The 109,553-nt window shown below is 65.1% G+C and carries 109 protein-coding genes and 1 riboswitch; of the genes, 69 read left to right on the top strand and 40 right to left on the bottom strand.

The window, feature by feature from the left end:
• Positions 1–99 precede the first annotated feature (99 nt).
• Positions 100–267, bottom strand: a complete 168-nt coding sequence (locus tag AC1DXS_RS02975) for a hypothetical protein (RefSeq protein WP_477736088.1) — start codon at positions 265–267, stop codon at positions 100–102.
• A gap of 185 nt (positions 268–452) precedes the next feature.
• Between AC1DXS_RS02975 and AC1DXS_RS02970 the strand changes: the two genes are divergently transcribed.
• Positions 453–878 carry a glycine zipper family protein gene (locus AC1DXS_RS02970; protein ID WP_477736087.1) on the top strand — a complete coding sequence of 142 codons (426 nt, stop codon included), beginning with the start codon at positions 453–455 and terminating at the stop codon, positions 876–878.
• Between the two features lie 25 nt (positions 879–903).
• Here AC1DXS_RS02970 and AC1DXS_RS02965 read toward each other — a convergent pair whose 3' ends face one another.
• The gene (locus AC1DXS_RS02965) at positions 904–2,202 is read right to left on the bottom strand and encodes a threonine ammonia-lyase (RefSeq protein WP_477736086.1); all 1,299 of its coding nucleotides are present in this window, start codon (positions 2,200–2,202) and stop codon (positions 904–906) included.
• A gap of 185 nt (positions 2,203–2,387) precedes the next feature.
• Here AC1DXS_RS02965 and AC1DXS_RS02960 point away from each other — a divergent pair, with 185 nt between their 5' ends.
• Complete coding sequence (locus tag AC1DXS_RS02960) at positions 2,388–4,751, top strand: ATP-binding protein (protein WP_477736085.1); 2,364 nt, start codon at positions 2,388–2,390, stop codon at positions 4,749–4,751.
• 18 nt (positions 4,752–4,769) lie between these two features.
• Here the strand turns inward: AC1DXS_RS02960 and AC1DXS_RS02955 are convergent, their stop codons facing one another.
• The 7 genes from AC1DXS_RS02955 to AC1DXS_RS02925 form a co-directional block, all read right to left on the bottom strand.
• Positions 4,770–5,603, bottom strand: coding sequence for a class II glutamine amidotransferase (locus AC1DXS_RS02955; RefSeq protein ID WP_007873813.1), 834 nt, complete (start codon positions 5,601–5,603; stop codon positions 4,770–4,772).
• A 10-nt stretch (positions 5,604–5,613) separates the two neighbouring features.
• On the bottom strand, positions 5,614–6,357 hold the full coding sequence (locus AC1DXS_RS02950; RefSeq protein WP_477736084.1) for an amino acid ABC transporter ATP-binding protein: 744 nt from the start codon (positions 6,355–6,357) through the stop codon (positions 5,614–5,616).
• 12 nt (positions 6,358–6,369) lie between these two features.
• Entirely contained in the window at positions 6,370–7,473 is a 1,104-nt protein-coding gene (locus tag AC1DXS_RS02945) for an amino acid ABC transporter permease (protein WP_477736083.1), read from the bottom strand.
• A gap of 3 nt (positions 7,474–7,476) precedes the next feature.
• Complete coding sequence (locus AC1DXS_RS02940) at positions 7,477–8,679, bottom strand: amino acid ABC transporter permease (RefSeq protein WP_477736082.1); 1,203 nt, start codon at positions 8,677–8,679, stop codon at positions 7,477–7,479.
• 92 nt (positions 8,680–8,771) lie between these two features.
• On the bottom strand, positions 8,772–9,746 hold the full coding sequence (locus AC1DXS_RS02935) for an amino acid ABC transporter substrate-binding protein (protein WP_477736152.1): 975 nt from the start codon (positions 9,744–9,746) through the stop codon (positions 8,772–8,774).
• Between the two features lie 406 nt (positions 9,747–10,152).
• Complete coding sequence (gene recQ / locus AC1DXS_RS02930; protein ID WP_477736081.1) at positions 10,153–12,042, bottom strand: DNA helicase RecQ; 1,890 nt, start codon at positions 12,040–12,042, stop codon at positions 10,153–10,155.
• A 60-nt stretch (positions 12,043–12,102) separates the two neighbouring features.
• Positions 12,103–12,495 carry a rhodanese-like domain-containing protein gene (locus AC1DXS_RS02925; RefSeq protein WP_477736080.1) on the bottom strand — a complete coding sequence of 131 codons (393 nt, stop codon included), beginning with the start codon at positions 12,493–12,495 and terminating at the stop codon, positions 12,103–12,105.
• Positions 12,496–12,656: 161 nt separating this feature from the next.
• Here AC1DXS_RS02925 and AC1DXS_RS02920 point away from each other — a divergent pair, with 161 nt between their 5' ends.
• From AC1DXS_RS02920 to AC1DXS_RS02895, 6 genes are all read left to right on the top strand, one after another.
• Positions 12,657–13,703, top strand: coding sequence for a homocysteine S-methyltransferase family protein (locus AC1DXS_RS02920; RefSeq protein ID WP_477736079.1), 1,047 nt, complete (start codon positions 12,657–12,659; stop codon positions 13,701–13,703).
• A 192-nt stretch (positions 13,704–13,895) separates the two neighbouring features.
• Positions 13,896–14,873 carry a Bug family tripartite tricarboxylate transporter substrate binding protein gene (locus AC1DXS_RS02915; protein ID WP_477736151.1) on the top strand — a complete coding sequence of 326 codons (978 nt, stop codon included), beginning with the start codon at positions 13,896–13,898 and terminating at the stop codon, positions 14,871–14,873.
• A gap of 71 nt (positions 14,874–14,944) precedes the next feature.
• A riboswitch (S-adenosyl-L-homocysteine riboswitch) is annotated at positions 14,945–15,040 on the top strand.
• 15 nt (positions 15,041–15,055) lie between these two features.
• Positions 15,056–17,809: a methionine synthase gene (metH, locus tag AC1DXS_RS02910; RefSeq protein ID WP_477736078.1), complete on the top strand. Its 2,754-nt coding sequence runs from the start codon at positions 15,056–15,058 to the stop codon at positions 17,807–17,809.
• Between the two features lie 184 nt (positions 17,810–17,993).
• Complete coding sequence (locus tag AC1DXS_RS02905; RefSeq protein WP_477736077.1) at positions 17,994–18,803, top strand: glycine zipper 2TM domain-containing protein; 810 nt, start codon at positions 17,994–17,996, stop codon at positions 18,801–18,803.
• 106 nt (positions 18,804–18,909) lie between these two features.
• The gene (locus AC1DXS_RS02900) at positions 18,910–20,127 is read left to right on the top strand and encodes a M23 family metallopeptidase (protein WP_477736076.1); all 1,218 of its coding nucleotides are present in this window, start codon (positions 18,910–18,912) and stop codon (positions 20,125–20,127) included.
• Between the two features lie 58 nt (positions 20,128–20,185).
• Positions 20,186–21,514: an HdeD family acid-resistance protein gene (locus AC1DXS_RS02895; RefSeq protein ID WP_477736075.1), complete on the top strand. Its 1,329-nt coding sequence runs from the start codon at positions 20,186–20,188 to the stop codon at positions 21,512–21,514.
• A 12-nt stretch (positions 21,515–21,526) separates the two neighbouring features.
• Here the strand turns inward: AC1DXS_RS02895 and AC1DXS_RS02890 are convergent, their stop codons facing one another.
• On the bottom strand, positions 21,527–23,068 hold the full coding sequence (locus AC1DXS_RS02890; protein WP_477736074.1) for a YifB family Mg chelatase-like AAA ATPase: 1,542 nt from the start codon (positions 23,066–23,068) through the stop codon (positions 21,527–21,529).
• Between the two features lie 313 nt (positions 23,069–23,381).
• Between AC1DXS_RS02890 and glnK the strand changes: the two genes are divergently transcribed.
• The 8 genes from glnK (at position 23,382) to AC1DXS_RS02850 (ending at position 30,638) form a co-directional block, all read left to right on the top strand.
• A complete protein-coding gene (gene glnK, locus AC1DXS_RS02885) occupies positions 23,382–23,720 on the top strand; it encodes a P-II family nitrogen regulator (RefSeq protein ID WP_007873831.1) in 339 nt (112 codons plus the stop codon).
• 39 nt (positions 23,721–23,759) lie between these two features.
• Entirely contained in the window at positions 23,760–25,310 is a 1,551-nt protein-coding gene (locus tag AC1DXS_RS02880) for an ammonium transporter (RefSeq protein WP_477736073.1), read from the top strand.
• A gap of 167 nt (positions 25,311–25,477) precedes the next feature.
• Positions 25,478–26,392 carry an SMP-30/gluconolactonase/LRE family protein gene (locus AC1DXS_RS02875; protein ID WP_477736072.1) on the top strand — a complete coding sequence of 305 codons (915 nt, stop codon included), beginning with the start codon at positions 25,478–25,480 and terminating at the stop codon, positions 26,390–26,392.
• 81 nt (positions 26,393–26,473) lie between these two features.
• On the top strand, positions 26,474–27,568 hold the full coding sequence (gene glcE / locus AC1DXS_RS02870; protein ID WP_477736071.1) for a glycolate oxidase subunit GlcE: 1,095 nt from the start codon (positions 26,474–26,476) through the stop codon (positions 27,566–27,568).
• A 7-nt stretch (positions 27,569–27,575) separates the two neighbouring features.
• A complete protein-coding gene (locus AC1DXS_RS02865) occupies positions 27,576–28,346 on the top strand; it encodes a YoaK family protein (protein WP_477736070.1) in 771 nt (256 codons plus the stop codon).
• 4 nt (positions 28,347–28,350) lie between these two features.
• A complete protein-coding gene (gene glcF, locus AC1DXS_RS02860) occupies positions 28,351–29,589 on the top strand; it encodes a glycolate oxidase subunit GlcF (RefSeq protein WP_477736069.1) in 1,239 nt (412 codons plus the stop codon).
• Positions 29,590–29,817: 228 nt separating this feature from the next.
• The gene (locus tag AC1DXS_RS02855; protein ID WP_477736068.1) at positions 29,818–30,192 is read left to right on the top strand and encodes a VOC family protein; all 375 of its coding nucleotides are present in this window, start codon (positions 29,818–29,820) and stop codon (positions 30,190–30,192) included.
• Positions 30,189–30,638 (top strand): EVE domain-containing protein, encoded by a 450-nt coding sequence (locus tag AC1DXS_RS02850; RefSeq protein WP_477736067.1) that lies wholly within the window; start codon positions 30,189–30,191, stop codon positions 30,636–30,638. The genes AC1DXS_RS02855 and AC1DXS_RS02850 overlap by 4 nt, the downstream gene beginning before the upstream one ends.
• A gap of 12 nt (positions 30,639–30,650) precedes the next feature.
• Here the strand turns inward: AC1DXS_RS02850 and AC1DXS_RS02845 are convergent, their stop codons facing one another.
• A complete protein-coding gene (locus AC1DXS_RS02845) occupies positions 30,651–31,118 on the bottom strand; it encodes an Lrp/AsnC family transcriptional regulator (RefSeq protein ID WP_477736066.1) in 468 nt (155 codons plus the stop codon).
• A 144-nt stretch (positions 31,119–31,262) separates the two neighbouring features.
• On the opposite strand from AC1DXS_RS02845, the gene AC1DXS_RS02840 reads away from it, so the two are divergent.
• Positions 31,263–31,496, top strand: a complete 234-nt coding sequence (locus AC1DXS_RS02840; protein ID WP_477736065.1) for a DUF6356 family protein — start codon at positions 31,263–31,265, stop codon at positions 31,494–31,496.
• 65 nt (positions 31,497–31,561) lie between these two features.
• Here the strand turns inward: AC1DXS_RS02840 and AC1DXS_RS02835 are convergent, their stop codons facing one another.
• From AC1DXS_RS02835 to AC1DXS_RS02820, 4 genes are read right to left on the bottom strand one after another with little or no spacing between them, the layout of a single operon-like run.
• Positions 31,562–32,101: an N-acetyltransferase family protein gene (locus tag AC1DXS_RS02835; RefSeq protein ID WP_477736064.1), complete on the bottom strand. Its 540-nt coding sequence runs from the start codon at positions 32,099–32,101 to the stop codon at positions 31,562–31,564.
• A complete protein-coding gene (locus tag AC1DXS_RS02830; RefSeq protein ID WP_477736063.1) occupies positions 32,098–32,691 on the bottom strand; it encodes a helix-turn-helix domain-containing protein in 594 nt (197 codons plus the stop codon). The genes AC1DXS_RS02835 and AC1DXS_RS02830 overlap by 4 nt, the downstream gene beginning before the upstream one ends.
• A 59-nt stretch (positions 32,692–32,750) precedes the next feature.
• On the bottom strand, positions 32,751–33,101 hold the full coding sequence (locus AC1DXS_RS02825) for a hypothetical protein (RefSeq protein ID WP_477736062.1): 351 nt from the start codon (positions 33,099–33,101) through the stop codon (positions 32,751–32,753).
• Positions 33,102–33,107: 6 nt separating this feature from the next.
• Positions 33,108–33,794 (bottom strand): penicillin-insensitive murein endopeptidase, encoded by a 687-nt coding sequence (locus tag AC1DXS_RS02820; RefSeq protein ID WP_477736061.1) that lies wholly within the window; start codon positions 33,792–33,794, stop codon positions 33,108–33,110.
• A 111-nt stretch (positions 33,795–33,905) separates the two neighbouring features.
• Here AC1DXS_RS02820 and AC1DXS_RS02815 point away from each other — a divergent pair, with 111 nt between their 5' ends.
• Positions 33,906–34,598, top strand: coding sequence for a helix-turn-helix transcriptional regulator (locus tag AC1DXS_RS02815; protein ID WP_477736060.1), 693 nt, complete (start codon positions 33,906–33,908; stop codon positions 34,596–34,598).
• A 24-nt stretch (positions 34,599–34,622) separates the two neighbouring features.
• Here the strand turns inward: AC1DXS_RS02815 and AC1DXS_RS02810 are convergent, their stop codons facing one another.
• The 3 genes from AC1DXS_RS02810 to lplT form a co-directional block, all read right to left on the bottom strand.
• On the bottom strand, positions 34,623–35,117 hold the full coding sequence (locus AC1DXS_RS02810; RefSeq protein ID WP_477736059.1) for a glutathione peroxidase: 495 nt from the start codon (positions 35,115–35,117) through the stop codon (positions 34,623–34,625).
• Between the two features lie 144 nt (positions 35,118–35,261).
• On the bottom strand, positions 35,262–36,194 hold the full coding sequence (locus tag AC1DXS_RS02805; RefSeq protein ID WP_477736058.1) for a DMT family transporter: 933 nt from the start codon (positions 36,192–36,194) through the stop codon (positions 35,262–35,264).
• Positions 36,194–37,474 (bottom strand): lysophospholipid transporter LplT, encoded by a 1,281-nt coding sequence (gene lplT / locus AC1DXS_RS02800; RefSeq protein WP_477736057.1) that lies wholly within the window; start codon positions 37,472–37,474, stop codon positions 36,194–36,196. Before lplT ends, AC1DXS_RS02805 begins: the two co-directional genes overlap by 1 nt.
• A 189-nt stretch (positions 37,475–37,663) precedes the next feature.
• Here lplT and alr point away from each other — a divergent pair, with 189 nt between their 5' ends.
• Genes alr through AC1DXS_RS02780 form a run of 4 tightly spaced genes read left to right on the top strand, consistent with a single transcriptional unit; the run spans position 37,664 to position 40,539 of the window.
• The gene (alr, locus tag AC1DXS_RS02795; protein ID WP_477736056.1) at positions 37,664–38,758 is read left to right on the top strand and encodes an alanine racemase; all 1,095 of its coding nucleotides are present in this window, start codon (positions 37,664–37,666) and stop codon (positions 38,756–38,758) included.
• Entirely contained in the window at positions 38,755–39,558 is an 804-nt protein-coding gene (locus tag AC1DXS_RS02790) for a hypothetical protein (protein WP_477736055.1), read from the top strand. Before alr ends, AC1DXS_RS02790 begins: the two co-directional genes overlap by 4 nt.
• 48 nt (positions 39,559–39,606) lie before the next feature.
• Complete coding sequence (locus AC1DXS_RS02785) at positions 39,607–40,068, top strand: RDD family protein (protein WP_477736054.1); 462 nt, start codon at positions 39,607–39,609, stop codon at positions 40,066–40,068.
• 6 nt (positions 40,069–40,074) lie between these two features.
• A complete protein-coding gene (locus tag AC1DXS_RS02780) occupies positions 40,075–40,539 on the top strand; it encodes an N-acetyltransferase family protein (RefSeq protein ID WP_477736053.1) in 465 nt (154 codons plus the stop codon).
• A gap of 13 nt (positions 40,540–40,552) precedes the next feature.
• On the opposite strand, the gene AC1DXS_RS02775 is transcribed toward AC1DXS_RS02780, so the two are convergent.
• The 3 genes from AC1DXS_RS02775 to AC1DXS_RS02765 form a co-directional block, all read right to left on the bottom strand.
• Positions 40,553–41,446, bottom strand: coding sequence for an NAD(P)-dependent oxidoreductase (locus AC1DXS_RS02775; protein ID WP_477736052.1), 894 nt, complete (start codon positions 41,444–41,446; stop codon positions 40,553–40,555).
• A gap of 46 nt (positions 41,447–41,492) precedes the next feature.
• Positions 41,493–42,467 carry a 2-dehydropantoate 2-reductase gene (locus tag AC1DXS_RS02770; RefSeq protein ID WP_477736051.1) on the bottom strand — a complete coding sequence of 325 codons (975 nt, stop codon included), beginning with the start codon at positions 42,465–42,467 and terminating at the stop codon, positions 41,493–41,495.
• A gap of 207 nt (positions 42,468–42,674) precedes the next feature.
• Positions 42,675–43,661 (bottom strand): Bug family tripartite tricarboxylate transporter substrate binding protein, encoded by a 987-nt coding sequence (locus AC1DXS_RS02765; RefSeq protein ID WP_477736050.1) that lies wholly within the window; start codon positions 43,659–43,661, stop codon positions 42,675–42,677.
• A 192-nt stretch (positions 43,662–43,853) separates the two neighbouring features.
• On the opposite strand from AC1DXS_RS02765, the gene radA reads away from it, so the two are divergent.
• The 6 genes from radA (at position 43,854) to waaF (ending at position 48,834) form a co-directional block, all read left to right on the top strand.
• Positions 43,854–45,233, top strand: a complete 1,380-nt coding sequence (radA, locus tag AC1DXS_RS02760; RefSeq protein WP_477736049.1) for a DNA repair protein RadA — start codon at positions 43,854–43,856, stop codon at positions 45,231–45,233.
• A gap of 20 nt (positions 45,234–45,253) precedes the next feature.
• A complete protein-coding gene (locus AC1DXS_RS02755; RefSeq protein WP_477736048.1) occupies positions 45,254–46,051 on the top strand; it encodes a metallophosphoesterase family protein in 798 nt (265 codons plus the stop codon).
• A gap of 80 nt (positions 46,052–46,131) precedes the next feature.
• On the top strand, positions 46,132–46,545 hold the full coding sequence (locus tag AC1DXS_RS02750; protein WP_477736047.1) for a glycerate kinase: 414 nt from the start codon (positions 46,132–46,134) through the stop codon (positions 46,543–46,545).
• 89 nt (positions 46,546–46,634) lie between these two features.
• On the top strand, positions 46,635–47,573 hold the full coding sequence (locus AC1DXS_RS02745; protein ID WP_477736046.1) for a branched-chain amino acid transaminase: 939 nt from the start codon (positions 46,635–46,637) through the stop codon (positions 47,571–47,573).
• Between the two features lie 30 nt (positions 47,574–47,603).
• Positions 47,604–47,831 (top strand): zinc-finger domain-containing protein, encoded by a 228-nt coding sequence (locus AC1DXS_RS02740; protein ID WP_477736045.1) that lies wholly within the window; start codon positions 47,604–47,606, stop codon positions 47,829–47,831.
• Positions 47,818–48,834: a lipopolysaccharide heptosyltransferase II gene (waaF, locus tag AC1DXS_RS02735; RefSeq protein ID WP_477736044.1), complete on the top strand. Its 1,017-nt coding sequence runs from the start codon at positions 47,818–47,820 to the stop codon at positions 48,832–48,834. The genes AC1DXS_RS02740 and waaF overlap by 14 nt, the downstream gene beginning before the upstream one ends.
• On the opposite strand, the gene AC1DXS_RS02730 is transcribed toward waaF, so the two are convergent.
• The 4 genes from AC1DXS_RS02730 to AC1DXS_RS02715 all read right to left on the bottom strand — a co-directional run bounded on the left by AC1DXS_RS02730 (position 48,831) and on the right by AC1DXS_RS02715 (position 53,694).
• Entirely contained in the window at positions 48,831–49,454 is a 624-nt protein-coding gene (locus tag AC1DXS_RS02730) for a carboxymuconolactone decarboxylase family protein (protein WP_477736043.1), read from the bottom strand. The genes waaF and AC1DXS_RS02730 overlap by 4 nt on opposite strands.
• Before the next feature lie 304 nt (positions 49,455–49,758).
• Complete coding sequence (locus AC1DXS_RS02725; protein WP_477736042.1) at positions 49,759–51,003, bottom strand: ATP-binding protein; 1,245 nt, start codon at positions 51,001–51,003, stop codon at positions 49,759–49,761.
• A 160-nt stretch (positions 51,004–51,163) separates the two neighbouring features.
• Entirely contained in the window at positions 51,164–51,880 is a 717-nt protein-coding gene (locus tag AC1DXS_RS02720) for a response regulator (protein WP_477736041.1), read from the bottom strand.
• Positions 51,881–52,077: 197 nt separating this feature from the next.
• Positions 52,078–53,694, bottom strand: coding sequence for an AmpG family muropeptide MFS transporter (locus tag AC1DXS_RS02715; RefSeq protein WP_477736040.1), 1,617 nt, complete (start codon positions 53,692–53,694; stop codon positions 52,078–52,080).
• 25 nt (positions 53,695–53,719) lie between these two features.
• On the opposite strand from AC1DXS_RS02715, the gene AC1DXS_RS02710 reads away from it, so the two are divergent.
• The 5 genes from AC1DXS_RS02710 to AC1DXS_RS02690 all read left to right on the top strand — a co-directional run bounded on the left by AC1DXS_RS02710 (position 53,720) and on the right by AC1DXS_RS02690 (position 59,704).
• Positions 53,720–54,562: a M48 family metallopeptidase gene (locus AC1DXS_RS02710; protein WP_477736039.1), complete on the top strand. Its 843-nt coding sequence runs from the start codon at positions 53,720–53,722 to the stop codon at positions 54,560–54,562.
• Positions 54,563–54,589: 27 nt separating this feature from the next.
• The gene (locus AC1DXS_RS02705; protein ID WP_477736150.1) at positions 54,590–55,747 is read left to right on the top strand and encodes an HPP family protein; all 1,158 of its coding nucleotides are present in this window, start codon (positions 54,590–54,592) and stop codon (positions 55,745–55,747) included.
• A gap of 306 nt (positions 55,748–56,053) precedes the next feature.
• Complete coding sequence (locus AC1DXS_RS02700; protein WP_477736038.1) at positions 56,054–56,395, top strand: Hpt domain-containing protein; 342 nt, start codon at positions 56,054–56,056, stop codon at positions 56,393–56,395.
• Positions 56,396–56,414: 19 nt separating this feature from the next.
• On the top strand, positions 56,415–59,312 hold the full coding sequence (locus AC1DXS_RS02695; protein WP_477736037.1) for a PAS domain S-box protein: 2,898 nt from the start codon (positions 56,415–56,417) through the stop codon (positions 59,310–59,312).
• Between the two features lie 5 nt (positions 59,313–59,317).
• Entirely contained in the window at positions 59,318–59,704 is a 387-nt protein-coding gene (locus AC1DXS_RS02690; RefSeq protein WP_477736036.1) for a response regulator, read from the top strand.
• Positions 59,705–59,829: 125 nt separating this feature from the next.
• On the opposite strand, the gene AC1DXS_RS02685 is transcribed toward AC1DXS_RS02690, so the two are convergent.
• On the bottom strand, positions 59,830–60,696 hold the full coding sequence (locus AC1DXS_RS02685) for an exodeoxyribonuclease III (RefSeq protein ID WP_477736035.1): 867 nt from the start codon (positions 60,694–60,696) through the stop codon (positions 59,830–59,832).
• Between the two features lie 10 nt (positions 60,697–60,706).
• Here AC1DXS_RS02685 and pyrE point away from each other — a divergent pair, with 10 nt between their 5' ends.
• Both pyrE and AC1DXS_RS02675 read left to right on the top strand, forming a co-directional pair.
• The gene (gene pyrE / locus AC1DXS_RS02680) at positions 60,707–61,459 is read left to right on the top strand and encodes an orotate phosphoribosyltransferase (protein ID WP_477736034.1); all 753 of its coding nucleotides are present in this window, start codon (positions 60,707–60,709) and stop codon (positions 61,457–61,459) included.
• Between the two features lie 9 nt (positions 61,460–61,468).
• Positions 61,469–62,125: a DUF4124 domain-containing protein gene (locus tag AC1DXS_RS02675; protein WP_477736033.1), complete on the top strand. Its 657-nt coding sequence runs from the start codon at positions 61,469–61,471 to the stop codon at positions 62,123–62,125.
• 33 nt (positions 62,126–62,158) lie between these two features.
• Here the strand turns inward: AC1DXS_RS02675 and gatB are convergent, their stop codons facing one another.
• From gatB to gatC, 3 genes are read right to left on the bottom strand one after another with little or no spacing between them, the layout of a single operon-like run.
• Positions 62,159–63,658, bottom strand: a complete 1,500-nt coding sequence (gene gatB / locus AC1DXS_RS02670) for an Asp-tRNA(Asn)/Glu-tRNA(Gln) amidotransferase subunit GatB (protein ID WP_477736032.1) — start codon at positions 63,656–63,658, stop codon at positions 62,159–62,161.
• Positions 63,659–63,668: 10 nt separating this feature from the next.
• Positions 63,669–65,177 carry an Asp-tRNA(Asn)/Glu-tRNA(Gln) amidotransferase subunit GatA gene (gatA, locus tag AC1DXS_RS02665; RefSeq protein WP_477736031.1) on the bottom strand — a complete coding sequence of 503 codons (1,509 nt, stop codon included), beginning with the start codon at positions 65,175–65,177 and terminating at the stop codon, positions 63,669–63,671.
• Positions 65,174–65,473, bottom strand: coding sequence for an Asp-tRNA(Asn)/Glu-tRNA(Gln) amidotransferase subunit GatC (gene gatC / locus AC1DXS_RS02660; RefSeq protein WP_477736030.1), 300 nt, complete (start codon positions 65,471–65,473; stop codon positions 65,174–65,176). The genes gatA and gatC overlap by 4 nt, the downstream gene beginning before the upstream one ends.
• 305 nt (positions 65,474–65,778) lie before the next feature.
• Here gatC and AC1DXS_RS02655 point away from each other — a divergent pair, with 305 nt between their 5' ends.
• From AC1DXS_RS02655 to AC1DXS_RS02630, 6 genes are all read left to right on the top strand, one after another.
• Positions 65,779–66,822 carry a rod shape-determining protein gene (locus AC1DXS_RS02655; protein ID WP_007872262.1) on the top strand — a complete coding sequence of 348 codons (1,044 nt, stop codon included), beginning with the start codon at positions 65,779–65,781 and terminating at the stop codon, positions 66,820–66,822.
• A gap of 61 nt (positions 66,823–66,883) precedes the next feature.
• Positions 66,884–67,810 (top strand): rod shape-determining protein MreC, encoded by a 927-nt coding sequence (gene mreC, locus AC1DXS_RS02650; protein WP_477736029.1) that lies wholly within the window; start codon positions 66,884–66,886, stop codon positions 67,808–67,810.
• On the top strand, positions 67,807–68,325 hold the full coding sequence (gene mreD, locus AC1DXS_RS02645; protein WP_477736028.1) for a rod shape-determining protein MreD: 519 nt from the start codon (positions 67,807–67,809) through the stop codon (positions 68,323–68,325). Before mreC ends, mreD begins: the two co-directional genes overlap by 4 nt.
• Before the next feature lie 186 nt (positions 68,326–68,511).
• Complete coding sequence (gene mrdA, locus AC1DXS_RS02640) at positions 68,512–70,587, top strand: penicillin-binding protein 2 (RefSeq protein WP_477736027.1); 2,076 nt, start codon at positions 68,512–68,514, stop codon at positions 70,585–70,587.
• A 400-nt stretch (positions 70,588–70,987) separates the two neighbouring features.
• Complete coding sequence (locus AC1DXS_RS02635; RefSeq protein WP_477736026.1) at positions 70,988–72,484, top strand: ammonium transporter; 1,497 nt, start codon at positions 70,988–70,990, stop codon at positions 72,482–72,484.
• 34 nt (positions 72,485–72,518) lie between these two features.
• A complete protein-coding gene (locus AC1DXS_RS02630) occupies positions 72,519–72,977 on the top strand; it encodes a hypothetical protein (protein WP_477736025.1) in 459 nt (152 codons plus the stop codon).
• Between the two features lie 12 nt (positions 72,978–72,989).
• Here the strand turns inward: AC1DXS_RS02630 and AC1DXS_RS02625 are convergent, their stop codons facing one another.
• Positions 72,990–73,376, bottom strand: a complete 387-nt coding sequence (locus AC1DXS_RS02625) for a hypothetical protein (RefSeq protein ID WP_477736024.1) — start codon at positions 73,374–73,376, stop codon at positions 72,990–72,992.
• 156 nt (positions 73,377–73,532) lie between these two features.
• Between AC1DXS_RS02625 and AC1DXS_RS02620 the strand changes: the two genes are divergently transcribed.
• From AC1DXS_RS02620 to AC1DXS_RS02585, 8 genes are all read left to right on the top strand, one after another.
• Positions 73,533–74,351 (top strand): phosphate/phosphite/phosphonate ABC transporter substrate-binding protein, encoded by an 819-nt coding sequence (locus tag AC1DXS_RS02620; protein WP_477736023.1) that lies wholly within the window; start codon positions 73,533–73,535, stop codon positions 74,349–74,351.
• Between the two features lie 218 nt (positions 74,352–74,569).
• Positions 74,570–75,343 (top strand): crotonase/enoyl-CoA hydratase family protein, encoded by a 774-nt coding sequence (locus AC1DXS_RS02615; RefSeq protein ID WP_477736022.1) that lies wholly within the window; start codon positions 74,570–74,572, stop codon positions 75,341–75,343.
• Positions 75,344–75,429: 86 nt separating this feature from the next.
• Positions 75,430–77,289, top strand: coding sequence for a feruloyl-CoA synthase (locus AC1DXS_RS02610; protein WP_477736021.1), 1,860 nt, complete (start codon positions 75,430–75,432; stop codon positions 77,287–77,289).
• A gap of 19 nt (positions 77,290–77,308) precedes the next feature.
• Positions 77,309–78,559 (top strand): thiolase family protein, encoded by a 1,251-nt coding sequence (locus AC1DXS_RS02605; protein WP_477736020.1) that lies wholly within the window; start codon positions 77,309–77,311, stop codon positions 78,557–78,559.
• A 1-nt stretch (position 78,560) separates the two neighbouring features.
• Positions 78,561–79,346: an SDR family NAD(P)-dependent oxidoreductase gene (locus AC1DXS_RS02600; RefSeq protein ID WP_477736019.1), complete on the top strand. Its 786-nt coding sequence runs from the start codon at positions 78,561–78,563 to the stop codon at positions 79,344–79,346.
• A gap of 5 nt (positions 79,347–79,351) precedes the next feature.
• Positions 79,352–79,771: an acyl-CoA thioesterase gene (locus tag AC1DXS_RS02595; protein ID WP_413330633.1), complete on the top strand. Its 420-nt coding sequence runs from the start codon at positions 79,352–79,354 to the stop codon at positions 79,769–79,771.
• Positions 79,772–79,858: 87 nt separating this feature from the next.
• Positions 79,859–80,848: a Bug family tripartite tricarboxylate transporter substrate binding protein gene (locus AC1DXS_RS02590; RefSeq protein ID WP_477736018.1), complete on the top strand. Its 990-nt coding sequence runs from the start codon at positions 79,859–79,861 to the stop codon at positions 80,846–80,848.
• A 119-nt stretch (positions 80,849–80,967) separates the two neighbouring features.
• On the top strand, positions 80,968–81,432 hold the full coding sequence (locus AC1DXS_RS02585; protein ID WP_477736017.1) for a MarR family winged helix-turn-helix transcriptional regulator: 465 nt from the start codon (positions 80,968–80,970) through the stop codon (positions 81,430–81,432).
• A gap of 34 nt (positions 81,433–81,466) precedes the next feature.
• Here the strand turns inward: AC1DXS_RS02585 and AC1DXS_RS02580 are convergent, their stop codons facing one another.
• Complete coding sequence (locus AC1DXS_RS02580) at positions 81,467–83,200, bottom strand: GMC family oxidoreductase (RefSeq protein WP_477736016.1); 1,734 nt, start codon at positions 83,198–83,200, stop codon at positions 81,467–81,469.
• Positions 83,201–83,673: 473 nt separating this feature from the next.
• Between AC1DXS_RS02580 and AC1DXS_RS02575 the strand changes: the two genes are divergently transcribed.
• The 6 genes from AC1DXS_RS02575 (at position 83,674) to creD (ending at position 89,389) form a co-directional block, all read left to right on the top strand.
• Positions 83,674–84,804: an MlaE family ABC transporter permease gene (locus AC1DXS_RS02575; RefSeq protein WP_477736015.1), complete on the top strand. Its 1,131-nt coding sequence runs from the start codon at positions 83,674–83,676 to the stop codon at positions 84,802–84,804.
• Between the two features lie 117 nt (positions 84,805–84,921).
• A complete protein-coding gene (locus AC1DXS_RS02570; protein WP_477736014.1) occupies positions 84,922–85,710 on the top strand; it encodes an ABC transporter ATP-binding protein in 789 nt (262 codons plus the stop codon).
• A gap of 12 nt (positions 85,711–85,722) precedes the next feature.
• Positions 85,723–86,655 carry an MlaD family protein gene (locus AC1DXS_RS02565; protein ID WP_477736013.1) on the top strand — a complete coding sequence of 311 codons (933 nt, stop codon included), beginning with the start codon at positions 85,723–85,725 and terminating at the stop codon, positions 86,653–86,655.
• Positions 86,652–87,326 carry an ABC-type transport auxiliary lipoprotein family protein gene (locus AC1DXS_RS02560; protein ID WP_477736012.1) on the top strand — a complete coding sequence of 225 codons (675 nt, stop codon included), beginning with the start codon at positions 86,652–86,654 and terminating at the stop codon, positions 87,324–87,326. The genes AC1DXS_RS02565 and AC1DXS_RS02560 overlap by 4 nt, the downstream gene beginning before the upstream one ends.
• A 13-nt stretch (positions 87,327–87,339) precedes the next feature.
• Positions 87,340–87,927 carry a Crp/Fnr family transcriptional regulator gene (locus tag AC1DXS_RS02555; RefSeq protein ID WP_477736011.1) on the top strand — a complete coding sequence of 196 codons (588 nt, stop codon included), beginning with the start codon at positions 87,340–87,342 and terminating at the stop codon, positions 87,925–87,927.
• Positions 87,928–88,033: 106 nt separating this feature from the next.
• Entirely contained in the window at positions 88,034–89,389 is a 1,356-nt protein-coding gene (gene creD / locus AC1DXS_RS02550) for a cell envelope integrity protein CreD (protein ID WP_477736010.1), read from the top strand.
• A gap of 26 nt (positions 89,390–89,415) precedes the next feature.
• Here the strand turns inward: creD and creC are convergent, their stop codons facing one another.
• From creC to AC1DXS_RS02530, 4 genes are all read right to left on the bottom strand, one after another.
• Positions 89,416–90,810: a two-component system sensor histidine kinase CreC gene (gene creC / locus AC1DXS_RS02545; RefSeq protein WP_477736009.1), complete on the bottom strand. Its 1,395-nt coding sequence runs from the start codon at positions 90,808–90,810 to the stop codon at positions 89,416–89,418.
• A gap of 1 nt (position 90,811) precedes the next feature.
• Positions 90,812–91,510, bottom strand: coding sequence for a two-component system response regulator CreB (gene creB / locus AC1DXS_RS02540; protein WP_477736008.1), 699 nt, complete (start codon positions 91,508–91,510; stop codon positions 90,812–90,814).
• A gap of 5 nt (positions 91,511–91,515) precedes the next feature.
• Positions 91,516–92,148, bottom strand: coding sequence for a MarC family protein (locus tag AC1DXS_RS02535; RefSeq protein ID WP_477736007.1), 633 nt, complete (start codon positions 92,146–92,148; stop codon positions 91,516–91,518).
• A 204-nt stretch (positions 92,149–92,352) separates the two neighbouring features.
• A complete protein-coding gene (locus tag AC1DXS_RS02530) occupies positions 92,353–93,099 on the bottom strand; it encodes an SDR family oxidoreductase (RefSeq protein ID WP_477736006.1) in 747 nt (248 codons plus the stop codon).
• A gap of 139 nt (positions 93,100–93,238) precedes the next feature.
• Between AC1DXS_RS02530 and AC1DXS_RS02525 the strand changes: the two genes are divergently transcribed.
• The 4 genes from AC1DXS_RS02525 to AC1DXS_RS02510 all read left to right on the top strand — a co-directional run bounded on the left by AC1DXS_RS02525 (position 93,239) and on the right by AC1DXS_RS02510 (position 96,284).
• On the top strand, positions 93,239–93,847 hold the full coding sequence (locus AC1DXS_RS02525) for a DsbA family protein (protein ID WP_477736005.1): 609 nt from the start codon (positions 93,239–93,241) through the stop codon (positions 93,845–93,847).
• 54 nt (positions 93,848–93,901) lie between these two features.
• Positions 93,902–94,591: a dienelactone hydrolase family protein gene (locus AC1DXS_RS02520; RefSeq protein WP_477736004.1), complete on the top strand. Its 690-nt coding sequence runs from the start codon at positions 93,902–93,904 to the stop codon at positions 94,589–94,591.
• 2 nt (positions 94,592–94,593) lie between these two features.
• The gene (locus AC1DXS_RS02515; RefSeq protein ID WP_477736003.1) at positions 94,594–95,472 is read left to right on the top strand and encodes an amidohydrolase family protein; all 879 of its coding nucleotides are present in this window, start codon (positions 94,594–94,596) and stop codon (positions 95,470–95,472) included.
• A gap of 149 nt (positions 95,473–95,621) precedes the next feature.
• A complete protein-coding gene (locus tag AC1DXS_RS02510; RefSeq protein ID WP_477736149.1) occupies positions 95,622–96,284 on the top strand; it encodes a glutathione S-transferase family protein in 663 nt (220 codons plus the stop codon).
• Here AC1DXS_RS02510 and AC1DXS_RS02505 read toward each other — a convergent pair.
• The 5 genes from AC1DXS_RS02505 to hemB are packed head-to-tail and all read right to left on the bottom strand — an operon-like array spanning position 96,281 to position 100,457.
• A complete protein-coding gene (locus AC1DXS_RS02505; protein WP_477736002.1) occupies positions 96,281–96,859 on the bottom strand; it encodes a DUF1003 domain-containing protein in 579 nt (192 codons plus the stop codon). The two genes, AC1DXS_RS02510 and AC1DXS_RS02505, sit on opposite strands and share 4 nt — an antisense overlap.
• A 35-nt stretch (positions 96,860–96,894) precedes the next feature.
• Positions 96,895–97,653: a DUF72 domain-containing protein gene (locus AC1DXS_RS02500; RefSeq protein ID WP_477736001.1), complete on the bottom strand. Its 759-nt coding sequence runs from the start codon at positions 97,651–97,653 to the stop codon at positions 96,895–96,897.
• Positions 97,654–97,673: 20 nt separating this feature from the next.
• On the bottom strand, positions 97,674–98,282 hold the full coding sequence (locus AC1DXS_RS02495; RefSeq protein ID WP_477736000.1) for a DUF2799 domain-containing protein: 609 nt from the start codon (positions 98,280–98,282) through the stop codon (positions 97,674–97,676).
• Positions 98,283–98,321: 39 nt separating this feature from the next.
• The gene (locus AC1DXS_RS02490) at positions 98,322–99,437 is read right to left on the bottom strand and encodes a magnesium transporter CorA family protein (protein WP_477735999.1); all 1,116 of its coding nucleotides are present in this window, start codon (positions 99,435–99,437) and stop codon (positions 98,322–98,324) included.
• Positions 99,438–99,440: 3 nt separating this feature from the next.
• Positions 99,441–100,457: a porphobilinogen synthase gene (gene hemB, locus AC1DXS_RS02485; protein ID WP_477735998.1), complete on the bottom strand. Its 1,017-nt coding sequence runs from the start codon at positions 100,455–100,457 to the stop codon at positions 99,441–99,443.
• 570 nt (positions 100,458–101,027) lie between these two features.
• Between hemB and AC1DXS_RS02480 the strand changes: the two genes are divergently transcribed.
• The 10 genes from AC1DXS_RS02480 to AC1DXS_RS02435 form a co-directional block, all read left to right on the top strand.
• The gene (locus AC1DXS_RS02480; protein WP_007875025.1) at positions 101,028–101,456 is read left to right on the top strand and encodes a CopD family protein; all 429 of its coding nucleotides are present in this window, start codon (positions 101,028–101,030) and stop codon (positions 101,454–101,456) included.
• A gap of 161 nt (positions 101,457–101,617) precedes the next feature.
• Entirely contained in the window at positions 101,618–102,712 is a 1,095-nt protein-coding gene (locus AC1DXS_RS02475) for a VanZ family protein (RefSeq protein WP_477735997.1), read from the top strand.
• 172 nt (positions 102,713–102,884) lie between these two features.
• Positions 102,885–103,157, top strand: a complete 273-nt coding sequence (locus AC1DXS_RS02470) for a DUF2798 domain-containing protein (protein WP_477735996.1) — start codon at positions 102,885–102,887, stop codon at positions 103,155–103,157.
• Positions 103,158–103,200: 43 nt separating this feature from the next.
• Positions 103,201–103,545 (top strand): (2Fe-2S) ferredoxin domain-containing protein, encoded by a 345-nt coding sequence (locus AC1DXS_RS02465; protein WP_477713845.1) that lies wholly within the window; start codon positions 103,201–103,203, stop codon positions 103,543–103,545.
• A gap of 35 nt (positions 103,546–103,580) precedes the next feature.
• Complete coding sequence (locus tag AC1DXS_RS02460) at positions 103,581–104,222, top strand: alpha/beta hydrolase (protein ID WP_477735995.1); 642 nt, start codon at positions 103,581–103,583, stop codon at positions 104,220–104,222.
• Between the two features lie 53 nt (positions 104,223–104,275).
• On the top strand, positions 104,276–105,490 hold the full coding sequence (locus AC1DXS_RS02455) for a D-alanyl-D-alanine carboxypeptidase family protein (RefSeq protein WP_477735994.1): 1,215 nt from the start codon (positions 104,276–104,278) through the stop codon (positions 105,488–105,490).
• 251 nt (positions 105,491–105,741) lie between these two features.
• A complete protein-coding gene (gene rpsL, locus AC1DXS_RS02450; protein WP_007851137.1) occupies positions 105,742–106,119 on the top strand; it encodes a 30S ribosomal protein S12 in 378 nt (125 codons plus the stop codon).
• Between the two features lie 233 nt (positions 106,120–106,352).
• Complete coding sequence (rpsG, locus tag AC1DXS_RS02445) at positions 106,353–106,826, top strand: 30S ribosomal protein S7 (RefSeq protein ID WP_477736148.1); 474 nt, start codon at positions 106,353–106,355, stop codon at positions 106,824–106,826.
• A gap of 221 nt (positions 106,827–107,047) precedes the next feature.
• Positions 107,048–109,150, top strand: a complete 2,103-nt coding sequence (gene fusA, locus AC1DXS_RS02440) for an elongation factor G (protein WP_477735993.1) — start codon at positions 107,048–107,050, stop codon at positions 109,148–109,150.
• Between the two features lie 145 nt (positions 109,151–109,295).
• A partial coding sequence (locus AC1DXS_RS02435; RefSeq protein WP_477735992.1) for a GTP-binding protein occupies positions 109,296–109,553 on the top strand: 258 nt, incomplete at its 3' end.

The following is a 109,553-nucleotide window of genomic DNA, read 5'->3' as shown; positions in this document are numbered from 1 at the left end:
GGTTTCCCCGTGGATCTGCGGTGAAACGGGCCGAAGGGGTGCTGGGGCCGGAAACAAAAAAGTCCGCAGGCTGCGGACTTTTTGGGAGAGCGGGGGCGCTCAGGCCATGTAGATGGCGATGAAGGCCAGCAGGAACATCAGCACGCCGCCGACCACGGGCAGAACAATGGGGATCACGGGGACGATCGCGTCAACGGCTTCCTGCTCCTGTGCGTGCGTGACGGTGTCGTGGGCGGCATTGGTGGTGTGGCTGGCTGGACTGGACATGGGGGTTCCTGAATTGCTTTGAATTGCTCGAAAGTCTGGCCGGATTTTACCCGTATGCCGCAGCGGCTGGCCAAGAAGCCCCACGGCCCTGTTTGCGTTGCCCAGTTGCGTTACGCTTTACCCATGCTTGTTAGCGGAAGGAACGCATGAAATCCCCCTTACCATTTCGACCCCTGGCGGCCGCTGTGTCCGCTCTTGTCCTGCTTTCGGCCTGCGCTACCGCCGGGCCCAACAGCGCCTCGGCCAGGCCGGTGCTGTATCCCAATGCCACCCTCAACCGCGTGGGCGATGCCCAGGGACAGGCCGAAGTCAATGCCTGCATGTCGCGGGCGTCGGCCGCCGGGCTCAGCCCCACGCAAAGCGGCAATGAGGTGGGCCGCCGCGCCGGTGAGGGCGCGGCTGTCGGCGGCGTGGCTTCGGCCGTAGGGGCCTTGATCACCGGCCGGGGCGGGGAAGGCGTGCTGCGCGCCGGGGCCGCGGGCGCTGCCGTGGGCGGCTCGGCGGGCGCGGTGTCGGGTGCCTTTCACAACGACAAGCCCAACAGCACCTACCGCAGCTTTGTACACCGCTGCCTCAGCGAGCGGGGCTTTGAGGTGATCGGGTGGAACTGACTTGCGGCGGAGCTGCCGCCGCAGCTCAGTGCTGCTCCGACGCCTCGTAACCAGCCGCGTTGAGCGCCGCCAGTACCTGCTGGATGTGGTCGCGCCCGCGCGTCTGGATCACCAGTTCGATCTCCACGTTCTGCGCCGAGAGCATGGTGAAGGCGCGCTGGTGATGCACTTCGTCGATATTGGCACCGGCATCGGCCACGGTGGCCGTGATTTTTGCCAGTGAGCCGGGAACGTCGCGCACGCTGACCTTGATGCGCGCCAGGCGCCCGGCCCGCACCATGCCGCGTTCGATGATGGCGGCCAGCAGCAGCGGGTCAATGTTGCCGCCGCACAGCACCAGCCCCACCTTCTTGCCTGCAAAGCGCGCCGGGTACTTGAGCAGTGCCGCCAGCCCGGCCGCGCCGGCGCCTTCCACCAGCGTCTTCTCAATCTCCAGCAGCATCACCATGGCTTGCTCGATATCGCCCTCGTCGACCAGCACCAGGTCGTCCACCAGCCTGGCGATGATGGCTTGCGGAATGACGCCTGGCGTGCCGACGGCGATGCCTTCGGCGATGGTGCTGGTGCCCTGCGGGTGTTTGGTGCCCTTGATGGCGTTGACCATGCCCGGGAAGCGGGAGGTCTGCACGCCGATGATTTCAATGCCGGGCTTCAGAGCCTTGGCCGCCGTGGCCATGCCCGCGATCAGGCCGCCGCCGCCCACCGCAATGACCAGGGTATCCAGCTCGGGCACGGCATGCAGCATCTCCAGCCCGACGGTGCCCTGGCCCGCGACGATGGCCTCGTCGTCATAGGGGTGCACAAAGACCAGGCCTTCCCGCTCGGCCAGCATCAAGGCGTGGGCCCGCGACTCGTCCAGCGAGTCGCCGTGTAACACCACTTCGGCGCCAAAGCCGCGGGTGCGCTCTATCTTCACACCCGGCGTGAAGCGCGGCATCACGATCACTGCGCGCAGGCCCAGGCGCTGCGCATGGTAGGCCACACCCTGGGCATGGTTACCCGCACTCATGGCGATCACGCCGCGGCGCCGTTCGTCGGCTGACAGTTGCGCGAGCTTGTTACAAGCGCCACGCTCCTTGAAAGAAGCGGTGTACTGGAGGTTTTCGAACTTCAGGAAAATCTGTGCGCCCGTGAGCTGCGAGAGCGTCTTCGATTCAACGCAAGGGGTGTCCAGCAACTGGCCTTGCAGCCGCTGGGCGGCCTGTTCGATGTCGGTAAGGCTGAGCATGATTTCCTCTGTAGTTTTTCGCTGGCTTGTTCTGTTGCGGTGCTGAGATTGTGCCGATACATTTTCCGTGCGTTCCTTGGCGTTTCTGTGGCGCATTTCACACGGGGGTGTTCAAGTAGTGTCTTCCATGATGCTTCAAGCTGCGTTATGGTGGAGCCTCGTTGAACCCTCCGGCGCCCAGGCGCTCTTAGTCAGGGTGGTGCATCAGTCAGTCAATGAGGCAAGGTCCAGAGGCATGTCAACCAATGATGTCGATGTAAGTGCAAGAGGGAGGTTTGTCCATGGGCAGGCGTTCCGTTAGCGAGCAGCAATGGCTGCTGTCCCCCGGCCTGAAAGAAGCGCCGGTGCTGGACCTGATGTGTTCGCATTTCGTGCTGACGCTCGCGGCCCGCCAGGGCGCAAAGTTCAACGTCAGGCGCGACCTCAACAGCCTGCTCTCGCTTTCCGGCCGGCACCTGGTCTGGCCGCTGCCCGCGCTGCAACGCCTGCGTGAGTTCCTGGCCCGCCGCTGCAAAGACAACGAATTCTGGCGCGGCCATGAAAGCCTCACCGATGCCGAGTTCATGGCGCGCCACGGGGCCTGGCGCGGCCCCTATGAAGAAGGCACGCTGTTCTTCTACCTCGACGAACACGCCAAGGACCAGCCCCGGGACTTGCTCTCGGTGCTGGCCGCCACGGGCGAATGGCTTACGCACGCGCTCAAGAAACAATCCACCCTCGTCGAGAAGAACATCGACGCGCTGGCCAACCTGCTCCAGCTCAACCGCGCCGAGCGCGCACTGCTGCTCTACGGCACCCTCGCGCGCTACCAGCGCGACCTGCGCTCCCTGCTGGTCGAATTCAAGGTCAACAACGCCCCCGAGGCCTATGCCRCCATCGCCGACGTGGCCGGCGTCAAGGCGCCTGAAGTCGCCGAGGCGCTGCGCGCCGGCTCGCGCCTTGAGCGCATCGGCATGGTCGAGAACCTGATCTCCGAACACAACATCACCGACCTCGCCGACCTCATGAAGGTCAGCGAGAAACTGCCGCCTGTGCTGATGCGCGAGTACCGCGACCAGAACGAACTCATGGCCGTCTTCACCCGGCCCGCCGCACTCAGCAGCCTGGGCCTGGCCGATTTCGCCTTCGTGCAGGAGGATGCGCAGGTGCTGGTGTCCCTGCTGCGCAATGCCGTGGCGACGAAAGAGCAGGGCGTCAACGTGCTGCTTTATGGCCCCCCCGGGACGGGCAAAACCGAACTGGCCAAGGTGGTTTCGCGTGCGGCGGGGCTGGACCTGTTTGAGGTTGAATATGCCGACCGCGACGGCAACTCGCTGAGCGGGCGAGACCGCTACCGTTCACTGCAGATCGCGCAGGTCTTCCTCAAGGGCAGCACGCATTCGGCTTTGCTGTTCGATGAGGTGGAGGACGTGTTCCCGCCCATCTCGAGCGAAGCCGCGCAGTTGATGGCGCGCTCCGAACAGCTGCCGGTGCCGGCCAGTGGTTCGGTCAGCGGCAAGGCTTGGGTCAACCAGATCCTGGAATCGAATACGGTGCCCACGCTGTGGGTCACCAACCGCATCGAACAAATAGACCCGGCCTTCCGCCGCCGCTTTGCCTATCACCTGGAGCTGCGCTCGCCGCCGCCCGGCTCGCGCGAGGGCGTGGTGCGCAAGACACTGGAAGGCGTGCAGGTCAGCGAGGCTTTTGTGGCCAAGCTCACCGCACGCAAGGGCCTCACGCCCGCGCAGATACGGACGGCCGTTCGTTTCGCCCGCCTGGCCAGTGCACCCGAAGAGACAATGGATGTGCAGGTTGACGCCCAAGGCATGCAAGCCATCCTGGCCGGCGGCAGGCCGCTGCTGATGGAGTCGCTGATCGAGCGGCAGCTCAAGAATGCCGACCTGGCCTTGGGCAACAAGTCAGAGGCGGCGGGCCGGCGCAGCGTCACCACCTACGACCTGACCATGCTCAATGTCGAGTCCCGCTTTGAAGTGCCGCGCATTGTGGAGGCGCTCAAAAGCCGCGGCCACGGCAGCCTGTGTTTTTACGGGCCGCCCGGCACCGGAAAAACCGCGCTGGCCGAGCACATCGCCAAGGCGCTGGATTTGCCCCTCATCATCAAGCAGGCCAGCGACCTCATGAGCAAGTATGTCGGCGAGACCGAGCAGAACATGGCCGCGATGTTCCGTGAAGCCGAGTCCGAGAAAGCCGTGCTGCTGCTCGATGAAGCCGACAGCTTTCTGCAGGACAGGCGCGGCGCCCAGCGCACTTACGAGGTGACCGAGGTCAATGAAATGCTGCAGGGCATGGAACGCCACAACGGCATTTTCATCTGCACCACCAACCTGTTCGACAGCCTGGACCAGGCGGCCCTGCGCCGCTTCACTTTCAAGATCCGGTTCATGCCGCTGACCCGCGAACAGCGCGAATCCATGTTTATGGTTGAGGCACTGGCAGGCGATGCGGCCTTGCTGACCGGCGAATTGCGCGAGCGCCTGGCCAGGCTCACCCAGCTGTGCCCCGGCGATTTCGCGGCGGTCAAACGCCAGGTTGACATTCTGGCGGCCGAGTTTTCGGCGGAAGAATTCCTGGCGCAACTGGAGGCCGAGCACCGCATCAAACCCGAGGTGCGCGAAGGGCGCAACATGGGGTTTCTGCAGTAACCCCGGTTTTGTGCGGCTCTACACGCAGGCCAGGCTGGCCTGGTGCTTTTGCCGGATGGCTTCGCTGACCTCGAGCTGCGCTTGCCGCACGATGCGGCCGTCTTCCATCCACAGCAGCTGGCCTGGCTGCATCTGCTGCCAGTTTTCATTGCGCGTGAGAGGCTGGGTTGCAACCACGCAGAGGCGGTCTTCAGGGTTGTTGGTCTGCGCAAAGTCCATGCTGAGGTCGGCGTCCACCAGGCTGGCATTCGAAAAAGGCCATTCGCGCACCAGGTACCACAGCCGGGTCGAGCAGTGCGCGAAAAGCGACTGGCCGTTGGACAGCAGGTAGTTGAACACGCCGAACTCGGCCGTGCGTTCGCTCATGGCGCACAGCGTGTCGAACACGATGTCGGCTGAGCAGGGCTCGCGCGGGCTGATGCGCTTGAGTTCCTCCATCAGCGCGCAAAAAGCCCTCTCGCTGTCGGTGGTGCCCACCGGCTGGTAGTTGCCGGCGGACTCCGGCTGGTAGTCGATCAGGTCGCCGTTGTGGGCGAACAGCCAGTGCCGGCCCCAGAGCTCGCGGGTGAAGGGGTGGCAGTTTTCCAGCCGCATCGGATCGCCCTGTGTGGCCTTGCGGATGTGCGAAACCACATTGCGCGACTTGATCGCGTAGTGCTTGAGCATCTCGGCCACTGGCGAGGTCGCCGCCGGCTGGGCGTCGACGAACAGGCGGCAGGCCTTGTCTTCGAAAAAGCCGATGCCGAAGCCGTCCGCGTGGTGGTCGGTCAGGCCGCCGCGCGCGGCGAAACCCGTCAGCGAAAACCTAAGGTCCGCCGGCTTGGCCGAATTCATTCCCAATAACTGGCACATGGATGCTAGTTTAATGCCCCAGAATTTTGGACAGGAAATCCTTGGCCCGGTCGGTCTGCGGATGGTTGAAGAACTCGGTAGGTGAGTTTTCCTCGACGATCTGGCCCTGGTCCATGAAGATCACGCGGTCGGCCACGGCCTTGGCAAAGCCCATTTCGTGCGTCACGCACAACATGGTCATGCCCTGGTTGGCCAGCTCCATCATCACGTCCAGCACCTCCTTGATCATTTCCGGGTCCAGCGCCGAGGTCGGCTCGTCGAACAGCATGATCTTGGGCGTCAGGCACAGCGCCCGGGCAATCGCCACGCGCTGCTGCTGGCCGCCCGAGAGCTGCAGCGGGTATTTCTGCGCCTGCTCGGCGATGCGCACGCGTTCGAGCTGGTGCATGGCGCGCTCGATGGCGTCCTTCTTGGACAGGCCGGCGACCCAGGTCGGCGAGAGTGTGAGGTTCTCCAGCACCGTCAGGTGAGGAAACAGGTTGAACTGCTGGAACACCATGCCGACCTGGCGGCGCACCGCGTCAATCGCCTTGATGTCGTCGCCCAGCACCGAGCCCGCGACCGTGAGCTTGCCTTCTTGGTAGTCCTCCAGCGCGTTGATGCAGCGGATCATGGTGGACTTGCCCGAGCCCGAAGGCCCGCAGATCACCAGGCGCTCGCCTGGTTTGACTTGAAGGTCGATGTCGCGCAACACGTGGAAGTTGTTGCCGTACCATTTGTTGACCTTGTCGAAGTGGATGGTGGGTTCTGTCATTTTTATTCCTGTTCAACGGGCTTTGCCCACGGCGAGGCGGCGTTCAATCCACAGGCAGTAGCGCGACATGGCGAAGCAGCAGGTAAAGTAAATCGCGGCAATGAAAATATAGGCCTCAATCTTGAAGGGCCGCCAGTTCGGGTCCGACCCCACCGCCAGCGACAGCGCGCCCGTGAGCTCGTACAGCGACACGATGGTCACCAGCGAGGTGTCCTTGAAGAGCGAGATGAAGTTGTTCATGATGCTGGGCACCACCGTGCCCAGGGCTTGCGGCAGCACGATCTTGACCTGCGTCTGCCAGTAACCCAGTCCCAGGCTGGCCGCCGCCTCAGTCTGGCCCTTGGAAAGCGACTGCAGACCGCCGCGCACGATCTCGGCCATGTAGGCCGCGGCAAACAGCGTGATGCCGACGATCACGCGCACCAGCACGTCCGGCGACTGGCCTATGGGCATGAACAGCGGGAACATGAAGCTGGCCATGAAGAGCACCGAGATCAACGGCACGCCGCGTATCAGCTCCACGTAAATCACGCAGAGCGTGCGTATGGCCGGCATGTTGGCGCGGCGCCCGAGCGCCACCACCACGGCGATGGGGAAGGCGATGGTCATCGAAATCACCGTGAGCATCACCGTCAGCGGCAAACCGCCCCATTGGTCGGTCGTCACCTTGGCCAGGCCCAGAACGCCGCCGCTCATCAGCGTGAAGAAGGCGGCCAGCACCACCGCCCACAGCAGCGCGAGCCAGGGCTTCCAGAACCAGCGTATGCAGCTGGCCACCACCAGGCCCAGCAGCAGCAGGGTCGCAAGCTCCGCGCGCCAGTGCTCGGGCTGCGGGTAGCGGCCCAGCAGGATGATGCGGCCCTTTTCGCGGACCACGCCCCAGCAGGCGCCCACGCCGCGCGCGGCCTGGCAGGCGTCCGGGTCCGCCGCCGTAACGGCATGCAGGATGCCCCACTGCACGATGCCCGAAGCGGCCCACAGCAGCAACGCCAGCACGATCAGGGACACCAGCGAGTTGCCGATGCTGGAGAAGAGGTTGTTGCGCAGCCAGGGGAGGGCGCCCTCCATCTTGATGGGGGCGGGACGGGCTGCGATGGGTACAAAGGTCTTGCTCATCGCTCAACGCTCCTTGATGGCGGCACGGCTGTTGAACCAGTTCATCAGGCCGGACGTCGCCAGCGAGGTGCTCAGGTAAATCAGCATGATGATGGCGATGCACTCCACGGCCCGGCCGGTCTGGTTCAGCGAGGTGTTCGCGATGGAAACCAGGTCGGGGTAACCCACGGCCACGGCCAGCGAGGAGTTCTTGGTGAGGTTGAGGTATTGGTTGGTGAGCGGCGGGATGATGACCCGCAAAGCCTGCGGCAGCACCACCAGCCGCATCGAGTGGCCGCGCGACAGGCCCAGCGAAGCGCTGGCCTCATGCTGGCCCAGCGACACCGAGGCGATGCCGGCACGCACCACTTCGGCCACAAAGGCGGAGGTGTAGAGCACCAGGCCCAGCAGCACCGCGAGGTATTCCGGCGACAGCGCACCGCCGCCTTCGACCTGCGACTCGGTCAAGACCGGCATGTTCCATTCCATGGGTGCACCGCCTGCGAGCCAGCCGGCCAGTGCGCCGCCGACGACGAGCGCCAGCGACACCCATAGCACCGGCCGCGGTTTGCCGGTGAGGTCGAATTGCTTGCGCGCGCGCTGCGCATACAGCACGCTGGCCACCACGCCCGCCGCCGCCCCCGCAAGCGCCAGCGTCTGGCCCAGGCCCCACACCGGCGAAGGATAGGAGATGCCGTTCTTGCTGACGTACACCCATTTGCCGATGTGCAGGGCCTGGTCGATCGCCGGCAGGTATTCGGTGAACAGCAGGTACCACATCAGCAGCTGCAGCAGCACCGGGATGTTGCGGAAGGTCTCGACATAGCCGTAGCACAGCGCCCGCACCAGGGCGTTGCGCGAAAAACGGCCCACGCCCAGCAGGGTGCCCAGGATGGACGTCAGCACGATGCCGATCACCGCCACGCGCAGCGTGTTGACCAGCCCGACCAGGAAGGCTTTCCAGTAGGGGTTGATGGAGTCGTAATTGAGCCAGCCTTCGCCGATGTCGAAGCCGGCAGGCTGCATCAGGAAGTCGAAGCCGCTCTGGATGCCGCGCGTCTTCATATTGGCCATGGTGTTGCTCACCAGCAGCCAGACCAGGAAGACGATCAGGCTGACGGCCAGCACCTGGTAGACGATGGCGCGCGCCTGCTTGCTGCGCCAGGAAAAGCCCTTGCGCCGCAAGGCGGGCGCCGGGCGCGGGGGAATGAGGGAGTGCTCGGACATAAACGGGCCCAAAAAAAGCGGGCCGCTGGACAACGGAAGTTGCGAGCGGCCCGTTTGCGTTCAACGCATCGGAATCAGGGGATCAGAGATGATCAGCGCACCGGCATGGCGTACATCTGGCCGCCCTTGTTCCATTGGTTGTTCTGGCCGCGCGGCAGCGCCAGGGGCGTTTTGGGGCCGACGTTGCGCTCGAAGATCTCGCCGTAGTTGCCGACGGCCTTGACGGCGCGCACCAGCCATTCCTTGTCCAGGCCCAGCAACTTGCCGGTGTCCTCGCCGCTGCCGGTCAGGCGCATGACCACGGGGTCCTTGCTGTCCTTGACCATCGCGTCGACGTTAGCCTGGGTTACGCCGTACTCTTCGGCTTCGATGAGGCCGTAGACCACCCATTTGACGATGGCAAACCACTCGTCGTCACCGCGGCGCACCATGGGGCCCAGCGGCTCCTTGGAGATCAGCTCAGGCAGGATCAGGTGGTCGGCGGGAACCTTGGCTTCCTTGTTGCGCACCGAGGCCAGGCCAGAGGCGTCCGTGGTGTAAGCCTGGCAGCGGCCCGAGAAGTAGGCGGCGTTGACGGCCTCCTGCTTTTCAAACACCACGGGCTTCATGTTCAGGTTGTTGGCCTTGGAGAAGTCGGTCAGGTTTTTTTCGGTCGTGGTGCCGGACTGCACGCAGACGGTGGCGTTCTTCAGCGCCTTGGCGCTCTTGATTTTGCTCTTCACGGGGACCATGAAGCCCTGACCGTCGTAGTAAGTCACGGCGGTCATGTGCAGGCCCAGCGAAGCGTCGCGGGTCAGCGAGAAAGTGGTGTTGCGCGCCAGCACGTCGACTTCGCCGGACTGCAGCGCGGTGAAACGCTGCTGGGCATTCAAGGGAACCCACTTGACCTTGTTCGCGTCGCCCAGCACGCTGGCGGCGACCGCTTTGCAGGTGTCCACGTCAAGGCCGGTCCAGGCGCCGTTGCTGTCGGCGGAGGAGAACCCCGCCAGGCCGACGTTGACGCCGCAAATGACCTGGCCGCGCGCCTTGATGGCGTCGAGGGTCTTGCCGGCGTGGGCGGGTGCCATCGCTGCAAGGGTGAGGCCGGCGGCAGCCAGCGTGGCAAGTCCATGTTTTTTGGCGATGTTGATCACGGGATTCTCCAGTCAGTGAAACTTTTGTTGTCCAGCACGATGCGTGCCAGCGCCGAAATGCTACTCCAAGCATTGCGTGTGCCAAGCGCTTGCCAAGGCCTATTCGCTCGGGATAAACCCTTGCGAAAAATGCGTCATGAGCTTAACCATGGGTTGGTATGCGGGCCGCGCATGGCACATCGGCACCAAGCCGAAAATGCCTGTGCTGCGGCAGGGCGTCATCGATGGGCTTGCCCCAAAAGCGGGCGCGCCGTGCTCCCGGACAGTCGTTGTGCGCCAAACCCAGGCGGCTTGTGAGCCAAGGGATAACCCTGAGGGGTGCAGCCGGCGTGTTTCTTGATTAGCTGGTTGCCGCGCACACCCGCAGCACCTCGGCGCCGTAGGCTTCGCGCTTTTTGACGCCTATGCCGCTGATGCCGTCCAGGTCATCCAGGCTTTGCGGCGCCCGCTCGGCGATGGCGCGCAGCGTGGCGTCATGGAAGATCACGAAGGCCGGCAGGTTGTGCTCTCGCGCCACTTCGGCGCGCCAGGCTTTGAGGCGGGCCAGGCGTTCCAGCGCGCCGGCATTGAGCGCGGCCTCGGCCAGGCCCTTGACCGACGTTTTGGTCACGCGCTTGCCGCGCCCGCCGGCCTTGGCGCCCGCCGCCTGCTCGCGCAGCACCACGCTGACCTCACCCTTGAGCACCTGGCGCGCGTCGGGCAGCAGCTGCAGCGTGCTGAAGGCCTCGGCGTCCACGCGCACCATGTTGCGCGCGATCAGCTGGCGCAGCACGCCGCGCCACTGCGCCTCGGCCAGGTCCGCGCCTATGCCGAAGGTGCTGAGCTTGTCGTGGCCGTATTGGGCCATCTTTTCGGTCATTTTGCCGCGCAGGATGTCCATGATGTGGCCGGCGCCGAAGCTGATGCCGCTGGCTTGCTGCACGCGGTAGATGCAGCTGAGCATCTTGCGCGCGGCCTCGGTGGCATCCCAGACGGCCGGCGGGTTCAGGCAGTTGTCGCAGTTGCCGCAGGGCTGGCTGTCCTCGCCGAAATAACCCAGCAGGCTGACGCGGCGGCAGCGCGTGTCTTCCGCCAGCGTCAGCAGGGCGTCGAGCTTGCCGCGCATCACCTGCTTGAATTCCTCGCTGGCCGCCTCGCTGGTGTCAATCATGCGGCGCTGGTTCACCACGTCCTGCAGGCCGTAGACCATCCAGGCGTCGGCGCTCTGGCCGTCGCGGCCGGCGCGGCCGGTCTCCTGGTAGTAGCCCTCGATGTTCTTGGGCATGTCCAGGTGGGCGACAAAGCGCACGTCGGGCTTGTCGATGCCCATGCCGAAGGCGATGGTCGCTACCATGACGATGCCGTCTTCGCGCAGGAAGCGATCCTGCCGCTGCTGGCGCAGGGCCGAATCCAGGCCCGCGTGGTAGGCCAGCGCCTTCAGGCCCGCGTCCTGCAGCATGTCGGCGATCTCCTCCACGCGCTTGCGCGACTGGCAATAAACGATGCCGGCTTCACCTTCGTGCTCGGTCTCGATGAAGCGCAGCAGCTGGCGCGTCGGGTCGGTTTTTTCGACGATGGTGTAGCGGATGTTGGGCCGGTCGAAGCTGCTGACGAACTGGCGCGCATCCTCCAGCTTGAGGCGCTCGATCATGTCCTGGCGCGTCAGGGCGTCGGCCGTAGCCGTCAGCGCCATGCGCGGCACGTCGGGAAAGGTCTCGTGCAGCAGGCTCAGCGAGCGGTACTCGGGCCGGAAGTCGTGGCCCCATTGGCTCACGCAGTGCGCTTCGTCAATGGCGAACAGGCTCAGCAGCCCGCGCTCGTGCAGCGAGGCCAGCAGGCCCTTCATGCGCGGCGTGTTGATGCGCTCGGGCGCGGCGTAGAGCAGCGTCAGCTCGTTGCGCAGCAACTGCTTTTCAAGCTGGCTGCTTTCGTCAAAGCTTTGCGTGGAGTTCAGGAAAGCCGCCGACACGCCGGCTTCGTGCAACGCGCCGACCTGGTCATGCATCAGCGCGATCAGCGGCGAGATCACTACCGTCACGCCGTGGCCGGCCTGCTGCCGCACGATGGCCGGGATCTGGTAGCACAGCGACTTGCCGCCGCCCGTGGGCATCAGCACCAGCGCGTCGCCGCCGCGCACCACGTGGTCCACGATGGCCTGCTGCGGCCCCCGAAAACTGTCGTAGCCGAAGACCTCGGCCAGCACGTGCAGCGGGGTGGGAGGCGGAGGGGAAGAGACGGGGAGTGAGGACAAGGTCGGAATGGGAGATGAAAACGGGTTGCGCGAAGGCCGGGTAAGCCGGAAAAGCGGGGCCTACATCTGCTCCCAGGGCAGGCCGTCAAAGCGCCAGCCCGAAAGCGTGGAGCGCTGGAACTGCTCGTCGAGCTCGCCTTCGAAACCGTGCACCACATGCTGTACGTCGGTGAAGCCGGCCGCTTCCAGCGCCTTGCCGGCGTCCAGCGTGCGTTTGCCCGATCGGCAGATCAGCAGCACCGGCTGCGCCTTGCCGCTGGCTTCGCGCGCCACGGCTTCGGCGAAATTTTGGGGGTCGGGCTGCAGGTCGGGGTACTCATACCAGGGCACGTTGACCACGCCCGGCGGGCGGCCGACGTACAGCGACTCGATTTCCATGCGCACGTCCACAAACAGCGCGTCGGGATGCGACTGCAGCCAGGACCAGGCTTCTTTGGGTTGAAAGTTTTTCATGATCGGTCGAATACCCCTATTGTGGCCGATGGTGTCTTCGCAACATACGGCGCCTTGCCTTCCTCTCTGTGCGCGTGCGTTTTTTGTGGGCGGTCCGGTGTAAACCCGGCGTGGCCGCCCCGGAGCCTGCCGAAAAAACCGCCGGACCTTAAAATTGGGGCATGAAGCCAATCACCTACACCCGCGGCCAACAACTGCCGGCCATCCTGGAGCAACGCATCGCCATCCTTGACGGCGCTATGGGCACCATGATCCAGCGCTTCAAGCTCAATGAGGCCCAGTACCGCGGCGAGCGCTTCAAGGACTTCCACAAGGACGTCAAGGGCAACAACGAATTGCTGAGCCTCACGCGCCCCGACGTGATCCAGGACATCCACGAGGGCTACCTGGCCGCTGGCGCGGACATGATTGAAACCAACACCTTCGGCGCGACCACGGTGGCCCAGGCCGACTACGACATGGCCGAGCTGGCCGTCGAGATGAATTACGAGTCGGCCCGCATCGCGCGCGCCGCCTGCGACAAGTTCTCCACGCCCGACAAGCCGCGCTTCGTCGTCGGCGCTCTGGGCCCCACGCCCAAGACGGCCAGCATCAGCCCCGACGTGAACGACCCCGGCGCGCGCAACACCAGCTTTGAGGAGCTGCGCAAGGCCTACTACGAACAAACCGAGGCCCTGGTCAAGGGCGGCAGCGACGTGCTGCTGGTCGAGACCATCTTCGACACGCTCAACGCCAAGGCGGCGCTGTTCGCCATCGACGAGTACTTCGACAACTCCGGCGAGCGCCTGCCCCTGATCATCAGCGGCACGGTGACCGACGCTTCGGGCCGCATCCTGAGCGGGCAGACCGTCACCGCCTTCTGGCACAGCGTGCGCCATGCCGCGCCGCTGGCCATAGGCCTCAACTGCGCGCTGGGCGCGACCCTGATGCGCCCCTACATCCAGGAGCTGGCCCGCGTGGCCGGCGACACCTTTATCAGCTGCTACCCCAATGCCGGCCTGCCCAACCCCATGAGCGACACAGGCTTTGACGAGACGCCCGACGTTACCTCGCGCCTGCTGCGCGAATTCGCCGACGAAGGCCTGGTCAACATCGTGGGCGGCTGCTGCGGCACCACGCCGGACCACATAGGGGCGATTGCGCATGCCGTGGCCCCGGTGGCGGCGCGCTCGCGGCAGGGCGGCGCGTTTTACAAAGAAGCCGCCTGAGCTGCCAACCCGGCCGTTCATCTCGTCTTCTGACCCTCTCCTGACGCCGAGGGCTGTGCACCCCTCAGCGCGTCATGTTTAGCGGCTATAGTCGGGACCCGTTTGTCAGGCCGGCTTTTTTCTTTATCCGGCGCTGCGCCCTGCAGCCGCCTGCGGCCGGACACACGCAACATTACAAAGGAAACCTTGAACGTGCGTTCATTCATCAAGATCGCCGCGGCATTCGCCGTGGCCGCCGCAACCCTGTCGGCCCAGGCGCAACTGGCACCGCAAAAGCCGGTCACCATCGTCGTTCCCTATCCGGCCGGCGGCCCGCTGGACAATGCCGCGCACATCCTGGCCGAGAAGCTGCGCCCCCTGCTCAAGACCGAAGTGCTGGTCGACAACCGGCCCGGCTCGGGCGGCAATGTGGGCGCCGCGCTGGTTGCCAAGGCGCCGGCCGACGGCAATACCCTGGTGATGGGCGCGGTGGCCACCCATGCCATCAACCCCTGGCTGTATCCCAACATGCCTTATGACGCGCTCAAGGACTTCACGCCCATCACGCTGGTGGCCCGTGTGCCCAATGTGCTGGTCATGAACGCCGAAACGGCCAAACGCCTGAACATCAAGGACACCAAGGACCTGATCGCCTACGCGCGCAAGAACCCCGGCCGGCTGAACTACGCCTCCGGCGGCAACGGCAGCGCCGGCCACCTCGCCGGCGAACTGTTCAAGAGCCTGGCCAAGATCAGCATCGTGCACCTGCCTTCCAGCGGCTCGGCCCAGGCGCAGGCCGGCCTGCTGTCCGGCCAGGCCGACCTGATGTTCGACAACCTGGCCTCGGCCAGCGCCAACATCAAGTCGGGCAAGCTGGTGGCCTTCGGTGTGACCACCATCAACCGCTCCAGCAGCTTCACAGAGATCCCCACCATCAACGACGTGGTGCCGGGTTTCCACATCAGCACCTGGTTCGGCATCTTCGGTCCGGCCAACCTGCCCAAGGCCACGACGGACCAGCTGCAAAAGGCTTTTGCCGCCGCGCTCAACACGCCTGACACGGCCGAAAAGTTTGCGCGCATGAGCGCTACGCCCAGCCCCATGACCTCGGCGGACTTTGCTTATATGGTCATGAAAGAGCATGCCGATTACGGCCGCCTGATCAAGGTTGCCAAGATCAAGCTGGATTGAGCAGGCACGCCATTTCCCGGACATTCGTGCCGGGAAATGGCGCAATGGGACTTGAGCCCTTAAAATAGCGGCAACCCAAGGAGCGTTGCAGCGGACCCCAGCGTCCGTCAGGCTTGGGTTACGGGCTGCCCTTCCGGCGCTGCCCGCGGCAACGACGCTCACCTTGGCCTTAAGGTGAGTCCGTGTCCGAAACCGAAAATTCCGTCCCTGTTCCCCCCATGAAGCTGTCCGGCCTGGAGCCGGTCGACATAGGCGCGGGCACCCTGTTCGTCAACATCGGCGAGCGTACCAACGTCACCGGCTCCAAGGCCTTCGCCCGGATGATTCTGAACGGCGAATACGAGCAGGCCCTGGCCGTCGCCCGCCAGCAGGTGGAAAACGGCGCGCAGATCATCGACATCAACATGGACGAGGCCATGCTGGACAGCCAGGCCGCCATGGTGCGCTTCCTGAATCTGATCGCCAGCGAACCCGACATCGCCCGTGTGCCCATCATGATCGACAGCTCCAAGTGGAGCGTCATCGAAGCCGGCCTGCGCTGCATCCAGGGCAAGGGCATCGTCAACTCGATCTCGATGAAAGAAGGGCTGGAACCCTTCAAGCACCAGGCCAAGCTGCTCAAGCGCTACGGCGCGGCGGCCGTGGTGATGGCCTTCGACGAAACAGGCCAGGCCGACACCTACGAGCGCAAGATCGAGATCTGCGAGCGCGCCTACCGCGTGCTGGTCGACGAGCTCGACTTCCCGCCCGAAGACATCATTTTCGACCCCAACATCTTCGCGATCGCCACCGGCATCGAGGAGCACAACAACTACGCGGTCGACTTCATCAACGCCACGCGCTGGATCAAGCAGAACCTGCCCGGCGCCAAGGTCTCGGGCGGCGTGTCCAACGTGTCCTTCAGCTTCCGCGGCAACGACCCGGTGCGCGAAGCCATCCACACCGTGTTCCTCTACCACGCGATCCAGGCCGGCATGGACATGGGCATCGTCAACGCCGGCATGGTCGGCGTGTATGACGACCTGGACCCGGTGCTGCGCGAGCGCGTTGAGGACGTGGTGCTCAACCGCACGCCGGTCTACAAGCCGGGCGAGCCCGAACTCACGCCCAGCGAACGCTTGATCGAAGTCGCCGAAACCGCGAAAAGCGGCGCCAAGGACGACAGCAAGAAAAACGAATGGCGCGCCCTGCCGGTGCGTCAGCGCCTGTCGCATGCGCTGGTCCACGGCATGAACGAGTTCATCACCGAAGACACCGAGGAGATGTACCGCGAAATCCTCGCGGAAGGCGGCCGGCCGCTGCACGTCATCGAAGGCCCGCTGATGGACGGCATGAACGTGGTCGGCGACCTGTTCGGCCAGGGCAAGATGTTCCTGCCCCAGGTGGTCAAGAGCGCCCGCGTGATGAAGCAGGCCGTGGCGCACCTGCTGCCCTACATCGAGGCTGAAAAGCTGCAGCTGGAAGCCGCCGGCGGCGACGTCAAGACCAAGGGCAAGATCATCATCGCCACCGTCAAGGGCGACGTGCACGACATCGGCAAGAACATCGTCACCGTGGTCCTGCAGTGCAACAACTTCGAAGTCGTCAACATGGGCGTGATGGTGCCTTGCCACGAAATCCTGGCGCGCGCCAAGGTCGAGGGCGCCGACATCGTCGGGCTGTCCGGCCTGATCACGCCCAGCCTGGAAGAAATGCAGTACGTGGCCGCCGAGATGCAGAAAGACGAGCATTTCCGCATCAAGAAGATCCCGCTGCTCATAGGCGGCGCCACCACCAGCCGGGTGCACACGGCTGTCAAGATCTCGCCGCACTACGAAGGACCGGTGGTGTATGTGCCCGACGCCTCCCGCAGCGTCAGCGTGGCGCAAAGCCTGCTGTCCGAGCAGGCGGCCAAATACATCGACGAGCTCTACGCCGACTACGACAAGGTGCGCACCCAGCACGCCAACAAAAAGCAGGTGCCGATGTGGCCGCTGGCCAAGGCGCGTGCCAACGCCACCCCACTGGACTGGGCCGGCTACACGCCGCCGGTGCCCAAGTTCACAGGCCGGCGCGTATTCAAGAACTTCGACCTGGCCGAGCTCGCGCACTACATCGACTGGGGCCCTTTCTTCCAGACCTGGGACCTGGCCGGCCCCTTCCCGGCCATCCTCAAGGACGAGGTAGTGGGCACCGAGGCCGTGCGCGTGTACGGCGACGCGCAGCGCATGCTCAAGCGCCTCATCGAGGGCCGCTGGCTTACGGCCAACGGTGTGATGGCGCTCTACCCCGCCAACAGCGTGGGCGACGACATCGAGATCTACACCGACGAGACGCGCAGCGAAGTCGCCATGACCTGGTACGGCCTGCGCCAGCAGACTGAAAAAACCGCCATCGACGGCGTGATGCGGCCCAGCCGCTGCCTGGCCGATTTTGTCGCGCCCAAGGGCGTTCCCGACTACATCGGCCTCTTTGCCGTGACCGCCGGCATAGGCGCCGAGAAGAAGGAAAAGTATTTCCTCGACGACCACGACGACTACTCGTCCATCATGCTCAAGGCGCTGGCCGACCGCCTGGCCGAGGCTTTTGCCGAAAGCCTGCACCAGCGCGTGCGCAAGGACCTGTGGGGCTACGTACCCGCCGAGTCGCTGGACAGCGAGGCGCTGATCGCCGAAAAATACCAGGGCATACGCCCGGCCCCCGGCTACCCGGCCTGCCCGGACCACAGTGTCAAGAAGGAGATGTTCGAGCTGCTCAAGGCCGCCGAGATCGGAATGGCCCTGACCGAAAGCCTGGCCATGACCCCGGCGGCCAGCGTCAGCGGCTTTTACCTGAGCCACCCGCAAAGCACTTATTTCAACGTCGGCAAGATAGGCGACGACCAGCTGCAGGACCTGGCGCAGCGGCGCGGCCTCAAGGCGGACGAGTTGCAGCGCCTGCTGGCGCCCAATCTCTAGAGCTGCTCAAAAACCCTCCTGGAACAACAACTTCCAGGATGGCCGCGGCCATTCGCGTTTACGGCGACTTTGCCGCAGAATAAGCGGCGTTTACATAAATACACAGCCGCTTGCCAAAGCGTGTTTACTTTCACGGCATGGGAAACGTTGAACAAGCGATCTGATCTCACTTGAGGGAATTGCCATGAACACATCCACTGAAAACCTCCAGCCCGGCCAGCAGGCCTCCTCGGCCAGCAAGCCCTTGTGGGCCGCCGTCGGCATTCTGGGCGTCGCCGTCCTGGCCATGGGCGGCACCATGATTTACCAGATGCGCAACCCGGTCAGCGCCACGCCGCCGGTGGCGCTGGCCACCCCGCAGGCAGCGCCGCAAGCGGCCGCGCCCCTGGCCGCGGCCAGCAGCAGCGCCAGCGCCGCGGACGACCTGGCCGAGAAACCGGCCGCGGCCCCCGCCAAACCCGCTCCCGTTCCCGCCAAGAAGGTGGCCAAGCCCACGCCCAAGCCGGCACCCGCGCCCAGCTACGCCGGTATTTCCCCCGCTCCCGGCCCTGCGCCTGCACCGGTTCCGGTTGTAGCCGTCTGCCATGTGTGCGGCGCCGTTGAATCGGTTACCCCGGTGGAGCGCTCCACCAAACCTGCCGGTGTCGGCGCCGGCGCTGTTGCCGGTGGCGTGCTGGGTGCCGTACTCGGCAACCAGATCGGCCATGGCGGCGGCCGCACCGCGGCCACCATCCTGGGCGCAGTCGGCGGCGGTTTTGCCGGTAACGCGATCGAAGGCCATATGCGCAAGGAAACCGTTTACCAGGTCGGTGTGCGCATGGAAGATGGTTCGCAGCGTGTCGTGGAAGTGGCGCGCGCGCCCAGCGTGGGCAGCCGCGTGACGGTCGAAGGCAATGTGCTGCGCACCGGTGACGGCGCCGTCTATGGCCCCAAGCCGCCGCCCGCGCCCGTGGCCGCACAGCCCGCTGAGCCTGCCCCTTACTACAGCCGCTGATCCATCCACAGAAAAGCCCCGCAGCAGCCCTGTTGCGGGGCTTTTTTACGTCCGCTCTCCAGGGGCCTTGGCGCTATGATGACCGGCCCATCACAAGGAGGATCGCATGCGGCGCTTTTTCATGCTCCTGCTGGCCCCGCTCATGTTTGCCGGCAGTTTTCAGGCGATGGCTGCCGGGCCCAAGGCCGGCATGGACCAGCTCGAATTCGCCGGTGCGCAGGACCAGAACACCCCCGTGCTGCTGAGCGCCGCCTCGCACCCCGTGCCGTTTCTAGGCGCCGACGGCCGCGTGCACATTGACTACGAGCTGCAGGTGATCAACGCGCGCGCCGTGCCGGCCAGGCTGGTGTCGCTGGAGGTGCTGGACGCCGGCTCCGGCAAGGTGCTGGCCAGCGTGTCCGGCGCCGAGGTCGCCCGCACTTTTTCCCTGCTGGGCGGCGCCGCCACCGACAGCCTGGACGCGGCCCAGGCCGGCTTCTTCTGGATCGACGTGGTGCTGGAGCCCGGCCAGCCCCTGCCGAAAGCGCTGTCGCACCGCGTGGTGACGGCCGGCGCGGAGGTCAAGCTCACGGCCGCCGTCAAACCCGCGAGCGAAGGCATCGTCCAGACCACACAGACCGGCGGCAGCGTGGCCCTCAGCACCCGGCCGGCGCCGCTGATAGGCCCGCCGCTGGAGGGCACGGGCTGGGTGGCTTTCAACGGCTGCTGCAAGGAGGTTCCGCATCGGCGTGCCGGCATTCCCGTCAACGGCGTGCTGTATGTGAGCCAGCGCTTTGCCATCGACTGGATCAAGCTGGACGCGAACTCGCAGCAAAGCAACGGCGACAGCAACAAGAACGAAAACTGGCCCACCTACGGGCAAAAAGCCATTGCCGTGGCCGACGCCAAGGTGGTGTCCGTGCTCGACGGCCTGCCCGAGCGCGTACCCAACGCTTTGCCGCCCGACACCACCATGCAGAACGTCACCGGCAACCACGTGGTGCTGGACCTGGGCCGCGGCTACTACGCGTTTTACGCCCACCTGCAGCCCGGTTCGCTCAAGGTGCGCATCGGCGACCGCGTCAGGCGTGGCCAGGTGCTGGCGCTGCTGGGCAACTCGGGCAACACCACCGCGCCGCACCTGCATTTCCATGTGTCGGACGGCATGGGCCCGCTGTCGTCCCAGGGCCTGCCTTATGTGATCGACGCTTTTGTCGTCAAGGGGCTGGCCACCGATGCCACGGAGCAGGGCAAGGTGGTTGTCCAGCCGCTGCCCCAGCAGGGCCCGCAGCGCGCAGCCCTGCCCATGGATGCCTACGTGGTGGATTTCCCCGCCCTGAAGTGAGGCCCGGCCCCGCCGGCCGCCTTGGGGCGCCGGCGCGCGGCGGCACAACAGAAGACATATGTTCAGACTTGCGTTGATTCTTTTTGGCGGCGATGCGCTGGTCAAGCGCTGGAAAATTTTCATGGCAGCGGGTGTGCTGACCGTCCTCTTCGGCATCCTGCTTCTGGTCGACCTGGTGGACGGCGTGGCCGACGTCGCCACCTGGATGCTGGGCGCTGTGTTGCTGGTGCAAGGCGTGGTCGAGCTGGTGGTGGGCGCCACCCACGCGCGGGAGCGGCGCCGTTTTGAGATGCTGCGCGGCGCCGCCATGGTGGTATGCGCCTGCCTGGTGCTGGATTTTCCCTGGGACAACTCGATTGCCGCAGGCGTGCTGTTCGGCGCGGCGTTCACCTTCAATGGCCTCATCCGCATCGCCTCCAGCTGGCTGATCCGTTACCCGAGCTGGCGCAAATCCAACCTGATAGGCTGGGCCTACCTGGTCATGGCGCTGCTGCTGCTGACCGACTGGCCGGTGCCCTCAAGCATGAACGTGTCGCTGTGCACGGGCCTGGCGCTGGCCGTGGGCGGCTACATCCTGATGCGCGGCGCCTGGCGGCTCAGGCGGTTGCCGCGCGGCTGCCGCCTGGCAGCCGTCGAGCTTTACAGCGGTACCCGGGTGCTGCAACCCGATGCGGCGCCGGCTACGGCCGAGATGCTCGCCGCGAACGCCGCCGCCGGCCACATGATCGTGCACGTCTGGACGGCCGTCGATGCGGTGGACGACGACAAGGACCGCATACGCCTTCCCTTGATCGAGCGCTACATCGCCTCCATGACAAAGAAGGGCCGTGTGTCGACAGGCCACGTGGCGCTTGAGTGCGAAGACGGCCTGTACATCAGCCATCACCCGCGTATCCGCCTGTCCATTACCCAGGCCAACCTGGTGGATCACCTGCGCGCCACTTCCGGCAACGACCATCCCGGAATGTGGCTGCCCGCCTATGCCGAAGAAGCCGCTGCGACCCGGCCTTCCACGCACAAGCTCCATTTCCGTGTTTACAACCGCAGATACCTCCAGGCATTCTGGGACGTGTATCGCCAGGACGACACCTACAACCTCACCAGCCGCAACTGCTCAGTCGTGGTGACGCAGGCCGTGGACGCGGCCATGGAAGGTGTTTTCGCGGACAGGCCGTTTTGGCGCACGCTGCTGCGGCTGGCCTTGCACCCCGATGTCTGGATGGCCGGCAGCGCCCGCGTGCGCGCCGAAGCCATGGCCTGGACGCCGGGGCTGGCGCTCGATTACGTGAGCGCGGTCCGGCGCATCACCCACCCGCGCCATGACCTGAAGGTGCACCTTTCGCGCTGGTGGAAGGCGCGCAAAGCGCGCAGGCTGCGCGTGGACTGAAGCGTCAGGCCCTCACTGGGCGGCCTTCAGCGCCCGGCGGTACTGCACCGCTTCCGCCACATGGGTTGCCTGCACCGCCCGCGCGCCGGCCAGGTCCGCAATCGTCCTGGCCACTTTCAGGCAGCGGTGGATGCTGCGCCCCGACCAGCCCAGGCGGGCGGCGGCGGTGTTGAGGAACTTCGCGCCCGCATCATCGAGCTGGCATTGCGCGTCTATGGCCTGGCCTGCCAGCGCCTGGTTGGTGCTGCCTTGCCGGGCCATGGCGCGATCACGCGCCGCGACGACGCGCTGGCGGATGTCCGACGTGGCCTCGCCGGGCGGCGCGTTCACCAGTTCCTCGGCCGCCAGTGCGCCGACCTCCACATGCAGGTCGATGCGGTCCAGCAGCGGGCCGCTGAGCTTGCCCTGGTAGCGCGATACCTGCTCCGGCGAGCAGCGGCAGGCCCGCAGGCTGGAGCCGAGGTAGCCGCAGGGGCAGGGGTTCATGGCCGCGACCAGCTGGAAGCGGGCCGGAAACTCGGCGCGCTGCGCGGCCCGCGAGATGGTGATGCTGCCGGACTCCAGCGGCTCGCGCAGGGCCTCCAGTGCCGCGCGCGGGAATTCGGGCAACTCATCGAGGAACAGCACGCCCTGATGCGCCAGCGAGATTTCGCCGGGCCGCGGCGGCGAACCGCCGCCCACCAGGGCCACGGCACTGGCGGTATGGTGCGGCGCACAGGTCGGGCGCACCGCCCATTTATCGAGCGAAAAGCGCCCGCCCAGCGAGGCCACCGCCGCGCTTTCCAGCGCCTCCTCGGTGGTCATCGCCGGCAGCAAACCGGCAAAGCGCTGCGCCAGCATGGATTTGCCGGAGCCGGGCGCGCCCATCATCAGCACGCTGTGGCCCCCGGCGGCCGCGATTTCCAGCGCTCGTCTCGCCGCAGCCTGGCCTTTCACGTCGGCCAGGTCCGGGTAGGCCGATTGCGCGGGCGGCGCCGCCGGCTCCACCCGCGACCAGCCATCGAGCGCTTCGGCCGGGGTGTCTCCCGGCAGGAACTGCCTGACCACGTCGAGCAGGTGCACAGCCCGGAATATCTCCGCGCCGGGGACCAGTGCTGCCTCCTGGGCGCTGGCCTCGGGCAGCACCAATTTGGGAAGCTTTGCGGCGCCGGCCCCGGGGCGGGCCAGCGCCAGGCTCATGGCCAGCGCGCCGCGCACCGGCCGCAGATCACCGCCCAGGGAGAGTTCGCCGGCGAATTCATAGCCTTCCAGCTTGCGGGCATCGACCTGGCCGCTGGCGGCCAGGATGCCCAGGGCGATCGGCAGGTCGAAACGGCCGGAATCCTTGGGCAGGTCGGCCGGCGCGAGGTTGACGGTGATTCTTTTATTGGCCGGGAACTCCAGCCCGGTGTTCTGGATGGCGGAGCGCACGCGTTCGCGCGCCTCCTTCACCTCGGTTTCGGCCAGGCCCACCAGCGTGAAACTGGGCAGGCCGTTGGCCAGATGCACTTCGACGCAGACAGGCCGCGCCTCCAGCCCCAACAAGGCGCGGCTGTGCACTAAAGACAAGCTCATGAAATCAACTCCCTGGTGATGCTCCAAAGTTGTGCGTGATGAACGCCCCAATATGGTGCTTATCGTGTTTTTATGGATCCCAGGGTTCAACGCGGCAAGCGGGAAACCGGCGGACTTGCCCCCGACAAGGGAGGGCTCTTTGGCACGTTACGTGCTACGAACACTCCGTGGGATCCAGCAATGGGGCCCTTTTCCCGCAATCGTCGAAGTCCGAGAACCGGAGCGCTGACCCCAGCGTTCACAAGAACCCGTAGAGCAACTGGAGCGGTGCACCGAGGGGCCGCTTCTTTATTCATCCTTGAGGAACCTGAACATGAAACTCGTAACGGCCATCATCAAACCGTTCAAGCTGGACGAAGTGCGGGAAGCGCTGTCCGGCATTGGCGTGCAAGGCATCACCGTCACTGAAGTCAAGGGCTTCGGCCGCCAGAAAGGGCACACCGAGCTGTACCGCGGCGCGGAATATGTCGTCGACTTCCTGCCCAAAGTGAAGATCGAAGCGGCTGTTTCCGATGACCTGGTGGACCGCGTGATCGAGGCGGTTGAGGGCGCCGCCCGCACCGGCAAGATCGGCGACGGCAAGGTTTTTGTTTACAACCTCGAGCAGGTTGTACGCATCCGGACCGGTGAAACGGGCAAGGAAGCGCTGTAAGGCGCCTCTATCTAACAGCCATATAAAGAGAACATCGACATGAAAAAACTACTTGCTTCCCTGGTATTGGGATTGAGTCTGTTGACGACCGGCGCCGTCATGGCGCAGGCCCCGGCCGCCGCGCCCGCCGCTTCGGCGTCAGAAGCCAAACCGGCTGAAGCGGCTGCTTCGGCCGCCGCGCCCGCAGCCTCCGCGGCTGCCCCGGCCGCCGCCGCTTCCGCACCTGCAGCCGCCGCGTCGGCAGCCCCCGCACCGGTTCCCAACAAGGGTGACACCGCCTGGATGATGGTCTCCACGCTGCTGGTCATCATGATGACCGTGCCCGGCCTGGCACTGTTCTACGGCGGCCTGGTCCGCAGCAAGAACATGCTGTCCGTGTTGATGCAGGTCATGGTCACCTTCTCGATGATCGTCGTGCTGTGGTTCATCTACGGCTACAGCCTGGCGTTTACCGAGGGCAATGCCTTCTTCGGCGGCTTCGACCGGCTCTTCATGAAGGGCATCTGGGACAACGTCGCGGGCACCTTCGCCAATGGCGCGACCTTCAGCAAGGGTGTCGTGATCCCCGAGATCGTGTTCGCCGCCTTCCAGGCCACCTTCGCCGGCATTACCTGCGCGCTGATCGTCGGCGCCTTCGCCGAACGCATCAAGTTCTCCGCCGTGCTGCTGTTCATGGCCATCTGGTTCACCTTCAGCTATGCGCCTATCGCCCACATGGTCTGGTTCTGGATGGGCCCTGACGCCTACACCGGCAAGGAAGTGGTCGACGCGATGAACGGCAAGGGCGGCTACATCTGGCAGATGGGCGCCCTGGACTTCGCGGGCGGTACCGTGGTGCACATCAACGCCGCTGTCGCCGGCCTGGTCGGCGCCTTCTGCATCGGCAAGCGCATCGGCTACGGCAAGGAAGCCATGGCGCCTCACAGCCTGACCCTGACCATGGTCGGCTCCGCACTGCTGTGGGTGGGCTGGTTCGGCTTCAACGCCGGCTCCGCCCTGGAAGCCAACGGCTTCGCCGCCCTGGCCTTTATCAACACGCTGGGCGCCACCGCTGCCGCCGTGCTGGCCTGGTGCGTCGGTGAAGCGCTGATGCGCGGCAAGGCTTCGATGCTGGGTGCCGCCTCCGGCGCCGTCGCCGGCCTGGTGGCCATCACCCCCGCAGCCGGCAACGTCGGCATCGGCGGCGGCCTGGTCATCGGCCTGGTTGCCGGCTTCGCCTGCCTCTGGGGTGTGAACGGCCTGAAGAAACTGCTGGGTGCCGACGACTCGCTGGACGTGTTCGGCGTGCACGGCGTGGGCGGTATCCTGGGCGCATTGCTCACCGGCGTCTTCAACTCGCCCGCACTGGGTGGCCCAAGCTTCGTGGGTGACTGGGTGACCGCCACGGCCGTGACGCCTGACGCATACACCATTGCCGGCCAGGTCTGGATCCAGGCCAAGGCCGTGCTGATCACCATCGTCTGGTCCGGCGTGGTTTCCTTCATCGCCTACAAGGTGGTGGACCTGACCATCGGCCTGCGTGTCAGCGAAGAAGACGAGCGCGAAGGCCTGGACATCACGTCCCACGGCGAAACTGCTTACAACCGCTGATGCGGCGGGCTGGGCTGCCCCAGGGCGGCCCTGTCCCATCAAGAATTTACTGAGAGTCTCCTTTGGATGTTCAGCCCGCCGGTGCAAACCGGTGGGCTGTTTTTTTTGCGCGTTAAAGTGGCGGCTGTTCACTCACACCCTGTCCCTGTTGATATGAAGGCACCGTCATGACCTGGCAAACCCTTGCTGCACCGCCCAGCGGCCTCGGCGAATCGCCGTTCTGGCATCCCGACGAGCAGCTGCTGTACTGGATAGACATCCCCGGCCGGCAGCTGCACCGCTGCAATGTCTTCATGGGCACGGTCCAGAGCTGGGCCATGCCTTCGGAGCCCGGCAGCATCGCGCCAGCGCGCAGCGGGGGCCTGGTGGTCGCGCTGCGCGACGGCATTTACCGCGCGAAAGAGTGGGGCGGTGAATTGCGCCAGCTCATGCGGGCCGACCACGACACGGCGACCACACGCTTTAACGACGGCAAGGCCGACCCACTGGGGCGCTTCTGGGCCGGCACCATGTACGAGCCGCGCGACAAGTCCACGGCCGAGCTGTTTTCGCTGGATTGCCGCGGCGGCCGCGCCCCTGTGGTCGAGCGCAAGGCGGGCGATGCCATCATCGCCAACGGCCTGGCCTGGTCGCCCGATGCCGCCACGGTTTACTGGTCCGACACGCCGCGCCACATCATCCGCGCCTGGAACTGGGACGGCGAAAGCAACACCATGAGCGAGCCCCGCGTGTTCGCCCAGTGGCCCGGCAAGCCCGAAGGCTGGCAGCCCGGCATGGCCGGCTACGGCGGCCGGCCCGACGGCGCGGCGGTGGATAGCGAAGGCAACTACTACGTCGCCATGTTTGAAGGCGGGCGCATGCTCAAGCTCTCACCTGGCGGGGCGCTGCTGGCCGAGTTTGCCGTGCCGGCGCGCTGCCCCACCATGCCCTGCTTTGGCGGCGACGACCTCAAAACCCTGTACCTGACGACCGCGCGCTACAACCGGCCCGCGCAGGAATTGCAGGACTATCCCGACTCGGGCTGCGTGTTTTCCATGCAGGTCGAAGTACCCGGTTTGCCGGTGAACTTCTTCCAGGACTGATGCGGCCGGCGCGGCCCCCCGAAAAAATCGAACAGGCCGCGTTCAAAAAAATCAAACCGCCACCGGTGCCCGCCGCTTACCATGGCGGCAATGACCCCAGACACCGATATCAGCGCCGCGCTGGCTGAGCAAGTGCGCGCCGCAGCCTCCGCGCGCACGCCGCTGCGCTTGCGCGGAGGCGGCAGCAAGGACTTTTACGGCCAGGCCCTGGCGGGCAACATCCTCGACATCCGGCCGCACAGCGGCATCACGAGTTATGAGCCCAGCGAACTGGTGGTCACCGCGCGTGCCGGCACCCCGCTGGCCGAACTCGAAGCGTTGCTGGCCGCGCAAGGCCAATGCCTGCCCTTTGAGCCACCGCATTTCGGTGCCTCGGGCGCGCAGGCCACCGTGGGCGGCATGGTCGCCAGCGGGCTGAGCGGCCCGGCACGCGCCAGCGTGGGCGCCGTGCGCGACTACATGCTGGGCGTGGTGCTGCTCAACGGCAAGGGCGAGCGCCTGGTCTTCGGCGGCCAGGTCATGAAGAATGTGGCCGGCTACGACGTCTCGCGCCTGATGGCCGGCTCGTTGGGCACGTTGGGCGTGCTGCTGGAGGTCTCGCTCAAAGTCCTGCCGGTCGCGCCGCAAGAGGCCACACTGGTGTTTGAGCTCGACGAAGCCGCCGCCCTGCAACAGCTCAGCCGCTGGGGCGCCATGCCTTTGCCTGTCAATGCCTCCTGCTGGCGGGAAGGCCGCTTGTGGGTGCGGCTGCGCGGGGCGAAAGCCGCTGTCGCCGCCGCGCAAAAATCCATGGGCGGAGAAGCTTTGGACAGCGACGCAGCCCGCCATTGGACTGCGCTGCGCGAGCAGGCCCAGCCCTTCTTTGCCTTGCGAGGCGATGAGTCGTTATGGCGGCTCAGCCTGCCCGACACGGCGCCGCCGCTTAACCTAGGCGAGACGCTGGTGGAGTGGGGCGGCGCCCAGCGCTGGCTCAAGCGGCCCGATGGCGATGCGGCGTTGCTGCGCGAAGCGGCGGCCCAGGCCAATGGCCATGCCACGTTGTTCCGCTCAGCCGGCAAATCCGTGCCGGTGTTCTCCGCACTCAAGCCGCCGCTGGACCGCATACACCGCGAACTCAAAAAGCAGTTCGACCCGGCCGGCGTGTTCAATCCGGGCCGCATGTACGCGGATTGGTAAGCAAGCCATGCGACGCCTTCGCCACCTGACCGGGCAGCACCGCACGCCCTATATAAACCGCCTGCTGGGCGGCTTGCTGGCCTTTAACGCCGGCGCCATCAATGCCGGCGGTTTTCTGGTGGTCGGCATGTACACCTCGCACATGACGGGCTTCGCCTCGCTGCTGGCCGACAACATGGTCCTGGGCAATATGACGCTGGTGTTGGGCGCCGTCGGGGCGCTGCTGGCCTTTACCGCCGGCGCCGCCGTGACCGCCGTGCTGGTGAACTGGGCGCGCCAGCACCACCTGCGCAGCGAATACGCGCTGCCCCTGCTGCTGGAGGCTGTGCTGATGCTGCTGTTCGGTCTGCTGGGCGCGACGCTGAACCGCCAGACCCCTTTCGCCGTGCCGCTGACCGTGCTGGTGCTGGCCTTCACCATGGGCCTGCAGAACGCGCTGGTCAGCAAAATCTCGTCATCGCAGATTCGCACCACCCACATGACCGGCGTGATCACCGACCTGGGCATAGAGCTCGGCAAAATGTTTTACTGGAACCGCACAGCCAGCCCGCTCGAATCGCGCGTGCGCGCCAATCGCATCAAGCTGCGGCTGTTCGGCACCTTGCTGGCGATGTTCATCGCTGGTGGCGTGGTAGGCGCGGCCGGCTTCAAGTACATCGGCTTTATCTGGGTCGTGCCGCTGGCGCTCATGCTGCTGGTGCTGTCCCTGCCGCCCCTGTATGCGGACTTCCGGCGTGTGCGCCGCCGCAGGGCACTGGCACTGAAAGAGGCGCCCTGACTTTATGCAAACCCATCTTTCCCCCGAATTCAAGGACAGCGCCGACGGCCTCGAAGCCGAAGCCATCCTGCGCAAATGTGTGCATTGCGGCTTCTGCACCGCGACCTGCCCGACCTACCAGCTGCTGGGCGATGAGCTGGACGGCCCGCGCGGCCGCATCTACCTGATCAAGCAGGTGCTGGAAGGCGAGGCGCCCACGCGCAAGACCCAGCTGCACCTGGACCGCTGCCTGACCTGCCGCAACTGCGAATCCACGTGCCCCAGCGGCGTGGAGTATGGCCACCTGGTCGACATAGGCCGCAAGCTGGTCGACGAGCGCGTGCCGCGCCCGGCCGGTGAGAAGGCCTTGCGTTGGGCGCTCAAGGAAGGTTTGCCGTCGCCGCTATTTGCCCCCGCCATGAAGGCCGGCCAGGCCCTGCGCGGCCTGCTGCCTGCGGCCCTGCAAAACAAGGTACCGAAAAAGCGGGACGCCGGCGCCTGGCCGCAGCGCGCGCATGCGCGCAAGATGCTGATGCTCGAAGGCTGCGTGCAGCCGGCCATGATGCCCAACATCAATGCCGCGACCGCGCGCGTGCTGGATGCGGCCGGCATAGAAACCGTGCTGGCGCCCAAGGCCGGCTGCTGTGGCGCCGTGAAGTTTCACCTCAACGACCACGAAGGTGGCAAGGCCGAAATGCGGCGCAACATCGACGCCTGGTGGCCGCATGTGGCGGCGGGCGAGGGCGGTGGTGGTGTGGAAGCCATCGTCATGAACGCCTCGGGCTGCGGCGTCACCGTCAAGGACTACGGCCACCTGCTCAAGGACGACCCGGCCTATGCGGCCAAGGCCGCACGCATCAGCGAACTCACGCGCGACCTCAGCGAGTTCATGCCCGAGCTGGTCGGTGAACTGCAGGGCAAGGTCAAGGCCCAGGCCGGCGCGCTGGTGTTCCATCCGCCCTGCACCCTGCAGCACGGCCAGCAGCTGCGCGGCGGGGTGGAGACGCTGATGGGCGCCCTAGGGTTCACGGTAACACTGGCCGCCTCCGAATCCCACCTGTGCTGCGGCTCGGCCGGCACCTACTCGGTGCTCAACCCCGACATCGCCTACCAGCTGCGCGACCGCAAGCTCGGCAATTTGCAGGCCTCGGCACCCGACACCATCATCTCGGCCAATATCGGCTGCATCACGCACCTGCAAAGCGGCACGGCGACGCCGGTGCGGCATTGGGTGGAAGTGCTGGATGCTGCGTTGATGTCCTGAATTGAGCTAAACATCAAACCAGCCGGGGCCGCGGAACTGGCCTTGGCCTGTCCTGAGCCTGTCGAAGGGCCAGGCCGCAGGCGCAGCGCCCCGTTATGTGAGGAAAGGGGCAGCGCAACGCCACAGGCTCGCGAAGCGGGAAGCGTGGGGGCCAACATCCTCCTGACATCACGTTGTCAGTAGCCCCCCAGCATCATCAAGGCTTCTTCAACACACAAGGAGCCTCCCATGAAAAACGCCGTCACCTGGTTTGAAATCCCCAGCACCCAACTGGACAAAGCCCAGGCCTTTTACGAAGCCGTGCTCGAATGCAAGATGCGCCGCGAGCCCATGGGCCCGTCCGAAGGTGCGGTGTTTCCCTATGAGCGCGAGGAGGGTGTGGGCGGCGCCCTGTTGGCCGGTCCTACCGCGCCGGCGCCGGCATCGGGCGGCACGCTGGTCTACCTGGACGCCTCGCCCTCGCTGGACGCCGCGCTGGCCCGTGCCGTCAAGGCCGGCGGCAAGGTTGCGCTGCCGCGCCAGGCATTGCCGCCGGGCCTGGGATTTTTCGCCCACATCACCGACCTGGACGGCAACCGCGTCGGCCTGCACGCCCTCGCATGAAGCGCAGGAACTGGATAGCCGTCGCCAGCGCCGAGCATGCCCGGCGCGGGTGCGCGACGCCTGACACCGGCTACATGCAGGTCTGCCACGGCAAAAGCGCGCCGCTCAAGCGCATGTCGGCCGGCGACCGTGTGGTTTACTACTCGCCTGCGCTGACCATGGGCGGCAAGAACAAACTCCAGCGTTTTGTGTCCATAGGCCTGGTGCGGGCCGGCGAGCCTTACGCCTTCGACATGGGCGGCGGTTTTATGCCCTTTCGCCGCGACGTGGCCTATGTGGCCGCGCAGGAAGCGTCCATACTGCCGCTACTCGACGATTTCGAGTTTGTGGAAGACCGCCAGCGCTGGGGCTATAAATTCCGTTTCGGCCTGTTCGACATCAGCGATCACGACATGCGGCTGATCGCGCAGGCCATGCGGGCTGATGGCGCGATGCTGGGCTTTTAGGGCGTCCGGCCCTCAAGCCTGAAGCGCGTAATCCGTGGGGAGGGCGGTGGTGTGCTTGACCACCTCCATCACAAAGCCTGAACTCACGTCCTGCAGTTCGGCGACCTTGATCAGGCGCTTGTACACGCTGTCGTAACCGGCAATGTCGGGTACCACCACCTTGAGCAGGTAGTCGATGTCTCCAGTCATCCGGTGGACCTCCACCACCTCGCGGATCGCAACGATGCCTTTGATGAAACGCTGGGTCCAGGCATCGTTGTGCAGGCTTGCGCGGATGCTCACAAAAGCGGTCAGGCCCAGGTTGAGCTTGACCGGGTCGCACAAGGTGACCTGCTGTTTGATCACGCCTTCGTCGCGCAGCTTCTGGATTCGCCGCCAGCAGGGGGTTGGTGAAAGGCCGACTTCCTGCGCCAGCTCGTTGAGCCCCATCGAAGCGTCCTGTTGCAGTAAGTCCAGAATTCGAACGTCTTTTTTGTCCATACAGCCAAATTATTAGAAAATAATTCTAATTATGAGGAGATTTCTGGTTGCATTTGCAAGTTATTTTCCGGCCTGCGGGMCTATGATTCCTGGCAGATATTGATCACGCGGGTACTGCAAACCCGAAGACACACGGATACGGCCATGGAAAAAATTCTTCATCTCTTCAAGGATCACCCCGACTCCGTCGGGGAGAGTTATTTCGAGCACATGTCCGCTTCCTTTTCATTTGCCGTCCCGCTGCTGTCGGCCGCCATCGCTGCGTTTATCCACGGCCTTTTCCCCTTCTTTTTCGTCAAGACGGGAAGCAGCATCATCACCCGCCTGCATGAGCGCATGGTCGTCAATCGGGCGCGTCACCAGGAAGCCCGGAAATAGCGGCGTGCGTACAGCGCAGATCTTGCGCCTGCCCCAACGCAGCAACAGTTAGCCGCGGCAGCCCCTCAGGCCAGCTCGCGGTAAAACACCGTCGTGCCCACCAGCCCGCCGCGCGGCAGCAGCGCATAGCCGGGAATCACGCCGACGCGCTGCCAGCCCAGGCGCTGGTACAGGCGCTCGCCGTTGTCGCCGGTCACGGTGTCCAGCACCAGCAAGGTCTTGCCGCAGTCGCGCGCCATGCTTTCGGCGGCGCGCATCAAGGCCTCACCCAGGCCCTGGCGGCGGCAGCGGCGGTGCACCAGCATCTTGGCCAGGTCGGCGCGGTGCGGCTGGTTCTCGGGCTGGGCCAGCACCAGCTGCACCGTGCCGCAAATGCCTTGGCCATCCTCGGCCACCAGCAGCGCGCGTTCGCCCGTCGCCACGCCGTCGGCCACGCCGCGCCAGAAGCCCTCTGCGCGGTCGCGTGAAAGCGGATGCATAAAACTCACCGAGGCATCGCCTTCCACGCAGTCGACCAGTACATCGACGAGTCCGGCAACCTGGGCCTCATTGACGTCATGCAGGCGCCGCAGCGACCAGGCGGCGATGTTGGTTGTCGTATTCATGGGCGTTCAGTGGCGATCACCACCGCATAGCGTGCGGGTTTCCGCGTGGGGTTGTGGAACATCGTGGGCTGGTCCAGCTGCATGGCCAGGCAGTCGCCTTCGCGCAGCGCGTGGCGCGTGTTGCCTACGGTGATGTCGATGGCGCCCTGGAGCACCCACACCTGCTGGTGCACACGCGCATCGCGTGCGCCGGTCTCAAAGGCCACGCGCCCACCCGGCGGGAAATGGACTTCGACAATCTGCATGGGCTGCGGCACGCCGGGCGGCGAGATATTGCGCCGCAAATAGCCCGAGGCCGGGTCCTGCCATTGAACCTGGTCGGCATGGCGCGCAACAGGGCTGATGGGGCTGGCGGGCGCCTGCGCAGCGGGCGCGTCAAACAGCGAAGCCAGCATCACACCCAGGCCGGTGGCCAGCCTTTCCAGCACCACGGCGGTGGGGCTGCTCTCGCCGCGCTCGATCAGCGAAATCATGGAGCGGCTCACGCCGCTTTTGGCGGCCAGCGCCTCCAGCGACAAGCCTTTGGCGGCGCGCAGTTCGCTTACACGTTCGGCGATGCGCTGGTTGAGGCCGGAGGAAAGTTCTGTCATGATGGAATTTATTTTCCATCATATTGGATGTGCTGTCCAATCCCCAGTTTTTTTGAAGGCTAGGCCGGCATCGGAGGCCGCCCAGGCTGGAAGCACTGAGGCCGCTCGTCGAAAGCCAGCCAGCCCGACTGGTCGCACAGGCGTTGCACCAAAGCCGAATAGTCGGCGCGCAGCGAGCAGCGCATGCTCAAGGTGCCTTCGGAGGCAGGCAACTGGAATTCGACCCAGCCTTCGTCGGCCTGCATTCGGCCGGTCTGCTCGTCCTCGTCCCAGCTAATGGCGGGAAGCATGCGCGAGAGTGCAGTCCGCACCGCGTCGGCGTCGACCAGTGGACGCACCGTGGCCTCGCTCAACTCATCGCAGGCCAGAGGCAGCCGTGTGGGTTCGAAAAAGAAGTAGCTGTAGGCCATGGAAATTCAGACGGGCTTGCACGCGACGGCGAAATCCACGTGGTAGTGCTCGTCATGGCGAACCCAGGGTTTGCCTTTCATGAAGTTCAGGTTTTCCTTCAGGTAGGCGCCGCGTGGCGTGGCAAACAACTTGGGCAGGAAGGGCGCATCAAAGATGACCAGCGCAATGCCGACCCCGCGCGCCTTCGCGGCCAGGTGCAACTGGTACAGGTGCTCGGCAATGGCGGGGAAGTCGATGCTGTATTCGCCATACCGAGCGTCGGCATTGAACTCGATGTCGTAGCCCAGGCGATTGCCAATGCCGGTCGGAAGAGGCACGGACTTTCCTTGCGCATCGCGGACCGGCACAAAAAAATCAACCGACAGACCGTTCTGGTGTGTGCGGTGCGGCCGGAAGCGCCCGCCCGAGGGCCAGCCGGTCTCGCCATAGACATAAGTGGTGGAGGGGTTGGAACCATGGAGTGCCGCATAAGAGGCGGTGATGATGTCCGCGACCTTGGCATGCACATGCGTGCGGCCTGCGGTGGCGGCCAGGCTGCTGTAGGCCGAGAAGTTGGGGCCGCTGACGGGCAGCTTGACGCTGCCCTCGATACGTCCTTGGCTGACCGTGCCGAAGCACTGACTGTCGGCGGCAAGAACTTGGGCCGACAGGCCCACAAGGACTGCGGCGATCAGTGAAGCAAACTTTTTCATCGGTATCGATTCCAGTACCTTTCACTATAGCCAGGCAGCCAGAAGGGAGGCGGCCCGGCTGGGCAACTGCGCTGCAGGTTCCTTGATCATGCTCCCCTATCATCTACCACCATGCGCCGCGCCGACCGCCTCTTCCACCTCGTACAGCTGATCCGCGGCCGCCGCCTGAGCACGGCCGAGTTCCTGGCCAAGCGGCTCGAGGTGTCCGAGCGCACGATTTACCGCGACGTGGCCGACCTGCAGCACCAGGGCGTGCCGATTGAGGGCGAGGCCGGTGTGGGTTACCGGCTGGGCGCGGGTTTTGATTTGCCGCCCTTGATGTTCACGCAAAAGGAGGCCAATGCGCTGGCCGCTTCGGTACGGCTGGCCCAGGCCTGGCTGGACCCGGCCATGGCGGGTGACGCGGAAGCGGCCTGGAGCAAGATCTTTTCGGTGCTGCCGCCCACGGCACGTACGGCGGCCGAAGGTGTGCCGCTGTATGCGGTGGTGATCAATCCCGATGAGGCGACGCAGCGCAGCCTGCAGCGGCTGCGCGAGGCGGTGCATGCGCGTTGCAAGGTGAAGGTGCGTTACCGCGACGCATCCGGCAGTGAAAGCCGGCGCGTGCTCTGGCCGCTGGGTTGTTTTTACTGGGGCAGCGTCTGGACGCTGGGCGCCTGGTGTGAAGCCCGGCAGGACTTTCGCAGCTTTCGGGTGGACCGCATGGCTGGGATCGAGGTGCTGGATGAGCGTGTGGGGCATGAGGCAGGCCGCACGCTCGCGGATTATTTGCGGGCCGTCAAAGCCGGCCCCAAACCTCCCTGAGGCACTGCCCGGAGTGCCTCGACCTCAGGCTGCGAGGGCTGCCTCAATATCCTTGGCCAGGTCGGCCGGCTTGTCGGTGGGGGCGTAGCGCCGGATCACCTTGCCGTCCTTGCCGACCAGGAACTTGGTGAAATTCCACTTGATCGCCTTGATGCCGAGCATGCCGGGTGCTTCGGCCGACAGCCATTGGTAGAGCGGGTGCGCGCTTGGCCCGTTGACATCGATCTTCGACATCATGGGGAAACTCACACCGTAGTTAACCTGGCAGAACTGGGCAATCTCGTCGTCGTTGCCGGGGTCCTGCGATAGAAACTGGTTGCTGGGAAAGCCCAGCACCGCCAGGCCTTTGCCCGCGTACTGCTTGTGCAGCTCTTCAAGGCCGCCGAACTGCGGCGTGAAGCCGCACTTGCTGGCGGTGTTGACGATCAGCATGACCTTGCCCTTGAACCCGTCCAGGGAAATGTCCTTGCCGGTGATGTCCTTGGCCTGGAACTCGTAAACCGTTTTTTCTGCGCTCATCGTTGCCTCCTGTGTGAACCGCTATTGAAACATGATGCAATTTCCCGCCAGGCCGCCCCAAGTGAAATTAGACCCCTCTTCTTGTGCAAGGGGCAGCGCATCGCCGTAGGCTCGCGCAGCGAAAGGCATGGGGGCTCTATGACTTCAATGCGATTTTGCGCCTTCCGGCCCCGAAGCGGATGGCGCGGTGGCTGCCAGCACGGCGGCCAGCACAATCAGGCCGCCGCCCAGCAGGATGCGTGGCGTGATGTCCGCCGCGCCGAGCAAAGCCGCCGACAGGCTGGCGAACAGGATTTCAGTGAGCATGACAATGGAGGTCGTGCTGCCGGGCAGGCGCGCGGCGCCATACTGCAGGCCGGCATTGCTGGCCATGAAGGCCAGGCTGAGCGCCAGCACCATCGGGATGCCCGCGGCCGCCAGCGCGGGCCCGGGCACCAGCATCTGCGACATGCCGGCCAGGGCCGCGCCGGTCGCCATCAGCCCGCTGCCGCCGAACATGGCGAGCATGCGGGACTCGCTGGGCGTGTGCCGGTATTTGCGCAGCACGGCGTTGGTGACGGCGAAGCTGAAACCGCCCATGATGGCCAGCCAGTCGGCCCAGCCCTGGGGCAGGGGCCAGGGCGAGTCCGGCGACTTCAGCACAATCAGCACGCCGGCCATGGCCAGAAGCAGGCGCAGCAGTGAAGCGGCCGTCGGCCGTTCGCCCAGCATGACCCAGGCCACCAGCACGGCCCATGCGGGCATCAGGTAGAACAGCAGCACCACGCGCACCACGTCGCCGACGGTCACGGCCCAGTTGAAGCCGACGTTGGTCAGGCCCGAGGCGGCCGCCAGGAACCACAGTTCGGGGTGCGCAAAAAAGCCGCGCCAGGCTTGGGGCCTGACCACGGTGAGGCCGGTCACGACAATCAGGTAGACGAGGGCAGTGGCCCACAAGGGGTGCAGGCCGTGGCCCTGCAACTGGCGGAACGGCCACCAGGAACAGCCCCAGATAAAGGCGTTGAGGACCAAAGCCGCGGCGGCTGCCGGTGCGGCCGGAAATCCCCCGGCCCCTGTTGCCTTCTCGCCAGGCCGCATCAGTGCGATTTATCGCTGCGGGCGATGGCCAGCAGGTGGTCGACCTGCTCCTTGTGTTTGACAAGGTTGCTTTTGTGCCAGCGCTGGATCAGCCACATGAAGCCGGCCACCACCACGCCGAAGGCGGTGATCGCGCCGAAGGCCGACAGGCCCATGCCGGTGGACAGGCTGTAGAAAGCGCCCAGGCTCAGGATGCAGGCCTGCTCGTTGAAGTTCTGCACCGCGATGGAGCGGCCCGCGCCCATGAGGTTGTGGCCGCGGTGCTGCAGCAGCGCGTTCATGGGCACGACCAGGAAGCCGCCCAGGCCGCCCAGCAGGATCAGGAAGGGCGCGGCCACCCAGACGCTGCCGATGAAATTCATCAGCACGACCAGCACGCCCATGGCGATGCCCAGCGGCATCACGCTGGTGGCCTGGTCCAGGCGCATGCGCATGGAGGCCAGCACGGCGCCGACGGCAGTGCCTATGGCCACCACGCCGACCAGCGAGGAAGCTTGCGAGGTGCTGTAGCCCAGGGCCGCGGCGCTCCAGGCCAGCACGATGTAGCGCAGGTTGCCGGAAACGCCCCAGAACAGAGTGGTGGTGGCCAGCGATATCTGGCCCAGCTTGTCGCGCCACAGCGCCGAATTGCAGTTCCAGAAATCGGGCAGCAGCTCCAGCTTGTTGCGCGGCATGGGCCGCATCTCGACGCCGGTGTCGGGGATGCGCGTGTTGAACCAGGCCGCGATGACGTAAAGAAGGATCAGCACGGCGATGGCCGCTTCGGGGGCCGTGTCGATGCCGGTGTCGAAAACCGGGAAGTCGAACGACAGCAGCAGGGTGGACACTGTGTGGCCAACCAGCTGGCCGCCCAGCAGCACGCCAAGGATGATGGAGGAAATCGTCAACCCCTCGATCCAGCCGTTGGCCTTCACGAGTTGCGAGGCCGGCAGCAGCTCGGTGAGGATGCCGTACTTGGCGGGCGAATAAGCGGCTGCGCCCAGCCCGACGATGGCATAGGCCAGCAGCGGGTGCGAGCCGAACAGCATCATGAGGCAGCCGACCACCTTGATCGCATTGCTCACGAACATGACATTGCCCTTGGGCCGCGCATCGGCGAAAGCGCCCACAAAAGGCGCGAGCACGACGTAAAACAAGGCAAACATGGGCACCAGCGCCGCCGGCTGCCACTTGGGCGCGCCGCTGGTCTTGAGGAGCTCGACGGCGGCCACAAACAGCGCGTTATCAGCCAGCGAGCTGAAAAACTGGGCCGCCATGATGGTGTAAAAACCGCGCTTCATTAAACTGTTGTGGTCATTGCGGCACTGCATCAGCCGATCTGATGCTGCAAGATATGGGTGAATGTCTCCAGACGATTCCGGTTTATAGCATGGGGGGCGGTGTCAGAATCCAGAAAGACCCTGTAAGCCGTTCACGGCCGGACGGGGCCGCTGAGCCCTCTGCCCCCACACCAACACTTTCTCCGCGCCATGCCACGCCCCATTCTTGCCACCATCCACACTGCCGCGCTCTCACACAACCTCGCCCGCGCACGCGCCGCCGCGCCCGACGCGAAAGTCTGGGCCGTCGTCAAGGCCAACGCCTACGGCCACGGCATTGAGCGTGTCTTCGACGCCCTGCGCAGCGCCGACGGTTTCGCGCTGCTGGACCTGGCCGAGGCGCAGCGCCTGCGCGCGCTCGACTGGCGCGGCCCCATCCTGCTGCTGGAGGGCTGTTTTGACGCGCGCGACCTGGAGCTGTGCTCGCGCCTGGGCCTGTGGCACTCAATTCACTGCAATGAGCAGATCGACATGCTGGCCGCCCACAAGACGCAGCTGCCGCACCGCGTGTTCCTCAAGATGAACTCGGGCATGAACCGCCTGGGCTTTCCGCCCGAGCGCTACCGCGCCGCCTGGACGCGCCTCAATGCACTGCCGCAGGTTGAGGAAATCACGCTGATGACGCACTTCTCCGATGCCGACGGTCCCAAGGGCATCAGCGCGGCGCTGCAGGCCTTCGACGCCGTCACGCACGACCTGCCCGGCGAGCGCACGCTGAGCAACAGCGCCGCCACGCTGCGCCATGGCGACACGCTGGCCGGGCGCTCGGACTGGGTGCGGCCCGGCATCCTGGTCTATGGCAGCGCGCCCGACTTTCCCGAGCACACGGCAGCCGGATGGGGCCTGCAGCCCACCATGACGCTCGCATCCAAAATCATCGGCGTGCAGGAGCTCAAGGCCGGCGACACCGTGGGTTATGGTTCCAGCTTCACCGCCGACGGCCCGCTGCGCATAGGCATCGTCGCCTGCGGTTATGCCGACGGCTATCCGCGTCACTGCAGCACCGGCACCCCCGTGCTGGTGAACGGCGTGCGCGCCCGCATGGTGGGCCGCGTCAGCATGGACATGATCACGGTAGACCTCACGCCCGTGCCCGGCGCAGGCATGGGCAGCGAAGTCACCCTGTGGGGCCGCTCGGCCAGCGGCGCGCAGTTGCCGATTGACGAAGTGGCGCAGGCCGGCGGCACCGTGGGCTATGAGCTGATGTGCGCGCTTGCGCAGCGCGTGCCCGTGCAGGTCGAATGAAAAACCTCTCCAACTGGCGCTCGGTCCGCGTGCTCGAGGGCCGGCTGGAGCGCGAGCTGCGCCAGCGCCACAGCCTCCGGCTGCACGGCGTCTGCATCGGCTTCCTGACCCTGGGGATGATGTGGGCGGTGTCCCACCTGCAGATGGTGATGGGCGTGGACTCGCTGGCGCTGCGCTACCTCGTCACCCTGGGCGCCGGCTACCTCGCCTACCTGTTGGTTTTGCGCGGCTGGGCCGCCATCCTGGTTCGCCGCGACGGGCCGGGCGTGCCGGATGGCAGCGGGCTGGACCTGGGCGATCTCCCCGGTAATCTGCCTTCGGGCGTGAGGCTGCCGACGATCCATTCCGGGCAGGGCGGTGATTTCGGCGGTGGCGGTGCGAGCGGCGATTTTGGCGGTGCGTCCGACGCGGGCAGCGCACTGGGTGACATGGCCAGTGGTGCAGTGGACGTCTTAGGTGGTGCGGACGACGGCGCCGTGGTGGTCATCCCGGTCGTGGCGATCTTTCTGATCGGCGCGGCTGTGTTTTTCGGCGCCGGGGCTTTGCTGCTGCTCTTCTTCGGCTGGGAAGTTTTGCTGACGGTCGCCATCGAACTGGCTTTTTCTTATGTCTCGGCCCGCGCGGCGGTGCGCGTGGTGCGGGAGGGCTGGATTTCGGCCGCCGTGCGCCTGACCTGGAAGCCCATGTTGGGTGCGCTGGTGTGCGGCGTATTGCTGGGCGCTGCGATAGACCACTTCATTCCCACGGCCAACTCGCTACCGCAGGCAATCAAGCTGATCAGCCACCAGGGCCGGCGCTGAGAGGGGCGGGCAATTCTTTCATCCTTTTTTCAATCAAGGGGAGGTGTCATGGCATCGGAAGAACTGGAATACGCGGGTTTCTGGATTCGCGTCCTGGTGTCCATCATCGACACCCTGCTGCTCGGCATCGTGGTGTACCCGCTGCTCACGGCAATTTACGGCGACGCCTACTGGGAGGGCACGGATTTCGTCCACGGCCCGCTGGATTTCCTGATCTCCTGGGTGCTGCCCGCGATCGCGGTGCTGGCCTTCTGGATGGCGCGGCAGGCAACGCCCGGAAAAATGGCGATTGCCGCGCGCATAGTTGACGCCGACACAGGCAACAACCCGAGCACCGGTCAGCTGCTGATCCGTTACCTCGGCTACTTTGTTTCCAGCATCCCGCTGGGCCTGGGCATCTTCTGGGTGGCTTTTGATTCGCGCAAGCAGGGCTGGCACGACAAGATGGCCGGCACGGTAGTAGTGCGCAAAAAATCCGGAACCACCCGGCCCGTGGAATTCAATGCCTGATCATCCATGACTGTTGCCATCACGACCCGCCCCATCCGCAAATCGGACTTCGCCGCCTGGCTTCCGCTGTGGGCCGGCTACAACCGCTTTTATGGCCGCTCCGGCCCGACCGCGCTGGCGGACGAGATCACCGCCATGACCTGGTCGCGTTTCTTCGATTCTTATGAGCCGGTGCACGCGCTGGTCGCCGAATCCGGGGATGGCGAACTCGTGGGGCTCACGCACTACCTGTATCACCGCAGCACGACGCGCATCGTTCCGGTTTGCTACCTGCAGGATTTGTTCACCGCCGAATCGGTGCGCGGCCGCGGTGTGGGCAAGGCCTTGATCGAGGCCGTCTACGAACAAGCCAAAGCGGCGGGCTGCGACCGGGTGTACTGGCAAACCCACGAAACCAACACCACGGCCATGCGGCTGTATGACCAGGTGGCCGACAAATCCGGCTTTGTGGTTTACGCCAAGGCCTTGTAGCGGGCTGTGCTCTTTACTGCGGCGTGATTTTTGCGCCGGTCAGCTTTTCCTGCGCCTTCACGAGCGCCGGAACAAACTCCTTGCCGTAGCCCAGCGCGCTGGCGGTCACCAGGCTCTGGTGCACGGCCTCGCCGACCATAGACGGCACCTTGACCATCTCGGCCAGGTGGGTGTAGTAACGCAAGTCCTTGCGCGCGTTGTCGAGCTCGAACTTGAGGCCGGCAAAATCGCCGCCCAGGGTCTTGGCCATGGCCTGGAACAGGCCCGAGTTCACCGCGCCGGCTGACACCACGTCGACCAGTTTTTGCGGCTCAATGCCGGCCAGCGCGCCCACGGCGAAGGCTTCGGCGGTGGCCGTGCAGATGGCCTGGGCAACGAAGTTGTTGAGCAGCTTGACCACATGGCCGGCGCTGGGGCCGCCCACGTGGAAGATGTTTTCGCAGTAAGCCGCCAGCACCGGGCGGATCCTGTCGAACACCGCCTGTTCGGCGCCCACCATGGTGTTGAGCTTGCCGAGCTCGGCCTCCACCGGCGTGCGCGCCAGCGGCGCGTCCACCAGGGTGGCGCCGTGCTGCGCGCACAAAGCGGCCAGGCGGCGGGTGGACTCGGGCTCGCTGGTCGAAGTGTCGATCACGACCAGGCCGGACCTGGCCTTGGACAGCACGCCGTTGGGGCCCAGCAAGGTTTCTTCTACCTGGGGCGAGCCGGTCACGCAAATCACGACGGCGTCGCAGGTGCCGAGTTCGGCCGGGCCGAACGCCTGTTTGGCGCCCGCGGCCAGCAGGTCGGCGACGCGCTCCCTGTTGCGATGCACGGTCAGGCTGAGGGTGAAGCCTTTGGCCAGCAGGTTGCGCGCGATGCCGTGGCCCATCATGCCCGATGCGCCTATGACGCCAATGTGTTTCATGCTGTCTCCTGAAAAAGTGTTGGTGAAAAGGGTGAAGAAGAGCGGTTCAGTACAGGCCTTTGACCCGCGCCTGCAAGCGCGCCAGGCCCAGCAGGGCGTTGGTGGAGGGCGTGGGCACAGCCGTCAGCTCCCCCAGCTCGCGCACGGCGCTTACCAGCGCGTCGAGCTCGACAGGCTTGCCGGCCTCCACGTCCTGCAGCATGGAGGTCTTGAAGGCGCCCAGCTTGCGTGTGATGACGTGGCGTTCCTCGGGGGTCTGGTTGATAGGGATGCCGATGCGCGCGCCGATTTCCTTGGCCTCCAGCATGATGCTGTGGGTAAAGGCGGTCACCAGTTCATCGTCGAGCACGCGGTCCATGGTTGCGCCGGTCAGCGCGCTGATCGGGTTGGCGGTCATATTGCCCCAGAGTTTGAACCAGATGTCCTTCTGGATCTGGTCCGACACCGGGGCTTCGAAGCCGGCTTTTTCGAGCAGCGCGGCAAGCTGCAGTACGCGGGCCGTTTTGTCGCCGGAGGGCTCGCCGATGATGAGCTTGTTGCCGAAGTGATGGTGCACCTGCCCGGGCTCATCGAGCGAGCAGCTGGCATGCACCACGCAGCCGACGATGTGCCGCGCGGGAATCGCCTCGGCGATCTCGCCCGACGGGTCCACCGAACTGAGTCGTTTGCCGGCCAGCGCGCCGCCAAAGCCCTGCAAAAACCACCAGGGCACGCCGTTCATGGCGGTCAGCACGAGGGTGTCGGGGCCCAGCAGCGGCGCGATCTGCCGCGCGACCTCGGGCAGCGAGGGCGCCTTGACGGCCAGGACCACCATGTCCTGCACACCGAGTTCGGCCGGCACGGCGCTGGAGGCCACGGCCTGCGACGTGACCTTGCCGTCCTGGTTGAGCCGCAGGCCGTGCAGCTGCAGGGCCTCGAGCGTGCCGCCACGCGCCACCACGCTGACGCTGCAGCCGGCACGCGCCAGCCCCATGCCTATCCAGCCGCCTATGGCGCCTGCGCCGTAAATACAGACTTTCATCCGTTGCCGTCCTGTTTGAATAACTACTCGGTCATCCTACAAGCCGTTCGCCCTGAGCTTGTCGAAGGGCATGGTCGTACGAGGCAAGGCTTCGACAGGCTCAGCCCGAACGGTGTCGCGACTGAATAACTAGGTTTTTAGACAAATTGGGCTGTTGCCCGTGCGGTCCACGGGAGAAACAGTCCTTGATCGATAAAGAATGGTTTTTTAGCCTTCCGGTGTGAAACCCACAGCTTTCACCAGCGGGCCCCAGAGCTCGGTGTCGGCCTTGAGCATGGCGGCGAGCTGGGCCGGCGAGGTGGGCGCCGGCTCCAGGAAGGACACAGCCAAGCCGTCGATCACTTCCTGCGAGGCCAGCGCGCCGCGTATGCCGGCGTTCAGGCGCTGCACCACGTCCTGTGGCGCCTTGGCCGGCAGGAAAAAACCGAACCATTCGGTGAAGGCCATGTCCTTGAAGCCTTGTTCCACCAGCGTGGGCGTGTTCGGCGTGAACTTGCTGCGCTTGGGGCCGCTGGTGGAGAGCAACCGGCATTTGCCGGCCGCCACGTGCTGGGTGAATTCGCCGGTCGGGCCCGATACGGCGGCGATCTGCCCGCCCACCATGTCCAGCACCGCGGGCTGGGTGCCGCGGAAGGCCACGTGGCGCAGGTCCACGTTCGCGGCACGGCCCAGCAAGGCGCCTATGAAATGCGGCGAAGAGCCCGCCGCCGGCGAGCCGAAGTTGGCCTGGCCGGGGTTGGCCTTGCACCAGGCGAGGAAGTCGGGCACGGTCTTCACGTTGGCCGGCACCATGGGGCCGACGGCAAAGCCGTAGTCAAAAATCGCCGCGGCCGAGACCGGGGTCAGGTCGGCCACCGGGTCGTAGGGGAGTTTTTTGTAGGTGTGCGGATAGATGCCCAGCATGGACATGGGCGTGAGCAGCACCGTCGTGCCGTCGGGTGCGGCCGTCTTGACGAACTGCACGGCGATCTGCCCGCCCGCGCCGGTCTTGTTTTCAACCACCGCGCTTTTGGCATAGCCGGGATGCAGCTTGTCGGCCACGCGGCGCGAGACGATGTCGGCGGTGCCGCCGGGCGCGAAGCCGGCGATGACCTTGGTGCTGTCAAGGGCCTGGGCCCAGGCCTGTCGGCCTATGCCGGCCAGCAGGGCGGCGGCGCTGGAAGACTGTATGAGCTGGCGGCGCGAGATGTTCATGTGTCGTGTCCTCAGAAAAGCGGTGGGCCGGGTCGGCGGGCGCGCGAAAAAAAGCTATTGTCTGTGCAAGCGCGCATTCGTGCATGCCTGGCGGAATGGAGATGCGGCATGGCAAGCTGCGCGACGCGCCTCGCGTAGTCCAGCATCATGGCTAAAACTCAAAGCCTGGTTATTTATACAGTAACATCTTGCATGGCCAAAGACAAAACGATTTACACCTGCACCGAGTGCGGTGGCACCAGTCCCAAGTGGCTGGGCAAATGCCCGCACTGCAACGCCTGGAACACCCTGGTCGAATCGGCCGCCGAAAGCGGCGCGCCGGCCAAAAACCGCTACAGCAGCCAGTTCCAGTCCCTGGCCAAGGCCTCCGACGTGACCGCCCTGTCCGACATCGAAGCCACCGACATGGAGCGCACGCCCACCGGCCATGAAGAGCTGGACCGCGTGCTGGGCGGCGGTATCGTCGAGGGCGGCGTGGTGCTGATTGGCGGCGACCCCGGCATCGGCAAATCCACCCTGCTGCTGCAGGCGCTCGATTCGCTGCAGCGCGCCGGGCTCAACACCCTTTACGTCACCGGTGAAGAGAGCGGCGCGCAGGTCGCGCTGCGTTCACGCCGGCTGGGGCTGGACGGCTCGCAAGTCAAGGTGCTGGCCGAGATCCAGCTTGAAAAAATCCTCGCCACGCTGGAAGCCACCCAGCCGGCGATCGCCGTGATCGACTCCATCCAGACCGTGTATTCCGACCAGCTGACCTCCGCGCCCGGCTCGGTCGCGCAGGTGCGCGAATGCGCCGCGCACCTCACGCGCGCGGCCAAGTCCAGCGGCGTGTGCATTGTGCTGGTGGGCCATGTGACCAAAGAGGGCGCGCTGGCCGGCCCGCGCGTGCTCGAGCACATGGTGGATACCGTGCTCTACTTTGAAGGCGACACGCATTCGAGTTTTCGCCTGGTGCGCGCCATCAAGAACCGCTTCGGCGCGGTCAACGAGATCGGCGTGTTCGCCATGACCGAAAAAGGACTCAAGGGTGTGGCCAATCCGAGCGCCATCTTTTTGAGCCAGCACAGCGAGCCTGTGCCCGGCAGCTGCGTGCTGGTGACGCTGGAAGGCACGCGTCCCATGCTGGTCGAAATCCAGGCGCTGGTCGACAACGGCGGGCCCAGCCCGCGGCGCCTTTCGGTGGGCCTGGACCGCGACCGCCTGGCCATGCTGCTGGCCGTGCTGCACCGCCATGCGGGCGTGGCCTGCATGGACCAGGACGTGTTCGTCAATGCCGTGGGCGGCGTGCGCATCAGCGAACCGGCCGCCGACCTGTCCGTGATGCTGGCCATCACTTCGTCGTTGCGCGGCAGGCCCTTGCCCAAGGGCTTTATCGCATTCGGCGAAGTGGGCCTCGCCGGCGAGGTGCGGCCGGCCCCGCGCGGCCAGGAGCGCCTGAAGGAAGCCGCCAAGCTGGGTTTCAGCGTGGCCGTGGTGCCCAAGGCCAACGCGCCCAAGAAGCCCATTGAGGGCCTGACCATCCACGCGGTGGAGCGCGTGGAAGAGGCGATGAACGTGGTGCGCGGCCTGGGCTGAGGCGTTGCACAATCAGTGCCATGAAACTCGCCGCCATCTCCGACATCCACGGCAACCTGCCGGCGCTTCAGGCCGTGCTGGCCGACATCGAGCGGCAGGGTGTGGACCAGGTGGTGAACCTGGGGGACATCCTGAGCGGGCCGCTGCAGCCCGCCGAAACGGCCGAGCTGCTGATGGCGCGCAACTTCACCACGATTCGCGGCAACCACGAACGGCAGGTGCTGGCGCTGATCGATCAGGGCCAGTACCTGGACCCCCTGAGCACCGATGGCTATACGGCCGCCCAGCTGGGATCGGTGCACCTGGCGTGGATACGCTCGCTGCCCGAAAGCCTGGTGCTGGCCGGCGGCGACATCCTGCTGTGCCACGGCACGCCGCACAGCGACCTGATTTATTGGCTGGAAACCACGGTGCCGGGTTTTGCCGGTGCGGGCGCGGGCCATGCCACCGGCATACGCCCGGCCACGGCGAATGAGGTGCGGGAGCGCCTGGGCGCCACAGCGCAGTCCGGGCATTCGCTGGTCCTGTGCGGCCACACCCACGTGCCGCGCATGGCGCAGTGCGGCGACGTGCTCATCGTCAACCCCGGCAGCGTCGGCTTGCAAGCCTATGACGATGAACACCCGCATCCGCATGTGGTGGAAAACGGTGCGTCGCACGCGCGCTATGCGATCGCCGAAAAAACCGGCTCGGGCTGGCGGGTCGATTTGCGCGCCGTGCCCTATGACCACCTGGCGCAGTCGCGCGTCGCCGAGGCCCGCGGGCGCGGCGACTGGGCGTACGCACTGGCCACGGGCTGGGCGGCGCGCGCGGGCTGATTTCCCCGGTTTTGCGGCTGGCCTGGCTGCTACGCAGTCCCCGCAGCCGGCGGGGACCGCCGGCCTGCGAAAATAGCGCGATGAACTTCCAGAAAATCCTTGTTCCCGTGGCCGGCGTCGCGGCCGTTGTGTTGGGTTACCGCTTTTACGGCTGGGCCGGTGTGGCCGCGGTAGCCGGTGGTCTGGTCATGTGGGTGCTGCTGCATTTCAGCCGCATGATGCAGGTGCTCAAACGCGCGGCCAACCGGCCCATCGGCTACGTCGACAGCGCGGTCATGCTCAACGCCAAGCTCAAACCGGGCATGTCGCTGCTGCACGTGGTGGCCATGACGCGGGCGCTTGGACAGCTGCTCACCCCCAAGGACGAGCAGCCCGAGATCTTCCGTTGGACGGACGCCGGTGAGTCGCATGTGACTTGCACGTTCGTGGGCGGCAAACTGTCGCACCATGAGCTTTTCCGGCCCGCGCCGGACGTGGCGGCGCCCGCCCCGTAAAATCCGTCATTCAGGTCTTTTGGCGGCGCGCGGCGTGCGCCCACCCACCTGCTTACCCCGCATCACCCCATATAGAACAGGATTCCATCATGTCCCCAGTAGCACCCTCCATGGCAGACCGCGACGGCAAAATCTGGATGGACGGCCAGATGGTCGACTGGCGCGACGCCAAGATCCATGTGCTGAGCCACACCCTGCATTACGGCTGCGGCGCCTTCGAAGGCGTGCGCGCCTACAACGCGGCCGGCGGCACGGCGGTTTTCCGGCTTGAAGAGCACACCGAGCGCCTCTTCAACAGCGCCAAGATCCTGCGCATGAAGATTCCCTTTACCCAGGAAGAGGTCAACGAGGCCACGAAAGCCGTGGTGCGCGAAAACAAACTGGAGTCCTGCTACATTCGCCCGCTGACCTGGATCGGCTCGCAAAAGCTGGGCGTCAGCCCCAAGGGCAACCAGATCCACCTGATGGTCGCGGCCTGGGCCTGGGGCGCCTACCTCGGTGAAGAAGGCTTGAAGCGCGGCATCCGCGTCAAGACCTCCAGCTACACCCGCCACCACGTCAACATCACCATGACGCAGGCCAAGGCGGTCAGCAACTACACCAACTCCATCCTCGCCAACATGGAAGCGCTGGACGACGGCTACGATGAAGCGCTGCTGCTCGACGCCTCGGGCTTTGTCAGCGAAGGCGCGGGCGAGAACATCTTTGTGGTCAAGGGCGGCGTGGTCTACACGCCCGACCTCTCGGCCGGTGCGCTCAACGGCATCACGCGCAACACCATCCTGCACATCTGCAAGGACCTGGGCCTGGAGCTGGTGCAAAAGCGCATCACGCGCGACGAGGTCTACATCTGCGACGAAGCCTTTTTCACCGGCACGGCCGCCGAAGTCACACCGATTCGCGAACTCGACCGCATCCAGATCGGCGCCGGCTCGCGTGGCCCCATCACCGAAAAAATCCAGACCGCCTTCTTTGACATCGTCAACGGCCGCAATCCGAAATACGCCCATTGGCTGGCCAAGGTCTGAAGCACGGACTCGCTTACTGAAAGCCCGAATATGAGCACCCCCACGACAACCTCTCATTCATCCGCTGTCGAACTTCTGGCCTCCGACCTGAACGCCCAGGGCGGTGTCTACTGCCCCAGCCCCAAGGCCGACATGAAAATCTGGAACAGCCATCCCAAGGTTTACCTGGACGTGGCGCGCACCGGCGAAGCGAAATGCCCCTATTGCGGGACCGTCTACAAATTGAAAGACGGCGAGCATTTCGGTGGTGGCCACTAAAAACGCCCTCGTCATTGCGCCGCAGTGGATAGGCGACGCGGTGATGACGGAACCCTTGCTGCGCCGCTTGCATGCGCGCGGCGAACGCCTCACGGTGGGGGCCTTGCCCTGGGTCGCGCCGGTTTACCGTGCCATGCCGCAGGTGGCCGAGGTCATTGAGTTCCCTTTTGCGCACGGCGGCCTGCAGTTCCGCGAACGCCGCGCGATCGCCAAACGCATTGAAGGCCGTTTCGACAAAGCCTATGTGTTGCCCAACTCGCTGAAAAGCGCGCTGCTGCCTTTTCTGGCGAGCATTCCAGAGCGCATCGGTTACTTCGGCGAGGCCCGCGTGGGCCTGCTCACGCACCGGCTCAAGAACCCGAAGAACAAGCCGCCCATGGTGGCGTTTTATTCGGCCCTGAGCGGGGGAGCAGATCTCGACAAGGACAAACCGCAGTTGCAGATGGCGCCTGCCGAGGTCGACCAGACGCTGGCCGACCTCGGCTTGCGGCGCGGCGGCTACTACGTGTTCGCGCCGGGCGCTGAGTATGGACCCGCCAAACGCTGGCCGGCCGGTTATTTTTCAGAACTGGCCGCCACACTGGACCTGCCTGTTGTGCTGCTGGGCTCGGGCAAGGAAGCGGCGCTGTGCGAAGAAATCGCCGCGCCCGTCAACGCGGTGCAAGCCGGCAAGTGCCTGAACTTCGCGGGCAAGACCTCGCTGGTGCAGGCGCTGTGCCTGATCGCCGCCTGCAAATCCACCATCAGCAACGACTCGGGCCTGATGCATGTGGCGGCGGCTTTCGGCGTGCCGCAGGTCGCGATTTTCGGTTCGTCCAGCCCGCTGCACACGCCGCCGCTCAGCGACAAGGCAGCCGTGCTGTGGCTCAAGGCCGACGCGGCTTACCAACCGCCGCTGGACTGCGCGCCCTGCTTTGAACGCGAATGCCCGCTGGGCCATACGCGCTGCCTGAACGACATCGCGCCCGGGCGGGTGCTGGCGGCGCTGGCCTCGGCGTCCTAGGCCGGAAAAGCCGACAGGGGCGCAAAGCCCGGCTTGCCCTGCGTCGGCGTGCGCGCCACGTTCATGACCCAGCACACCATCACAAAGTAGCCGACCAGGCTCACCAACTCGACCACGCCTTGCTCACCAAACGTTTTGACGGCAGCGGCATAGGTGGCATCGCTGCAGCCGTGCTGGCGCAGTACCTCAAAGCTCAAATCCAGCGCGACGGCTTCGTCGTCGGCCATGCCGCGGGGCTGCCGGCCTTCGGCGATCGCGTCCACCGTGGCCTGCGCCACGCCTGCAGCCACCGCCAGGGGTGCATGCATCAGCCACTCGAACTGGTTGGCGGTGTGGCGGGCCGCGACGCAGGTGCAGAGTTCGCGGATGCGCGCATCCAGCGTGCTTTCAAAACGCAGGTAGGCGCCCATGTCGCCGACGCGGCCCATGAGCTGCGGGCTGCGCAGCAGGGGGATGAAGGGGCCGAACACGGCCTTGCGCGGTCCGGCAATGATGGCATCGGCGGCTTCGCGCTGCGCCGGCGTCATGGCATCGCGCGGCATCAGCGGCATGCGGTCTTCGGTGGACGGGAAAAATCCCTGGGGGACGTTGGCGGGCTGGGGCGCGGCGGCGGTGCTCATGGCGTGTGTCCTGTGGTGAGGGGAGGCGCCTAGGGTATCAAAGCCGCCGCCTTCCCGTGGGCAGGCAAAAAAAAGGCCACCTTGCGGTGGCCTGTTGAAAGTTCTCCTGGAAGGGAGAACGTCGTTGGGAGATCAATAAAAATGCTTCACCGACGCTTGGTTCTTATTTCCCTGTTTCCCTCGATTTGTGGGTGTTGTGACAGCAACGTCCGCAACTGTCGGCGATTGCGCAGGGTTTGACCATTCTCCAAATAGAGGAGGGCAGCGGATTTTTCTCGATCAGACGGGAGTTTCGTGACTTATTTCACGCCGCCGGCTGGGCCATGGTGTGCGCCACGGGCAGCTCAACGATGAAGGAGGCGCCGCCGCCGGGGCGTGCCTCGCAGCGCACATTGCCGCCATGGCGCTGGCTGATGGACTTGACCAGCGCCAGGCCCAGGCCCACGCCGCCTTCGCGCTCGCTGGCGCCGGGCAGGCGGTAGAAGGGCTCGAAGATGCGCTCGCGCTGGCCGGCCGGAACGCCCGGGCCGCGGTCGTGCACCTTGACCACGGCCAGCTGCTTGGCGCCTACGCGGGTCTGCGCGAGCTCGAGGTTGATCTCGCCGGTGCTATAGCGCCTGGCGTTCTCCAGCAGGTTGCGGATCAGCCGGCGCAAGAGGCGCGGCGAGCCCTGCACGGTCAGGCTGTGGCTGGCGGCGTCCAGCCCCAGGCCGGCGGCCGGCTGGTTGCCGAGCTCCGCGCTGAGCTCGGCGTTGACGCGCGCGCATTCCTCGGCCGCCAGGCCTGTGAGGTCCAGGCTTTCGAAAGGCTCTGCGTCGGCCTGCTTGGCGTCAAGCCGGCTGGCCAGCAGAATTTCGTCGATCAGCTGGTCGAGTTCGGTGATGCTGCGGGAGATTTCCTTGCGCTGGGGTGAGGCCGCATCCGTGCCCATAAGCTCCAGCCCCATGCGTATGCGCGCCAGCGGTGAGCGCAGCTCGTGCGACGCATTGGCCAGCAGCGACTTGTGCGATTCCATCAGGGTCTCGATGCGCTCGGCCGCGTGGTTGAAGCGCCGGGCCAGGAAAGCCACTTCGTCCGTGCCTTCGGCATTGACGCGGGCCGACAGGTCGCCGGCGCCCCAGCGCTCCACGCCGCGCTGCAGGGCTTCGAGCCGCTGCGTCAGCCGGCGCATGACAGGGTAGGCACCCAGCGCCACGGCCAGGCCGACCAGGCCCAGCATCCAGCCAAAGCCGAAACCAAAAGGTGGGCGCATCCAGGGGTTGCTGCCGGGCGGCCGCTTGGGCCGGGGCAGCAGCAGGTTCAGGGTCTGGCCGTCTTTGGTCGTGACGTCAAACTCCAGGTCGTCGCCGAGCTTACGGTCGGGCCGGGTCTGCGCCGTGCCTATGACTTCGCCCTTGTCGTTGTGCACCAGCACTTCGCGTATGGGCAGTTGCGGCGGGTCGGCGCTCAGGCGCCAGGCCGCGCCGACCAGGAAGGTCAGCACGACCACGGTGGCGACAACCGCAAGCCATATGCGCACATAGAGGTGCGACGTAAACCTAGTCCACATATGGAACTCCTATAAATCCAATTTTCGGGCGCATGGCGTCGTTGCGCGGTGCTCGGAATCCTCATGCACCGAAGTGCATTCCGGTGTCCTGCGCTCCGGGCGCCTCGCCCTGCATCCCGACAATTGCATTTCTAGAAGCTCCATAGCCATTTCCTTTTTTTCAGTCCTGCTGCTTGGCGAACACATAACCCACGCCGCGCACGGTGAGTATGCGTTTGGGGTCCTTGGCGTCGGCCTCGATGGCGCTGCGGATGCGGCCCATGTGCACGTCGATGGAGCGGTCGAAGGCCTCGAGCTCACGGCCGCGCACGGCTTCCATGATCTGGTCGCGGCTCAGCACGCGGCCGGCGCGCTCGGCCAGCGCCACCAGCAGGTCGAACTGGTAGGAGGTGAGTTCGCAGGGACTGCCCGACACCGAGACGGTGCGCGCATCGCGGTCGATTTCAAGCGAGCCGAAGCGCATGACCTTGTGGCCGCCGTTGGCCGCGGCATTGCCGGTTTCACCGCCGCGGCGCAGCACGGCGCGTATGCGTGCCAGCAGTTCGCGCGGCTCGAAGGGCTTGGGCAGGTAGTCGTCGGCGCCGATCTCCAGGCCGACGATGCGGTCCATGGGGTCGCCCTTGGCTGTGAGCATCAGCACGGCAGTGTTGGCGGTCTCGCTGCCCTGGCCCTTGATGCGCCGGCACACTTCCAGGCCGTCCATGTCGGGCAGCATCAGGTCCAGGATGACCAGGTCGGGCGTGTTGCCCTCCAGTGCGGCCAATCCGCTCGCGCCGTCGGCCGCGTGGGTGAAGCCATAGCCCGACTGGCGTAGATATTCGCCCACCATGTTGGCCAGGCGGGCATCGTCTTCGATCATCAGGAGTTGTTGGGTCATGGATGGGTCCTCGGTTGCAGGGTGTGTCCCCCGGGGTGGATCACAATGGGTTTATGCTGCGCCGCACGCAACAATCGCGCTTGAAGCCATCGTAAAGTTAAGGTAAACCGGGTCGGCAGCCTGCCAGCATACTCCGCTGCGCGGGTATCTGGTAGTTGTTTCGCAGCTATCGATTTGATAGCTGTGAATTCCCGCTCTCAGGAGGATTTCGGGGCCTGCAGGCGCGATGCCAGGGCCACCAGCACCAGGACCGGCAGGCCCAGCAAGGCGGTCGCGGTGAAGAAGTTGGTGTAACCGAAAGCGTCCACATATTTGCCCGAATAACCGGCCAGGAATTTCGGCAGCAGCAGCATCATGGAGCTGAACAGGGCGTACTGGGTGGCCGAATAGTTGACGTTGGTCAGGCTGGAGAGGTAGGCGATGAAGGCGGCCGAAGCAATGCCGCTGGAGAGGTTGTCGGCCGAGATCACGAAGATCAGCGCGGTGACGTCGTGGCCGCGCGTGCCCAGCCAGGCGAACAGCAGGTTGCTGGCCGCGCTCAGCACGGCACCCAGCATCAGCACGCGCATCACGCCCAGGCGCATGGCCATGGCGCCGCCGATGAAGGCCCCCACCAGCGTCATGATGACGCCGTAGATCTTGGTGACGGCGGCGACCTCATCCTTGGTGTAGCCCATGTCCACGTAAAACGGGTTGGCCATGATGCCCATGACGACGTCGCTGATGCGGTAGATGGCGATCAGCGCGAGGATCACGATAGCCTGCTTGCCGTACCGCTTGAGGAACTCGGCGAACGGCACGTAAAAGGCATGGTCGAACCAGACGGCGGCCGGCACCAGCCGCGCCGGCAGTGCGATGCGAATACCTGTTTTGGCCAGGCCGATGATGGCCAGCACGTAGACGAGCAGCGGCAACAGGTAGGCACTGAGGGCCAGGTAGTAGGCCAGCAACACCATGCCCGGTGCCGCCAGCAGCAACAGCACGAGGAGGGCGAGCGTCGCAAACAGCACCGCGCCATAGAGGGGAATGCCGGTGGCGGCAAAGCGCGCGCGGGTCGCCGCGGTTTCGGCGTCGCTTTCGGCGCGGGCGCGCTCGGCAGGCTCTGATGAAAACAGCACAGTGATGATGCCCGGCAGCATGGAGAAGGCCATCACCAGGTAGGCGGCTTGCCATGCACCGGGCTGGTAGGCCGCCGCATTGGGGACTTCGGCGCGCGCGGCGATCCATAGCACGCCGGCGCCGGCCCAGATCATGGCGATGCGGTAGCCGGTCTGGTAGGCCGCCGCCAGCGCCGCCTGGCGTTTGGCATCCGCGGATTCGATGCGGAAGGCATCAAGCGCGATGTCCTGCGTGGCCGAGCCGAAGGCCACGGCCAGCGCGCACCACACCATGGGTTGCAGGGACAGCTTCGGGTCGTTCATCGCCATACCGCACAGCGCGCCGATGATGGTGAATTGCGCCAGCAACAACCAGCTCCGGCGGCGGCCCAGCAGGCGGGTGAGTATCGGTATCGGCAGGCGGTCCACCAGCGGCGCCCACACCCATTTGAAGCCATAGGCCAGGCCGATCCAGCTCAAAAATCCGATGGTGGTCCGGTCAATGCCCGCTTCGCGCAGCCAGAAGCTCAGGGTCCCAAAAACCAGCAACAGCGGCAAGCCTGCCGAAAACCCGAGCAGCAGCATGCGCAGTGTGGCGCGCTCGGCGTACACGCGCCAGACGCTGGCCCACGATGGTGCGGCGCTGGGGGATTCGGGAGTGGAGGAGGCGGCGGCCGGAGCCAGGGCGGATGAGGGGGTTTTGTCTGACATGGCCATTTCGATTTGTGACTATTATTCACCCATGTGCTTTTTATGCGATGCCAAACACTCCGCCTGGCCTGGCCGCCGGGCATTTCTGCTGGCCGCTGCCGGTACCGCTGCTGCTGCGGCCACCACGCCGCTGCGCGCACAGGTCGATGTCGGGCCCGCGTCCCAGCTGCGCAACCTGGTGCCTGCCGACGAGATCGAAAGCGCCGCCACCCAGGAATACAGCAAGCTGCTGGCCGAAGCCCGCGCCAAGGGCGCGCTGGCGCCGCAGGGCAATCCGCAGCTGCAGCGGCTGCGCGCCATCGCCGCCAGGCTGGTTCCGCAGACCGCCCAATGGAACGACCGCGCCAGGCAGTGGCGCTGGGAAGTCAACCTGCTGGGCAGCAAGCAGATCAACGCGTTTTGCATGCCGGGCGGCAAGATCGCCTTCTACACCGGCATCCTCGACCAGCTCAAGCTGACAGACGACGAGGCGGCCATGATCATGGGCCACGAAATGGCCCACGCGCTGCGCGAGCACGCGCGCGCGCGCATCGCCAAAAGCCAGGGCACGGGCACCCTGCTGTCCCTGGGCGCGCAATTGCTGGGCTGGGGGCAGGTCGGTGACCTTGCCGCCAGCATTGGCACGCAACTGCTGACGCTGCGTTTCAGCCGTGAGGATGAAACCGATGCCGACCTGGTCGGCCTGGAGCTGGCCGCGCGCGGCGGCTACAACCCACAGGCGGCCGTCAGCTTGTGGGAAAAAATGGGCCAGGCCGGCGGCGGCGCGTCCGGCCCGAGCTTTCTTTCGACCCATCCCTCGGGCCCCGAGCGCATCCAGCAACTTCAGGCCAATGTGCCAAAAGTTCAGGGCCTCTACCAGCGCGCGCGTAGCTGATCTGGCTGGCGTCCCCCGGTGACCGGTTTGACGCAGCGCGCCGCATTTTTGTCGCGAGCCTGGTGGAGGGCTTTTCGCCCGGCGCGCACCCGCATCAACACACGCGAACGCCTGCGCCTGGTGGCGGGTTCGCTGTTCGGCATCTTCCTGACGGGCTTGTTGTGCCATCTGGCCGGCTGGGTGGTGCCCGGCCTGCCTTGGCTGGTGGCGCCGCTGGGGGCCAGTGCGGTGCTGATTTTTGCCGTGCCGGCAAGCCCCATGGCGCAGCCTTGGCCGGTGGTGGGCGGCAACACGCTGTCGGCGCTGGCCGGCATCGCCGGGGTGCACGGCGCGCACCTGCTGGGTTCGCCCGAACTGGCCGCGGCCCTGGCGGTGGCCACGGCGATTGCGCTGATGCTGGCCCTGCGCTGCCTGCACCCACCCGGCGGCGCCACGGCGCTCATGATGGTGCTGGGCGGCATTTCCAGTCCGGTGTTCGCCTTCTATCCCGTGATGCTCAACTCGGTGCTGCTGGTCACGGTCGGCATCCTTTACAACAACGCGACGCGGCGCGCCTATCCGCACACGCAGCTGCCGCCGCGAGACGCTGCCCCCTCGGCTGAAGACAAGCAGCTCGACGCCGACCTCGACGCCGTGCTGGCGCGCTACAACCAGGTGCTGGACGTGAGCCGCGACGACCTCAAGGCGCTGCTGGCCGAAACCCGGCTGCGCGCCTATGACCGCAAGCTCGCCGAAGTGCGCTGCGAAGACATCATGTCGCGCGATCTGGTGACGGTGGAATTCGGCACACCGCTTGAGGAAGCCTGGGCCCTGCTGAGGGAGCGCCGCATCAAGGCGCTGCCGGTGGTGGACCGCAGCTTTCGCATCGCCGGCATCATCACGATGGCGGATTTCATGCGGGCGGCCGACCTGGACCTGTACGAGGGCTTTGACGCCAAGCTCAGGCAGCTGGTGCGCAGCACGCGCAGCGTGTATTCGGACAAGCCCGAGGTCGTGGGGCAGATCATGACCCGCAATGTGCGCGTGGCCGGGCGGCAACGCCGGCTGGTGGAGCTGGTGCCGCTGTTCGGCAGCACGGGCCACCACCACATTCCCATCATTGGGGAGGGCGAGCGGCTGGTCGGCATTATTACCCAGTCGGATCTGGTCGCGGCGCTGGGAAGAGCCGCGGACCCGGCGGCTTGATCAGGCGCACATCGCATGGCCAACGAGGCCTAACGTATTCATATTCCGGCGATATTTTTGCGACCATCGCCCCGTACCAAGCCATTAGATTTAACGAACTCGCGCCAGACGGTTTTGGCGCAGGATGGCCGCTTGCCGAATCGGCATATGGGGCCTGCACCACTCGTACTTGTCCTACGCTGCATTTTGATACTTGCGCCTTAAGATGCGCCGCATGAGCCTTCCTTTTCCTCCAGGACGAGCCGCCTTTTCCTTGCGTCGGCGAGCCCTCACGGACGCACGGCGGGCGGCCACCATCCCGATGCCATGACGCGCACCGACCCGGCCCTGATTGCATTCCTGGAGGAGCAGCGCGCCGACTACGCCCGTTCCCTGCCGCGCCGCCTGGAGCAGGTCGGCTTGCTCTGGCAGCAGGTCCTGCGGGGCGAGGATCTGGCCCACGCCCTGCCTACCCTGGAGCGCCATGCGCACAGCCTGGCGGGTTCCGCAGCCACTTTCGGTTGGGCGGAGCTCGGCCTGGCGGCGCAGGCGCTGGAACTGGCCCTGAGCCCCCATGTCGGCGCCGGCCAGGTGCTCGCGCCCGAGACCCGGGACGAGGTGGGGCGGGCTGTCGAAGAGTTGCAGCAGCGCTTTCACAGCGCGGCCTGAAAGCCCGGAAGGACCGCCCATGCCATCCTCCGCCCTTTTCCTGACAAAGATCAAGATTGCAGTGGCGGGCGGTGTGTTGCTGACGGTGGTACTGGGCGCTGCGTCCTACCTGACCATCGGCCGCCTGCTGGAAACAGCGCAGTCCCGCGTGCGCACCGAGGACACGCTGGTGATGCTGGAGCGCGTGGATTCCGCGTTGCGAACGGCCGAGTCGACGCTGCGGCAATACCTGCTGAGCGGCCGCGAGGACGACCTGGCGGCCTTCCAGGAAGCGCGGGTCGAGCTGCGCGCCATCAGGGCTCGCACGCGTGAGGCCAAGGTGCTGCAGGAATCTGCGGATTTTGACGACCTGATCATCCAGCGTGCCCGCGTCGCCGACCAGGCCATTGCGGCGCGCAAGGCAGGAGGCGCGGAGGCGGCGGCGGCCGTCCTGGCCAGCGACGCCAGCCGTGAACTGCGCGTGCGCACCGACGGACTGCTGGGAGGCGCGCGCAACCGGGAGGCCTACAGGTGGCGCGACGCGCAGGCGGCGGCCGAGCACAGCGCGCAATGGGCCCAAGGCTTTATCCTCGCCGGCAGCCTGCTGTTCGTCGCCATGCTCGCCTGGGTGGTCTATGTGGTCAAGCATTACGAGCGGGTGCGAAAACTCGGCGAAGCCCAGTTGCGCGACAGTGAAGCGATGAGCCGCAGCATCACCGAGGGCATGGTGGAAGCCGTGATCACCACCACCGACCAGGACATCGTGCTGGAGGCCAACGGCGCCGCGCTGCAACTCTTCGGCTATGAGCGCAGTGACCTGGTGGGGCGCGATGTTTCCGAACTGGTGCCCGAACGCCTGCGCAACCAGTACAAGGAATTCACCTCGATGATGCACGCCCGGCCTGGCGCTTTCCGGATCTCCGGGCGGGAAGTGCTGGCCTTGCGCAAGGACGGCACCGAATTCCCGGTCAGCGTGTCCTTCAGCGACGTGCAGGTGGGCGGGCGCCGCATGTTCACCGCCCTGATGCACGACATCACCGAAAGCAAGCGCATCACCAAGGCCTTGCGGGCCAGCGAGTCGCAGCTGCGCCAGGTCACGGACACCGTGCCGGCCCTGATTGCCTACCTGGACACCGAGCAGCGTTTTCGCTTTCACAACCGGGCCTACGAAGAAAACTTCGGCCTCACTTATGAGCAGATCGACGGCAAGCCCCTGGCCGACGTGCTGGGTCCGCAGGTCTACGAGACGGTGCGCGAAAAGGTCGATGAGGTCCTGAAAGGGAACACCGTGCGTTATGAGCGGACGCAGGTCACGCCCCACGGCGAGCGCAGGCACTACGCGATGCAGTACTTCCCGCGCTACGGCGAAGGCTCCGCGGCGCAAAGGGTGATCGGTTTTTTCTCGCTGGGCACCGACATCACCGAACTCAAGCGCATTGACCGCATGAAAACCGAGTTTGTCTCCACGGTCAGCCACGAGTTGCGCACGCCGCTCACCTCGATCCGGGGCTCGCTGGGCTTGATTTCCGGCGGTGTGGCAGGCGAGTTGCCCGAGGCCGTCAAGAGCCTGGTGGGCATCGCGAAAAATAACTGCGAGCGCCTGATCCGGCTGATCAACGACATCCTGGACAGCGAAAAAATCGAGTCCGGCAAGCTGCGCCTGGATATGCAGGTGGTGGACCTCAAGCAGCTCGTCGAACAGACATTGGTCGCGAACGAGGGGTTTGCCGGCCAGCATGGGGTGAATCTTGAAATGCGGGCCCCCGACGCGGCGCTGCACGTGCGCATCGACAGCGACCGCATGACCCAGGTGCTGACCAACCTGCTGTCCAACGCCGTGAAATTTTCGCCGAAGGGCGCCACGGTCGAGGTGAGGCTTTCGCGCGTCGGGCAGAAGGTGCGCACCGAGGTGGTCGACGTCGGCCCAGGTATCCCTGAGGAATTCAGCTCGCGCATCTTCCAGAAGTTTTCGCAGGCCGACTCGTCCGATACCCGCCAGAAAGGCGGCACCGGCCTGGGCCTGAATATTTCCCGCGCACTGGTTGAAAAAATGGACGGCACCATCGGGTTTTTCAGCAAGGCCGGCGTGGGCACCACCTTCTTTTTTGAAATGCCGGAATGGACAAATCCGGTGCCGCTGCTCAAGCCTCTGAGGCCGCCTACGCTTTCTTCACGCCCGCGCATCCTGATCTGTGAGGGTGACGCCGACGTCGCCAAGTTGATCAGCATGATGCTGGGCAAGGCCGGCTTTGATTCCGACATGACCTACAGCGCCGAGGAGGCGTTGGCCAGCCTGGCCTCCAACACCTACGACGCGGTAACGGTGGACCTCAAGCTGCCCGGGCAGAACGGCGTGGCCTTCATCGGGCAGCTGCGCGAGGACGAGAGGACGCGCAACCTGCCGGTGGTGGTTATTTCCGCCATGGCCGAGCAGGGCGAGCTGCAGTTCAACCGCAAGCCGCACAGTGTGTCCGACTGGCTGAAAAAACCCATCGACGAACACCTGCTGGTCCACAGCCTGCGCCGCGCCGTGGCCACCCTGGACTCGGGCAAGCCGCGCATCCTGCATGTGGAAGACGATCTGGACATCCAGCGCATCACCGCCGCCATCGCCCAGGACTTCGCGAGTTTCGAATTCGCGGCCACGCTGGACGAAGCCCGCGAGCGCCTGCGCGAGCATCCGTTCGACCTGGTGCTGCTGGACCTGGCGCTGGGCAGCCATTCGGGCTGGGACCTGTTCGAAGACATTGATGCACTGGACCCGCGCCCGCCGGTGATCGTGTTCTCGGCCGGCGACGTGGACCCCTCCGACGGACGGCATGCTGACGCGGTGCTGGTAAAGGCCCATACTTCGAACACCGAACTGCTCAATACAATCCAGCGAGTCCTGCAGACGCCCGTAGACCCGGCCCCACCCGTCCCCAAGCCCGTGAGTTGAACATCATGACAAAACCACTGAACCGCATCCTTTATGTTGAAGATGAACCCGACATCCGCATGGTGGCGCAAATGGCGCTGCAAGCCGTGGGAGGGTTCACCGTGATCGCCTGCGCCTCCGGCCAGGAGGCCCTGGATGCCGCGCCGGGCGCCGGGGCAGACCTGCTGCTGCTGGACGTCATGATGCCCGGCATGGACGGCCCCACCACGCTCAAGGGCTTGCGCCAGCTGCCGGCCACCGCCGGCACGCCGGTGATCTTCATGACCGCCAAGGTGCAGGCCGCGGAGGTGGCCGTATACAAGGGCCTGGGCGCGCTGGAAGTGATTCCCAAGCCCTTCGACCCCATGGAGCTCTCTACGCAGATCCAGCGGATCTGGGCAGAACAGAGTTAGGCCCCCACGGTCGCTCACTTCGTGTAGCTTCCTGCCCCCCGAGGGGGCCGCCCGCCTGCGGTCTGGCAAAGCCAGTCCCGCGGCTCATGCTGGCTTAAGAGTTCATGGCTTAACCAGTGCCGGGGTCAAAGCGAGAACTCATAGTCCACGCTCATGGGCGCGTGGTCCGAGAAGCGCTGTTCCTTGTAGATGTGCTCGCTGCGGGCCAGCGCCGCGAAGGCCGGCGTGGCCAGGTGGTAGTCCAGGCGCCAGCCTACGTTCTTGGCATAGGCCTGGCCGCGGTTGCTCCACCAGGTGTAGGCCGCGTCGGTTGCTGTGGGCTGCAGCCTGCGGTAGACATCGACCATGCCGCCGCCTTTGACCGAGGGGCCGGTGCGCTGCGTCAATTCATCTGCTGCTTCGTTGGCGAGTTCGGCGTCGCGCAGCAGCTCCGTCATCCAGGCGCGCTCTTCGGGCAGGAAGCCGCTGTTCTTGCGGTTGCCCTTGAAGTTCTTCAGGTCGATTTCCTGGTGCGCAATGTTGACGTCGCCGCACAGCACGAAGTCGCGCGTTTCCTTCAGGGCCAGCAGGCGCGGGTAAAACTCGGCCAGGAAGCGGAACTTGGCGGCCTGCCGCTCCTCGCCCGAGGAGCCGCTGGGAAAGTAGCAGCTGATGATGGAGAGCTTGGGGCTCTGCTGGCGGCCGGGCCTGTCAAAGCGCAGCTCCACGTAGCGTCCTTCGGCGTCGAATTCGGTCGATCCATAGCCCACGATCACGTCGCTGGGCTCATGGCGCGTGTAGATGCCGACCCCGGAATACCCCTTTTTCTCGGCAAAATGGAAATAGCCTTTGAGGCCGGCGATTTCCTCGAAACGGCCGCTCATGTCGGCCGCTTGCGCCTTGAGCTCCTGTACGCAAATACAATCCGGCTTGGACTGCGCAACCCAGTCCAGCAGGCCTTTGCTGGCTGCGGAGCGAATACCGTTGAGGTTGAGGCTGGTCAATTTAAACATGGGACTTTCAATGAGCACGGCAGGGCAACAACAGGACAACAGGGACGGGGCGGCTTCCGCGGACGGCGCGCTGGCACAGGAATTCGTGCAGTTCGCCGTGGAGGCGGGCGTGCTGCGCTTCGGGCAATTCAAGACCAAGGCCGGGCGCATGAGCCCGTATTTTTTCAACGCCGGCCTGTTCGACGACGGCGCCAAGCTGGGACGGCTGGCGCAATTCTATGCGCGCCACCTGCTGGCCGAGGAGAAGCGCACCGGCCTGGCCTTCGACATGATTTTCGGGCCGGCCTACAAGGGCATTCCGCTGGCTGCGGCGGTGGCCATCGAGCTGGCGCGGCTGGGGCGCAACTACCCTTTCGCCTACAACCGCAAGGAAGCCAAGGACCACGGCGAGGGCGGCACATTGGTCGGCGCGCCGGTCAAGGGCCGCGTGCTCATCATTGACGACGTGATGTCCGCCGGTACGGCCGCCCGCGAATCGATCGCCATCATCCAGGCGGCGGGCGCCGTTCCGCATGCGGTCGCGCTCGCGCTGGACCGCCAGGAAAAGGCCACGGAAAACGGCGTGGACGTGAACCATAGCGCAGTGCAATATGTTACGAAACAACTGGGCCTGCAGGTTTGCGCGATTGCGCGCCTGACCGACTTGCTGCAGTATCTGTCCACACAGGGCGGCACGCAGGGCGCCAAAGAGGCCGATGCACTGTCCCTGCAGACGCACTACCAGGCCGTACTGGCCTACAGGGAACGCTACGGCGTGGATTAAGGAGTCGATTTGCTCTTTCGAACAGCGCTTACGGTCATCGGGGTGTCGGCTGCCTTCGCGGCGAATCAGGCCGCGGCTCAAAATATTTATACCTGCGTGGATGGCAAGGGCCGCAAGATCACGGCTGACCGTCCCATCATCGAGTGCATAGACCGCACCCAGCAGGAACTGAACGGCTCGGGTACGGTCAGGCGCCAGGTGGGGCCTTCGCTGACCGCGCAGGAACGCGCGGCGCAGGAAGAAAAGGACAAGGCTGCCGCAGAGGCGCGTGCACGCGAGGCCGAGGACAAGCGCCGGGACCGTGCCCTGCTGCTGCGTTACCCCAATCGTGCTGTGCATGACCAGGAGCGCGTGATCGCCTTGGCCCAGGTCGATGAGGTCATCAAGGCTTCCAACAAACGGACGACCGAGTTGGCCGAACAGCGCAAAGTCATTCAGGCCGAATACGAGTTTTACGCGAAAGATCCCAGCAAGGCGCCGCCGGGGCTCAAGCGCAAGCTTGAAGAAAATGAGGCCAGTTCGTCCGTGCAGCGCAAGTTCGTCCAGGATCAGGAGCAGGAGAAAAAGCGCGTGAACCAGCGCTTTGACGAGGAACTGGTCAAACTCAAACAGCTGTGGGCCCTGCGAGAAGGATCCGTAAGCCCGGCGCCTACCGCCAAAAACTGAAGAACCGGGCAGGCTACCCGGCCCTGGCGGTTTCTAACCCAGTTTTTTCTTCAGCAGCTCGTTGACCTGGGCCGGGTTGGCTTTGCCCTTGGTGGCTTTCATGGCCTGGCCGACCAGCGCGTTCATGGCCTTGGTGTTGCCGGCCTTGACCTCTTCCACGTTTTTGGCGTTGGCGGCCAGCACCTCGTCGATGATCTTTTCGAGCTCGCCGGTGTCGCTCATCTGCTTGAGGCCCTTGGCCTCGATCACCGCGTCGACGTCCGAGCCATCACCGGTCCACAGCGCGTCAAACACCTGCTTTGCGGCGTTGTTGGAAATCGTGCCGTCGCCGATACGGCTTATCAACTTTGCCAGCTGGCCGGCGCTCACGGCGGAGGAATCAATCGACTTCTCCTCGCTGTTGAGGCGCCGCGACAGTTCGCCCATAACCCAGTTGCTGGCCAGCTTGGGCTGCTGGCTGGCCCCGGCAACAGCCTCGAAGAACGCGGCCGTGGCCTTGTTCTGGGTCAGCTGGCCTGCGTCATATTCAGGCAGCGCGTAGTCCTTCACGAAACGTGCCGCCATCACGCGCGGCAGTTCGGACATTTCCGAGCGGGTTTTTTCGACCCAGTCGCGGCCTATCACCAGCGGCGGCAAATCGGGATCGGGGAAGTAGCGGTAGTCGGCCGCGTCTTCCTTGGTGCGCATGCTGCGCGTCTCGCCCGTGTCCGGGTCGAACAGCACGGTGGCCTGTTCAATGGGCCTGTTGCTCTCAATCTCCTCGATCTGCCAGCGAATTTCATAGTCGATGGCCTGCTGCATGAACTTGAAGCTGTTCAGGTTCTTGATCTCGCGGCGCGTGCCCAGCGGCTCGCCCGGCTTGCGCACCGACACGTTGGCGTCGCAGCGGAAGCTGCCTTCCTGCATGTTGCCGTCGCAGATGCCAATCCAGGTGACGATCTTGTGCAACTCTTTCGCATAGGCCACGGCCTCCGCCGAGGAGCGCATGTCGGGCTCGGTCACGATTTCGAGCAGCGGTGTGCCGGCGCGGTTCAGGTCTATGCCGCTCATGCCGATGAAGTCTTCGTGCAGCGACTTGCCGGCGTCTTCCTCGAGGTGGGCGCGCACCAGGCGCACCGAGCGCTTTTCGCCCTCCAGGAAAAACTCGACGCTGCCGCCCTGCACCACGGGGATTTCAAACTGGCTGATCTGGTAGCCCTTGGGCAGGTCGGGATAGAAGTAGTTTTTGCGCGCGAACACGCTGCGCTCGGCGACGTGCGCATTGACAGCCAGGCCGAACTCGATGGCGCGCTGCACCGCGCCCTTGTTCATCACCGGCAGCGCACCGGGCAGCGCGAAGTCCACGGCGGATGCCTGCGTATTCGGTTCCGCACCGAAGGCGGTGGAGGCGCGGCTGAAGATTTTCGATTGCGTGGTGAGCTGTGTGTGGGTCTCAAAGCCGATGATGACTTCATAGCCTTGCACCAGCGGGCCGGTAGGGCGGCCGGCTTGCATTTCGGCGAAGGGGTTGACGGCGGGTTGGGTCTGGCTCATGTCGAATCACTCAAAGGCTTGGGGGTTGGCGCAGGTGCCAGTCGGTGGCCAGCTGGAACTGATGGGCGGCGCCCAGCAGCTGCGCTTCCTTGAAATAGTTGCCGATCAGCTGCAGGCCCACGGGCATGCCGCCGGCGCCGAAGCCCGCCGGCACACTCATGCCGGGCAGGCCGGCCAGGCTGGACGACAGGGTGTAAATATCGGCCAGGTAGTTGGCCACCGGGTCGTCGGACTTCTCGCCGATTTTCCAGGCCACGGTGGGTGACACCGGGCCGGCGATGATGTCGCACTGCGTGAAGGCGGTCTGGAAATCCTGCGCGATCAGGCGGCGGATTTTTTGCGCCTTGAGGTAGTAGGCGTCGTAGTAGCCGTGCGAGAGCACATAGGTGCCGATCATGATGCGGCGCGTGGCCTCGTCGCCGAAGCCTTCGCTGCGCGACTTTTTGTACATGTCGTTGAGGTCGCCATACTGCGCCGCGCGATGGCCGTAACGCACGCCGTCAAAGCGGCTCAGGTTGCTGCTGGCTTCGGCCGGTGCGATGACGTAGTACACCGGGATCGACAACTCAGTCAGCGGCAGGCTCACGTCCACCAGGGTGGCGCCCAGCTTTTCATACTCGGCCAGCGCGCCGCGCACGGCCGCCAGCACGTCGGGCGCGCAGCCGGCGCCGAAGAACTGCGTGGGCAGTCCGATGCGCAGGCCTTTGAGCGGCTTGTCGCTGCCGGGGCGCGCGGCGAGCAGGTCCGCCGCATAGTCGGCGGCGGGCAAATCCAGCGAGGTTGAGTCGCGGTCCGGATCCGGCCCGGCCATGGCTGACAGCAGCAGGGCGCAATCGAGCGCGCTGCGCGCCATCGGGCCGGCCTGGTCGAGGCTGGAGGCGAAAGCCACCATGCCGTAGCGCGAGCAGCGGCCGTAGGTGGGCTTGATGCCGGTGATGCCCGTCAGCGAGGCCGGCTGGCGTATCGAGCCGCCGGTGTCGGTGCCGGTGGCCGCGGGCACCAGACGCGCGGCCACGGCGGCGGCGGAGCCGCCCGAAGAGCCACCCGGAATGCGGCTGGTGTCCCAGGGGTTTTGCACGGGCTTGTAGGCGCTGTTGTCATTGCCCGAACCCATGGCGAACTCGTCGCAGTTGAGCTTGCCCAGCGTGACCATGCCGGAGCCCTCGGACCCCAGGTTTTTCACCACCGTGGCGTCAAAAGGGCTGCGGTAGTTTTCGAGCATCTTCGAGCCGGCGGTCGTCGGGAAGTCGCGCGTGACGAACACGTCCTTGTGCGCCAGCGGCACGCCCAGCAACGGCGTGCGTTCACCAGCGGCCAGGCGCGCATCGGCCGCCTTGGCCTGGGCCAGGGACACATCCGCGTCGGTCGCCAGGAAGGCGCCGAGCTTTTCCTGCTGGATGCGGGCCAGGAAGTGCTGCGTGGCTTCAACGCTGGAGACTTCGCGCGCGGCCAGTTTGGCGGCGAGTTGCGCGACGCCCAGGTCGTGCAGCGCGGTGTTGTTTGTGGTGGCGCCGCTCATTCGATCACCTTGGGCACAAGGAACAGGCCGTTTTCGACGGCGGGTGCGCTGACCTGGCTGGCCTCGCGCTGGTTGGGTTCGCTGGCGATGTCTTCGCGCAGTCGCAGGGCGACTTCGCCGATCACTGCTGCCGGGTGGGCCAGCGGCTCCACCCCTTCGGTGTTGACGGCCTCCATCTGCTCCACCAGGGCGAAAAAGCCGTTGATCTGGCTCAGGGTGTGCTCGACTTCGTCAGGGCGCAGTTCAAGCCGCGCCAGGTTGGCGACGCGGGCGATGTCTTGGGGTGTCAATGCCATGGGTAAAAATGAAGGAAAAATACAGCGGAATCCGCGGAAGTGACGGGAGAAAATTCCGGTGAAAAAGGGGGCTGAAACGAGGTGTAAAGCTGAAAAAACGGGCTGGCTAAAGCTATTGATCTATAGGGGATGCGTTATTATCCCGCCTTTGGTGTGAAATCAGGGTTGGATGCGGGCTTTAGGTGCTTTTTAGATGCCAGAAGCAGATTTCAGAGCGCCTCTGGCCCAACTTCCCCATAATTGCTGATCAATAAAAAGGCGATCGAGCAACGAAGTTCGCTCATGCCCCAACCGGACCCCTGCATATGTTTGAAGCATTTCGTCGGTATTTCTCCACCGACCTGGCCATTGACCTCGGCACAGCCAACACCCTGATTTTTGTACGCGACCGCGGTATTGTGCTGGATGAGCCCTCCGTCGTCGCCATCCGCCACGAAGGCGGCCCCCAAGGCAAGAAAACCATTCAGGCCGTCGGCCACGAAGCCAAGGCCATGCTCGGCAAGGTCCCCGGCAACATCGAAGCCATACGCCCCATGAAGGACGGCGTGATCGCCGACTTCACCGTGACCGAGCAGATGCTCAAGCAGTTCATCAAGATGGTGCACCCGCGCAGCCTGCTCAAGCCCAGCCCGCGCATCATCATCTGCGTGCCCTGCGGCTCGACCCAGGTTGAGCGCCGCGCGATCCGCGAAAGTGCCCTGGGCGCCGGCGCCAGCGATGTGTACCTGATTGAAGAACCCATGGCCGCCGCGATTGGCGCCGGCCTGCCGGTGTCCGAAGCCAGCGGCTCCATGGTCGTCGACATCGGCGGCGGCACCACCGAAGTGGGCGTGATCTCGCTGGGCGGCATGGTCTACAAAGGCAGCGTGCGCGTCGGCGGCGACCGTTTCGACGAAGCCATCATCAACTACATCCGCCGCAACTACGGCATGCTGATCGGCGAGCCCACCGCCGAAGCCATCAAGAAGAGCATTGGCTCGGCTTTTCCGGGTTCCGAAGTCAAGGAAATGGAAGTCAAAGGCCGCAACCTTTCCGAAGGCGTGCCGCGCAGCTTCACGATCTCCAGCAACGAAATCCTCGAAGCCCTGACCGACCCGCTCAACAACATCGTGAGCGCCGTGAAGAACGCACTGGAGCAGACCCCGCCCGAGCTGGGCGCCGACATCGCCGAGCGCGGCATGATGCTGACCGGCGGCGGCGCCTTGTTGCGCGACCTGGACCGCCTGCTGGCCGAGGAAACCGGCCTGCCGGTGCTGGTGGCCGAGGACCCGCTGACCTGCGTGGTGCGCGGCTGCGGCATCGCCCTGGAGCGCATGGACCGCCTGGGTTCCATCTTCACCTCGGAATAAGCCACACCGTACTTCATGTCGCAAGCCGGGGCATGAAGCGGGGCCAGCTTGACAGCGAACCATGCCCTTAGGAACCCTTGACAGATCCCCGCCGCCCTTTTTCAAGCAGGGGCCGTCGGCGCTGTCCAAGCTGATGTTCTTCAGCGCCCTGTCGCTGTTCCTGATGGTTGCCGACACCCGTTTTCGCATCACCCAGCCGGTGCGCGCCGCGCTGGCCACCGCGTTGTACCCGGTGCAATGGGTGGCGCTGCAGCCGGTGCGCGCCATCCGCGGCAGCGGCGAGTATTTCACCACCTTGAACCAGGCCAAGCTGGCCAGTGAAGAGGCCGGCCGCAAGCTGGCCTTGCAGTCGATGCGCGCCGGCCAGGTCGAGCAGCTGACCCAGGAAAACAACCGCCTGCGCAAGCTGCTGGGCCTGCGCGAGCAGCTGGGCACGCCGGTCATGGCCGCTGAGGTGCTGTACGACGCGGCCGACCCCTACACGCGCAAGGTGATCATCGACAAGGGCATGGCGCAGGGCATTGACCTGGGCTCGCCGGTGCTGGACGAGTCCGGCGTGCTGGGCCAGGTCACGCGCGTGCATCCGCTGGTCAGCGAGGTCACGTTGGTGGTGGATCGCGACCTGGCCATTCCGGTGCTCAACGTGCGCACCGGCGCCCGCAGCGTGGCCTATGGCGACCCGGCCGCCTCGGGCAGCGGGCTGGAGCTGCGCTTCATGGGCAGCAACTCGGATGTGCAGCAGGGCGACCTGCTGACCACCAGCGGCGTGGACGGCGTCTACCCGGCCGGCCTGCCGGTGGCGAAGATCAGCCGCATCGAGCGGCGCGCCGAATCGGCCTTCGCCAAGATTTACTGCGCCCCGCAGGCGCTGGTGACGGGCGCGCGGCACGTCATGGTGGTCAAGCCCGGCACTGGACAGATCCCGCCCCGGCCCGAGGCCACGCCTGAGGCTGCGCCCAAGAAGAAAGAGAAAGGGGCGGCCAAATGATCATGCGATCAGGCCAGCAGCTGCTGCTGCCCGCCAACCCGGTGTTCATCTGGTGCAGCCTCATCGCCGCGCTGCTGCTGGACATGCTGCCCCTGGGGCGCGTGCCCTGGATGCCCGACTTCCTGGCCCTGGTGCTGGTGTTCTGGAACGTGCACCAGCCGCTGCGTGTGGGCATAGGCGTGGCCTTCATGTTCGGCCTGGCCATGGATGTGCACCAGTCCTCGTTGCTGGGCCAGCATGCGCTGTCGTACACGGCGCTGAGCTTTTTCGCCACCATGATCCATCGCCGCCTGCTCTGGTTCACCGTGCCCTCGCAGGCCCTGCAGGTGCTGCCGCTGTTTGCCGTGGCGCACGGCGTGGAGCTCGTGATCCGCATGATAGGCGGCGGTATTTTCCCGGGCTGGATCATGCTGCTGGCGCCCCTGGTCGAGGCCTTGCTGTGGCCCATCGTGAGCGTGCTGCTGCTGGTGCCGCAGCGGCGGGCGCCGGACCGGGATGAGAACAGGCCGTTATGAGGCCCCCACGGTCGCTCACTGCGTGTAACTCCCTGCCCCCCGAGGGGGCCGCCCGCCTGCGGCCTGGCAAAGCCAGTTCCGCGGCTCATGCTGGCTTGCTTCGGCTCGCTTCGCATCGCCCTTGCCTTGACGGGGGGAATCATGCGCCTTGCAGGCACTTTGTGCGGGCTGTAGAGTCGCACCACCATGACTGAGTTGCGCAACGTTGAAGCCGACCTGTCGCGTTTTCGCGCGCGGGTGCTGGTGGCGAGCTTTGTGGTGCTGTGTGCATTCGCGTTGCTGGCGGCGCGGCTGGTGTACCTGCAGGTGTACCGCCATGCGGACCTGAACGAGCAGGCCGAGAGCAACCGCACGGCCATCGTGCCGATCGTGCCGAATCGCGGGCTGATTCTGGACCGCAACGGCATTGTGCTGGCGACAAATTACTCGGCCTATACGCTGGAGATCACGCCGTCCAAGGTTGAGAACCTCGAGGAAACGATTGCCGCGCTGGAAAAGGTGATCGACATCCAGCTTCGCGACAAGCGGCGCTTCAAGCGGCTGCGTGAAGAGGCGAAGAACTTTGAGTCGCTGCCGATACGTACGCGGCTGACCGATGAGGAAGTGGCGCGTTTTGCGGCGCAGCGTTTCCGCTTCCCGGGCGTGGACATCAAGGCGCGGCTGTTTCGCAGCTATCCCTATGGCGAGCTGGGCAGCCACGTGGTGGGCTATATAGGCCGCATCAACCAGGCCGAAAAAGAAGCCATCGAGGACAGTGACGACGAGGGCAATTACCGGGGCACCGACTACATCGGCAAGCTCGGCATCGAGCAGAGCTTCGAGCAGCAACTGCACGGCACCACCGGCGTCGAGCAGGTGGAGACCTCCGCCGGCGGTCGTGCCGTGCGCAAGCTGGCGACCAACCCGGCCACGCCGGGCCATACGGTCATGCTTTCGGTGGACATCCGGTTGCAGAAACTGGTGGAAGACATGTTCGGCGACCGGCGTGGTGCGCTGGTGGCGCTGGACCCGAAAACCGGCGACGTGCTGGCCTTCGTCAGCAAGCCGACCTTTGATCCCAACCTGTTTGTCGACGGCATCGATACCGAAAGCTGGCAGGCGCTCAACGAGTCCATCGACAAGCCGCTGCTCAACCGCGCATTGCGGGGCACCTACCCGCCGGGCTCGACCTACAAGCCCTTCATGGCCATGGCCGCGCTGCAGACCGGCGCCCGTGACCCCAGGACCATCATCAACGACCCCGGCTTTTACATGTTCGGCGGCCGCCGCTTCGGCAGTCCCGAAAACGAACGCGGCGGCCCCATGGACATGAACCGCGCCATCGTGGAGTCCAGCAACGTGTATTTTTATTCGCTGGCCAACGAGATGGGCGTGGATGCCATCCACGACTTCATGAAACCCCTGGGCTTCGGCCAGATCACCGGCATCGACATCAACGGCGAGGTGCGCGGCATCCTGCCCAGCCAGGCCTGGAAACGCGGTTACTTCAAGAGGCCGGAGCAGCAAAAGTGGTTTCCCGGCGAAACCATCTCGCTGGGCATCGGCCAGGGCTACAACAGTTTCACCATGCTGCAGCTGGCGCAAGCCACCGCGACGCTGGTCAACAACGGCATCAAGCACAAGCCGCGGCTGGTGATCGCCACGCAGGACTCGATGACGCGGGCGCTGACCCCGCAGCCCCTGGCGCCCGCCGAAGACCTGGGCTACAAGCCGGAAAACGTCGCCATCGTGCGCAAGGGGCTGCTCGGCGTCACCCAGGGGGGCACCTCGGCTCGGGTGTTTGCGGGCGCCGGCTACACGAGTGGCGGCAAAACCGGCACCGCCCAAGCCGTGACCATGGCCGCCAAAGGTAAATACAACAGCGCCAAGATGGAAGAGCACCAGCGCGACCACTCGCTTTACATCGCCATGGCGCCGGCGGAAGAGCCCAAGATTGCGCTGGCCGTGATCGTGGAAAACGCCGGCTGGGGTGCGGGCGCTGCAGCACCGATCGCGCGCCGGGTGTTTGACTTCATGTTGATGGGCCAGTATCCCACCGAGGAAGACATGGCGGCGGTGCAAAAAGGCCAAGCCGGGGCGCCCATAGGCAAACCACGTCGCATCGCCGATATGGCGGCGATGTTGCCGGGCGGCGCCGCAGTGGCCGCACCGGAGGCGTCCGGCGCCGCCGCCGCGCCCGTCAAGCCGGCGGTGCTCGCCTTGACCCAGGTGGCCGGCCGCAGCGCGTCGCCGCAGCCTCCCGCCTCGGCGGCAGGGCGTTGAGGCTCCGCCGCCAACTCGCGGGGCCATAAAAAAAGCGCTGGGGTTACCAGCGCTTTTTGCGGCAGGGCATCTTGTGGAATGCCTTGCCACTTGTGTACTTCTAGTGGCTCTCTCGTGTCTCCTCGGCTCCTCGCGTTGCGAGCAGCGAGGCTCGTCAGCAAGTCATCCAATGTAGCCCGTGCACTGGCTTAGTGCATTGGGGGTTTCCCGCCCCCGAACCCCGCGCAGCATGCCCGCAGCCGTGCCGGGGCACGCCACACCATGGCGCCCGCCTGCACCGTCTGCACGCATTTGTAATTAAAACTGTCTAAAAACCCCGCTACCAACCACTGGCATGAGTTATGCCTTTGCCCTCCGAATGTTACGGATTGTTGGCTGATTGCAAGAAAGGCGGGCATGTATGCACTTGAAGAGCTTTGCGGCGTGGGGTCTGTCGATCTGGGTCTGCATGGCCTGCCACCAGGCCATGGCACAAGCGCCCGCCGCACCGGCCGCCGCTTCCGCTTCGGCCGCGGCTGCGGCCAGCGCGGCCTCCGAAGCCGCAGCGACCGCAGCTGCTCCCACGGCACAGCCGGCGCCCCCCGCGCCTGCGGCGCCGGCTCCCGTGGCGGCCGCATCAGCCCCGCCGCCTCCCGCGCCCCTGACCCAGCCGGGCCTGGTGGGGGCCGAAACTCTCAACGGTGCCGACACCGCCTGGATGATGACGTCCACCGCGCTGGTGCTGCTCATGACGCTTCCGGGCATCGCCCTCTTTTACGGCGGCATGGTGCGCAGGAAAAGCGTACTCAATGTCATGGCAAGCGTCGTCGCCATCTGTGCTGTCGTGAGTCTCTTGTGGTTTGCCGTCGGCTATTCGATCGCTTTCACGCCCGGCAGCGGTGCCTGGGGCCATTACCTGGGCGGTGCCGAGCGCTTCTGGTTTGCCGGACTTGACTATGTGAAGGACGCGCAGAAGGTCGCGGTCAGCCACGTCGCGCCCAACATCCCGGAATCGGTTTACGCGATGTTCCAGCTGACCTTCGCCATCATCACCGCGGCGCTGGTGGTCGGCTCTTTTGTCGAGCGCATGCGCTTTTCGGCGATGCTGATTTTCATGTCGCTGTGGACGGTCGTCGTCTATGCCCCGATCGCCCATTGGGTGTGGGAGCCCAACGGCTGGCTGGCCCGCATGGGCGCGCTGGATTTTGCCGGCGGCTCGGTGGTGCACATCAATGCCGGTATCGCCGGGCTGGTCTGTGCCTATGCGCTCGGCCCGCGCCGCGGATACGGCCGTGAGCCCTTCACGCCCTTCAACCTGGGCCTGACCATGGCCGGCGCCGGCATGCTGTGGGTGGGTTGGTTCGGCTTCAACGCCGGCTCCGCCGTGGCCTCCGACGGCCGGGCGGGGCTGGCGATGGCGGTCACCCACATCGCGGCCGCGGCCGGCGCCCTGTCGTGGATGGCGGCCGAGTGGGCGGTGCGCGGGCGGCCCTCGCTGCTGGGCCTGTGCTCGGGCCTGGTGGCCGGCCTGGTCGCGATCACGCCGGCCGCCGGTTTTGTCTCACCGCGCGCGGCGCTGGTGTTCGGCGTGGCCGCCGGGCTGGCCTGCTACTGGGGTGCCACCGGCCTGAAGCGCCTGCTCGATGCCGACGACTCGCTGGACGTGTTTGGCGTGCATGGGGTGGGCGGCATTGTGGGCTCACTGCTCACCGGCGTGTTCGCCAGCAAGGCCATCTCGGGGGCGCAGGGCAATGTGCTGACGCAGGCCATAGGCGCGGGCTCGGTCATGCTGTACAGCCTGTTCATGACGGCGCTGGCCCTGTGGATCACCTCGCTGATCGTCAGCCTGCGCGTCAGCGAGGCTTCCGAGAGCGACGGCCTGGACATCACCCAGCATGCCGAACGCCTGGGCACCTGATTGGCCGGCATTTCACCTTGAAGGACACCACACCATGCCTTCCAATGAAAAAATCGCCATCGCTGCCCATCTGCATGTGTTGCTGCGCCGCAAGACCGGCCGGGTGACGGACACCGAATGGATGGCCGGCAACCTTGAGTACGCGGCCGAGATAGCGCGCTTTGCACGCGAGAAGGCGGCCGAGGAAGGCCACCCCGACCTGGCCGTCTGGGCCGACAGGCTGGAAGAGATCATGGCCGAGCCCGAACCCAAGCCGCGCCTGCCCTTGGTCCAGATGGTGTCGGACGCCTTGAAAGAGCGCGGCCCGACCGTGGTGGCCGCGCCGCCGCAGGCGGACCGCCAGAGCGCGCGCTCCATCGACACCGAGGAAGAGGTTTATCCGGAGTCAGGCTTTATTGAGTCCACTTTCGGCGCGATCTTCGGCGAAGAGGGCCACCGCGAACGCAAGCAGCGCGACCCGAACGCGCCGCGCTATGTGAAAGGCCTTCGCTAGGAGGCCGGGCTGCTAGTTCGCCGGTTGCGTTTGCCGCGCGCGGTTCAGGCTGTGCGCCAGCATGTTGCGGGTGCGTGTGCGGATATTGGCGCTGGCTTCTTCCGCGAAGGCGGCCACATAGGGATGGCCCGCGTTGTCGGCCAGGATGCTGTGCCGCACCTGCTCCAGGCCGGCATCGCAGGCGGCCAGGGCCGTGTCAGCGAGCACAAAAACGGACTGGGCCGTGTCGGCTTTCAGCGGCAGCAGGGCCTGGTCGGCGCAGCGCTGGTAGTCGTTGATAGCCGCCGCCACCGGGGCGCGGGCAATCGACAGCGGGTCCTGGCTGGTCCGCGGCGCCGAACCGCAGGCGGACAGGGCCATCAGCAGGGCGGAGATCAGGGAAAAGGGCAGGTGCTTCATGCGTGCGCATTGTGTCATCGCTATGCGAATCCAGTCGGCTGCCGCCATGCGGCAAGGATGTAAGGCAAACCGATTAAGGGTAATCACAAGCGCAGGTTTCAGGTGCGGGCGTTAGCATGCCAGTCATATAAGGGGGAGCTTATGTTGCGCACGGGAATGACATTGATATGGGCGGCCGGCCTGCTCGGGCCGGGCCTTGTGCTGGCCCAGGCTCCGGCCCCCGCCCAGCAATTGGTGCTGGGTATCAGCGAAGGCACCTCGGGCGGCCTGGACCATGCCCAGGTGATCGCCAAATACCAGGGCCTGGCTGAAGTGATCGGCAAAGCCATGAAGGCCAAGGTGAGTGTGGTGTTCGCGCGCGAATTCAAGCAGCTGGAAGAAGGCATGCAGACCGGCCGCTTCGACCTGGTGATGGCCCGCCCCAGCGATTACCCGGCGCGCGGCATGCGCGACTACGGCTACAGCTACATCGCCAGCACCAAACCCGACGGGCAATGCTTCATCATCGCGCCCAAGGGGTCCGAGCTGAAGACGATTGATGATGTCAAGGGCAAGCGCATCGCCCTGCCCGAGCAGATCGCTTACATGTCGCGCTTTTGCGCCGCCGAACTGCGCGACAAGGGCATCCTGGTGGGCAAGGAAAACGTGCAGTTCGTGCGCGAGCAGGCCGCTGTCGGCTTCTACCTGKACAACAAATTCGCCGATGTGGGCGGCGTGGCGTCCTATTCAGGCATCGCCAGGAAGTGGGAAAAGGAGGGCGGCCGCATCATCCACAAGAGCGTGCCCCAGCCCTACTTTCCGATGGTGGCCCACAAGCGCATCAAGCCCGAGCAGCTCAAGGCCATCCAGGAAGAGCTGATGGCGCTGCCCGGCAGCGAGGCCGGCAAAGACGTGCTCAAGCGCATCGGTGTCGAACAGTTCGACACCACGTCCGAGCCCCGCATGCGCGAGCTGCTCAAGTGGCTCAATATCTGAGCCTTCGCTGATTCCAACCCTCCTGCGGCCAGCCTGAACCGGGCTGCGCCCCTGGGGCTGCCTCCGGCCGCCCGCAGCCGCCCGCGCGCCTGTTCCGCCTTGCTGCGACTCGCCTCTCCTTTTCCGGCCCCTAGGGTTTTCACTGCCTAAAAACCCGCCCGGCTTCGTTGTAATAGTTATGAATCATAATCATAATTGGCTTCACTGAAAAACCTCTTATGACCCAAAAACACCTAGTTCTCGATATGCGCGGCGACATCGCCGTGATTCGCCTGGCGCGCCCCGCCAAGCGCAATGCCCTGGGCGACGCCCTGGTGCTGGCGCTGCGCGACCTGTTTGAAACCCTGCCGTCCACCGCCAGGGCCGCCGTTATCCACGGTGAGGGCGACCACTTCTGCGCCGGCCTGGACCTCAGCGAACTGCAGGAACGCGACGCCAGCCAGGGGCTGCACCACTCGCGCATGTGGCATGCCGCGCTGGACCGCCTGCAGTACGGCCCCGTGCCCGTGATCGCAGCCCTGCATGGCGCGGTGGTCGGCGGCGGCCTGGAGCTGGCGAGTGCCTGCCACATACGGGTCGCCGACGAAAGTGCTTTTTACGCCTTGCCTGAAGGCTCGCGCGGCATCTTTGTGGGCGGCGGCGGCGCGGTGCGCATCCCGCGCCTGATAGGCACGGCCCGCATGACGGACATGATGCTGACCGGCCGCGTCTACAACGCCCAGGACGGCGAACGCATAGGCCTGGCGCAATACCTGGTGCCGCAAGGCCAGGCCTTCGACAAGGCGCTGGAGCTGGCCGCACAGGTCGCGAAAAACGCGCCGCTGACCAACTACGCCCTGATGCACGCCTTGCCGCGCATCGCCGAACAGCCGGCCGACCAGGGATTCTTCACCGAGGCCCTGATGGCCGCGGTGGCGCAAAGCGCGCCCGAGGCCAAGGACCGTGTGAAAGACTTTCTCATTGGCAAGGCCGCCAAGGTGAAGAAAACCTGATCCCGCCGGTGGGCGCTGCGCGAAGGGCCCGGCGAGAAGAGACGCCAAAACAGAAAACAGAAGAGACAAGAGACAAAGAGACCATCATGAGCGCCCCCAAATTCCGCCCCCTGCGCTTTGGCGTGACCCGTGCCGTGCTGCGCGAAGGCCGGCCCGGCGTCCGCTACCTTCGTGCCGACCAGGACCTGAAAGACTACCCCGCCCGCATCACTGACAAGCTTCAACATTGGGCGCAGGTTGCGCCTGAGCGCAGCTTCATGGCGCGGCGCGAAAAGCTGGCTGATGGAAGGACCGGCGAGTGGCGGCACCTCAGCTACGCCCAGGCCTGGGCGGCGGCGCGCAGCATCGCCCAGGGATTGCTGGACCGCGGCCTCAGCACCGAGCGGCCCGTGGTGATACTGTCCGAGAACGGCCTGGAGCACGCGCAGCTGGCCCTGGGTTGCCTGGTGGCCGGCGTGCCCTTTGTGCCCGTGTCGCCGCCGTACTCGCTGGTCAGCCAGGACTACGACAAGCTGCGCCACGTCATCAAGACCGTGACTCCCGGGCTGGTGTTTGCCGCCGATGCGGAACGTTACGGCAAGGCCATACAGGCCGTGCTGGAGCCCGGGGTCGAGGTGCTGCTGGGCGCGGGGCAGATCGAGGGCCGCGCCAGCACGCGCTTTGCGGACCTGGCCGCCACACCGGCGACGGACGCGGTGGACCGCGCCATGCAGGCCACCGGGCCGGACACCATCGTCAAATTCCTGTTTACCAGCGGCTCCACCAAACTGCCCAAGGCGGTGATCAACACGCAGCGCATGTGGTGCGCCAACCAGCAGCAGATGGCGCAGTCCATGCCGGTGCTGGCAGAGCAGCCGCTGGTGCTCGTCGACTGGCTTCCGTGGAACCACACCTTCGGCGGCAACCACAACTTCGGCATGGCGCTGTTCCATGGCGGGACGCTCTATATCGACGACGGAAAGCCCACGCCCGCGCTCATGCACGAAACCCTGCGCAACCTGCGTGAGATCGCCCCTACGGTCTACTTCAATGTGCCGACAGGTTTTGAAGCCATCGCCAACGCCATGAAGACAGACGCGCAACTGCGGCGCAATCTGCTGTCCCGGGTCAAGATGTTCTTCTACGCCGGCGCCGCGCTGGCCCAACCGGTGTGGGACAGCCTCTATGAATCGCAGGAACAGGAAATCGGCGAACGCATTGTCATGGTGACCGGCCTGGGCATGACCGAGTCCGCGCCGTTTGCGATTTTCGTGACCAGCCCCGAGGTGAAGAGCGGCGACCTGGGCGTGCCCACGCCCGGCATGGAGCTCAAGCTGGCCGACGTGGACGGCAAGACCGAGGTGCGATACAAGGGCCCCAACGTCACCCCCGGCTACTGGCGTGCGGGCAAAGAGACGGCGGAAGCTTTTGACGAAGAGGGTTTCTTCTGCACCGGTGACGCTGTCAAATGGATTGACGAGGGCAACATTCACCTCGGGCTCAAGTTCGACGGGCGCATCGCCGAAGACTTCAAGCTCGCCACCGGCACTTTTGTCAGCGTGGGCCCGTTGCGCGCAAAAATCGTCGCGGCAGGGGCGCCCTATGTGCAGGACGTTGTCCTGACGGGCATCAACCTCAAGGAAGTCGGCGCGCTGGTTTTTCCGACACCCGCGGTGCGCGCGCTGGCCGGGCTTGCGCCCGAGGCGCCGATGCGCGAGGTGCTCGAGTGCGAACAGGTGGTCGCGCATTTCCAGGACATGCTGGACAAGCTTGCGCAGCACGCCACCGGAAGCGCCAGCTGCATAGGCCGCCTGCTCCTGATGCACGAGCCGCCTTCATTCGACAAGGGCGAGGTCACCGACAAGGGCTCCATCAACCAGCGCGCCGTGCTCACGCACCGCGAGGCGCTGGTGGCGGCCCTGCATGACGACACCGCGCATCCCATCCTCAAACCCGCCATACGCTGAAACCACGAACCCCACCACCATGCAATCCAAAGGATTTTTCTCCGCTTTCAACGACGTCTGGATACTGGCCGGCATGCGCACGCCCATGGTCGACTACTGCGGCGCCCTCGGCCACATATCGCCCACCGACCTCGGCATCAAGGCCGCGCGCGCCGTGCTGCAGCGCTGCGGCGTCAGCGCCGGCGATATCGACTCGGTGATTGCCGGCAACATGGCGCCCGGCGATTTTGAGCAATTCATGCTGCCGCGCCATATCGGCCTGTACGCCGGCGTGCCGGTGGAGGTGCCGGCCATCATGGTGCAGCGCATCTGCGGAACGGGATTCGAATTGTTCAGGCAGGCGGGCGAGCAGATCCAGAGCGGTGCGGCCAACGTGGCGCTGGTCGTCGGCGCCGAAAGCATGACGCGCAACCCGATCGCCGCTTTCGAGCACCGCACCGGTTTCAAGCTCGGCGCGCCGGTCGGCTTCAAGGACTTCATGTGGGAGGCCCTCAGAGACTCGGCCGCCGGCATCGACATGATCCAGACCGCCGAAAACCTCGCGAAGAAATACGGCATCACGCGGCAAGAGGTCGATGAATTTGCATCAAGCTCTTTCTCCAAGGCCGTGGCGGCCCGTGAAGCCGGCTTCCATGCGGGCGAAATCGTGCCGGTGGTCAGCGAGAAGTTCGATCTCACCGGCTATGCCTCGCGCGGCATCACTTTGCAGGGCAAGATTACGGAAGTCGCGCAGGACACCCACGCGCGGCCGTCCCCGGTCGAGGTGCTGGCCAAGCTCAGGGTGGTGCATCCCGGTGGTGTGCAGACCGGCGGCAACAGCGCGGCGCTGGTGGACGCAGCCGCGGCGGCTGTGGTGGCCTCAGGCGCCTATGTGAAGACCCGCAATGAAAAACCGCTGGCCCGGGTAGTGGCCGCCGCGGTGGTGGGTGTGCCACCCGAGATCATGGGAATAGGCCCGGCCCCCGCGATCCGCTTGCTGCTGGAGCGCTGCGGTCTGACGCTGGACCAGATCGGCCGCTTTGAAATCAACGAGGCCCAGGGCGCGCAGACGCTGGCGGTTGCGCGCGAGCTGGGCCTGGACCTGGCCAGGCTCAACGTCAACGGCGGTGCGATCGCCATGGGGCATCCGCTGGCCGTGACCGGTGTGCGGCTCACGGTCACCGTCGCCCGGGAAATGCAACGCGCGGGTGTGCGCTACGGCATTGCCTCTGCCTGCGTGGGCGGCGGCCAGGGCATTGCCCTGCTGCTTGAAAACCCGGAGGCGAACTGACATGAACATTCAAGGACTCGCGGCACTCGTTACCGGCGGTGGCTCGGGGCTGGGCGAAGCTACGGCACGGGAACTGGCGCGCCTGGGCGCCAAGGTCGCCGTGCTGGACATCAACCTTGCCAACGCGGAAAAAGTCGCCGCCGACATCTGCACGGCCCAAGGCGCGGGCGCGGCACTGGCCTGCCACTGCGACATCACCGACAGCGCCAGCGTACAGGCTGCACTCGACAAGGCGGCTGGTGCGCACGGCCCGGCCCGCATCCTGATGAATATCGCCGGCATAGGCACAGCCAAGCGCATCGTGGCCAAGGACGGCACGCCGGCGCCGCTGGAGGACTTTGCCAGGGTGGTCACCATCAACCTGGTCGGCAGCTACAACGTGAGCCGGCTGTTCGCGGCCGCCTGCGCCAAGCTCGCTCCGCTGGAAGATGGCCAGCGCGGCGTCATGATGTTCACCGCATCGGTGGCCGCCTTCGACGGCCAGGTCGGGCAACAGGCCTACAGCGCCTCCAAGGCAGGCCTGGCCGGCATGACGCTGCCCATGGCGCGCGACCTCGCGCAGCATGGCATCCGTGTCTGCACGGTGGCGCCTGGCCTCTTCGCCACACCGCTGATGGCGCAGCTGCCCGAAGCCGTCCAGGCTTCGCTGGCTGCCAGCATTCCCTTTCCACCGCGCCTGGGCAAGCCGCAGGAGTTCGCGCAGCTGGCGGTGCACATCGTGAACAACGACCACCTGAACGGCGAAGTCATACGCCTGGACGGTGCGCTGCGCATGGCGCCAAGGTGAGCCGCATGGAAAAAACCATTGTTTATGAAGTGAAGGTTGCGTTCGGCGACTGCGATCCTGCGGGGATCGTGTTCTTCCCCAATTTCTCGCGCTGGATGGACGCCGCATCGCTGAACTTTTTCATGGCCTGCGGCGTGCCGCCCTGGCGGGAACTGGTCAAGACCACCGGCATCGTCGGCACCCCGCTGCTGGAGATCAACACCAAATTCAGCCAGCCCGCCACCTACGGCGAGACCTTGCGTATCCACACCAGTGTGGAGGAATGGCGGGACAAGGTGTTCATCCAGCGGCATGTGATCCGCCGCGGCGAGGATTTGATCTGCGAAGGGCGGGAAACGCGCGCCTTCTGCATACGCCACCCCGACAAACCCGACCGTATGAAGGCCATTGCCGTGCCCCCGGACATACGCCGCCAATGCAGCTGAAGGAATGTGACTGACGCGTCCGGAGATGTCCGGCGCCTCGCGGATTTTGCTTTTCGACCCGTGGACTTAACTACAAGGAGACATCTCATGCAAACACGTCGTCATTTTGTGCAGAGCGCAGCGGCGCTTTCCGCGGCCGCTCTAGCGCCTTTCCCGGCTCTGGCCGCGCCGCTCGAACTGGTCAAGATTCTTTACGGCTTTCCGGCCGGCAGCGCGGGCGACATCTGCGCGCGCCGTGTGGGCGACCGCCTTGGCGGCACAGCCTATTCCAAAAATAACGGCATCGTGGACACCAAGACCGGTGCCGGCGGCCGCATCGCGCTGGAGGTGCTCAAGACGGCGCCGGCGGACGGATCGGTGCTGGCGATGAGCCCGTTCTCCTGCCTGTCGCTGTACCCGCACATCTACAAAAAACTGTCCTACGACCCGTTCGCGGATTTCGTCACGGTGGGCACCGCCTCCATGATTCACCATGGGCTGGCCGTCGGGCCGCTGGTGCCGGCCTCGGTCAAGACCGTGCAGGATTTTCTCGCCTGGGCCAAGGCCAACCCCAAGGACGCGAGTTACGGCTCGCCCGCCGCGGGCTCGACCCCGCACTTCATCGGCGCCTTGCTGGGCCTGAACAACCACGTGGAGCTCAAGCACGTGCCCTACCGCGGCTCGGTGCCCGGCGTGACCGATGTGGTCGGCGGCCAGCTCGCTGCGATGGTGACGCCGCACGGTGACTTCATTCCCAACCACAAGGCCGGCAGGCTGCGCATCCTGGCCACCTCGGGAAAGCAGCGTTCACCCTTTGTGCCCGAGGTGCCGACCTTCGCCGAACAGGGCTTTGCCGACCTGACGGTGGAAGAGTGGTTCGGTTTCTACGCGCCCGCCAAAACACCGGCCAACATGGTTGCCGCGGCCAACGCCGCCATCAATGCCGCCATCCAGGACAAAACCGTTATCGAGTCGCTCACGGTGGTGGGGTTGATTCCCTACGGCGGCACCGCGGAGGACATGGCCGTCAGCCAGAAGCGCGAGTTCGAGCGCTGGGGACCGCTGATCAAAAAAGTCGGCTTCACCGCGGAGTCCTGATGTCCCGCGGCGCGTGGCCGCCCTGGGCCGCCCGCCGGACGCGTTGGCATAATCAGGGCTCTACCGGCCACATGCCCGTGCAGCAGTGTTGCCCGATAACGAAAGCGCCCTGATTCCCTATGCCAGCGTCGTCCAAACTCGCCCTCGCCCCAGCGATAGAGGAGGTTGATACCTCTTATCTCGAAACCTTGATGGGCTACAACGCCACGCGTGCTTCCCTCAAGGTCATTGAGCTGTTCAGCAAGCGCATGGCGGTCTACGACTTGCGGCACGTGGACTTTTCCATCCTGTCGCTGATCACGCACAACCCCGGCATCACCTCGCGCCAGCTGTGCGGCGCGCTCAGCATCCTGCCGCCCAACCTCGTCGGGAAAATCGTCACGCTGGAAAAGCGCAAGCTGGTGCACCGCAAGCCGCACCCGCAAGACGGCCGCGCCGTGGGGCTTTACCTCACTGCCGAAGGTGAAGCGCTGATGCGCGACGCGGAGAGCACCGCCGTCGACCTTGAAACCGAGGCCACCCAGCGTCTGAGCGCTGCGGAAAAGAAGACGCTGATGCGCCTTCTGCAAAAAATCTACCGTTGAGCTGCGCGGCCCCGTTTAGACATTGAACAGGCTCTTAGATCCCGGCCTGGATCCAGGCCGCCGCCTTCTCCGCGATCATCAACGTCGGTGAATTGGTGTTGCCGCTGGTGATCAGCGGCATCACGCCAGCATCCACCACGCGCAGGCCGCGAATGCCGCGCACCCTGAGGTGCGAGTCGACCACCGCCATGGGGTCATCGTCACGTCCCATTTTGGTCGTGCCCACCGGGTGGAAGATGGTGGTGGCGATGTCGCCGGCCAGCCGCGTGAGCTCCTCGTCCGTCTGGAACTGCACGCCCGGCTTGAACTCCTCGGGCTGGTATTTGGCCAGCGCACCCTGGCTCACGATCTTGCGCGTCACGCGCAGCGAATCGGCCGCCACCTGGCGGTCCTCGGCCGTGCTCAGGTAGTTGGGCGCGATGGCCGGCGCGTCCTCGAATCGACCGCTCTTGATGTGCACCGTGCCGCGGCTGGTCGGGTTGAGGTTGCAGACGCTGGCGGTGAAGGCGTTGAAGCCGTGCAGCGGCTCGCCGAAAGCTTCCAGCGACAGCGGTTGCACGTGGTACTGGATGTTGGGATAGGGCTGGTCGGGCGAGCTGCGCGTGAACGCGCCCAGCTGCGAGGGCGCCATGCTCATGGGGCCGGTCTGGCGCAGCGCGTATTCCAGCCCGATGCGCGCCTTGCCCCACAGCGAATTGGCCATGGTGTTGAGCGACAGGCCCCAGCGCTTGTCGCCGTGCACCTTGTAGACCGAGCGGATCTGCAGGTGGTCCTGCAGGTTGGCGCCCACGCCGGGCAGGTCCTGCAGCACGGGGATGCCGTGCTGCTGCAGCAGGGCCGCCGGGCCTATGCCCGAGAGCTGCAGGATTTGCGGCGAGCCAATGCTGCCCGCGCACAGAATGACTTCACCCATGGGGCCGGAGTCACGCGTGGCGCGCGCCGTGACGCGCTCCGTGCCGGCCCACACCTCCACGCCGGTACAGCGCTGGCCGCCGTCGGCCTGCGTCTCTATCACCAGCTTGCAGACCTGGGCGTTGTTCCACAGCTCGAAATTGGGGCGCGCGTAGCAGGCGGGCCGCAAAAAGGCCTTGGCGGTGTTCCAGCGCCAGCCGCTTTTCTGGTTGACCTCGAAGTAGCCCACGCCCTCGTTGTCGCCGCGGTTGAAGTCGCCGCTGGCCGGTATGCCGGCCTGCTGCGCCGCTTCGGCGAAGGCGTCCAGGATGTCCCAGCGCAGGCGCTGCTTTTCGACACGCCATTCACCGCCGGCATTGCGGTGGCGCAGCACCTTCTGGTAGGGCTGGCTCTTGTCCGCCATCAGCTCGGGCGCCGTGCCGCGCGCGCCGTGCATCGCGTCGGCGCCCTTGTGGTGGTCCTCGTGCAGCTTGAATTGCGGCAGGGCATTTTCCCAGCGCCAGGCCATGTCGCCGGTCAGCTGGGCCCACTGGTCGTAGTCGCGCGCCTGGCCCCGCATATAAATCATGCCGTTGATACTGGAGCAGCCGCCCAGGGTCTTGCCGCGCGGATAGCGCAGCGCCCGGCCGTTGAGCCCGGCGTCCGGCTCGGTGTTGTAAAGCCAGTCGGTGCGCGGGTTGCCGATGCAGTACAGATAGCCCACGGGGATGTGGATCCAGTGGTAATCGTCCTTGCGGCCCGCCTCGATCAGCAGCACGCGCTTGGATGCGTCGGCGCTCAGGCGGTTGGCCAGCAGGCAGCCCGCGGTGCCGGCACCGATGATGATGTAGTCAAAAACCTGGCTCTCGTCTTGCATGGGTGCTTTGTCTCTTTGTTCGGCGCTTGTTCTGGGGATGCCGGGTATTGGGGCGGCGCATGCCGCCTGCCGCATGGTGCCAGCCCAGCCTAACGCGGGGCTGACCGCTAGGCGTTGGCCGATTGTGGCAAAACCGCAGCGGCTGGACGGCGGGGATTACCCGCTGGGCTTTCGAATTGCTCCTTCCCCCGCTGGGGGAAGCTTGGCCTGTCCTGAGCTTGTCGAAGGGGGATGGGGGCCGGCGGCGGTTGATACTTCGCAGTACGGAGTTGAGGTCGCTGGCCCCCACCCCCGCCCTCCCCCAGCGGGGGAGGGAGTAAGAAGGAGGCGCGCGGATGAGAGACGAATCCCGATGTAGGACCAAGGCGACAGCAGTGGCGAGCGGGCTGCAACGGCGTTTTCAGCAGTTACCATGCAACTTTGTGTTTCGTACATTGCAAACTGCCGCCTTGCGCCGGCTTGAATGAATGCTTATGGAAGACTCCACGCCTCGCATCGAACAGCAGGACACGCCGCAAGGCCGGCTGTTTGTCGTGCAGGGTGCGTGGACGGCCGCGGGCCTCACCGGCGAGCGGGTCTGGGAGGCGTTGACGGCGCAACTCCAGGGCCTGGGCGATGCCTCCGGGTCCCAGGCGGGATGGAATCTGGAACAGGTGCGAAAACTCGACCACCTGGGCGCCCAGGTGCTGTGGAACTACTGGGGCCGCAACTGGCCAGCCCAACTGAAGGCGGAGCCCAACCAGCGCGCCGTGCTGGAGACCGTCGCCAAATTCAGCACCGAGCCGCCCAAGCGCCAAAAGCCCGGCTGGAGCCAGCCTTTTATCCTGCTGGGCATCCGGGTGCTGCAGCTGGTGGACCACCTCAAGGGCCTGGTGCGATTGATCGGCCAGTTGCTGCTGGACGTCATCCGCCTGGTCCGGCGTCCCCATGAAGGCCCCTGGCGCGACCTGTCCGGCCATCTGTTCCACATCGGCGCCACCGCGCTGCCCATCACCGCGCTGGTGGGCTTTCTGATTGGCGTCGTGCTGGCCTACCTGATCTCGCAGCAGCTGCGCCAGTTTGGCGCCGACGCTTTTATCGTCAACATCCTGGGCATCTCGCTGATCCGCGAACTCGGGCCGGTGCTGGCCGCCATCCTGATCGCGGGCCGCAGCGGCTCGGCCATCACCGCGCAGATCGGCGTGATGCGCGTCACCGAGGAACTCGACGCCATGCGCGTCATGGGCATCGCGCGCGGCTTTCGCCTGGTCATGCCGCGTGCGCTGGCGCTGGCCGTGGTGATGCCGCTGATCAGCGTCTGGACCACGATCGCCGCCTTGCTGGGCGGCATGCTGGCCGCCGACATTTCCATGGACGTCACGCCGTCCTACTTCGTCAACTCGCTGCCGGCCGCGGTGGATGTGGCCAACCTCTCGCTGGCCACCGGCAAGTCGGTGGTGTTCGGCGTGCTGATCGCGCTGGTCGGCTGCCACTACGGCCTGCGCGTCAAGCCCAACACCGAAAGCCTGGGGCAGGGGACTACGGCGTCTGTGGTGACCTCGATTACGGTGGTGATCCTGGTTGATGCCTTGTTTGCTGTCTTATTTAAAAGCGTCGGCATATGAATAGGGCCCCCCACGCTCGCCCACTGCGTGTGGCTCCCTGCCCCCCAAGGGGCGCATTTTCCTTGGGGCGGCCCGGCGGAAAATCGAATTCTTCAAAACGCCTGCGGCGCTTTTCCTATGAGTAGCCCCATCGTCGACATCAAAAAGCTCTGGACCGTGTTTCCCAACGGCGAGAAAAAGGCCGTGGTGCACAAGGACCTGGACCTGCGCGTCGAGCGCGGCGAGGTGCTTTCCCTGGTCGGCGGTTCGGGCACCGGCAAGACGGTGCTGCTGCGCCAGATGCTGGGGCTGGAAAAACCGACCCAGGGCGAAATCACCGTGCTGGGCCGGCCGGCGGCCGAGCTTGGCAAGCAGGGGGCGGCCAGCCGCGTCGGCATGCTGTTCCAGCAGGGTGCGTTGTTCTCGGCTTTCACCGTGCTGGAGAACATTGCCTTTCCGCTGCGCGAACTCAGGACCCTGCCGCGCGCGCTGGTCTATGAGGCGGCCATGGTCAAGCTGCAGATGGTGGGCCTGGGCCCCGACGCGGCCGACAAGATGCCCAGCGATCTTTCGGGCGGCATGATCAAGCGCGTGGCGCTGGCGCGCGCCCTCATCATGGACCCGCCGCTGCTGCTGCTCGATGAGCCCACGGCCGGGCTGGACCCGGAAAGCTCCGACAGTTTCGTCTCGCTGTTGCGTTCGCTGCACCGCGACATGGAACTCACGGTGGTGATGGTGACGCACGACCTGGACACGCTGTTCGAACTCAGTACCCGCATCGCGGTGCTGGCCGAGCAGAAGGTCATCGTCAACGATGTGCCCAAGGAGGTGGTGGCTTTCTCCCACCCCTTCATTCACGAATTTTTCCTCGGCGAAAGGGGCCAGCGCGCAATGGAATTGCTGCGTGAATACCCTTTTACTGTTTAGAAAGGCTTCGATATGGAAAACAAAGCCCATGCCATGGCCGCCGGTTCGTTTGTGCTGGTGGTCACCGCCTTGCTCGCGCTGCTGGCCGTCTGGCTCACGCGCGACAACACCCAGCGCGACCTTTACGACATGAGCACCAGCGAGACCGTGTCCGGCCTTCAGCCGCAGGCGGCGGTGCGTTTTCGCGGTGTGCCGGTGGGCAAGATCGAACTCATAGGTTTTGACGCCAAGGTCAAAGGCAACGTGCTGATCCGCGTCTCCATAGACCGCGGCGCGCCCGTCACCAAGTCCACCTTCGCCACGGTTGCCTCGCAGGGCGTCACCGGCCTGGGCTTTATCCAGCTCGACGACGACGGCAAGTCGGCAGAGCGCCTGGCCGTCAACGATGACGATCCGCCGCGCATCCCGCTCAAGCCCGGCGGCCTGGACAAGCTGCTCAAACAAAGCGAGGTGATCTTCAACCAGGTCGAGGAAGCCAGCACGCGGCTCAACAAGCTGCTGTCGGACGAGAACCAGCAGGCCGTGACCGCGGCGGTCAAACAGCTTGGCGACGCCGCCGGCAGCATGGACCGCGTGGCCAAGGGGCTGGAGCCCACGGTGGCGTCCCTGCCGGCCCTGTCGCGCGACACCACGGCCACGCTGAAGTCCGTCAAGACGGCCGCGGACGACATCAGCACGACCGCCACCCGCCTCAGCGAAAAGGGCGGTCCGCTCGACAAACTGTCCGAAGGCGGCACCGCGCTCGCCGCGGGCGTCGAGACCTTCAGCGCCGGAACGCTGCCCAAGCTCGGCGAGGTGGCCGACGAAACCGCACGCGCCATGCGCCAGATGCGCCGCACTGTGAGCGCCGTCGACGACAACCCGCAGTCGCTGATCTTCGGCAACGGTCCGCCTGTGCCCGGCCCGGGCGAACCCGGCTTTTCCGCCTCTGGAGTGAAAAAATGACGTCCACTTTTTCAAAAATCCCTTCGCGGGCCGCTGGCTTGCTGTGCGCGCTGCTGGCCGCCCTGGCGCTGGCCGGCTGCTCCGGCCTGCCCGACAAGCCCACGCGTGCCACCATGTACGACTTCGGCCCGGGCCCGACCGCCACCCTGCCCACCACGCGCCAGGCACCGCTGCCGCCGCTGGCCCTGGACGACATCTCCACCCCGGGCGGCGCACTCGACAACATGGCTGTGCTATACCGCCTGGGCTATGCCGACGCGCAGCAGCTGCGGCCCTATTCGCAGGCGCGCTGGAGCATGCCGCCCGCCCAGCTGGTGAGACAGCGCCTGCGCGAGCAGCTGGGCCAGCGCCGCGCGGTGTTCAATGCAGGGGCCAGCGTGGCGCTGAACCGCAGCCAGAACGCGGTGCTGCCCTTGCTGCTGCGCCTGGATCTCGAAGAGTTCAGCCACCTGTTCAGCTCCCCCACGGCCAGTGTCGGCCTGATACGCCTGCGCGCCACGCTGCTGGAGGTTACGCCTGCCGGCGAGAAGCTGGTCGGCCAGCGCTACGTCGTCGCGCAGCGGCCGGCGCCCAGCAGCGATGCGCCCGGCGGCGTCCAGGCCCTGACGGCCGCCACCGACGCGGCCATCGCCGAGATTGACCAATGGCTGCAGCAGACCCCCGCGCGCTGATGCGCGCCGCGCCATGAAAACGCTGCAAGAGCAACTGGACGCCGCCGGGCTGCAGGTGTTCGGGTGCTGCGAACGGTTGAGCGACTACGGTCCGGATTTGCTGCAGACCTCGCAGCTGCTGCAGGACTTCACGCCCGCCGAAGCCGACATCCTGGGTGCGTCCATGCTGCTGGTGCGCGCCGAGCCCGGCCAGGTGATGATCCGCGAAGGGGAGGCCGGCGACTGGATGATGCTGATCCTCAAAGGCACGGTCGACGTCACCAAGCGGCTGGAACGGCCGGCAGACGCCCAGGAGGCTGAAGACGCCGAGGCGGCGGTGTCGCGCGTGGCGGTGGTGCGCGGCGGCGCGGCGATCGGGGACATGTCCATGCTCGACAGCGAGCCCCGCTATGCCACCTGCACCGCCATCGAGGCGGTGGAGGCCGGTGTCTGGGGCCGCCACGAAATCGCCCTGCTGATCCGCGACCACCCCGGCGTGGGCGCCAAGCTGCTGGTCAAGATCACCCAGATGATGGCGCAGCGCCTGCGCAATACCAGCAACCAGTTGGTCAGAATACTTAGAAAACAAGCCGCCGCAGCCGCGGAAACACCGGCGCGCTGAAGCGCCCGCCCGCACTTCACACTCTCTTCACACAGGCGGCTCGGCCTCATCCTGCCTTCACACGCGGTTTGCAGACTCCCCTTCGTTGTTCAAACGAAAGGAAGCCATGAAACAAAAAATCGCCGCGTTGGCATTGGTGATCGTGCTGCTGGTCGTCGCGTTGATGAAAATCAGCGACGTGGTGCACGACCGCGAGACCTACCGCACCATCGCGATCCAGAGCATTGCCCAAAGCCTGGCCGGGTCACAGACGCTGACCGGCCCGCTGATTCACCGCGCCTGCACCGAAGAATGGGACGTCATCAGCGCCAGCAAGGAAGTGCGCAGCGAGCGCCGTGAGTTTGTGCTGGCCGCGGCGCCGGCCTCGCTCACGCTGCAGGGCGCCAGCAAGCTGGAGCCGCGGGCCCGGGGCCTGCATGCGACCCAGGCGTTCACCCTCAAAGCCAGCCTGTCGGCTGAGTGGACCGACCTGGATGCGCTCAAGCCCGTGGCGGAGCACACCGGATCGCGCATGAACTGCGGCCAGCCGCTGCTCATGATGGCGGTGTCCGACGCGCGCGGCATCCGCCATGCGAGTGTGAAGATCGGGGAGCAGCAGCTGGCGCTCAAGCCCGGCACCTTCTACGGCAGCCACCCGCGTGGCGTGCATGCGCCGCTGTCTCAAGCCTTGTTGCAGGCCGTGCCGCTGCAGGCGCAGATGGAGCTGGAGCTGGTGGGCACCGAGAGCATTTCGGTCGTGCCGCTGGGGGGCGACACGCGGGTGCAGCTCACGTCCAACTGGCCGCACCCGAGTTTCGGCGGGGAGTTCCTGCCGGTGGACCGCAAGGTCACAGCGGAGGGTTTTGAGGCCAGCTGGCGCGTGAGCTCGCTGGCCAGCACTGCGCAGCAGGACCTGACCCAGCGAGACCCGGCCAAGCGCAAGGCCGCCTGCCCGCCTTATAGCGGCTCGGCCAATGGCTGTGTGGAGGCTTTCAGCGTGACCTTTGTCGATCCCTCCAATACCTATGCGCTCAGCGACCGGGCCACCAAGTACGGCCTGCTGTTCATAGGCCTGACCTTTCTGGCGGTGGGCATGTTCGAGTTCATGAAATCGCTGCGCGTGCATCCCATCCAGTACCTGCTGGTCGGTGCCGCGATGAGCATGTTTTTTCTGCTGCTGGTGAGCCTGTCGGAGCACATGCCGTTTGAGAGTGCTTATGCGATTGCTGCGGCGGCTTGCGTGCTTTTGCTGACCTACTATGCCAGCCACATGCTGGGCCACTGGTCGCGCGGCCTGCCTTTCGGCCTGGGTATTGCGACGCTTTACGGCATGCTGTTCGTGCTGCTGCGCATGGAGCAGACCGCCTTGCTGCTGGGCGCCGTGGCGCTGTTCGCGGTGCTGGCCGCCGTGATGATGTTGACGCGGCGTGTTGACTGGTATGCGCGCTTCAAGCAGCCCGAAGCCGTGGCGAGGGTTGCCTGATGCGCGCGCCCGTAAGGCAGGGGCGCCTAGAAGTAAAGCTCAACCCGCAGGCCGGGCCGGGTGTTGCGAGCTACCATGCGGCCGCCATGCAGCTGCATGATCTGCCGCACAATGGCCAAGCCCAGGCCCGAGCCTTTGGTGTGGCCGTCGGGGCGCACGGTGGAAAAGAAGCGCTCGCCCAGCCGGGGCAGGGCGTAGTCAGCTACGCCGGGGCCGCTGTCCTGCACGGCGATGCGGTTCGGCCCGGCCTCCAGTGTGATCGTCGAGCCCTGGGGCGCGAACGAGCGCGCGTTTTCCAGCAGGTTGCTCAGCGCCAGGCCCAGCAGGCCGGGCTCCGCATGCACGTCGGCATGTTCCGGGCTGATTACGATTTCGACCGCATGCTGGGCCCGGCCGCCGGGTGCGACCTCAAGGGGCTTGAGGACGCCGGCCCAAGGAAGGCGCTCGCGCTCTACCTGTGCATGGCGCTGCTCCAGCTTCGTCAGTTCGAGCATGCGGTCCACCAGCGCCTGCATGCGGGCGGACTGGGCCAGTACCTGCCCCGAAAACTCGCGGCGCGCGTCTTCGGGGAGCTCGTCCTGCAGCAGCTCGCCAGCGCCGCGGATCGCCGCGAGCGGACTCTTGAGCTCGTGCGTCAGGGCGCGCACGTAATCTTCTATGTACTCGTGGCCCTCGAGCTTCAGGCGCATGGCATCGACTGCCATGGCCAGCTCGCCAAGCTCACCCGATATCTGCGGAACCGCGGGTTTTTCGCCCTGGCCGACGGCGTTGGCATAGCGGCGCAGCTTGCGAATGCTCCACACCACCCACAGCGTTACCGCCACGCCTATGCCCAGCGACAGCACCAGCAGCAGCGCGCCGCTTAACAGGATCTTGCGCTCGGCCCGGTCTATGAAGGCCTGTATCGTGGAGATAGGCTTGGCGACGGTCAGCACGCCGATGATCTTTCCGTCGCGCTGGACCGGCGCGGCCACATACATCACCGCGCTGCGGTCGTCCTGCTGCACTTCGCGGGTGGCGCGCGCGCCGTATTCGCCGCGCAGGGTGCGGGCCACGTCGCGCCATTGCGAGTAGTCCTGGCCGGTCGCAACGTTCTCCGAATCGAACACCACCTTGCCGCCGGCGTCGGTGACGTAAACGCGAAAGTCCAGCGACTGCTTGGCCAGGCCCCAGATCTTCGCGTCGATGGGCCGCCTGGCATAGTTGCGCACGTGGCCGGCAAAGCGGCCATCGGCCATGTTCCCGGCCGCCAGGTCGTCGCCGGCCAGCTCGGCCAGGATGTTGGCGGTGTCCACCATCATGTCTTCCATGACTTCGCGCACGCTGGGTTTCACTTCGACCATGAAGACGCGCAGCGTAAAAACCGCCGCCAGGCCGGTGACCAGGAAAAAGCCGAAGAGCAGGCGTATGCCTAAACGCATTTCAGCCGCCTTTGACGCGCTCTAGGTCAATGGAATAGCCCATGCCGCGGTGCGTGGTGATGCAATCGTGCCCGGGAGCGGCTTCCTGCAGTTTGGCGCGCAAGGTCTTGATGTGCGTATCCACGGTGCGGTCGGTGCTGTCCGTGCCGGCGCCCCAGACCGCGTTCAGCAGCTCATCGCGCGAACGGATGCGGCCCCGGTGGCGCAGCAGGTCCGCCAGCAGGCCGAATTCACGTCGCGTGAGGTTGAGCGGGCGGCCGTGCAGGCTCACTCGCTGGCCGGCGATGTCAAGTTCAAAAGGATTGCCCGCAGGCGCCGGGGCAGGGGCCGGCATGCGTGCGCGCCGCAGCAGGCTGCGCACGCGGGCCAGCAGTTCGCGCGGGCTGAAGGGCTTGCTCACGTAATCGTCGGCGCCCAGTTCCAGGCCCAGCACCCGGTCGATCTCTTCACCCTGGGCGCTGAGCACCAGCACCGGCAGGCTGCCGGCGGCGCGCAACTCGCGGCACAAGTCCAGGCCGCTGCCGTCGGGCAGGCCGACGTCCAGGATCACGGCATCGGGCAGCTGCCGGCTGATCTGGGCGCGCGCGTCGCCCAGCAGCAGGCTGTGGGTCACAGTGAGGCCGTCGCGCTCCAGCGTGTAGATGATGGAGCGGGCGATTGCCGGGTCGTCCTCCACCAGCAGGATGCGCGCACCAGCCATCGGGTTCAGGAACGGAGAATTGGGAACAACTTGCCCAGGCCGTCGGCCATCACTTCGACGGACAGTGCAGCCAGGATCAGCCCCATCAGCCGCGTCATGACGTTGATGCCGGTCTTGCCCAGCACGCGGGCAATCGGCTCTGCCAGTGAAAAACAGATGGCGGTGGCCAGGGCAATCACGATGCCGTAACCGACCAGCATGGACAGCTGCAGGGCCGTCTTGGCCTTTTCGGCGTAAATCACCACCGTGGACATGGTGGCCGGCCCGGTCAGCAGTGGAATGGTCAGCGGCACCACGGCGATGCTGGCGCCGCGCGCGGCTTTGGCCGCGCCGTCTTCCATTTCATTGGTTTGCGGCTTGGCTTCGGCAGGCTGCGCATTCAGCATGTTCATGGAGCTGATCAGCAGCAGCATCCCGCCGCCGACCTGGAAGCTCGCCAGCGAGATGCTGAAGAAGTCGAGGATCTGCAAGCCCAGCAGTGCACTGATGGCGATGACGAGAAAGGCGGTGAAGGACGCGACCAGCACGGTGCGGCGGCGCTGCTCGTCGGAAAAGTCCTGCGTGTAGTGGATGAAGAAAGGCACGATGGCCAGCGGGTTGACGATGGCCAGCAAAGTGACAAGCGGTTTAAAGTCCATCGTTACTCCCAAAAGGCAACCCAAATTTCAGCCAGGGCCGCGGAACCGGCTTTGCCGGGCCGCAGGCGCAGCGCCCCCGAGGGGCTGGAGCCTGCAGCTCCAAGCCTGCCCGCGCAGGCTTGGACAGGCGACAGAGGCGAAGCGTCTCGCGAGCCGCGGCCTGCAAGGCCTCGCGAAGTACACGCAGTGACGAGCGTGGGGGCATTACCTGCCTCCTGCTACATCCAGCAACGCGCCGGTGGTGTAGCCCGAATTGTCGCCGAGCAGCCAGACAATCGACGCGGCGACCTCGTCGGCGGTGCCAGGCCGCTGCATGGGTACCAACGGCGCGAGCTCGCGGGCCCGGTCGGGCAGGCCACCCGAGGCGTGGATGTCGGTGTCAATGATGCCGGGACGCACGGCGTTCACGCGTATGCCTTCGGTAGCGACTTCCTTGGCCAGGCCAACGGTGAAGGTGTCGATGGCGCCCTTGGCGGCCGCGTAGTCCACATACTGGCCCGGGCCACCCAGGCGCGCCGCGGCGCTGGACAGGTTGACGATGGCGCCGCCCGCGCCGCCGTGGCGGGTGCTCATGCGTTTGACGGCTTCGCGCGCGCAGAGGAAAGAGCCGAACACATTGATCTCGAACATGCGCCGCAGCCGCTCCAGGGTCATGGCGTCGACGCGGGTGGTGCGGTCCACCACGCCCGCGTTGTTGACCAGGCCGTCCAGCCGGCCCAGCTTGGCGTCCACTTTCTCAAACATCGCCAGCACCTGCGCCTCATCGGCCACGTTGGCCTGCACCGTGATGGCCTGGCCGCCAGCCTGGCGGATTTGCCGGACCACCTCATCGGCCGCCAGCGAGTTGCTCGCATAGTTGACGGCCACTGCCCAGCCCTGGCGCGCCGCCAGCAGGGCCGACGCCGCGCCTATGCCGCGCGAACCGCCCGTGATCAGAACAACTTTTGACAAACCGCACCTCCTGCAGAAAATGGCAATCCCGGGTAAAAACAAGGATTGGGCGGATCAATGTACCCTAAGCTGTATCTTGCGCAATGCCCGGCCGCCGGCGGCGCGGCCCACTCATCCACAGACACTGACGGAGACACTCTTGAGCACCACCGTGGACTACTATTTCACCCCGCAAAGCCCCTGGACCTACCTGGGCCATGAGCGCTTCGCGCAAATTGCCCGTGCGGCGGGCGCCACCGTGCGGGTGCTACCCATAGACCTGGGCGGCAAGGTGTTTCCCGTCTCTGGCGGCTTGCCGCTGGGCCAGCGGGCGCCGCAGCGCCAGGCCTACCGGCTGCTGGAGCTGCAGCGCTATTCGGACTACCTGCATGCGCCGCTGAACCTCAAGCCCAAGTACTTCCCGGTTTCCGGCGACGATGCTGCGCGCCTCATCATCGCCGTGGACATGCATGAAGGCACGGATGCCGCAATGAAAATCGGCGGCGCCATTTTCAGCGCCGTATGGGTGCGCGAGCGCCACATCGCCGATGAAAAGGTGCTGGCCGAGCTGCTGGCTGAATGCGACCTGCCTGCCGAACGGCTGGAGCAGGCCTTCAGCCAGGCGGTGCAGGAACGTTACGAGGCCAACACCCAGCAGGCGATTGACGCCGGCGTGTTCGGCGCGCCCAGCTATGTCGTGGACGGCGAACTGTTCTGGGGCCAGGACCGGCTGGACTTCGTCGAGCGCAAACTCAGGGCGGGCGCCTGAAGCGGCTGCTGACTCATCCACCACTCAACTTACGCCATCCTCAAGGAGCATCCCATGGGTCAATTCATCAATCTCACCGCCGCTGACGGTTTTGTCGTGCCGGCCTATGTCGCGCAACCCGAAGGCAAGCCGCGCGGCGGCGTCGTGGTGGTGCAGGAAATCTTCGGTGTCAACTCTCACATACGCGCCGTCACCGATCGCTTCGCCGCCCAGGGTTACCTCGCGGTGGCGCCCGCGACCTTTGAGCGCGTCAAGCCGGGCGTCGAGATGGGCTATAGCGAAGAAGACATGAAAGCCGGCTTCGAACTCAAAACTGCCGTCAGCGCCTTGCCCGGCGCCGGCGTGCTGCAGGACCTGCAAGCGGCGATTGACCACGCGGCCAAGGCCAGTGGCGGCAAGGTCGGCATCATCGGCTTTTGCTGGGGCGGCCTGCTGACCTGGCGCGCGGCCTGCCTGCTGGACGGCCTGTCGGCGGCCATTCCCTATTACGGCGGCGGTATCACGGCCGAGGAAGAAATCGCGCGCCAGCCCAAGTGCCCCGTGATGGCCCACTTCGGCGACCAGGACCACTGGATTCCCATGGAGGGCATTGAAGCCTTCACCAAGGCGCATCCCGAGGTCGAGGTGCACGTCTACCCGGCCAACCACGGTTTCAACTGCGACCAGCGCGGCTCCTATAACGAAGCGGCGGCCAAGCTGGCGCGAGAGCGTTCGCTGGCCTTTTTCGCCGCCAAGCTGGGTTGAACATGCGCGGCGTGTGGGCGGCCCTCGTCCTGGCGGCATGCGCCGGGCCGGGCTTTGCGGCCGACTATGCCGGGCCCTTGTTTGACGCGCACCTGCACTACAACGAGGAGGCGTGGAACGGAAACAACGGCCCCCATTCGCCGGCCGACGTGCTGGCGCGCATGCAGCGCAATGGTGTGAAAGCCATTGTTGCCAACTCGCGGCCTAACGACGGCACCAAGTCGCTGGCCGCGATGCCCGAAACGCGCAAGGCCGGCGTCACCGTTGTGCCTTTTATCCGTCTGTACCGCAACCGCGCCGACTACGACAACTGGTTTCGCGACGAGTCCATCTACGAGATGGTGCAGACCGAGTTTGGGCGGGGTGTTGTGGGAGACCAGGCTGGGCCCTACAAAGGCATTGGTGAGTTCCATCTCTACGACAGCGCCAATGCAAACGGCCCTGTGGCGAAAAAACTGATGCAGTTCGCCGCCAGGAACAAGCTCGCCGTGCTCGCGCATGTGGACGACACGGCGATTGATCTGTTGATGGCCCACGCGCCCGATGCCCGGCTGGTGTGGGCGCATACCGGCATAGGCGGCGCGCCCGTGGAGCGGGTCGACGCGCTGCTGGGCAAATACCCGCAGCTTATGGGCGAGCTGTCTTACCGGCCGGGCCTGACTTGCGACGCGGGAAAGCTGTGTCCCGAATGGCGCGCGTTGTTGCTCAAGTACCCGGGCCGCTTCATGATCGGTTCCGACACCTGGGTCAACCAACGCTGGCTGTACTACGACGAACTGATGAAGGGCTACCGGGCTTGGTTGGGCGATCTGCCGCCCGACGTGGCGCGAAAAATCGCCTGGGGCAATGCGGCTGGTATCTTCGGCATTGCCGAAAAATAGTCTCCCACCAGAAATGACCGGATCGATATGAATGACGACGAGAATCTTCAACCCAGCATGAGCCGCGGGACTGGCTTTGCCAGACCGCAGGCGGGCGGCCCCCTCGGGGGGCAGGGAGCTACACGCAGTGAGCGACCGTGGGGGCAATGATGTACCAACTTCATTTTTCTCCCAGCTCCGCCGCCATGGCGCCCCACATCCTGCTCCAGGAATTGGGTGTTCCCTTCGAAAAAGTCCTGGTTGACACCAGCACGGGCGCACACCGTTCGGAGGCCTACCGCAAGCTCAACCCCAACGGCCTGATCCCGACGCTGGTCGATGGCGATCTGGTGCTCTACGAAACCGCCGCGATCTGCATGCACCTGTGCGACATGCACCCTGAAGCCGGCCTGGCGCCCGCGTTGGGCACGGTGGAGCGTGCGCATTTCTACAAATGGCTGGTCTGGCTGACCAACACCCTGCAGTCCACCTTGATCATTTACTTCTACACCGACCGCTGGATGGATGCCGGCAACAGCGCGGGTGTGGCTGAGCTGAAGTCGCACGCCGAAGCCAAGGTCGGCCTGATGCTGGACCAGCTGGACGCGGAACTGGCCCGACTTGAGAAGACCCATGCACAGCCCTGGCTGCTGGGCGCGAAGTATTCGGCGGTGGACATCTACACGCTGACGCTGTGCCGCTGGACGCGTAATTTCGCGTCCCAGCCCGCGCGCGACCGCACGCACCTGGGTGCCTATTTGAAGCGCGCGCTGGCACGCCCCGCGGTGATCAAGGCTTTCGAGGCCGAAGGCCTGGCCCAGCCCTGGGTCTAACCCGGTCTTTGTAGCGGCTTGTAGGCCGCAGCCTGCGTAGGCGGGTTGTCGCGTTGCGCCTGCTCGATCTGCGCCACCAGCTTTTCCGGGTCGGTGTCTTCCTTGAGGATGCGAACCTCCGGGTCGGGGGTGTCGGCGCCCACTTTTTTGGCGATGCGTTCCAGCATCTGGATCATCTTGGTGTTTTCCTGCTCGGTCAGCAGGTTGATCTGCAGGTCGAGCTGGTTGCGCCTGTCGCTGATGCGCAACTCGTAGTTCTGGCTGATCAGGATGAAGGAGGACAGAAAAATCGCTTCGAGCGACACCACCAGCGTGAGGAAGGTGAAGGGGTAGGGGTCCCAATGCGCCAGCCCCGGCCATGTGTTGAAGGCAATCCRGCATGCGAATGCGGCCACGTGCAGCCATACAAAAGGCATGGAGCCGCAGAAGCCGGCGATAAAGGCCGCCATGCGGTCGGCGCGGCTGCGGTTGGCCAGTGCCATTTCTTCTACGCGGCGCATGGACTGCACGTTTTCGCGTGTGAGGTCGTCGGCGCAGACTTTGGGCGGGGTGCTTCCGTTAAGGCGGTTTTTCATGAGTCATCCTTTCGCCGGCGGCGCGGCCGGCGGGATCAGCGTTGCGCCAGGCCTCGTGAGAGGTAGAGCGCATCGGGCACCGCGGCACCGTTGGCTGTATTGTCGAAGACACACCATACCGAAGCGTCAGACGCCGCCGCGCGTTGGAGCCGGACAAGCAGCGCATCGAGTATTTCGGGCGCGTAGGCCGAGTAGTACATGCGCGGTGAACCGTGCAGCCGCACGTAGACCAGAGCCGGATCGCCGCCGGGCGCGCGGCCCGCGTCGAACAGCACCGGGTCGGCCAGCACGCGGGCGATTTTCAGTTCTTTCAGCAGGGTGTCGACGGGCGCCGTGAACCAGCTCGCGTGGCGCGGCTCCAGCGCAACGCCGCCGGCATGGCGCTGCCGCAGCCCGGCCAGAAAATCCCTGGCCGAGGCCGCGTCGAAAGCCAGGCTGGGCGGCAACTGCACCAGCAGGCAGCCGAGTTTCTCGCCGAGGCAATTGGCTTGCGCGAGGAAGGTGTCGAGCAGGTCCTCGCCGCCCCGCAGGCGTTTTTCGTGGGTGAGGGTTTTGGGCAGCTTGACCGAAAAGCGGAAATGCGCGGGCACGCTGGCAGCCCAGCGCGCATAGGTGGCCGGCTGGTGCGGGCGGTAAAAGGAGGAGTTGATTTCCACGGCATTGAAGCGCGCGGCATAACGCTGCAAGTGGCTGCCGCCCTCGGGAAATTCCGGCCAGGTCTCGCGCGGCAGGCTCCAGCCCGCGCAGCCCACCCGCACACCCGCTGTTTTGTCGGGATGCGTGCCGGGCTGCATGACGGCCTTGTTCCTGTTTGTCAGTACTGACCGCGCTGGCGCATGTCGCTGCGCAGGCGGTCCAGCTGGTAGCTGGCGTCGCGCACCGCGTAGCGGGCTTCTTCGATGCGCCGGTCCGAGCGCGCGAGCTGCTCGCGCAGGGTACGCTTGCGGTCTTCGGTGGTTTTGGCGTCGCGCAGTTCCGCCTGCATCTGGTCCTGCTCGCGCTGCAGCCGTGCCAGGGTCTTGCGGGCGTCCTGATCACGCCAGGCGATGCCGTGGATGTTGCGAAAGTTCTGGTCCATGGGCGCGGGGCAGACGCCTTCGTAGCTGTTGCCGGCCAGGCCTTCGTTGAGGGCGTTGGCAGGCTGGCAGTAGCTTTGCAAACCCTCGTTGCGGCCGGCGCGGTAGACGGCCACGTTCACGGGAATGCCGGCCTTGGCGCAGGATTCATAGTAGTCGGCGGCGCGGTCGGTGCGGCCGCGGCTGCCATCCTGCACGCCCAGCTGGCGCCAGTCGGCGGTGGCGCACTCGGCCGGGCTCAGGCTTTCGCAGCCGGCCAGCAGTGACAGGGCAGCCAGCAGGGCCAGCCAGGATGCCCTCTGCAGCACGGGGCCGGCGAAGGAGAAGCGGGTGAAGGCAACGAGCATGGGGTGTCTCCTTCGAACGGACCGTGAAATTCGGTGGGGCTAGCCGCGGGTTCGGGCGATGTATTGCTTGCGCCAGAACACCGTCCCGACCACGGCGACGATCAGGACCATCAAACCGGCGGTCCACCAGAAGCCGGTGCTGGTGTGAAGAAAAGGCATGAACTCGAAATTCATGCCGAAGAAACCGGTGATCAGGTTCAGCGGCAGAAAGATGGCGGTCAGCGCCGTCAGCGTGCGCATGATGTCGTTGGTGCGGTTGCTTTGCGCCGAAAAATGCATCTGCACAGCGGTTTCGGCGCTTTGCTCCATGCGGCGCACATGGTGGACCACGCGCTCTATGTGCTCCAGCACGTCGCGCGAGCGTACTTTGAGCAGCTCGCGTTCGCGCACCAGGGCGGGTGTGCCGCCTTCGGGCCAGGTCTCAACGGAGTCGATCCAGTCCTGCACGGCCGAGCGCTGGTCCTCGCAGATTTCGTCCAGCTGGTGCATGGCCAACCGCGCGTCGAGCACCGAGCTCCAGTTGGTAAAGCGTGTGCCGGGCCTGAGCAATTCGGACTGCCAATGGTCGAGCTGGCGCGTGAGTTCGCGCCGCAGTTCGAGGTAGCCGTCCACGATCTGGTTGACGATGCGCAGCATCATGTCGGCGGGGCTGGCGGGCAGCTTGACGCCGCTGGAGCGCGACTCGGCGGTGGTGGCATTCAACAGCCGGGACGCATAGGCATCGCGCACCGCGCAGTCGGCGGGATGCACCGTCAGCAGCAACTGGTCGAACACGGCGAAGCCGACCGGGCTGGTGTCTATGCGCTGCAGCACCGGCGGGCCTCCGCGTTTGGTGCGCGCCTGCAGCGGTTCCCCGGGCTGGTTGAGGTCGGTTTCGGTCTGGCTGGTGGCCAGTCGGCGGAACACCAGGATGTCGTACTGCGAGGTGTAGTCGTAGTGCGAGGGCAGCTGCTTGTTCAGCAGATCGGAGACATGCAGGTCCACCAGCTGGGCGCCGCACAGCAGCTGCAGGCTGGCCTGGATCTGGGGTAGCAGCACCTCGAACTCGCGGCGGCCGCAGGCGATCCACACAAACCCCTGCGCGGGCAACTTGGACGGCAAGGCGTCGGTCTCGACGACACCCTGGCTACCGGCGCTGATGTTGAAAACGCGCACCGCTCAGGCCTGGCGCAGCTTGCGCGCGGCATCGATGGCGAAATAGGTCAGCACGCCGTCGGCGCCGGCGCGCTTGAAGGCCAGCAGGCTTTCCATCATGACCGCGTCGTGGTCCAGCCAGCCGTTCTGCGCGGCGGCCTTCATCATGGCGTATTCGCCGCTGACCTGGTAGGCGAAGGTCGGCACCTTGAACTCGTCCTTCACGCGGCGCACCACGTCCAGGTAAGGCATGCCGGGCTTGACCATCACCATGTCTGCGCCTTCGGCGATGTCCATGGCCACCTCGCGCAGCGCTTCGTCGCTGTTGCCGGGGTCCATCTGGTAGACCTTTTTGTCGGCCTTGCCGAGGTTGCCGGCCGAGCCCACCGCATCGCGGAAAGGGCCGTAAAAGGCGCTCGCGTACTTGGCGCTGTAGGCCATGATACGGGTGTGGATCAGCTTTTGCGCTTCCAGCGCCTGGCGGATGGCGCCTATGCGGCCATCCATCATGTCGCTGGGCGCGACCATGTCCACGCCGGCTTCGGCCTGGCACATCGCCTGCCTGACCAGCATCGCGACCGTCTCTTCATTCAGGATGTAACCGTTGTCGTCGGGCAGGCCGTCCTGGCCGTGGGTGGTGAAAGGGTCCAGCGCAACGTCCGTCATCACGCCCAGTTCGGGGAAATTCTTTTTAAGCTCCCGCACCACGCGCGGGATCAGGCCGTCGGGGTTGGTGGCTTCTTTGCCGTCATAGGTCTTGAGCGAGGCGTCGACCACCGGGAACAAGGCCATCACCGGGATGCCCAGCTTCACGCACTCCTCGGCCACCGGCAGCAATAAGTCCAGGCTCAGCCTTTCTACGCCGGGCATGGAAGCCACCGGCTGCCGCTGCTGTTTGCCATCCACCACAAATACGGGGTAAATAAAGTCGCTCGAAGTAAGTGTGGACTCGCGTACCAGGTTGCGGGTGAAGGCGTCGCGACGCAGGCGCCGGGGGCGGCCAGCCGGGAAGGGGGCAAAGTTGGAGGCGTGAAAAGTCATGGGCAAATTGTGCCAAAGCTTTCCAAACACCCGGAAGTATTTGGGCAAGGCGCCGCGCCGTTTCAAGCTTTACAGAAAAGTTCTTAGATTGCTTAGGAAGTTATTGCCAAGGCCCTGCGCCCGTGGTTAGAATTGATACGTGTGGTTACCATTTGGTGACTGCATCCCGCTTTTCCTCCCTGAGCGGGGCCTTTGCGTGTGACAGCAAAAAGGCTTACCAGCCCGGCTGGCCTCGTGCCAACCGGGCATTTTTTTGCCCCGCGCATTCATAAATCCGCTGGCCGGGCGAATCGCGGCGTTGCGCGGTGCTCGCAATCCTCATGGACCGAAGTCCATTCCGGTTGATGCGCTCCGGGCGCCTTGCGCTTCATCCCGGCGCATCGCTAAATCCAATTGCCGGGCGAATTGCGGCGTTGCGCGGTGCTCGCAATCCTCATGGACTGAAGTCCATTCCGGTTGCTGTGCTCCGGGCGCCTTGCACTTCATCCCTGCAATTGAATTTCCCGACGCGCCGTACCGTGCGCGTACCTCTGACCTCTAGTTAAGTGGCATGCGGACTAAACTAGCTCCATGCTCTGGGTCAAATCACTTCATATCGTTTTTATCGCCAGCTGGTTTGCCGGGCTGTTTTACCTTCCACGCATCTTTGTGAACCTGGCGATGGTGCCGCCGGAAAGCGTGGCTGAGCGCGAACGCCTGGTGCTGATGGCGCGCAAGCTGATGCGCTTCACCACCATCCTGGCCGTGCCGGCGCTGGCTTTTGGCCTGTGGCTGTACCTGGGTTACGGCATAGGCCGCGGCCCCGGCAACGGCTGGATGCACGCCAAACTCGCCGTGGTGGTGCTGGTGATCGGTTACCACCATGCCTGCGGCCGCCTGCTCGCGAAGTTCGTCGCCAACCGCAATACGCGCAGTCACAAGTGGTTTCGCTGGTTCAATGAAGTGCCGGTGCTGCTCCTGCTGGCCGCCGTCATCCTGGTCGTGGTCAAGCCTTTTTAGGATCACAGCCGGGCATCGCAATGAAAAAGGAGCCCTCCAACCCAGCAGACGCGGGCGAACCGGCTTTGCCGGGCACCTCGCGTCGCCCCCTGCAAGGGGGGGAGGAACTACACGAAGCGAAGCGCAGTGAGGACGGCGGGGGTGTGCCAAATTCAAGGGGTGTGCATAAAACAGCTGCCTGGCCCCTCGCGCTGGCCGCCATCTGCCTGATTGTTTACGCCAGCCTTTACCCTTTCACGGATTGGCGTGACCAGGGCATCTCGCCCTTTCGTTTCCTGACGGCCCCGCTGCCGCAGTACTGGACCGGGTTTGACGTGGGTGCCAACCTGCTGGGTTATGCGCCGCTGGGCTTCCTGCTGGCGCTGTCGGCCCTGCGTAGCCGGCGCGTGTCCTGGGCCGTGACGGTGGCAGTGCTGGCCAGCGGCCTGCTGTCGCTGGCTATGGAGACCTTGCAAAGCTACCTGCCGGTGCGTATTCCCTCCAACGTCGACCTGCTGCTGAACACGGTGGGCGCCTGGCTGGGGGCCTGCTTTGCCTGGGCGCTCGAAAAAGCCGGCGTGGTGGACCGCTGGAGCCGCTTTCGCGCGCGCTGGTTTGCCCATGACGCGCGCGGGGCGCTGGTGCTGCTGGTGCTCTGGCCCATGGCCCTGCTGTTTCCGGCCTCCGTGCCCATGGGGCTGGGTCAGGTGTTCGAGCGGCTGGAGGCGGCTTTGGCCGATGCGCTGGTGGATACGCCTTTCCTGCAATGGATGCCGGTGCGCGACCTGGAACTGCAACCTCTGGTGCCCATCGCGGAGCTGATCTGCGTGGCGCTGGGCGCGCTGATTCCCTGCCTGCTGGGCTATTGCGTGATCCGCAGGCTGTGGCAGCGCGCGGCTTTTTCGACGGCGGCGGTCGCGGCCGGCATTGGCGCGTCGGCGCTGTCTGCGGCCCTGAGTTACGGGCCCGACCACGCCTGGGCCTGGCTGGACATACCGGTGCAAGTGGGCATAGGCCTGGCGGCCGTGCTGGCCTTGCTGCTGCTGGCCGTGCCGCGCCGCGCCGCGGCCGCGTTGGCGCTGTTGGCCCTGGCCATTCACCTGGGGCTGCTCAACCAGGCGCCCGCTGACCCCTACTTCGCGCAGACGTTGCAGACCTGGGAACAGGGCCGCTTCATTCGCTTTCACGGCGTGGTGCAGTGGCTGGGCTGGCTCTGGCCGTATGCGGCGCTGCTGTATGTGCTGGTGCGGCTCTCGGGCCGCGAACCGCGAGCCTGACCCGGCTCGCTGCCTTCTGCTACCATTGCCCGGCGATCTCCCTCAAGAGTTGCCGTAAGCGTTTACGTCAATCAACGCGCCTACCACCGCCGGCCATGCCGGGCGAGTGTTTTCCTTGCGGCCTGCCGGCTGCGGAAAAGGCGCCTTGACTGGACGGCTTACGGAAACATGTATGAACTCTTCGAAATCTTCATCGCGCACCCCCTTCGGTTTTGCCAAACTTCCCGCACACAGCGCGCGCTGGGTCACGCCCTTGTTGCTGTCCCTTTTCATGACCTGCATCGTCTCGCTCATCAGCACGCTCAAGGGCGTGGGCATGGCGCCCGGCGTCCTGCGCACCTGGCTGGGCGCCTGGGCCGTATCCTGGGTCATTGCCTTCCCGATCTCGCTGGTGGTTCTTCCCCTGGTGAGGAAGGCGACGGCTTTTGTCGTCGAAACCGCCTGAGCCCACGGAACATATCGACCACCACATCCTCTAAAGTCACGACATGCCTGAACACAATTCCAATTCTTACTACGAACGCCATATCTTCTTTTGCCTGAACCAGCGGGCCAATGGTGAAGACTGCTGCGCCGACCACCGTGCGCAGGAGGGTTTCGACCGTTGCAAATCGCAGGTCAAGGCCGCCGGGCTGGCAGGGCCCGGCAAGGTGCGGGTCAACAAGGCCGGTTGCCTGGACCGCTGCGCCGGCGGGCCGGTGGCCGTGGTTTATCCAGAAGCGGTCTGGTACACCTATGTGGACGCCAGCGACATCGACGAAATCGTCGAGTCACACCTGAAGAACGGCAAGGTGGTCGAGCGCCTGCTCACGCCCGCGCACCTGGGGCGCTAAACCTACCCGCCTTCAAGCTCTCAGAAAGTCCTCCGGTGAACTCCCAAACCCAAAAATCCATCATCCAGGGCCCAGCGGGCGCGCTTGAAGTCGCGCTGGACCTGCCCGCCGGCGCTTCGCGCGGCGTGGCGGTGATTGCCCACCCGCATCCGCTGTTTGCCGGCACCATGGACAACAAGGTGGTGCAGACATTGGCCAGGGCTTTTGTGCACTGCGGATGGACGGCGGTGCGCTTTAACTTTCGCGGTGTGGGCGGCAGCGCCGGCAGCCACGATGAAGGCCGGGGTGAGCTTGAGGATCTGCTGGCGGTGGTGGAGCATGCGGCGCCAGCCAGCGCCGCACTGCCGTTGGCGCTTGCGGGCTTTTCCTTCGGGGCTTTTGTCACCACGCACGCTTTCCAGCGCCTGAATGCCAGCCGGTCCGTCGAGAAGCTGGTACTGGTCGGCACGAGCGTGAGCCGGGCGCCGGCTGCGCCCATTGACGAGACCGCCCATCTCAAAACACTGGTCGTGCATGGCGAAGAGGACGACACCGTGCTGTTGTCGGCCGTCCTGGACTGGGCGCGCCCACAGGCACTGCCTGTTACGGTTGTCCCCGGGGGCGGCCATTTCTTTCATGGACAATTGCCCCTGTTGAAAAATCTGGTGGTCCGCCATCTGTCCTCGTCCCCAGCCTGACCCGCGCCGCCAGGTTTTTTGTTTCTAAATTCCTACTTTTCCAGCGATACCCCATGCACCTTTCATTCAAGGCTTTCCGCCCGGCTGCCGGTCTGCGCGCCTTCGCCGCCGCCCTCCTGGCTTTCTCCGCGGTGCTGCCCCAGGCGCACGCCCAGGTGCCGCAAGCGCCTGAAATCGCCGCGCGCTCGTATTTGCTGCTGGACGTCACCGCCAACCAGATCCTGGCCGCCAAGGACATCGATTCCCCGGTCGAGCCGGCCTCGCTGACCAAGCTGATGACCGAATACCTGGTATTCGACGCGCTCAAATCCAAGAAGATCGACCTGAAGCAGACCTTCGGCGTCAGCGAGCGCGCCTGGAAGATGCCGGGTTCGCGCATGTTCATCGACCCGAAAATGCAGGTGCCTGTCGAGGACCTGATCAAGGGCATGGTGGTGCAGTCGGGCAATGACGCGACCATGGCGCTGGCCGAGGGCGTGGGCGGAACCGCCGAGCATTTCGTGCAGCTCATGAACGAGCAGGCCAAGGCGCTGGGCATGAAATCGACGTCCTACAGGAATCCCGAGGGCCTGACCGAACCCGGCCACACCACCACGGCGCGCGACCTGAGCATCCTGGCCACACGCCTGATGACGGATTTCCCCGACTACATCGGCTACTCGGCCATCAAGAAGTACCGCTATCCCGGCACGCCGGCCGCCAACGACACCAACCGCAACACCCTGCTGTTTCGCGACCCGACGGTGGACGGCCTCAAAACCGGCCATACCGACGCCGCCGGCTATTGCATGATTGCGACCGCCAAGCGCGACTTCCCCAACCTGGGCGCGGCCGGCGCGCCGGGCGGGCGGCGCCTGCTGGCCATTGTGCTGGGCACGACCAGCGACAGCGCTCGCGCCAATGAATCGCAAAAACTGCTCAACTGGGGCTATACCGCCTACGAGGCCGTCAAGCTGTTTGACGCCGGCCAGGCCGTGGTCGCCCCGTCCGTCTGGAAGGGCAAGGCCTCCGCCGTGAAACTGGGCCGCCCCCAGGCCATCGTGGTGGCCGTGGCCGCCGGCAGCGCGCCCAAGGTCAAAACCCAGGTCGCTCGGCCCGATCCGCTGGTTGCTCCTTTTGCCAAAGGGCAGGCGGTCGGCACGCTCAAGGTCATGCTGGGCGACAACCCTGCGCCGGTGGCCGAGGTGCCCCTGGTCGCGCTGGAAGCGGTCGAAGAGGCCGGGATTCTGGGCCGTGCCTGGGATGCGATCCGGCTCTGGATCAAATAAGGCAGGTTGGCAATCATTCGGGAGTGTGCACTAACATTCTCGGCGATTTGAGTTCGGCGGGGCGTCAAAACCCCGAAAAGGCCTGCTGGCCTTGCTTGCGCGCGCAGGCATGGCCTAGCGCTTCCCGTCTTTTGCTTGAGCGTTTCCCCCAACCGGTTTATACTAGAAGGCTTTTCCGCTTTCACGGCGGGAAATATTTGTGCCCGTATCAACACGGTAAATTAGTTTTCAGACGTTTAGGGACGTTTTCAATGCCAACCATTAATCAGTTAGTCCGTCAGGGGCGCGAGGTCGAAAAGATCAAGTCCAAGAGCCCTGCGATGGAGAATTCCCCGCAGCGCCGCGGTGTGTGCACCCGTGTGTACACCACGACGCCTAAAAAGCCCAACTCCGCTCTGCGTAAGGTCGCCAAGGTGCGCCTGACCAACGGTTTTGAAGTCATCTCCTACATCGGCGGCGAAGGCCACAACCTGCAGGAACACAGCGTGGTGCTGGTTCGCGGCGGTCGTGTCAAGGATTTGCCCGGTGTGCGTTACCACATCGTCCGTGGTTCGCTCGACTTGCAAGGCGTGAAAGACCGCAAGCAGTCGCGCTCCAAGTACGGTGCGAAGAAGCCAAAGGCCAAATAAGCCAACCGGCTCGGGTTGTCTCTTTATTGAGGGCTCGTGCCAGAAGAAGTTGTCACGGAAGTCTGTGATAGTTCTTCAAACAGGTGTTTCACTCGCCCTGGCAGGTGTTTGAAACGAAGTGACCCAAGTGCAAATAGTTGCACCGGTCGAGTAAGTGAGGGTTTTGATAACTCTCGCGGTATTGCAAAGACAAGTTGTCTGGGCAATGCCAACTGAAGCAAAGAGGTGAAAAAATGCCACGTCGTCGCGAAGTCCCTAAACGTGAAATTCTTCCTGATCCGAAATTTGGCGATGTTGATCTCGCCAAGTTCATGAACGTGATCATGCAAGGCGGCAAAAAGGCCGTCGCAGAGCGCATCATTTATGGCGCGCTCGACTTTATCGAGAAAARGAACCCCGGCAAAGATCCGCTCGAGGCCTTCCACATGGCCATCGGCAACATCAAGCCCATGGTTGAAGTGAAATCCCGCCGCGTCGGCGGTGCAAACTACCAGGTGCCGGTTGAAGTGCGTCCCGTCCGCCGTATGGCCCTGGCCATGCGCTGGCTCAAGGAAGCCGCCAAGAAGCGCGGCGAGAAGTCCATGTCCCTGCGTCTGGCCAATGAGCTGATGGAAGCGACCGAAGGCCGCGGCGGCGCCATGAAAAAGCGTGACGAAGTTCACCGCATGGCAGAAGCCAACAAGGCGTTCAGCCACTTCCGCTTCTGATTTTCGATCGCAGTATTGCTGCGCTGAATTGAGGGGTTGCCGGCTGGCTTTGGGGTGTGAATCACCTTGATTGCCGGCGGTTCAGCCCCAATTTCTGCCAGCCGGGTGTCTTGCACAACATCATTCCCGGCCGGCAGACGCGTAGAAAACATGAGGGATGCCCGGATTGCGGGCAGTCTTTCAACGAGTCTTTGTTCGTAACCCCGAACTGAAAGTAATTTATGTCCCGCGCTACCCCCATTCAAAACTACCGCAACATTGGTATCTCCGCGCACATTGACGCCGGCAAGACCACCACCACCGAGCGGATCCTTTTTTACACCGGCGTGAACCACAAGATTGGTGAAGTGCACGACGGCGCAGCGACCATGGACTGGATGGAGCAGGAGCAGGAGCGTGGCATCACGATTACCTCCGCCGCCACCACCTGCTTCTGGCGCGGTATGGACACGTCCCTGCCCGAGCACCGCATCAACATCATCGACACCCCGGGCCACGTGGACTTCACCATCGAGGTGGAGCGTTCCATGCGCGTGCTTGACGGCGCCTGCATGGTGTACTGCGCCGTGGGCGGCGTTCAGCCCCAGTCCGAAACCGTCTGGCGCCAGGCCAACAAATACAAGGTTCCACGCCTTGCGTTCGTCAACAAGATGGACCGCACCGGCGCGAACTTCTTCAAGGTCGTTGAGCAGATGAAGCTGCGCCTGAAGGCCAGCCCCGTGCCCATGGTGATCCCCATCGGCGCCGAAGAAAACTTCACCGGCGTGGTCGACCTGATCAAGATGAAGGCCATCATCTGGGACGAAGCGTCCCAGGGCATGAAGTTCACCTACAGCGAAATTCCCGCTGAACTGGTGGCGACCGCCAAGGAATGGCGCGAGAAGATGGTTGAGGCGGCTGCCGAGGCGTCTGAAGAATTCATGAACAAGTACCTTGAAGAAGGCGACTTGACCGAAGACGAGATCAAGCTGGGTATCCGCACGCGTACCATCGCCAGCGAAATCCAGCCGATGTACTGCGGTTCCGCCTTCAAGAACAAGGGCGTGCAGCGCATGCTGGACGCCGTGATCGAATTCATGCCTTCGCCGGTGGATATTCCGCCCGTGAACGGCACGGACGAAGACGAAGCACCCGTCACCCGCAAGGCCGACGACGAAGAGAAGTTCTCCGCATTGGCCTTCAAGTTGATGACCGACCCATTTGTGGGCCAGTTGACCTTTGTGCGCGTGTACTCCGGCGTCCTGAAGAAGGGCGACAGCGTCTACAACCCGGTCAAGGGCAAGAAAGAGCGTATCGGCCGTATCGTGCAGATGCACGCCAACAACCGTGAAGAAGTCAGCGAAATCCGCGCCGGCGACATTGCCGCCTGCGTGGGCCTCAAAGACGTGACCACCGGCGAAACGCTGTGCGATCCCGATGCCATCGTCATGCTCGAGCGCATGGTGTTCCCCGAGCCCGTGATTGCACAGGCTGTGGAGCCCAAGACCAAGGCCGACCAGGAAAAAATGGGCATCGCCCTGCAGCGCCTGGCGCAGGAAGATCCTTCTTTCCGCGTCAAGACCGACGAAGAGTCCGGCCAGACCATCATCGCCGGTATGGGCGAGCTGCACCTGGAAATCATTGTCGACCGCATGAAGCGCGAATTCGGTGTGGAAGCCAACGTGGGCAAGCCCCAAGTGGCCTACCGCGAAACCATCCGCAAGACCGTGGAAGACGCCGAAGGCAAGTTTGTGCGCCAGTCCGGTGGTAAGGGCCAGTACGGCCACGTTGTGCTCAAGATCGAGCCCAACGAAGCCGGTAAGGGCATCGAATTCGTCGACGCCATCAAGGGCGGTGTGGTTCCCCGTGAATTCATCCCCGCGGTGGAAAAGGGTATCAACGAAGCCGTCACGTCCGGCGTGCTGGCCGGCTACCCCGTGGTCGACGTCAAGGTCACGCTGCACTTCGGTTCGTACCACGATGTGGACTCGAACGAACTCGCGTTCAAGATGGCTGCCATCTTCGGCTTCAAGGAGGGCTGCAAGAAGGCCGGCCCGGTGATTCTGGAGCCGATGATGGCTGTGGAAGTCGAGACGCCTGAAGACTACGCCGGCAACGTGATGGGCGACCTGTCCTCACGCCGCGGCATGGTGCAGGGCATGGAAGACATGGTGGGTGGCGGCAAGGCCATCAAGGCCGAAGTGCCCCTGTCGGAAATGTTCGGTTATTCGACCACGCTGCGTTCGATGTCTCAGGGCCGTGCAACGTACTCCATGGAGTTCAAGCACTACTCTGAAGCTCCGCGCAATGTGTCGGAAGCCATCATGGCTGCCCGCGCCAAGTAAGTAACGTCAGCTGCCGACCCATGCGGGCCGGCAGCTTTTTTTCTTGTCTGCGATTGTGTGCCGCTTTGTGCCCGTGCGAAGCGAACCAGCAACACAGTGCAGACGTTAAACCGTACACGGGCATGTTCTTTATCTGGAGAGAAAAATGGCAAAAGGCAAATTTGAGCGGACCAAGCCGCACGTCAACGTGGGCACGATTGGCCACGTGGACCACGGCAAGACGACCCTGACGGCGGCGATCACGACCGTTCTGGCATCGAAGTTCGGCGGCGAAGCCAAGGGCTACGACCAAATTGACGCGGCGCCCGAAGAAAAAGCGCGCGGCATCACCATCAACACCGCCCACGTTGAATACGAGACGGCGAACCGCCACTACGCCCACGTGGACTGCCCAGGCCACGCC

It is taken from the genome of Polaromonas sp. P3_B1, from assembly GCF_056402935.1.
Note: the sequence above shows the minus strand (reverse complement) of the source record. Positions and strands in the feature narration are given on the sequence as shown.

What these genes read in the sequence shown, in the direction of transcription:
- AC1DXS_RS02975 (WP_477736088.1), bottom strand. Translation starts at nt 267, where the DNA reads ATGTCCAGTCCAGCCAGCCACACCACCAATGCCGCCCACGACACCGTC.
- AC1DXS_RS02965 (WP_477736086.1), bottom strand. Translation starts at nt 2,202, where the DNA reads ATGCGCCACAGAAACGCCAAGGAACGCACGGAAAATGTATCGGCACAA.
- AC1DXS_RS02955 (WP_007873813.1), bottom strand. Translation starts at nt 5,603, where the DNA reads ATGTGCCAGTTATTGGGAATGAATTCGGCCAAGCCGGCGGACCTTAGG.
- AC1DXS_RS02950 (WP_477736084.1), bottom strand. Translation starts at nt 6,357, where the DNA reads ATGACAGAACCCACCATCCACTTCGACAAGGTCAACAAATGGTACGGC.
- AC1DXS_RS02945 (WP_477736083.1), bottom strand. Translation starts at nt 7,473, where the DNA reads ATGAGCAAGACCTTTGTACCCATCGCAGCCCGTCCCGCCCCCATCAAG.
- AC1DXS_RS02940 (WP_477736082.1), bottom strand. Translation starts at nt 8,679, where the DNA reads ATGTCCGAGCACTCCCTCATTCCCCCGCGCCCGGCGCCCGCCTTGCGG.
- AC1DXS_RS02935 (WP_477736152.1), bottom strand. Translation starts at nt 9,746, where the DNA reads ATGGCACCCGCCCACGCCGGCAAGACCCTCGACGCCATCAAGGCGCGC.
- AC1DXS_RS02925 (WP_477736080.1), bottom strand. Translation starts at nt 12,495, where the DNA reads ATGAAAAACTTTCAACCCAAAGAAGCCTGGTCCTGGCTGCAGTCGCAT.
- AC1DXS_RS02920 (WP_477736079.1), top strand. Translation starts at nt 12,657, where the DNA reads ATGAAGCCAATCACCTACACCCGCGGCCAACAACTGCCGGCCATCCTG.
- AC1DXS_RS02905 (WP_477736077.1), top strand. Translation starts at nt 17,994, where the DNA reads ATGAACACATCCACTGAAAACCTCCAGCCCGGCCAGCAGGCCTCCTCG.
- AC1DXS_RS02900 (WP_477736076.1), top strand. Translation starts at nt 18,910, where the DNA reads ATGCGGCGCTTTTTCATGCTCCTGCTGGCCCCGCTCATGTTTGCCGGC.
- AC1DXS_RS02895 (WP_477736075.1), top strand. Translation starts at nt 20,186, where the DNA reads ATGTTCAGACTTGCGTTGATTCTTTTTGGCGGCGATGCGCTGGTCAAG.
- AC1DXS_RS02890 (WP_477736074.1), bottom strand. Translation starts at nt 23,068, where the DNA reads ATGAGCTTGTCTTTAGTGCACAGCCGCGCCTTGTTGGGGCTGGAGGCG.
- glnK (WP_007873831.1), top strand. Translation starts at nt 23,382, where the DNA reads ATGAAACTCGTAACGGCCATCATCAAACCGTTCAAGCTGGACGAAGTG.
- AC1DXS_RS02880 (WP_477736073.1), top strand. Translation starts at nt 23,760, where the DNA reads ATGAAAAAACTACTTGCTTCCCTGGTATTGGGATTGAGTCTGTTGACG.
- AC1DXS_RS02875 (WP_477736072.1), top strand. Translation starts at nt 25,478, where the DNA reads ATGACCTGGCAAACCCTTGCTGCACCGCCCAGCGGCCTCGGCGAATCG.
- glcE (WP_477736071.1), top strand. Translation starts at nt 26,474, where the DNA reads ATGGCGGCAATGACCCCAGACACCGATATCAGCGCCGCGCTGGCTGAG.
- AC1DXS_RS02865 (WP_477736070.1), top strand. Translation starts at nt 27,576, where the DNA reads ATGCGACGCCTTCGCCACCTGACCGGGCAGCACCGCACGCCCTATATA.
- glcF (WP_477736069.1), top strand. Translation starts at nt 28,351, where the DNA reads ATGCAAACCCATCTTTCCCCCGAATTCAAGGACAGCGCCGACGGCCTC.
- AC1DXS_RS02855 (WP_477736068.1), top strand. Translation starts at nt 29,818, where the DNA reads ATGAAAAACGCCGTCACCTGGTTTGAAATCCCCAGCACCCAACTGGAC.
- AC1DXS_RS02850 (WP_477736067.1), top strand. Translation starts at nt 30,189, where the DNA reads ATGAAGCGCAGGAACTGGATAGCCGTCGCCAGCGCCGAGCATGCCCGG.
- AC1DXS_RS02845 (WP_477736066.1), bottom strand. Translation starts at nt 31,118, where the DNA reads ATGGACAAAAAAGACGTTCGAATTCTGGACTTACTGCAACAGGACGCT.
- AC1DXS_RS02840 (WP_477736065.1), top strand. Translation starts at nt 31,263, where the DNA reads ATGGAAAAAATTCTTCATCTCTTCAAGGATCACCCCGACTCCGTCGGG.
- AC1DXS_RS02835 (WP_477736064.1), bottom strand. Translation starts at nt 32,101, where the DNA reads ATGAATACGACAACCAACATCGCCGCCTGGTCGCTGCGGCGCCTGCAT.
- AC1DXS_RS02830 (WP_477736063.1), bottom strand. Translation starts at nt 32,691, where the DNA reads ATGACAGAACTTTCCTCCGGCCTCAACCAGCGCATCGCCGAACGTGTA.
- AC1DXS_RS02825 (WP_477736062.1), bottom strand. Translation starts at nt 33,101, where the DNA reads ATGGCCTACAGCTACTTCTTTTTCGAACCCACACGGCTGCCTCTGGCC.
- AC1DXS_RS02820 (WP_477736061.1), bottom strand. Translation starts at nt 33,794, where the DNA reads ATGAAAAAGTTTGCTTCACTGATCGCCGCAGTCCTTGTGGGCCTGTCG.
- AC1DXS_RS02815 (WP_477736060.1), top strand. Translation starts at nt 33,906, where the DNA reads ATGCGCCGCGCCGACCGCCTCTTCCACCTCGTACAGCTGATCCGCGGC.
- AC1DXS_RS02810 (WP_477736059.1), bottom strand. Translation starts at nt 35,117, where the DNA reads ATGAGCGCAGAAAAAACGGTTTACGAGTTCCAGGCCAAGGACATCACC.
- AC1DXS_RS02805 (WP_477736058.1), bottom strand. Translation starts at nt 36,194, where the DNA reads ATGCGGCCTGGCGAGAAGGCAACAGGGGCCGGGGGATTTCCGGCCGCA.
- lplT (WP_477736057.1), bottom strand. Translation starts at nt 37,474, where the DNA reads ATGAAGCGCGGTTTTTACACCATCATGGCGGCCCAGTTTTTCAGCTCG.
- alr (WP_477736056.1), top strand. Translation starts at nt 37,664, where the DNA reads ATGCCACGCCCCATTCTTGCCACCATCCACACTGCCGCGCTCTCACAC.
- AC1DXS_RS02790 (WP_477736055.1), top strand. Translation starts at nt 38,755, where the DNA reads ATGAAAAACCTCTCCAACTGGCGCTCGGTCCGCGTGCTCGAGGGCCGG.
- AC1DXS_RS02785 (WP_477736054.1), top strand. Translation starts at nt 39,607, where the DNA reads ATGGCATCGGAAGAACTGGAATACGCGGGTTTCTGGATTCGCGTCCTG.
- AC1DXS_RS02780 (WP_477736053.1), top strand. Translation starts at nt 40,075, where the DNA reads ATGACTGTTGCCATCACGACCCGCCCCATCCGCAAATCGGACTTCGCC.
- AC1DXS_RS02775 (WP_477736052.1), bottom strand. Translation starts at nt 41,446, where the DNA reads ATGAAACACATTGGCGTCATAGGCGCATCGGGCATGATGGGCCACGGC.
- AC1DXS_RS02770 (WP_477736051.1), bottom strand. Translation starts at nt 42,467, where the DNA reads ATGAAAGTCTGTATTTACGGCGCAGGCGCCATAGGCGGCTGGATAGGC.
- AC1DXS_RS02765 (WP_477736050.1), bottom strand. Translation starts at nt 43,661, where the DNA reads ATGAACATCTCGCGCCGCCAGCTCATACAGTCTTCCAGCGCCGCCGCC.
- radA (WP_477736049.1), top strand. Translation starts at nt 43,854, where the DNA reads ATGGCCAAAGACAAAACGATTTACACCTGCACCGAGTGCGGTGGCACC.
- AC1DXS_RS02755 (WP_477736048.1), top strand. Translation starts at nt 45,254, where the DNA reads ATGAAACTCGCCGCCATCTCCGACATCCACGGCAACCTGCCGGCGCTT.
- AC1DXS_RS02750 (WP_477736047.1), top strand. Translation starts at nt 46,132, where the DNA reads ATGAACTTCCAGAAAATCCTTGTTCCCGTGGCCGGCGTCGCGGCCGTT.
- AC1DXS_RS02745 (WP_477736046.1), top strand. Translation starts at nt 46,635, where the DNA reads ATGTCCCCAGTAGCACCCTCCATGGCAGACCGCGACGGCAAAATCTGG.
- AC1DXS_RS02740 (WP_477736045.1), top strand. Translation starts at nt 47,604, where the DNA reads ATGAGCACCCCCACGACAACCTCTCATTCATCCGCTGTCGAACTTCTG.
- AC1DXS_RS02730 (WP_477736043.1), bottom strand. Translation starts at nt 49,454, where the DNA reads ATGAGCACCGCCGCCGCGCCCCAGCCCGCCAACGTCCCCCAGGGATTT.
- AC1DXS_RS02725 (WP_477736042.1), bottom strand. Translation starts at nt 51,003, where the DNA reads ATGTGGACTAGGTTTACGTCGCACCTCTATGTGCGCATATGGCTTGCG.
- AC1DXS_RS02720 (WP_477736041.1), bottom strand. Translation starts at nt 51,880, where the DNA reads ATGACCCAACAACTCCTGATGATCGAAGACGATGCCCGCCTGGCCAAC.
- AC1DXS_RS02715 (WP_477736040.1), bottom strand. Translation starts at nt 53,694, where the DNA reads ATGGCCATGTCAGACAAAACCCCCTCATCCGCCCTGGCTCCGGCCGCC.
- AC1DXS_RS02710 (WP_477736039.1), top strand. Translation starts at nt 53,720, where the DNA reads ATGTGCTTTTTATGCGATGCCAAACACTCCGCCTGGCCTGGCCGCCGG.
- AC1DXS_RS02700 (WP_477736038.1), top strand. Translation starts at nt 56,054, where the DNA reads ATGACGCGCACCGACCCGGCCCTGATTGCATTCCTGGAGGAGCAGCGC.
- AC1DXS_RS02695 (WP_477736037.1), top strand. Translation starts at nt 56,415, where the DNA reads ATGCCATCCTCCGCCCTTTTCCTGACAAAGATCAAGATTGCAGTGGCG.
- AC1DXS_RS02690 (WP_477736036.1), top strand. Translation starts at nt 59,318, where the DNA reads ATGACAAAACCACTGAACCGCATCCTTTATGTTGAAGATGAACCCGAC.
- AC1DXS_RS02685 (WP_477736035.1), bottom strand. Translation starts at nt 60,696, where the DNA reads ATGTTTAAATTGACCAGCCTCAACCTCAACGGTATTCGCTCCGCAGCC.
- pyrE (WP_477736034.1), top strand. Translation starts at nt 60,707, where the DNA reads ATGAGCACGGCAGGGCAACAACAGGACAACAGGGACGGGGCGGCTTCC.
- gatB (WP_477736032.1), bottom strand. Translation starts at nt 63,658, where the DNA reads ATGAGCCAGACCCAACCCGCCGTCAACCCCTTCGCCGAAATGCAAGCC.
- gatA (WP_477736031.1), bottom strand. Translation starts at nt 65,177, where the DNA reads ATGAGCGGCGCCACCACAAACAACACCGCGCTGCACGACCTGGGCGTC.
- gatC (WP_477736030.1), bottom strand. Translation starts at nt 65,473, where the DNA reads ATGGCATTGACACCCCAAGACATCGCCCGCGTCGCCAACCTGGCGCGG.
- AC1DXS_RS02655 (WP_007872262.1), top strand. Translation starts at nt 65,779, where the DNA reads ATGTTTGAAGCATTTCGTCGGTATTTCTCCACCGACCTGGCCATTGAC.
- mreC (WP_477736029.1), top strand. Translation starts at nt 66,884, where the DNA reads ATGCCCTTAGGAACCCTTGACAGATCCCCGCCGCCCTTTTTCAAGCAG.
- mreD (WP_477736028.1), top strand. Translation starts at nt 67,807, where the DNA reads ATGATCATGCGATCAGGCCAGCAGCTGCTGCTGCCCGCCAACCCGGTG.
- mrdA (WP_477736027.1), top strand. Translation starts at nt 68,512, where the DNA reads ATGACTGAGTTGCGCAACGTTGAAGCCGACCTGTCGCGTTTTCGCGCG.
- AC1DXS_RS02635 (WP_477736026.1), top strand. Translation starts at nt 70,988, where the DNA reads ATGCACTTGAAGAGCTTTGCGGCGTGGGGTCTGTCGATCTGGGTCTGC.
- AC1DXS_RS02630 (WP_477736025.1), top strand. Translation starts at nt 72,519, where the DNA reads ATGCCTTCCAATGAAAAAATCGCCATCGCTGCCCATCTGCATGTGTTG.
- AC1DXS_RS02625 (WP_477736024.1), bottom strand. Translation starts at nt 73,376, where the DNA reads ATGAAGCACCTGCCCTTTTCCCTGATCTCCGCCCTGCTGATGGCCCTG.
- AC1DXS_RS02615 (WP_477736022.1), top strand. Translation starts at nt 74,570, where the DNA reads ATGACCCAAAAACACCTAGTTCTCGATATGCGCGGCGACATCGCCGTG.
- AC1DXS_RS02610 (WP_477736021.1), top strand. Translation starts at nt 75,430, where the DNA reads ATGAGCGCCCCCAAATTCCGCCCCCTGCGCTTTGGCGTGACCCGTGCC.
- AC1DXS_RS02605 (WP_477736020.1), top strand. Translation starts at nt 77,309, where the DNA reads ATGCAATCCAAAGGATTTTTCTCCGCTTTCAACGACGTCTGGATACTG.
- AC1DXS_RS02600 (WP_477736019.1), top strand. Translation starts at nt 78,561, where the DNA reads ATGAACATTCAAGGACTCGCGGCACTCGTTACCGGCGGTGGCTCGGGG.
- AC1DXS_RS02595 (WP_413330633.1), top strand. Translation starts at nt 79,352, where the DNA reads ATGGAAAAAACCATTGTTTATGAAGTGAAGGTTGCGTTCGGCGACTGC.
- AC1DXS_RS02590 (WP_477736018.1), top strand. Translation starts at nt 79,859, where the DNA reads ATGCAAACACGTCGTCATTTTGTGCAGAGCGCAGCGGCGCTTTCCGCG.
- AC1DXS_RS02585 (WP_477736017.1), top strand. Translation starts at nt 80,968, where the DNA reads ATGCCAGCGTCGTCCAAACTCGCCCTCGCCCCAGCGATAGAGGAGGTT.
- AC1DXS_RS02580 (WP_477736016.1), bottom strand. Translation starts at nt 83,200, where the DNA reads ATGCAAGACGAGAGCCAGGTTTTTGACTACATCATCATCGGTGCCGGC.
- AC1DXS_RS02575 (WP_477736015.1), top strand. Translation starts at nt 83,674, where the DNA reads ATGGAAGACTCCACGCCTCGCATCGAACAGCAGGACACGCCGCAAGGC.
- AC1DXS_RS02570 (WP_477736014.1), top strand. Translation starts at nt 84,922, where the DNA reads ATGAGTAGCCCCATCGTCGACATCAAAAAGCTCTGGACCGTGTTTCCC.
- AC1DXS_RS02565 (WP_477736013.1), top strand. Translation starts at nt 85,723, where the DNA reads ATGGAAAACAAAGCCCATGCCATGGCCGCCGGTTCGTTTGTGCTGGTG.
- AC1DXS_RS02560 (WP_477736012.1), top strand. Translation starts at nt 86,652, where the DNA reads ATGACGTCCACTTTTTCAAAAATCCCTTCGCGGGCCGCTGGCTTGCTG.
- AC1DXS_RS02555 (WP_477736011.1), top strand. Translation starts at nt 87,340, where the DNA reads ATGAAAACGCTGCAAGAGCAACTGGACGCCGCCGGGCTGCAGGTGTTC.
- creD (WP_477736010.1), top strand. Translation starts at nt 88,034, where the DNA reads ATGAAACAAAAAATCGCCGCGTTGGCATTGGTGATCGTGCTGCTGGTC.
- creC (WP_477736009.1), bottom strand. Translation starts at nt 90,810, where the DNA reads ATGCGTTTAGGCATACGCCTGCTCTTCGGCTTTTTCCTGGTCACCGGC.
- creB (WP_477736008.1), bottom strand. Translation starts at nt 91,510, where the DNA reads ATGGCTGGTGCGCGCATCCTGCTGGTGGAGGACGACCCGGCAATCGCC.
- AC1DXS_RS02535 (WP_477736007.1), bottom strand. Translation starts at nt 92,148, where the DNA reads ATGGACTTTAAACCGCTTGTCACTTTGCTGGCCATCGTCAACCCGCTG.
- AC1DXS_RS02520 (WP_477736004.1), top strand. Translation starts at nt 93,902, where the DNA reads ATGGGTCAATTCATCAATCTCACCGCCGCTGACGGTTTTGTCGTGCCG.
- AC1DXS_RS02515 (WP_477736003.1), top strand. Translation starts at nt 94,594, where the DNA reads ATGCGCGGCGTGTGGGCGGCCCTCGTCCTGGCGGCATGCGCCGGGCCG.
- AC1DXS_RS02510 (WP_477736149.1), top strand. Translation starts at nt 95,622, where the DNA reads ATGTACCAACTTCATTTTTCTCCCAGCTCCGCCGCCATGGCGCCCCAC.
- AC1DXS_RS02500 (WP_477736001.1), bottom strand. Translation starts at nt 97,653, where the DNA reads ATGCAGCCCGGCACGCATCCCGACAAAACAGCGGGTGTGCGGGTGGGC.
- AC1DXS_RS02495 (WP_477736000.1), bottom strand. Translation starts at nt 98,282, where the DNA reads ATGCTCGTTGCCTTCACCCGCTTCTCCTTCGCCGGCCCCGTGCTGCAG.
- hemB (WP_477735998.1), bottom strand. Translation starts at nt 100,457, where the DNA reads ATGACTTTTCACGCCTCCAACTTTGCCCCCTTCCCGGCTGGCCGCCCC.
- AC1DXS_RS02480 (WP_007875025.1), top strand. Translation starts at nt 101,028, where the DNA reads ATGCTCTGGGTCAAATCACTTCATATCGTTTTTATCGCCAGCTGGTTT.
- AC1DXS_RS02470 (WP_477735996.1), top strand. Translation starts at nt 102,885, where the DNA reads ATGAACTCTTCGAAATCTTCATCGCGCACCCCCTTCGGTTTTGCCAAA.
- AC1DXS_RS02465 (WP_477713845.1), top strand. Translation starts at nt 103,201, where the DNA reads ATGCCTGAACACAATTCCAATTCTTACTACGAACGCCATATCTTCTTT.
- AC1DXS_RS02455 (WP_477735994.1), top strand. Translation starts at nt 104,276, where the DNA reads ATGCACCTTTCATTCAAGGCTTTCCGCCCGGCTGCCGGTCTGCGCGCC.
- rpsL (WP_007851137.1), top strand. Translation starts at nt 105,742, where the DNA reads ATGCCAACCATTAATCAGTTAGTCCGTCAGGGGCGCGAGGTCGAAAAG.
- fusA (WP_477735993.1), top strand. Translation starts at nt 107,048, where the DNA reads ATGTCCCGCGCTACCCCCATTCAAAACTACCGCAACATTGGTATCTCC.